105 protein-coding genes, 7 tRNA genes and 2 pseudogenes (2 of these 114 running past the window's edge) are annotated in these 113,671 nt (G+C 73.7%); 88 read left to right on the top strand and 26 right to left on the bottom strand.

Annotation, left to right across the window (positions count from 1 at the left end):
- Positions 1–203, top strand: partial view of an NUDIX domain-containing protein gene (locus NRO40_RS04755; protein WP_058944932.1) — the 3' end only. It extends 328 nt beyond the left edge of the window; only the last 203 of its 531 coding nucleotides appear in the window; its start codon lies beyond the left edge, outside the window; it ends in the stop codon at positions 201–203.
- 131 nt (positions 204–334) lie between these two features.
- Here the strand turns inward: NRO40_RS04755 and NRO40_RS04750 are convergent, their stop codons facing one another.
- On the bottom strand, positions 335–1,195 hold the full coding sequence (locus NRO40_RS04750; protein WP_058944939.1) for a 3-hydroxybutyryl-CoA dehydrogenase: 861 nt from the start codon (positions 1,193–1,195) through the stop codon (positions 335–337).
- A 244-nt stretch (positions 1,196–1,439) separates the two neighbouring features.
- Here NRO40_RS04750 and NRO40_RS04745 point away from each other — a divergent pair, with 244 nt between their 5' ends.
- Positions 1,440–2,762: a glycoside hydrolase family 10 protein gene (locus NRO40_RS04745; protein WP_058944933.1), complete on the top strand. Its 1,323-nt coding sequence runs from the start codon at positions 1,440–1,442 to the stop codon at positions 2,760–2,762.
- A gap of 49 nt (positions 2,763–2,811) precedes the next feature.
- Here NRO40_RS04745 and NRO40_RS04740 read toward each other — a convergent pair whose 3' ends face one another.
- A complete protein-coding gene (locus NRO40_RS04740; RefSeq protein WP_058944934.1) occupies positions 2,812–3,021 on the bottom strand; it encodes a DUF1918 domain-containing protein in 210 nt (69 codons plus the stop codon).
- A gap of 112 nt (positions 3,022–3,133) precedes the next feature.
- Complete coding sequence (locus NRO40_RS04735; protein ID WP_058944935.1) at positions 3,134–3,739, bottom strand: DUF6461 domain-containing protein; 606 nt, start codon at positions 3,737–3,739, stop codon at positions 3,134–3,136.
- 57 nt (positions 3,740–3,796) lie between these two features.
- Here NRO40_RS04735 and NRO40_RS04730 point away from each other — a divergent pair, with 57 nt between their 5' ends.
- Both NRO40_RS04730 and NRO40_RS04725 read left to right on the top strand, forming a co-directional pair.
- On the top strand, positions 3,797–4,249 hold the full coding sequence (locus tag NRO40_RS04730) for a GNAT family N-acetyltransferase (protein WP_058944936.1): 453 nt from the start codon (positions 3,797–3,799) through the stop codon (positions 4,247–4,249).
- A gap of 215 nt (positions 4,250–4,464) precedes the next feature.
- Complete coding sequence (locus NRO40_RS04725; RefSeq protein WP_198549369.1) at positions 4,465–5,628, top strand: methyltransferase; 1,164 nt, start codon at positions 4,465–4,467, stop codon at positions 5,626–5,628.
- Positions 5,629–5,640: 12 nt separating this feature from the next.
- Here NRO40_RS04725 and NRO40_RS04720 read toward each other — a convergent pair whose 3' ends face one another.
- Entirely contained in the window at positions 5,641–6,255 is a 615-nt protein-coding gene (locus tag NRO40_RS04720) for a CGNR zinc finger domain-containing protein (RefSeq protein ID WP_058942909.1), read from the bottom strand.
- Positions 6,256–6,284: 29 nt separating this feature from the next.
- Between NRO40_RS04720 and NRO40_RS04715 the strand changes: the two are divergent.
- Positions 6,285–7,451, top strand: a pseudogene (locus NRO40_RS04715) (MFS transporter); the annotation flags it as partial.
- A 139-nt stretch (positions 7,452–7,590) separates the two neighbouring features.
- Here the strand turns inward: NRO40_RS04715 and NRO40_RS04710 are convergent.
- Complete coding sequence (locus NRO40_RS04710; RefSeq protein ID WP_107115124.1) at positions 7,591–8,052, bottom strand: cupin domain-containing protein; 462 nt, start codon at positions 8,050–8,052, stop codon at positions 7,591–7,593.
- 401 nt (positions 8,053–8,453) lie between these two features.
- On the opposite strand from NRO40_RS04710, the gene NRO40_RS04705 reads away from it, so the two are divergent.
- The 7 genes from NRO40_RS04705 (at position 8,454) to NRO40_RS04675 (ending at position 15,984) form a co-directional block, all read left to right on the top strand.
- Entirely contained in the window at positions 8,454–9,998 is a 1,545-nt protein-coding gene (locus tag NRO40_RS04705) for an FG-GAP-like repeat-containing protein (protein WP_257375334.1), read from the top strand.
- 107 nt (positions 9,999–10,105) lie between these two features.
- Complete coding sequence (locus tag NRO40_RS04700; RefSeq protein ID WP_058942913.1) at positions 10,106–10,846, top strand: VOC family protein; 741 nt, start codon at positions 10,106–10,108, stop codon at positions 10,844–10,846.
- Between the two features lie 161 nt (positions 10,847–11,007).
- On the top strand, positions 11,008–12,036 hold the full coding sequence (gene argC / locus NRO40_RS04695) for an N-acetyl-gamma-glutamyl-phosphate reductase (RefSeq protein WP_058942914.1): 1,029 nt from the start codon (positions 11,008–11,010) through the stop codon (positions 12,034–12,036).
- Positions 12,037–12,199: 163 nt separating this feature from the next.
- On the top strand, positions 12,200–13,351 hold the full coding sequence (gene argJ / locus NRO40_RS04690; RefSeq protein WP_058942915.1) for a bifunctional glutamate N-acetyltransferase/amino-acid acetyltransferase ArgJ: 1,152 nt from the start codon (positions 12,200–12,202) through the stop codon (positions 13,349–13,351).
- Positions 13,348–14,250 (top strand): acetylglutamate kinase, encoded by a 903-nt coding sequence (argB, locus tag NRO40_RS04685; RefSeq protein WP_058942916.1) that lies wholly within the window; start codon positions 13,348–13,350, stop codon positions 14,248–14,250. The genes argJ and argB overlap by 4 nt, the downstream gene beginning before the upstream one ends.
- A complete protein-coding gene (locus tag NRO40_RS04680) occupies positions 14,247–15,440 on the top strand; it encodes an acetylornithine transaminase (protein WP_058942917.1) in 1,194 nt (397 codons plus the stop codon). The genes argB and NRO40_RS04680 overlap by 4 nt, the downstream gene beginning before the upstream one ends.
- 7 nt (positions 15,441–15,447) lie before the next feature.
- The gene (locus tag NRO40_RS04675) at positions 15,448–15,984 is read left to right on the top strand and encodes an arginine repressor (RefSeq protein WP_058942918.1); all 537 of its coding nucleotides are present in this window, start codon (positions 15,448–15,450) and stop codon (positions 15,982–15,984) included.
- A gap of 99 nt (positions 15,985–16,083) precedes the next feature.
- Here the strand turns inward: NRO40_RS04675 and NRO40_RS04670 are convergent, their stop codons facing one another.
- Positions 16,084–16,779, bottom strand: a complete 696-nt coding sequence (locus tag NRO40_RS04670) for a L,D-transpeptidase family protein (RefSeq protein WP_058942919.1) — start codon at positions 16,777–16,779, stop codon at positions 16,084–16,086.
- Between the two features lie 263 nt (positions 16,780–17,042).
- Here NRO40_RS04670 and NRO40_RS04665 point away from each other — a divergent pair, with 263 nt between their 5' ends.
- From NRO40_RS04665 to NRO40_RS04650, 4 genes are all read left to right on the top strand, one after another.
- On the top strand, positions 17,043–18,236 hold the full coding sequence (locus tag NRO40_RS04665) for an argininosuccinate synthase (protein ID WP_058942920.1): 1,194 nt from the start codon (positions 17,043–17,045) through the stop codon (positions 18,234–18,236).
- A gap of 104 nt (positions 18,237–18,340) precedes the next feature.
- Complete coding sequence (argH, locus tag NRO40_RS04660; protein ID WP_058942921.1) at positions 18,341–19,768, top strand: argininosuccinate lyase; 1,428 nt, start codon at positions 18,341–18,343, stop codon at positions 19,766–19,768.
- A 212-nt stretch (positions 19,769–19,980) separates the two neighbouring features.
- A complete protein-coding gene (locus NRO40_RS04655; protein WP_058942922.1) occupies positions 19,981–20,532 on the top strand; it encodes a TetR/AcrR family transcriptional regulator in 552 nt (183 codons plus the stop codon).
- Positions 20,529–22,073 carry an MFS transporter gene (locus NRO40_RS04650; protein ID WP_058942923.1) on the top strand — a complete coding sequence of 515 codons (1,545 nt, stop codon included), beginning with the start codon at positions 20,529–20,531 and terminating at the stop codon, positions 22,071–22,073. The genes NRO40_RS04655 and NRO40_RS04650 overlap by 4 nt, the downstream gene beginning before the upstream one ends.
- Positions 22,074–22,207: 134 nt before the next feature.
- Here the strand turns inward: NRO40_RS04650 and NRO40_RS04645 are convergent, their stop codons facing one another.
- A complete protein-coding gene (locus NRO40_RS04645) occupies positions 22,208–22,879 on the bottom strand; it encodes a lysophospholipid acyltransferase family protein (protein WP_058942924.1) in 672 nt (223 codons plus the stop codon).
- A 244-nt stretch (positions 22,880–23,123) separates the two neighbouring features.
- On the opposite strand from NRO40_RS04645, the gene NRO40_RS04640 reads away from it, so the two are divergent.
- The 3 genes from NRO40_RS04640 to NRO40_RS04630 all read left to right on the top strand — a co-directional run bounded on the left by NRO40_RS04640 (position 23,124) and on the right by NRO40_RS04630 (position 25,553).
- Complete coding sequence (locus tag NRO40_RS04640) at positions 23,124–24,293, top strand: glycerophosphodiester phosphodiesterase (protein WP_058942925.1); 1,170 nt, start codon at positions 23,124–23,126, stop codon at positions 24,291–24,293.
- A gap of 171 nt (positions 24,294–24,464) precedes the next feature.
- Complete coding sequence (locus NRO40_RS04635; RefSeq protein ID WP_058942926.1) at positions 24,465–25,031, top strand: sigma-70 RNA polymerase sigma factor region 4 domain-containing protein; 567 nt, start codon at positions 24,465–24,467, stop codon at positions 25,029–25,031.
- 39 nt (positions 25,032–25,070) lie between these two features.
- Positions 25,071–25,553 carry a GNAT family N-acetyltransferase gene (locus NRO40_RS04630; RefSeq protein ID WP_058942927.1) on the top strand — a complete coding sequence of 161 codons (483 nt, stop codon included), beginning with the start codon at positions 25,071–25,073 and terminating at the stop codon, positions 25,551–25,553.
- A gap of 120 nt (positions 25,554–25,673) precedes the next feature.
- On the opposite strand, the gene NRO40_RS04625 is transcribed toward NRO40_RS04630, so the two are convergent.
- Both NRO40_RS04625 and NRO40_RS04620 read right to left on the bottom strand, forming a co-directional pair.
- Positions 25,674–26,081: a hypothetical protein gene (locus tag NRO40_RS04625; protein WP_058942928.1), complete on the bottom strand. Its 408-nt coding sequence runs from the start codon at positions 26,079–26,081 to the stop codon at positions 25,674–25,676.
- A 1-nt stretch (position 26,082) separates the two neighbouring features.
- Positions 26,083–26,445, bottom strand: coding sequence for a hypothetical protein (locus NRO40_RS04620; RefSeq protein WP_058942929.1), 363 nt, complete (start codon positions 26,443–26,445; stop codon positions 26,083–26,085).
- A gap of 571 nt (positions 26,446–27,016) precedes the next feature.
- Between NRO40_RS04620 and NRO40_RS04615 the strand changes: the two genes are divergently transcribed.
- The 8 genes from NRO40_RS04615 to NRO40_RS04580 all read left to right on the top strand — a co-directional run bounded on the left by NRO40_RS04615 (position 27,017) and on the right by NRO40_RS04580 (position 38,185).
- Positions 27,017–28,087 (top strand): methionine ABC transporter ATP-binding protein, encoded by a 1,071-nt coding sequence (locus NRO40_RS04615; protein ID WP_058942930.1) that lies wholly within the window; start codon positions 27,017–27,019, stop codon positions 28,085–28,087.
- Positions 28,084–28,755, top strand: a complete 672-nt coding sequence (locus tag NRO40_RS04610) for a methionine ABC transporter permease (protein ID WP_058942931.1) — start codon at positions 28,084–28,086, stop codon at positions 28,753–28,755. The genes NRO40_RS04615 and NRO40_RS04610 overlap by 4 nt, the downstream gene beginning before the upstream one ends.
- Before the next feature lie 126 nt (positions 28,756–28,881).
- Positions 28,882–29,733, top strand: coding sequence for a MetQ/NlpA family ABC transporter substrate-binding protein (locus NRO40_RS04605; protein ID WP_058942932.1), 852 nt, complete (start codon positions 28,882–28,884; stop codon positions 29,731–29,733).
- A gap of 142 nt (positions 29,734–29,875) precedes the next feature.
- On the top strand, positions 29,876–30,511 hold the full coding sequence (locus NRO40_RS04600; protein WP_107115123.1) for a GNAT family N-acetyltransferase: 636 nt from the start codon (positions 29,876–29,878) through the stop codon (positions 30,509–30,511).
- Between the two features lie 85 nt (positions 30,512–30,596).
- Entirely contained in the window at positions 30,597–31,799 is a 1,203-nt protein-coding gene (gene cbiE, locus NRO40_RS04595) for a precorrin-6y C5,15-methyltransferase (decarboxylating) subunit CbiE (protein WP_058942934.1), read from the top strand.
- Positions 31,800–32,124: 325 nt separating this feature from the next.
- Positions 32,125–35,769: a nicotinate-nucleotide--dimethylbenzimidazole phosphoribosyltransferase gene (cobT, locus tag NRO40_RS04590; protein ID WP_058942935.1), complete on the top strand. Its 3,645-nt coding sequence runs from the start codon at positions 32,125–32,127 to the stop codon at positions 35,767–35,769.
- 230 nt (positions 35,770–35,999) lie between these two features.
- Entirely contained in the window at positions 36,000–37,232 is a 1,233-nt protein-coding gene (gene cobA, locus NRO40_RS04585) for a uroporphyrinogen-III C-methyltransferase (protein ID WP_058942936.1), read from the top strand.
- A gap of 134 nt (positions 37,233–37,366) precedes the next feature.
- Positions 37,367–38,185, top strand: coding sequence for a TrmH family RNA methyltransferase (locus NRO40_RS04580; protein ID WP_058942937.1), 819 nt, complete (start codon positions 37,367–37,369; stop codon positions 38,183–38,185).
- Between the two features lie 60 nt (positions 38,186–38,245).
- Here the strand turns inward: NRO40_RS04580 and NRO40_RS04575 are convergent, their stop codons facing one another.
- Complete coding sequence (locus NRO40_RS04575; protein ID WP_058942938.1) at positions 38,246–39,496, bottom strand: serine/threonine-protein kinase; 1,251 nt, start codon at positions 39,494–39,496, stop codon at positions 38,246–38,248.
- A gap of 604 nt (positions 39,497–40,100) precedes the next feature.
- Here NRO40_RS04575 and NRO40_RS04570 point away from each other — a divergent pair.
- Positions 40,101–40,309 (top strand): annotated as a pseudogene (locus NRO40_RS04570) (hypothetical protein).
- A 279-nt stretch (positions 40,310–40,588) separates the two neighbouring features.
- Here NRO40_RS04570 and NRO40_RS04565 read toward each other — a convergent pair.
- The 5 genes from NRO40_RS04565 to NRO40_RS04545 all read right to left on the bottom strand — a co-directional run bounded on the left by NRO40_RS04565 (position 40,589) and on the right by NRO40_RS04545 (position 41,064).
- Positions 40,589–40,660 (bottom strand) — tRNA-Val (locus NRO40_RS04565).
- Between the two features lie 48 nt (positions 40,661–40,708).
- Positions 40,709–40,780, bottom strand: a tRNA-Val gene (locus NRO40_RS04560).
- A gap of 27 nt (positions 40,781–40,807) precedes the next feature.
- Positions 40,808–40,879: transfer RNA gene (locus NRO40_RS04555), tRNA-Val, on the bottom strand.
- Position 40,880: 1 nt separating this feature from the next.
- Positions 40,881–40,954, bottom strand: a tRNA-Cys gene (locus tag NRO40_RS04550).
- 37 nt (positions 40,955–40,991) lie between these two features.
- Positions 40,992–41,064 (bottom strand) — tRNA-Gly (locus tag NRO40_RS04545).
- Positions 41,065–41,267: 203 nt separating this feature from the next.
- Between NRO40_RS04545 and NRO40_RS04540 the strand changes: the two genes are divergently transcribed.
- From NRO40_RS04540 to NRO40_RS04530, 3 genes are read left to right on the top strand one after another with little or no spacing between them, the layout of a single operon-like run.
- Positions 41,268–42,326 carry a chorismate-binding protein gene (locus tag NRO40_RS04540; protein WP_058942940.1) on the top strand — a complete coding sequence of 353 codons (1,059 nt, stop codon included), beginning with the start codon at positions 41,268–41,270 and terminating at the stop codon, positions 42,324–42,326.
- Between the two features lies 1 nt (position 42,327).
- Entirely contained in the window at positions 42,328–43,140 is an 813-nt protein-coding gene (locus NRO40_RS04535; protein ID WP_058942941.1) for an aminotransferase class IV, read from the top strand.
- A gap of 43 nt (positions 43,141–43,183) precedes the next feature.
- A complete protein-coding gene (locus tag NRO40_RS04530) occupies positions 43,184–43,960 on the top strand; it encodes a GNAT family N-acetyltransferase (RefSeq protein ID WP_058942942.1) in 777 nt (258 codons plus the stop codon).
- Positions 43,961–43,976: 16 nt separating this feature from the next.
- On the opposite strand, the gene NRO40_RS04525 is transcribed toward NRO40_RS04530, so the two are convergent.
- A complete protein-coding gene (locus NRO40_RS04525; protein ID WP_058942943.1) occupies positions 43,977–44,495 on the bottom strand; it encodes a DsbA family protein in 519 nt (172 codons plus the stop codon).
- A 167-nt stretch (positions 44,496–44,662) separates the two neighbouring features.
- Here NRO40_RS04525 and NRO40_RS04520 point away from each other — a divergent pair, with 167 nt between their 5' ends.
- Both NRO40_RS04520 and NRO40_RS04515 read left to right on the top strand, forming a co-directional pair.
- Positions 44,663–45,094, top strand: a complete 432-nt coding sequence (locus tag NRO40_RS04520) for a hypothetical protein (protein WP_058942944.1) — start codon at positions 44,663–44,665, stop codon at positions 45,092–45,094.
- A gap of 240 nt (positions 45,095–45,334) precedes the next feature.
- Positions 45,335–45,487, top strand: coding sequence for a hypothetical protein (locus tag NRO40_RS04515; RefSeq protein ID WP_198549370.1), 153 nt, complete (start codon positions 45,335–45,337; stop codon positions 45,485–45,487).
- Between the two features lie 35 nt (positions 45,488–45,522).
- Here NRO40_RS04515 and NRO40_RS04510 read toward each other — a convergent pair whose 3' ends face one another.
- Complete coding sequence (locus NRO40_RS04510; protein WP_058942946.1) at positions 45,523–46,080, bottom strand: CGNR zinc finger domain-containing protein; 558 nt, start codon at positions 46,078–46,080, stop codon at positions 45,523–45,525.
- A 363-nt stretch (positions 46,081–46,443) separates the two neighbouring features.
- A complete protein-coding gene (locus NRO40_RS04505; protein ID WP_003959770.1) occupies positions 46,444–46,857 on the bottom strand; it encodes an SsgA family sporulation/cell division regulator in 414 nt (137 codons plus the stop codon).
- Between the two features lie 199 nt (positions 46,858–47,056).
- Between NRO40_RS04505 and NRO40_RS04500 the strand changes: the two genes are divergently transcribed.
- The 4 genes from NRO40_RS04500 to NRO40_RS04485 all read left to right on the top strand — a co-directional run bounded on the left by NRO40_RS04500 (position 47,057) and on the right by NRO40_RS04485 (position 48,335).
- Entirely contained in the window at positions 47,057–47,557 is a 501-nt protein-coding gene (locus NRO40_RS04500; protein WP_058942947.1) for a TIGR02611 family protein, read from the top strand.
- Positions 47,558–47,620: 63 nt separating this feature from the next.
- Positions 47,621–47,695, top strand: a tRNA-Val gene (locus NRO40_RS04495).
- A 79-nt stretch (positions 47,696–47,774) separates the two neighbouring features.
- Complete coding sequence (locus tag NRO40_RS04490) at positions 47,775–48,224, top strand: SRPBCC family protein (protein ID WP_058942948.1); 450 nt, start codon at positions 47,775–47,777, stop codon at positions 48,222–48,224.
- Between the two features lie 39 nt (positions 48,225–48,263).
- Positions 48,264–48,335, top strand: a tRNA-Val gene (locus tag NRO40_RS04485).
- A gap of 70 nt (positions 48,336–48,405) precedes the next feature.
- On the opposite strand, the gene NRO40_RS04480 is transcribed toward NRO40_RS04485, so the two are convergent.
- Positions 48,406–49,134, bottom strand: a complete 729-nt coding sequence (locus NRO40_RS04480; RefSeq protein ID WP_058942949.1) for a 3'-5' exonuclease — start codon at positions 49,132–49,134, stop codon at positions 48,406–48,408.
- Between the two features lie 152 nt (positions 49,135–49,286).
- Between NRO40_RS04480 and NRO40_RS04475 the strand changes: the two genes are divergently transcribed.
- From NRO40_RS04475 to NRO40_RS04460, 4 genes are all read left to right on the top strand, one after another.
- Complete coding sequence (locus tag NRO40_RS04475; RefSeq protein ID WP_058942950.1) at positions 49,287–49,847, top strand: DUF4365 domain-containing protein; 561 nt, start codon at positions 49,287–49,289, stop codon at positions 49,845–49,847.
- Positions 49,844–51,019: a hypothetical protein gene (locus tag NRO40_RS04470; protein WP_408057073.1), complete on the top strand. Its 1,176-nt coding sequence runs from the start codon at positions 49,844–49,846 to the stop codon at positions 51,017–51,019. The genes NRO40_RS04475 and NRO40_RS04470 overlap by 4 nt, the downstream gene beginning before the upstream one ends.
- Before the next feature lie 106 nt (positions 51,020–51,125).
- A complete protein-coding gene (gene thrS, locus NRO40_RS04465) occupies positions 51,126–53,105 on the top strand; it encodes a threonine--tRNA ligase (RefSeq protein WP_058942951.1) in 1,980 nt (659 codons plus the stop codon).
- A 70-nt stretch (positions 53,106–53,175) separates the two neighbouring features.
- Complete coding sequence (locus NRO40_RS04460; protein WP_058942952.1) at positions 53,176–53,736, top strand: HIT family protein; 561 nt, start codon at positions 53,176–53,178, stop codon at positions 53,734–53,736.
- Between the two features lie 68 nt (positions 53,737–53,804).
- On the opposite strand, the gene NRO40_RS04455 is transcribed toward NRO40_RS04460, so the two are convergent.
- Positions 53,805–55,427 carry a hypothetical protein gene (locus NRO40_RS04455; RefSeq protein WP_058942953.1) on the bottom strand — a complete coding sequence of 541 codons (1,623 nt, stop codon included), beginning with the start codon at positions 55,425–55,427 and terminating at the stop codon, positions 53,805–53,807.
- Between the two features lie 210 nt (positions 55,428–55,637).
- A complete protein-coding gene (locus tag NRO40_RS04450; RefSeq protein WP_058942954.1) occupies positions 55,638–57,851 on the bottom strand; it encodes an elongation factor G-like protein EF-G2 in 2,214 nt (737 codons plus the stop codon).
- Positions 57,852–58,137: 286 nt separating this feature from the next.
- On the opposite strand from NRO40_RS04450, the gene pgsA reads away from it, so the two are divergent.
- The 16 genes from pgsA to NRO40_RS04370 all read left to right on the top strand — a co-directional run bounded on the left by pgsA (position 58,138) and on the right by NRO40_RS04370 (position 75,042).
- Positions 58,138–58,806 carry a phosphatidylinositol phosphate synthase gene (gene pgsA, locus NRO40_RS04445; protein WP_058942955.1) on the top strand — a complete coding sequence of 223 codons (669 nt, stop codon included), beginning with the start codon at positions 58,138–58,140 and terminating at the stop codon, positions 58,804–58,806.
- Positions 58,803–59,714, top strand: a complete 912-nt coding sequence (locus NRO40_RS04440) for a phosphatidylinositol mannoside acyltransferase (protein WP_257375333.1) — start codon at positions 58,803–58,805, stop codon at positions 59,712–59,714. The genes pgsA and NRO40_RS04440 overlap by 4 nt, the downstream gene beginning before the upstream one ends.
- The gene (locus NRO40_RS04435) at positions 59,711–60,874 is read left to right on the top strand and encodes a glycosyltransferase family 4 protein (protein WP_058942957.1); all 1,164 of its coding nucleotides are present in this window, start codon (positions 59,711–59,713) and stop codon (positions 60,872–60,874) included. Before NRO40_RS04440 ends, NRO40_RS04435 begins: the two co-directional genes overlap by 4 nt.
- A 13-nt stretch (positions 60,875–60,887) precedes the next feature.
- Positions 60,888–61,643, top strand: coding sequence for an MBL fold metallo-hydrolase (locus NRO40_RS04430; RefSeq protein WP_058942958.1), 756 nt, complete (start codon positions 60,888–60,890; stop codon positions 61,641–61,643).
- A gap of 10 nt (positions 61,644–61,653) precedes the next feature.
- A complete protein-coding gene (locus NRO40_RS04425; RefSeq protein ID WP_058942959.1) occupies positions 61,654–62,196 on the top strand; it encodes a hypothetical protein in 543 nt (180 codons plus the stop codon).
- 319 nt (positions 62,197–62,515) lie between these two features.
- Positions 62,516–63,430, top strand: coding sequence for a pyridoxal 5'-phosphate synthase lyase subunit PdxS (gene pdxS, locus NRO40_RS04420; protein WP_058942960.1), 915 nt, complete (start codon positions 62,516–62,518; stop codon positions 63,428–63,430).
- A 5-nt stretch (positions 63,431–63,435) separates the two neighbouring features.
- Positions 63,436–64,032, top strand: coding sequence for a pyridoxal 5'-phosphate synthase glutaminase subunit PdxT (gene pdxT, locus NRO40_RS04415; protein ID WP_058942961.1), 597 nt, complete (start codon positions 63,436–63,438; stop codon positions 64,030–64,032).
- 60 nt (positions 64,033–64,092) lie between these two features.
- The gene (locus NRO40_RS04410; protein ID WP_257375332.1) at positions 64,093–64,845 is read left to right on the top strand and encodes a YebC/PmpR family DNA-binding transcriptional regulator; all 753 of its coding nucleotides are present in this window, start codon (positions 64,093–64,095) and stop codon (positions 64,843–64,845) included.
- 260 nt (positions 64,846–65,105) lie between these two features.
- Entirely contained in the window at positions 65,106–65,639 is a 534-nt protein-coding gene (gene ruvC / locus NRO40_RS04405) for a crossover junction endodeoxyribonuclease RuvC (RefSeq protein ID WP_058941118.1), read from the top strand.
- A complete protein-coding gene (gene ruvA, locus NRO40_RS04400) occupies positions 65,636–66,250 on the top strand; it encodes a Holliday junction branch migration protein RuvA (protein ID WP_058941117.1) in 615 nt (204 codons plus the stop codon). Before ruvC ends, ruvA begins: the two co-directional genes overlap by 4 nt.
- Positions 66,251–66,287: 37 nt before the next feature.
- Entirely contained in the window at positions 66,288–67,358 is a 1,071-nt protein-coding gene (gene ruvB / locus NRO40_RS04395) for a Holliday junction branch migration DNA helicase RuvB (protein WP_058941116.1), read from the top strand.
- Between the two features lie 164 nt (positions 67,359–67,522).
- A complete protein-coding gene (gene yajC, locus NRO40_RS04390) occupies positions 67,523–68,008 on the top strand; it encodes a preprotein translocase subunit YajC (RefSeq protein ID WP_058941115.1) in 486 nt (161 codons plus the stop codon).
- 153 nt (positions 68,009–68,161) lie between these two features.
- Positions 68,162–69,955: a protein translocase subunit SecD gene (gene secD, locus NRO40_RS04385; protein ID WP_198549281.1), complete on the top strand. Its 1,794-nt coding sequence runs from the start codon at positions 68,162–68,164 to the stop codon at positions 69,953–69,955.
- 1 nt (position 69,956) lies between these two features.
- Positions 69,957–71,039 (top strand): protein translocase subunit SecF, encoded by a 1,083-nt coding sequence (secF, locus tag NRO40_RS04380; protein ID WP_058941114.1) that lies wholly within the window; start codon positions 69,957–69,959, stop codon positions 71,037–71,039.
- The gene (locus NRO40_RS04375; RefSeq protein WP_058941113.1) at positions 71,039–71,584 is read left to right on the top strand and encodes an adenine phosphoribosyltransferase; all 546 of its coding nucleotides are present in this window, start codon (positions 71,039–71,041) and stop codon (positions 71,582–71,584) included. The genes secF and NRO40_RS04375 overlap by 1 nt, the downstream gene beginning before the upstream one ends.
- A gap of 956 nt (positions 71,585–72,540) precedes the next feature.
- Positions 72,541–75,042, top strand: coding sequence for a RelA/SpoT family protein (locus tag NRO40_RS04370; protein ID WP_058941112.1), 2,502 nt, complete (start codon positions 72,541–72,543; stop codon positions 75,040–75,042).
- Between the two features lie 118 nt (positions 75,043–75,160).
- On the opposite strand, the gene NRO40_RS04365 is transcribed toward NRO40_RS04370, so the two are convergent.
- Together NRO40_RS04365 and NRO40_RS04360 are read right to left on the bottom strand one after the other, a co-directional pair.
- A complete protein-coding gene (locus tag NRO40_RS04365; protein WP_058941111.1) occupies positions 75,161–76,390 on the bottom strand; it encodes a DUF349 domain-containing protein in 1,230 nt (409 codons plus the stop codon).
- 177 nt (positions 76,391–76,567) lie between these two features.
- A complete protein-coding gene (locus NRO40_RS04360; protein WP_058941110.1) occupies positions 76,568–77,362 on the bottom strand; it encodes a peptidylprolyl isomerase in 795 nt (264 codons plus the stop codon).
- Positions 77,363–77,503: 141 nt separating this feature from the next.
- Here NRO40_RS04360 and NRO40_RS04355 point away from each other — a divergent pair, with 141 nt between their 5' ends.
- The 4 genes from NRO40_RS04355 to NRO40_RS04340 all read left to right on the top strand — a co-directional run bounded on the left by NRO40_RS04355 (position 77,504) and on the right by NRO40_RS04340 (position 81,742).
- Complete coding sequence (locus tag NRO40_RS04355; RefSeq protein WP_058941109.1) at positions 77,504–78,211, top strand: MBL fold metallo-hydrolase; 708 nt, start codon at positions 77,504–77,506, stop codon at positions 78,209–78,211.
- 11 nt (positions 78,212–78,222) lie between these two features.
- On the top strand, positions 78,223–79,485 hold the full coding sequence (hisS, locus tag NRO40_RS04350; RefSeq protein WP_058941108.1) for a histidine--tRNA ligase: 1,263 nt from the start codon (positions 78,223–78,225) through the stop codon (positions 79,483–79,485).
- Between the two features lie 214 nt (positions 79,486–79,699).
- Positions 79,700–80,320: a vitamin K epoxide reductase family protein gene (locus NRO40_RS04345; RefSeq protein ID WP_058941107.1), complete on the top strand. Its 621-nt coding sequence runs from the start codon at positions 79,700–79,702 to the stop codon at positions 80,318–80,320.
- Positions 80,321–80,371: 51 nt separating this feature from the next.
- The gene (locus NRO40_RS04340) at positions 80,372–81,742 is read left to right on the top strand and encodes a replication-associated recombination protein A (protein ID WP_058941106.1); all 1,371 of its coding nucleotides are present in this window, start codon (positions 80,372–80,374) and stop codon (positions 81,740–81,742) included.
- 164 nt (positions 81,743–81,906) lie between these two features.
- On the opposite strand, the gene NRO40_RS04335 is transcribed toward NRO40_RS04340, so the two are convergent.
- Positions 81,907–82,614 (bottom strand): DUF2470 domain-containing protein, encoded by a 708-nt coding sequence (locus tag NRO40_RS04335; protein WP_058941105.1) that lies wholly within the window; start codon positions 82,612–82,614, stop codon positions 81,907–81,909.
- Between the two features lie 191 nt (positions 82,615–82,805).
- Between NRO40_RS04335 and rpsD the strand changes: the two genes are divergently transcribed.
- The gene (rpsD, locus tag NRO40_RS04330; protein ID WP_058941104.1) at positions 82,806–83,420 is read left to right on the top strand and encodes a 30S ribosomal protein S4; all 615 of its coding nucleotides are present in this window, start codon (positions 82,806–82,808) and stop codon (positions 83,418–83,420) included.
- Positions 83,421–83,452: 32 nt separating this feature from the next.
- Here the strand turns inward: rpsD and NRO40_RS04325 are convergent, their stop codons facing one another.
- Complete coding sequence (locus tag NRO40_RS04325) at positions 83,453–85,600, bottom strand: ATP-binding protein (RefSeq protein WP_058941103.1); 2,148 nt, start codon at positions 85,598–85,600, stop codon at positions 83,453–83,455.
- 173 nt (positions 85,601–85,773) lie between these two features.
- Here NRO40_RS04325 and NRO40_RS04320 point away from each other — a divergent pair, with 173 nt between their 5' ends.
- The 14 genes from NRO40_RS04320 (at position 85,774) to nusB (ending at position 99,291) form a co-directional block, all read left to right on the top strand.
- Positions 85,774–86,220, top strand: a complete 447-nt coding sequence (locus tag NRO40_RS04320) for a DUF948 domain-containing protein (RefSeq protein WP_058941102.1) — start codon at positions 85,774–85,776, stop codon at positions 86,218–86,220.
- A gap of 8 nt (positions 86,221–86,228) precedes the next feature.
- Positions 86,229–86,585: a DUF6167 family protein gene (locus NRO40_RS04315; protein WP_257375331.1), complete on the top strand. Its 357-nt coding sequence runs from the start codon at positions 86,229–86,231 to the stop codon at positions 86,583–86,585.
- Positions 86,572–89,241: an alanine--tRNA ligase gene (gene alaS, locus NRO40_RS04310; protein ID WP_058941100.1), complete on the top strand. Its 2,670-nt coding sequence runs from the start codon at positions 86,572–86,574 to the stop codon at positions 89,239–89,241. The genes NRO40_RS04315 and alaS overlap by 14 nt, the downstream gene beginning before the upstream one ends.
- Before the next feature lie 8 nt (positions 89,242–89,249).
- Entirely contained in the window at positions 89,250–89,714 is a 465-nt protein-coding gene (ruvX, locus tag NRO40_RS04305; protein ID WP_058941129.1) for a Holliday junction resolvase RuvX, read from the top strand.
- 101 nt (positions 89,715–89,815) lie between these two features.
- Complete coding sequence (gene mltG, locus NRO40_RS04300; protein WP_058941099.1) at positions 89,816–91,654, top strand: endolytic transglycosylase MltG; 1,839 nt, start codon at positions 89,816–89,818, stop codon at positions 91,652–91,654.
- Positions 91,635–92,528, top strand: a complete 894-nt coding sequence (locus tag NRO40_RS04295; RefSeq protein WP_079046877.1) for a shikimate dehydrogenase — start codon at positions 91,635–91,637, stop codon at positions 92,526–92,528. The genes mltG and NRO40_RS04295 overlap by 20 nt, the downstream gene beginning before the upstream one ends.
- A gap of 172 nt (positions 92,529–92,700) precedes the next feature.
- The gene (gene aroC, locus NRO40_RS04290) at positions 92,701–93,885 is read left to right on the top strand and encodes a chorismate synthase (protein WP_058941098.1); all 1,185 of its coding nucleotides are present in this window, start codon (positions 92,701–92,703) and stop codon (positions 93,883–93,885) included.
- Positions 93,882–94,400, top strand: coding sequence for a shikimate kinase (locus tag NRO40_RS04285; RefSeq protein ID WP_058941097.1), 519 nt, complete (start codon positions 93,882–93,884; stop codon positions 94,398–94,400). The genes aroC and NRO40_RS04285 overlap by 4 nt, the downstream gene beginning before the upstream one ends.
- Positions 94,397–95,491: a 3-dehydroquinate synthase gene (gene aroB, locus NRO40_RS04280; RefSeq protein ID WP_058941096.1), complete on the top strand. Its 1,095-nt coding sequence runs from the start codon at positions 94,397–94,399 to the stop codon at positions 95,489–95,491. The genes NRO40_RS04285 and aroB overlap by 4 nt, the downstream gene beginning before the upstream one ends.
- Positions 95,488–95,949, top strand: a complete 462-nt coding sequence (gene aroQ, locus NRO40_RS04275) for a type II 3-dehydroquinate dehydratase (RefSeq protein ID WP_058941095.1) — start codon at positions 95,488–95,490, stop codon at positions 95,947–95,949. The genes aroB and aroQ overlap by 4 nt, the downstream gene beginning before the upstream one ends.
- Before the next feature lie 122 nt (positions 95,950–96,071).
- Entirely contained in the window at positions 96,072–97,058 is a 987-nt protein-coding gene (locus tag NRO40_RS04270) for an AAA family ATPase (RefSeq protein ID WP_058941094.1), read from the top strand.
- 70 nt (positions 97,059–97,128) lie between these two features.
- Positions 97,129–98,235 carry a M24 family metallopeptidase gene (locus NRO40_RS04265; protein ID WP_058941093.1) on the top strand — a complete coding sequence of 369 codons (1,107 nt, stop codon included), beginning with the start codon at positions 97,129–97,131 and terminating at the stop codon, positions 98,233–98,235.
- A gap of 58 nt (positions 98,236–98,293) precedes the next feature.
- Positions 98,294–98,860 carry an elongation factor P gene (gene efp, locus NRO40_RS04260; protein ID WP_058941092.1) on the top strand — a complete coding sequence of 189 codons (567 nt, stop codon included), beginning with the start codon at positions 98,294–98,296 and terminating at the stop codon, positions 98,858–98,860.
- A gap of 2 nt (positions 98,861–98,862) precedes the next feature.
- Positions 98,863–99,291 (top strand): transcription antitermination factor NusB, encoded by a 429-nt coding sequence (gene nusB / locus NRO40_RS04255; RefSeq protein ID WP_058941091.1) that lies wholly within the window; start codon positions 98,863–98,865, stop codon positions 99,289–99,291.
- Positions 99,292–100,651: 1,360 nt separating this feature from the next.
- Here nusB and bldD read toward each other — a convergent pair.
- Positions 100,652–101,152: a transcriptional regulator BldD gene (gene bldD, locus NRO40_RS04250; protein ID WP_005319862.1), complete on the bottom strand. Its 501-nt coding sequence runs from the start codon at positions 101,150–101,152 to the stop codon at positions 100,652–100,654.
- Between the two features lie 198 nt (positions 101,153–101,350).
- Here bldD and pyrR point away from each other — a divergent pair, with 198 nt between their 5' ends.
- The 12 genes from pyrR to coaBC form a co-directional block, all read left to right on the top strand.
- A complete protein-coding gene (pyrR, locus tag NRO40_RS04245) occupies positions 101,351–101,938 on the top strand; it encodes a bifunctional pyr operon transcriptional regulator/uracil phosphoribosyltransferase PyrR (RefSeq protein WP_058941090.1) in 588 nt (195 codons plus the stop codon).
- 262 nt (positions 101,939–102,200) lie between these two features.
- Entirely contained in the window at positions 102,201–103,223 is a 1,023-nt protein-coding gene (locus tag NRO40_RS04240; protein ID WP_058941089.1) for an aspartate carbamoyltransferase catalytic subunit, read from the top strand.
- A 6-nt stretch (positions 103,224–103,229) separates the two neighbouring features.
- Positions 103,230–104,516 (top strand): dihydroorotase, encoded by a 1,287-nt coding sequence (locus NRO40_RS04235; RefSeq protein ID WP_058941088.1) that lies wholly within the window; start codon positions 103,230–103,232, stop codon positions 104,514–104,516.
- A complete protein-coding gene (locus tag NRO40_RS04230) occupies positions 104,513–105,085 on the top strand; it encodes a PH-like domain-containing protein (RefSeq protein ID WP_058941087.1) in 573 nt (190 codons plus the stop codon). Before NRO40_RS04235 ends, NRO40_RS04230 begins: the two co-directional genes overlap by 4 nt.
- The gene (gene carA / locus NRO40_RS04225; RefSeq protein ID WP_058941086.1) at positions 105,082–106,221 is read left to right on the top strand and encodes a glutamine-hydrolyzing carbamoyl-phosphate synthase small subunit; all 1,140 of its coding nucleotides are present in this window, start codon (positions 105,082–105,084) and stop codon (positions 106,219–106,221) included. Before NRO40_RS04230 ends, carA begins: the two co-directional genes overlap by 4 nt.
- Complete coding sequence (gene carB, locus NRO40_RS04220) at positions 106,214–109,522, top strand: carbamoyl-phosphate synthase large subunit (RefSeq protein WP_058941085.1); 3,309 nt, start codon at positions 106,214–106,216, stop codon at positions 109,520–109,522. Before carA ends, carB begins: the two co-directional genes overlap by 8 nt.
- A 60-nt stretch (positions 109,523–109,582) precedes the next feature.
- Positions 109,583–110,686, top strand: coding sequence for a quinone-dependent dihydroorotate dehydrogenase (locus tag NRO40_RS04215; protein WP_058941084.1), 1,104 nt, complete (start codon positions 109,583–109,585; stop codon positions 110,684–110,686).
- Positions 110,683–111,528 (top strand): orotidine-5'-phosphate decarboxylase, encoded by an 846-nt coding sequence (pyrF, locus tag NRO40_RS04210; RefSeq protein ID WP_079046876.1) that lies wholly within the window; start codon positions 110,683–110,685, stop codon positions 111,526–111,528. Before NRO40_RS04215 ends, pyrF begins: the two co-directional genes overlap by 4 nt.
- 658 nt (positions 111,529–112,186) lie before the next feature.
- Positions 112,187–112,510 (top strand): integration host factor, encoded by a 324-nt coding sequence (locus tag NRO40_RS04205; protein ID WP_016638838.1) that lies wholly within the window; start codon positions 112,187–112,189, stop codon positions 112,508–112,510.
- 50 nt (positions 112,511–112,560) lie between these two features.
- Positions 112,561–113,154, top strand: coding sequence for a guanylate kinase (gmk, locus tag NRO40_RS04200; protein WP_058941083.1), 594 nt, complete (start codon positions 112,561–112,563; stop codon positions 113,152–113,154).
- Between the two features lie 29 nt (positions 113,155–113,183).
- Positions 113,184–113,456: a DNA-directed RNA polymerase subunit omega gene (gene rpoZ / locus NRO40_RS04195; protein ID WP_003982715.1), complete on the top strand. Its 273-nt coding sequence runs from the start codon at positions 113,184–113,186 to the stop codon at positions 113,454–113,456.
- Between the two features lie 93 nt (positions 113,457–113,549).
- A protein-coding gene (gene coaBC / locus NRO40_RS04190) for a bifunctional phosphopantothenoylcysteine decarboxylase/phosphopantothenate--cysteine ligase CoaBC (protein ID WP_107115028.1) crosses the window boundary here: on the top strand, positions 113,550–113,671 show its 5' portion. It continues 1,087 nt past the right edge of the window; the window shows 122 of its 1,209 coding nt (coding positions 1–122); it begins with the start codon at positions 113,550–113,552; the stop codon falls past the right edge of the window.

Below are 113,671 nucleotides of genomic sequence, written 5' to 3'. Positions count from 1 at the left end.
CCAACGGGCTCACCGACGCGCGCCACCACCTGTACTGGTCGGAGGAGGCCACGTACACCGGTGAGCCGCAGGACGGGTTCGAGTCCACCCGCCGCGAGTGGATACCGCTCAAGCTCGTCCCCGACCTGGTCGCGCGCGGCGAGATCCCGGCCGCGAACATGGCAGCCGGCCTGCTGATGCTGCACCACCTGCGGCTGGGCTGAGCGGTGGTGCGGGCGGGGACCGCGGTGTCCGGTCCGGCCTGGGTGGCCTGGGTGGCCTGGGTGGCCTGGGTGGCCTCGGTGGTGGGGGCGGGGGCCGCGGCGTCGGGTCCGGCCCCCGTTCCCGTGCGGCGTCAGGCGTAGGGGTAGAAGCCCGAGCCCGTCTTGCGGCCCAGGCGGCCGGCGTCCACCATCCGCTGGAGCAGCGGCGGCGCGGCGTACAGCGGCTCCTTGTACTCGGCGTACATCGAGTCGGCGACCGAGGCGACCGTGTCCAGGCCGATCAGGTCGGAGAGCTTCAGCGGGCCCATCGGGTGGGCGCAGCCCATCTCCATGCCGTTGTCGATGTCCTCGCGGCTGGCGATGCCCGACTCGAACATCCGGATGGCCGACAGGAGGTACGGGATCAGCAGCGCGTTCACCACGAAGCCGGACCGGTCCTGGGCACGGATCGCGTGCTTGCCGAGCACCTTCTCGACCAGCGCCTGGGCCCGGCTGATGGTGCCCTCGGAGGTGGTGAGCGCCGGGATCAGCTCGACGAGCTGCTGCACGGGGGCGGGGTTGAAGAAGTGGATGCCGATGACCTGGTCGGGGCGGGAGGTGGCGACGGCCAGCTTCACCAGCGGGATGGAGGAGGTGTTGGAGGCCAGGATGGCGTCCTGACGCGTCACGACCTGGTCGAGGACCTGGAAGATCTCCGTCTTGACCTGCTCGTTCTCCACGACGGCCTCGATGACGAGGTCGCGGTCGGCGAACTCCCCGAGGTCGGTCGTGAAGCTCAGCCGGGCGAGCGTCTCGTCCCGCTCCGCCTCGCTGATCTTGCCGCGCTGGGCCGCCTTGCCGAGCGAGTTGTACAGCCGGGTACGGCCGATCTCCAGGGCCTCGCCGGTGGTCTCGGCCACCTTCACCTCGAGGCCGCTGCGGGCACACACTTCCGCGATGCCCGCGCCCATCTGGCCGCAGCCCACCACTCCCACGCGTGCAATGTCGGCCATGGAGTCCGTCACCTCGTGCCTTTCGATGATCTTCGGGTGGCGGCGGCCGTATGGTTCCGGCACTCCCGCCTCGACCCCACGACGTTACTCCGTACGCGAGGGTCGTCGACCTCCCGGGCCGGGCATCCTCCACGCGGGGGCCGGACCGTCCGGAGCACCCGGTTCGGGCGCATAGAGTACTCAAGGTGCAAAACGGCCGAAACGATCACGGTGACGGCAGACGAGGAACGACTGGGGCGGCAGCATGAGGCACACGGGCGGCGGCGTCGGGCGGCGCGGGGTGGTCGCGGCGGCGACCGGACTGCTGGCATCCCTGCTGGTGTCGGGCGACGCCACCGGCGTCTCCGGCACCTTCGGGCAGCGGCGGCACGACGGGGACGGCGGGCGCGGCGGGCACGGTGAGGACGGCAAGTCCCGGCGGGACCCGCGGGGCCGGCGGACGGAGGAGTTCCGCGGCATGTGGGTGGCGACCATCACCAACCGCGACTGGCCCTCCCGGCCCGGGCTGACCCCGGCCGAGCAGCGCGCGGAACTCCTCGCCCTCCTCGACCGCGCCGTCGAGCGGCGGCTGAACGCCGTGATCCTCCAGGTCCGGCCGAGCGCCGACGCCCTGTGGCCCTCGCCGTACGAGCCGTGGGCCCAGTGCCTGACCGGCACGCAGGGCAAGGACCCCGGCTGGGACCCGCTGGGCACGGCCGTCGAGGAGGCCCACCGGCGCGGGCTGGAACTGCACGCGTGGTTCAACCCGTACCGCGTCGCCACGCACGCCGACCCCACGCGCCTCGCGTCATGGCACCCGGCGCGCCGCAACCCCGACTGGGTGGTCACGTACGGCGGCAAGCTGTACTACAACCCCGGTCTGCCCGAGGTCCGGCGCTTCGTCGAGGACGCCATGCTGGACGCCGTCCGCCGCTACGCCGTCGACGCCGTCCACTTCGACGACTACTTCTACCCGTACCCGCTCGCCGGGCAGGTCTTCGACGACGACGCGGCCTTCGCGGCGTACGGCGGCGGCTTCCCGGACCGGGCGGCGTGGCGGCGGGACGGCATCGACCGCCTCGTCCGCGAGATGTCCGAGCGCATCGCGCAGATCAGACCCGGTGTGCGGTTCGGCATCAGCCCCTTCGGGATCTGGCGCAACGCCACGACCGACCCGCTCGGCTCCGACTCCCGCGGCCTGCAGACCTACGACGACCTGCACGCCGACACCCGCAAGTGGGTCAAGGAGCGGTGGATCGACTACGTCGCCCCGCAGCTGTACTGGCACATCGGCTTCGCCGCCGCCGACTACGCCAAGCTGCTGCCCTGGTGGAACGAGGTCGTCCGCGGTACGGGGGTCCACCTGTACGTGGGGGAGGCCCTGTACCGCGCCGGCGACCCGGCGGCGCCCGCGGCGTGGCAGGACCCGGCCGAGCTCTCCCGGCACCTCACCCTCGCGCACGAGTACGACCACGTGCTGGGCCACGCCTTCTTCGGTGCCCGGGACGTGGTCACGGACCGGATCGGGGCGATGGCCAGGGTCGTGGCCGACCACTACCCCACCCAGGTCCGCCCGCCGGGCCGGTGAGCCGCGGCGGGACCCGCCGCGGCTCGGAGTCGGGGGATCGGATCGGGGGTCAGGGGCCCAGGGGCTTGTCGAACGGGTCCCGGTGGCGCACGACGGAGTCGGGGCCGGGGGACATGACGGCCTCGTGCCCGTCGTCGAAGCGGACCCGGTACGGCGGGTGGCCCCCGTCGCCCAGGACCTCCAGGATCTCGGCCTTGCGGTCGTGCTGGCCGACGACCCGGCCGTGCACCAGCAGCTGGTCGCCCACGGTTGCTTCCATCGGGAGTGCCCTCCTCGCACTGGATGTCCGTATGTGGGAGTCTACGTCCGCAGGTGTGGTCCGCGTCACCCGAAGGAGGCCGGGGGCGGACACGAGGGAGGCCGGGGCCGGATCAGAAGGCCGGCGCCGACCCGCTGAGCCACTCCGCCGCGTCCAGCACCTCCGGTGTCAGCCGCACCCCGGTCAGCCGCTCCGCCAGGGCGAACGCCGCCTCCGTCGCCGTGCCGATGTCCGCGCCGTCCCGCCGCGGGTCGAACCCGACGTCCCGCAGCAGGGCGGCCGCCCCGCCCGAATCGGCGCCCTCCCGGGCGTGCGGGGACAGGGGCTCGACGCGCAGCCGCAGCGCGCCGTCCACGTACCGGCTGAACTGGTCCACCGCGTTCACGTTCCGGAAGTGGGTCACCAGCTCCGTGCCCCGCGACAGCTCGGCCGCCGTCTCGTGCAGGCTGCCCAGGTAGCCGTTGGGCTCGACCACCACGCTCCAGCCGTCGACCGGGGCCACCGCGAGGAAGTGCCGGTCGCCACCCGAGGCCCGCCAGGCCTCGCGCGCCGCGTCGACGAGTGCGCGCACGCCGGTGACCCGGCCCTCCGGACGGGCGCCGAGCCGGCCCAGGACCTCCCGCGGCGCCACGGCGTGCACCAGCGTGACGCAGTAGGCCTCGATCAGCTCCGGGCAGTGGTCGTCGAGCCAGCGGTAGTCGGCGGCGGTCGCGTTCATGTCCCGATCGTGGCACCCGCCACTGACAGCCCGCCCCCTCCCTGCGAACGTTCGACCATGAACGAGACGATCACTTTCGGCAGGTACGAGATCTCGACCGACCCTGCCCGACTCGACCGCGCACTGGTGCACCGCTGGCTCTCCACCGACGCGTACTGGGCGCGCGGCCGTGAGCGCGAGAAGCAGGACCGCGCCATCGACGGATCGCTGAACTTCGGCGCGTACGACGGCGAGACGGGTGCCCAGGCCGCGTACGCCCGCGTCGTCACCGACCTCGCGACCTTCGCCTGGCTCTGCGACGTGTACGTCCACCCCGCCGCCCGCGGCTGCGGCCTCGGCGGCGGCCTCGTGGGGGCGGCCCGCGACCACCTCGCCCCGTACGGCCTCACGCGCGTCCTGCTCGCCACCGAGGACGCGCACGGCCTCTACGCCAAGCTCGGCTTCGAGCCGCTGGCCGACCCCGACCGCTGGATGTCCCTGGCCCCGCGGCAGGACGGCGGGTCCCGGTGACGCCGCGGTCCGGGCCCCGCGCCGCGGCCCCGCCGCCACCCCGGCGGCCGGCCCCGGCGCGGTGACCCGGCCCCGGCGGCGCGGTCGGCCCGCGGCCCGGCCCCGGCCTTTGCGGCAAGATCGGCCCCGCCCGGGCCCGGCCCCGGAGCGTGCGGCGCGGTCCGTCCCGGCGCCGTGCGGGACGCCGCCCGGGGACCGGCTAGCCTGAACCCACGATGAACCGTCTGACCACGTCATGGGGCGAGTACGCGCTCACCCGCTTCCCCGAGCACCCCCGCGACCCGCTGCGCGCCTGGGACGCCGCCGACGAGTACCTGCTGCGGCACCTCGCCGCCCCGGACGCCCCCGCCCTCACCGGCCGCGTGGCCGTCGTCGGCGACCGGTGGGGGGCCCTCGTCACCGCGCTGGCCGGCCGGCCGGGCCCCGACGAGCTGGTCCAGATCACGGACTCGTACCTCGGCCGCGAGGCCACCCGCGCCAACCTTGCCCGGGCCGGCCACGCCGAGGGCGGCGCCGTGCGCCTGCTCACCACGCGGGACGCGCCGCCGGACCGCGTCGACGTGCTCCTGGTACGCGTCCCGAAAAGCCTGGCCCTGCTGGAGGACCAGCTGCACCGGCTCGCGCCGGCGCTGCACGCGGGGACGGTCGTCGTCGGCACCGGCATGGTCAAGGAGATCCACACCTCGACCCTGCGGCTCTTCGAGCAGCTCGTCGGCCCGACGCGCACCTCCCTCGCGGTGCGGAAGGCCCGGCTCGTCCACAGCGCCCCCGACCCGGACCTGGAGCGGCCGGCCAACCCGTGGCCGCTGCGGTACGCGCTGCCGAAGGACGCCGCGACGGTGGCCGGACTGACCGTCGTCAACCACGCCGGCGTCTTCTGCGCGGACCGGCTGGACATCGGCACCCGCCTCTTCCTGCGGCACCTGCCGGACGGCCTCGACGGCCGCCGCGTCCTGGACCTGGGGTGCGGCAACGGCGTGGTGGGCCTCGCCGTCGCCGTCGCGGCCCCGGGCGCCGAGGTGGTCCTCACCGACGAGTCGTACCAGGCGGTCGCCTCCGCCGAGGAGACCTTCCGGGCCTCCGCGCCGGCCGGGGCGAAGGCGCGCTTCGCGGTCGGTGACGCGACGGCCGACGTCCCGGACGGCTCGGTCGACGTGGTCCTGAACAACCCGCCCTTCCACAGCCACCAGGCGGTCAGCGACGCCGCCGCGCGCCGCATGTTCACCGCGGCCCGCCGCGCCCTGCGCCCGGGCGGGGAGCTCCGCGTCGTCGCCAACCGCCACCTCGGCCACCACCTGACGCTGCGCCGCCTCTTCGGCGACTGCGAGGTGGTCGGCAGCGACCCGAAGTTCGTGGTCCTGCGTGCCGTGAAGCGCTGACGGGCGGCTCCGTCAGCAGCGGTCGGCGCCGCCCCGTCCCCCGCCCGGGAGGGCCCTGGCCCGCCGGTGGGCGGCCACCCGCTCGCGCGTCGCGCACCGCCGCGAGCAGTAGCGGCGCGGTACGCCGCTGCCGAGGGTGAGGTAGACGTCGCCGCAGCCCGGCGCGGCGCACAGCCCGCCCGGCGGTCGCTGCCGCTCCCACAGCAGGACCGTCAGGCACAGGCACGACGACGCGAGGAACCACTCCCCCCAGGGGGCGTCGTCCGCCCGGTCCAGGTGGGGGTGCCACGGGCTGTCGCCGCCGTGCGAGGTGAGCCGCAGCGGGCCGGTCCCGCGCGCGAGGAGCCGGTTCAGGGCCGCGGCGGCCGCGTCCGTACCGGTGGCCGCGAAGACCTCCCGCAGGGCCAGCGCGGCCGTCCGCAGCTCCGCCACGTCGCCGGGGCCCACGGTGAGCGGCTCGCTCTCGCCGTGCTCGCGCAGCAGCCGTGCCACCTCCTCCGGCGCCGGGCCGTCCGGGCCGTGCCCGGTGAGCGCGTTGACGAGGGCCTCGGTGCGGCGGGCGACGGCGTGCACGGAATGCCGGGTCGACCGGCCGTCGGGAGCGGACACCCGGCGAATGTAACGCATCTGGTGCTGTTTTCCGTTACCCCCGTACCGTGCCGGGCGTGAAGAACCGTCCCGCCCTCGCCCGGTACACCGTCGGCGCCGCCCTCGCCCGCACGGGCGACGAGGCGGCAGGCCCCGCGCTGCTGCTCGCCGGACTCGCGGCGACCGGCTCGTCCGCCCGCGCCTCCGCCCTGCTCGCCGCGGGCACGGCGGCAGCGGCGCTCGGCGGCCCGGTCGTCGGGGCGCTCCTGGACCGCTCGCCACGGCCGGGCCGGCTGCTGGCGGGGGCGCTCGCCGGGTACGCGGCCGCCCTCGTCGCGGTGCTGCTGTGCCTCGGGCGCACGCCGTACCCCCTGCCGCTGCTGGTCGCGGCCGCCTCGGGACTCCTCGCCCCGGCGCTGTCGGGCGGCTGGACCGCGCAGCTGCCCCACGTCGCGGGCCCCACCGCGCTGCCGCGGGCCACCGCCCTCGACGCGATGACCTTCCACGCGGCGGCCCTCGCCGGCCCGGCCCTGGTGGGCGGCGTCGCCGCCCTGTACGGCGCCCCGGCGGGAGTGGTGGCCGCGGCCGCCCTGATCGGCGCGGTCGTCCCCCTGGCGTGGACGCTCCCACCCGGCGCGGGCGCACCCCTCTCCGGCACGTCACGGGACCGGGACTTGGTGCCGGTTCCGCACGGGGGCGGGGTGCCGGTACCGCACGGGGACGGTGTGCCGGTTCCGCACCGGGACGGCGCGCCGCAGGGGGTACCGGGCCGGCCGGCGCGGGGTGTCGCCGGAGTGGCCGTGGGCGTCGCCGAGGGGGCCCGCGCGCTCGTCCGGAGCCGGGTGCTGGCCCGGGTGACCGCCGCGTCCGTGCTGTCCTGCGCGGGGCAGGGCGTCCTCGTCGCCTGTGCGCCCCTGCTGGGCGCGCGGTACCTCGGGGGGCCCGGTCAGGGTGCGCTGCTGCTCGCCGGGGCCGCCGGCGCGGCCCTCGCCGCCGACGCCGTGCTGGCCCGTACGCGCCGCCCGCCCGGCCCGGAGGCCGTCTTCCGCGGGGCGACCCTCGTCCAAGCGGCCGCCCTGCCCGTCCTGGCGGCCGGGGTCGTCGGCGTGGCCGGCGCGGCCGGGGGACACCCCGCCGTCGTGGTGGGGGCCGTGCTCCTGGTCGGCGCGGGGGAGGGGCCTCAGCTGACGGCCCTGCTGGCGCTGCGTCACCGCGAGTCGCCGGACGGGCTGCGCGGCCAGATCCAGACGACCGGCGCCAGCCTCAAGATCACCGGCTTCGCGTGCGGCGCGGCCGTGGCGGGGCCGCTCGCGTCCGTTTCCCCGCCGGGCGCGCTGCTGGCGGCCGCCGCCGCGCACGCCGTGGCCGTCGCGGTCAGCCCTCGGGGAGCCGGTGCCCGCACCGGCCGCAGAACCGCGCGTCGGCCCCCTCGGGCGCCAGCCGCCCGCACTCCGGGCACACCCGGTCCAGCAGGCAGGCCGGCTCACCGCCCGTCCGCTCCGCGCCCGCCGCGCGACCGATCGTCATGCCGGGGCGACGGCGGTGCACGGTGAGGTAGTCGAGGCCGTGCGGTCCGGCGGACAGGCCGCGGCGGGAGCCACGCGGCAGCCAGACCACGCACCCGGTCTCCAGCGGTTCGGCCCCGTCCCCGGTCGACAGCTCGCCGTGGCCGTTCAGCACGAACACGAGGATGTCGAGGTCCGGTTCCACGTGGACGGCGACGCCCGCGCCCGGGGCGAGTCGCACCACGTTCGCGTCGAGCTGCCGGTCCGCCGCGGCGAGCCGCCACAGGGCGCCGCCCCGCTCGGCCGGCATCGCGCGTACGAGATCGGCCATCCGGGTGAGCACGCCGGCTGTCGGGGACGGAGGTGAGGAGGGGGGCGGGGTCGGGGACACGTTTCCTCCCGAGGGGCGCGAACAGGGGGCGAGAACAGCAGGGTGGAGGCCCGGATGTCAACGATCCGCACCGCCGGAGGCTCCGGGCGGCACGGGCGCCACCCAAGGGGCCGAAAGCTTCCGGCCAACGTAGGCGCAAAAGCGCTGCAACCGAGCCATCTCGCGCGGGCTTCGCGGCGTCCCTGTGCGATATTCCGGTGTCAACGCGAGTTGATCTTCTTTCTGCCCGTCAGCGCTCGTCACCGCCCGGGGCGACGGCCGCTGCCCGGCGCGGCGCCGACCGCCGCCCGCCCCTCGGGGCCGGGAGGGTGGCGGGCCTCTCACGTGAGGACCGCACACACGTGCTCGGTACACCGTTCAGGACCAGACGCCCCCGCGGGGTGGCCGCCGCCCTCGTCTGCGCCGTCGCCGCCGGACTGCTGACCGCGGCGCCCGCCGCCCACGCGGTGAGCGGGACGCCCGCGGCGGACGGGGCCCACGCCTTCACCGCGCAGCTGCGCATGGGCGGCGACGCCGCCACCACCGCCGCGCGCGGCTGCTCCGGCGTCCTGGTCCACCAGCAGTGGCTGCTCACCGCCGCCAGCTGCTTCACCGACACCCCGGGCTCCACCGTCCCCGCGGGCCGGCCCGCCGCGAAGACCACCGCGACGCTCGGCGGTCAGACCGTCGACGTCGTCGAGGTCGTGCCGCGCGCGGACCGGGACGTCGCCCTGGCCCGTCTCGCCCGCCCCGTCACCGGTGTCACCCCGATCGCCCCGGCCGCCTCCGCCGCCGTCGCGGGCGAGACCCTGACCGGCGCCGGCTTCGGCCGGACGAAGACCTCCTGGGTCCCCGACCGCCTCCACACCGGCGACTTCCGGGTCGACGCGGTGGACGCCACCACCGTCTCCCTCACCGGACAGGACGGCGTGTCCGTCTGCATGGGCGACACCGGCGGCCCCGCGCTCCGACAGAAGGACGGCGGGGTCGAACTGGTCGCCCTGCACAGCCGGTCCTGGCAGGGAGGCTGCTACGGCGCCCCGGCCTCGGAGGTCCGTACCGGTGCCGTCGACTCCCGCGTCGACGACCTCGGGGGCTGGATCAAGGAGATCCGCAACCGCGACCGGATCACCCCCGCCGACGTCGACGGCGACGGCAAGGACGACCTCGTCGTCCAGCACACCAACGGCGACGTCGTCGTCCACCGCAACCTCGGCGCCCGCTTCGACGCCGGCCGGGTGTGGAGCACCGGTTGGGGTCGTTTCGTGGACGGCAAGGACCTGGGGCGGCTGTACTTCGCCGACATCACCGGTGACGGCAAGGCGGACCTGGTCGTGCACGGCACGGACGGCAACATCGCCGTTCGCAAGAACATGGGGACGTACTTCGACGGCGGTACGCACTGGAGCGCCGGTTGGGGTCGTTTCGTGGACGGCAGCGACCTGGGGCGGCTGTACTTCGCCGACATCACCGGTGACGGCAAGGCGGACCTGGTCGTGCACGGCACGGACGGGAACATCGCCGTTCGCAAGAACATGGGGACGTACTTCGACGGCGGTACGCACTGGAGCGCCGGTTGGGGTCGTTTCGTGGACGGCAGCGACCTGGGGCGGCTGTACTTCGCCGACATCACCGGTGACGGCAAGGCGGACCTGGTCGTGCACGGCACGGACGGCAAGATCACCGTTCGCAAGAACATGGGGACGTACTTCGACGGCGGTACCCACTGGAGCGCCGGTTGGGGCCGCTTCGTGACCGGCGCGGACGGGGGGCGCCTGCGCTTCGGTGACGCGACGGGCGACGGCAAGGCCGACCTGTTCGTGCACGAGGCCGCGAGCGGCAACGTGTCCGTCCGCAAGAACATGGGCACGTACTTCGACGGCGGCACCCTGATGATCACCATCTGATCCTCGGGCGGGCCCGGCGCGCCACCGCCGGGCCCGTTCGCTCTCCCCCGCCGCAGTCAGACGGCGGTACGGGGTCCGTCGGCGGGCGGGTGCATAGGATCGCCGGCATGGCACTGCGACCCGTGCAGGTGAACGTGAAGGCTCGGGACGCCCGGGCGATCGGCCGGTTCTGGGCGGAGGCGCTCGGGTGGAGTGCCCACGACCTCGGGGTGACCACCCGCGTCGGACCCGTCGGCGGCCTCGCCCGGCCGGACCCGGTCGCCGTCTGCGTCGACGTCGTCCCCGTGCCGGAAGCCAAGACGACGACGAAGAACCGTGCGCACCTCGATCTCGCCACCACCTCCGCGGACCATCAGGCGCGGTTGGTCGCGCGCCTCCGGTCTCTCGGTGCGAGGCCCGCCCACGTGGGCCAGGGCGAGGTGCCGTGGACGGTCCTCGCCGATCCGGAGGGCAACGAGTTCTGCGTCCTGGAGCCCCGGGAGACCTACCGGGACACCGGGCCGATCGCCGCGGTGGTCGTCGACTGCGCGGACCCCCGGGCCATGGCCCGGTTCTGGGGCGGGGCGACGGACTGGACCGTGCGCGAGGTGACCGACGACCACGCGGCCTTGCGCTCCCCCGAGGGCGTCGGCCCGTACCTCGAGTTCCTCCGCACGCCCGACGTGAAGACCGCGCCGGACCGCGTCCACCTCGACCTGCTGCCGTACCCCGGCGACGACACGGCGGCGGAGGTTGCCCGGCTGCGCGCCCTCGGCGCCACGGACCTCGACCTCGGCCAGGGCGACGTCCCGTGGACGTGCCTGATCGACCCGGAGGGCCACGAGTTCCGCGTCCTCGCCCCGTCCTGACGCTCAGCCCCGACGGCCCCCGGCACGCGCGCCCCGCGTGCTCACGCGCCATGACCCCGGGCCGGTCCCGGGACCGCGTCCGCTCGTCCCGGCCCCCTCACATGACCTTTGCATAAAACTGCATAACTGCGTATAGTCATGCCATCGACGAGGAGGGTCCGATGGCGGTACGTGTGGCGGTGGCCGGTGCGAGCGGGTACGCGGGGGGAGAGCTCCTCCGTCTGCTGCTCGCCCACCCCGGGGTGGAGATCGGCGCCCTGACCGGCAACTCCAACGCCGGGGAGAGCCTCGGCGCCCTGCAGCCGCACCTCCTGCCGCTCGCCGACCGCGTCCTGGAGCCGACCACCCCCGAGGTGCTCGCCGGCCACGACGTCGTCTTCCTGGCCCTGCCCCACGGCCGGTCCGCCGAGGTCGCCGAGCGGCTCGGGGACCGGGTGCTCGTCGTCGACATGGGCGCCGACTTCCGACTGGCGGACGCCACCGACTGGGAGCGGTTCTACGGCACCCCGCACGCCGGGACCTGGCCGTACGGCCTCCCCGAGCTGCCGGGCGCCCGCGCCGCGCTCGAGGGGTCCAGGCGCGTCGCGGTGCCCGGCTGCTACCCGACCGCCGTGACGCTCGCCCTCTTCCCGGCCTACGCCGCCGGGATCGCCGAACCCGAGGCGGTGGTCGTCGCCGCGAGCGGCACCTCCGGCGCGGGCAAGGCGCTCAAGCCGCACCTGCTCGGCGCCGAGGTCATCGGCTCGATGTCGCCCTACGGCGTCGGCGGCGGCCACCGGCACACGCCCGAGATGGCGCAGAACCTCGGCGCGGTCGCCGGCGAGCCCGTCACCGTGTCGTTCACGCCCACCCTCGCGCCCATGTCCCGCGGCATCCTCGCCACGTGCAGTGCCAAGGCACGGCCCGGCACCACGGCGGAGGACGTGCGGGCCGCGTACCGGAAGGCGTACGCCGACGAACCGTTCGTGCACCTCCTGCCTGAGGGGCGCTGGCCGGCCACGGCGTCCGTCCAGGGCTCCAACGCCGTCCAGGTACAGGTCGCCCACGACCCGGCGGCGGGGCGCGTCATCGCCGTCAGCGCCATCGACAACCTGACGAAGGGCACCGCGGGCGGTGCGGTGCAGAGCATGAACATCGCCCTCGGACTTCCCGAGGAGACCGGCCTCCCGACGGTCGGGCTCGCCCCGTGAGCCGGGAGCGCCACCCGGCGACGACCCGGGAACCCCGCCCCGCGACGACCGGGGAGCACCGCCCCTCGACGACCGGGGGAGCGCACGCGGCCGCCGCGCCGCGGACGACGACGATGCCCGCGCCCACGTGCCGCGCGGGTGGAGAAGCGAACGGAGACACACAGTGAGCGTCACGGCAGCCAAGGGATTCACGGCGGCGGGCATCGCCGCCGGGATCAAGGAGAACGGCACCCCGGACCTGGCCCTCGTGGTCAACACCGGCCCCCGCCGCGCCGCCGCCGGCGTCTTCACCTCCAACCGCGTCAAGGCCGCCCCGGTCCTCTGGTCCGAGCAGGTCCTCAGGACCGGCGAGCTGACCGCCGTCGTCCTCAACTCCGGCGGCGCCAACGCCTGTACGGGCCCCCAGGGCTTCCAGGACACCCACGCCACCGCCGAGAAGGCCGCCGAGGTCCTCGGGATCGGCGCGGGCGAGGTCGCCGTCGCCTCCACGGGCCTCATCGGGGTGCTGCTCCCCATGGACCGGCTCCTGCCGGGGATCGACAAGGCCGCCGCCGACCTCTCCGAGCACGGCGGCGAGAAGGCCGCCATCGCCATCAAGACCACCGACACGGTCCACAAGACCGCCGTGGTGAGCCGCGACGGCTGGACCGTCGGCGGCATGGCCAAGGGCGCCGGCATGCTCGCCCCGGGCCTCGCCACCATGCTCGTGGTCCTCACCACCGACGCCGACGTCGCAGCCCCCGATCTGGACAAGGCGTTGCGCGAGGCCACCCGCACCACCTTCGACCGGGTGGACTCCGACGGCTGCATGTCCACCAACGACACCGTCCTGCTCCTCGCCTCCGGCGCCACCGGCCTCACCCCCGCCCACGACGACTTCGCCGAGGCCGTGCGCGAGGTGTGCGACGACCTCGGCCGGCAGCTGATCGGCGACGCCGAGGGCGCCTCCAAGGAGATCCGGGTCGAGGTCGTGAACGCCGCGACCGAGGCCGACGCCGTCGAGGTGGGCCGCTCCATCGCCCGCAACAACCTCCTCAAGTGCGCCATCCACGGCGAGGACCCCAACTGGGGCCGGGTCCTGTCCGCCATCGGCACCACCGCGGCCGCCTTCGAACCGGACCGGCTGAACGTCGCCATCAACGGCGTGTGGGTCTGCAGGAACGGGTCCGTCGGCGAGGACCGCGACCTCGTCGACATGCGCTACCGCGAGGTCACCATCACCGCCGATTTGTCCGCCGGCACCGAGTCCGCCGTCATCTGGACCAACGACCTCACCGCCGACTACGTCCACGAGAACAGCGCCTACAGCTCATGAGCACCCGCAAGCACACCGCGCTGCCGAAGGCGCAGATCCTCATCGAGGCCCTGCCCTGGCTCACCCGCCACCACGGCAAGACCGTCGTCATCAAGTTCGGCGGCAACGCCATGGTCGACGACGACCTGAAGGCGGCCTTCGCGCAGGACGTCGTCTTCCTCCGCCACGCCGGCCTCAAGCCCGTCGTCGTGCACGGCGGAGGACCGCAGATCAGCGCCGCCCTCGACCGACACGGCCTGGTCAGCGAGTTCAAGGCGGGCCTGCGCGTCACCACCCCCGAGGCGATGGACGTCGTCCGGATGGTGCTCGCCGGGCAGGTCCAGCGCGAACTCGTCGGCCTGCTCAACCGGCACGGGCCGTTCGCCGTCGGCATGACCGGCGAGGACGCCCACACCATCACCGCCACCCGGCACCGGCCGCTCATCGACGGGCAGGCCGTCGACATCGGCCGCGTCGGCGAGGTCACGGCCATCGACACCGGAGCCGTCGAGGCGCTCCTCGCCGACGGGCGGATCCCCGTGGTGTCGTCGATCGCCCGCTCGGAGGACGACGGACATGTCTACAACGTCAATGCTGATACGGCGGCTGCGGCACTCGCTGCGGCGCTTGGCGCAGAGACCCTGATGGTCCTCACGGACGTCGAGGGACTGTACGAGGACTGGCCGCACAGCGACGAGGTCATCAGCCGCCTCACCGCCACCGAGCTGGAGAAGCTGCTGCCCGAGCTGTCCAGCGGCATGGTCCCCAAGATGGAGGGCTGCCTCCACGCCGTGCGCAACGGCGTCCGCACCGCGCGCGTGATCGACGGGCGCGTGCAGCACTCCATCCTGCTGGAGATCTTCACCGACGAGGGCATCGGCACCATGGTCGTGGCCGACGCAGAGGAGGCACCCGCATGAGCAACGAAGGGCTCACCCGGCGCTGGCGGTCCACCATGACGGACAACTACGGCACGCCCCGCCTCCCGCTCGTCCGCGGCGCCGGCAGCCGCGTCTGGGACGCGGACGGCAACGAGTACCTCGACTTCGTCGGCGGCATCGCGGTCAACGCGCTCGGCCACGCCCATCCGGCGGTCGTCAAGGCGGTCTCCGAGCAGATCGCCGCCCTCTCCCACGTCTCCAACCTCTTCGTCGCCGAGCCGCCGGTCGCCCTCGCCGAACGGCTGCTGGGGCTCTTCGACCGCCCCGGACGGGTTTACTTCGCCAACTCCGGCGCCGAGGCCAACGAAGCCGCCTTCAAGATGGGCCGGCTGACGGGCCGTCCCCACATGGTCGCGACCACCGGCGGCTTCCACGGCCGCACGATGGGCGCCCTCGCGCTCACCGGGCAGCCAGGCAAGCGCGAGCCGTTCCTGCCGCTGCCCGGTGACGTGACGCACGTCCCGTACGGCGACGCGCTCGCCCTGGAGCAGGCCGTCACCACCGACACCGCCCTCGTCGTCTTCGAACCCGTCCAGGGCGAGAACGGCGTCGTCGTGCCGCCCGCCGGCTATCTGGAGGCGGCCCGCGCGATCACCCGCGCCACCGGCACCCTCCTGGTCCTGGACGAGGTGCAGACCGGCATCGGCCGGTGCGGCCACTGGTTCGCGCACCAGGCGCACGGGATCGAGCCGGACGTCGTCACCCTGGCCAAGGGCCTCGGCGGCGGCCTGCCCCTCGGCGCGACCGTCGCCTTCGGGGAGGCTGCCGAGCTTTTGAAGCCCGGCCACCACGGCACGACCTTCGGCGGCAACCCCGTCGCCTGCGCCGCCGGTCTCGCCGTCCTCGACACCCTCGGGGCCGACGGAGCCCTCGATGAGGTCAAGCGCCTAGGGGAGAGGCTGCGGGACGGGATCGAGGCCCTGGACCACCCGCTGGTCTCCCACGTCCGCGGCGCGGGCCTCCTGCTGGGTATCGTGCTCACCGAGCCCCTCGCGCCCCAGGTGCAGCAGGCGGCTCAGGACGCCGGCCTCCTGGTGAACGCGCCCGCCCCCGATGTCGTACGGCTCATGCCGTCGCTGGTCATCGGGGACGAGGAGGCGGACACCTTCCTCCGGGTGCTGCCCGGCGTCCTGGACCAGACCTACGGGGAGACACGAGCCGGAGAATGACACAACGATGACCGAGGCGCAGGACAACGGCCATGGCGGACCTTCCGTCCCGCAGACCCGCACGGCGCGCCACCGCCGGATCGTGGACATCCTCAACCGGCAGCCCGTGCGCTCGCAGAGCCAGCTGGCCAAGCTCCTCGCGGACGACGGGCTGAGCGTCACCCAGGCGACGCTCAGCCGCGACCTCGACGAACTGGGCGCGGTGAAGATCCGCAACACGGGCGGCGAACTGATCTACGCCGTACCGAGCGAGGGCGGCTTCCGCACGCCCCAGGCACCGCTGGGCGAGTCGGCGAAGGAGGAGCGCATGCGGCGCCTCTCCGGTGAACTCCTCATCTCCGCCGAGGCGTCCGCCAACCTGGTGGTCCTGCGGACCCCGCCCGGCGCGGCCCAGTTCCTCGCCTCCGCCATCGACCAGGCCGAGCTGCACGCGATCCTCGGCACCATCGCGGGCGACGACACGCTGCTGCTCATCTCCCGCGACCCGGCCGGCGGGCAGGCGCTCGCCGACCACCTGCTGCGCCTGGCGCAGAACGACCGGTAGGGCCTCAGGGCCGGGGCCGGGGCCGGTGGACCGGGGGGGCTGGTGGAGCCGGTAGCGCCGGACCGGTAGCGCCGGTGGGGCCTCCGTCGTACGGCGGGGTCAGGCGCCGGACCATCCGATCGCGATGCGCGGCCGGGCGTCGGGGCGTACCCACGCGAGGATCCGCGCCATCGCCTCCGCCGGCACCGACACGCACCCGGCGGTCGCGCCGGCGCCGTTCACGTGCAGGAAGATGCCGGCCCCCCGGCCGCGCACCGGCCGGCCGTAGTTGAAGCCGATCACCAGGGCGTGGGCGTACGCCTTCCCGTACGACACCAGGTGCTCGGCCTCGGCGGCGCGGCAGTCCGCGGGCAGGGAATCCACCCACCGGTTGTAGGACGCCGACGCGTTGTCCTGGCACCACCACGACGAGGGCGTGACACGCCGGTAGGGGTACGACGTCCCGGCCGGCGCCGCCTCGATCCCGAAGGCGAACGGCAGGTCGTACACGCCGGCGGGGGTGGTCGACGTGCCCTGTTCGCGCCGGTCGCCGCGGACCAGCCCGCCCACACCGAACCGGGCCGGCGTCGAGCCGGCGCGCACCCACGCCCCCGCGCGCCGCTCCCACCAGGTGACCGTTCCCGAGGTGGCCCGCGCGTGCGGGGCCTCGGCGGTGAGGAACTGCGCGCCCTCCACGGCCCGCGCCGGGGGAGAGACGGACGATCGCGGCGCGGTGGGCGCCGGGGCGTCGGCGCGGGCGGGGGAGTGGGCCGGCAGGAGCAGCAGGGCGGCGGCGAGGACGAGTCCGGGGCGCATGTCCCGACCGTACGGCCGGTCGCCGCGTCAGCGCCCTTCGGCACGTCCGTCCGGGGCGCGGGACGGTGGTGGTGGTGGGCGGTGCAGCGGAGGTGGCCCGGACGCCGCCGCCGACCCGTGCGGGGGCGCCTCCCACGGTCCCTCCTCTCGCCGTGGGTCGTGAGCCGAGTGCTGACGCGGAGCCGTGACCTGCTGTTTTGACAAACCATACGGAGGTCTGCATAGTTATACCCATCGTTGGATGCACCGCTAAGGAGAAACCCGTGACCGAGCGCGTCGTACTCGCCTACTCGGGCGGCCTGGACACCTCCGTCGCCATCGGCTGGATCGCCGAGGAGACGGGCGCCGAGGTCATCGCCGTCGCCGTGGACGTCGGCCAGGGCGGCGAGGACCTGGACGTCATCCGCAAGCGCGCGCTCGCCTGCGGTGCCGTGGACGCCGAGGTCGCGGACGCCAAGGACGAGTTCGCCGAGGAGTACTGCCTCCCGGCGATCAAGGCGAACGCCCTGTACATGGACCGGTACCCGCTGGTCTCGGCGCTCTCCCGGCCGACGATCGTCAAGCACCTCGTCGCCGCCGCCAAGAAGCACGGCGCCTCGGTGGTCGCCCACGGCTGCACGGGCAAGGGCAACGACCAGGTCCGCTTCGAGGCCGGCATCGCCGCCCTCGGTCCGGAGCTGAAGTGCATCGCCCCGGTCCGCGACTACGCGATGACCCGGGACAGGGCCATCGCCTTCGCCGAGAAGGCCGAGCTGCCCATCGCCACCAGCAAGAAGTCCCCGTACTCCATCGACCAGAACGTCTTCGGCCGGGCCGTCGAGACGGGCTTCCTGGAGGACATCTGGAACGGTCCGATCGAGGACATCTACGACTACACCTCCAACCCGGCCGTGCAGCGCGAGGCCGACGAGGTCGTCATCTCCTTCAAGGAGGGCGTCCCGGTCGCGATCGACGGCAAGCCCGTCTCCGTCCTCCAGGCGATCCAGCAGCTCAACGAGCGCGCGGGCGCCCAGGGCGTCGGCCGGATCGACATGGTGGAGGACCGGCTCGTCGGCATCAAGTCCCGCGAGGTCTACGAGGCCCCGGGCGCCATCGCGCTGATCACCGCCCACCAGGAGCTGGAGAACGTCACGGTCGAGCGGGAGCTCGCCCGGTACAAGCGGCAGGTCGAGCAGCGCTGGAGCGAGCTCGTCTACGACGGCCTGTGGTTCTCGCCGCTGAAGCGGGCCCTGGACGGCTTCATCGACGAGGCCAACCAGCACGTCACCGGTGACATCCGGATGACCCTGCACGGCGGCCGCGCGGTCGTCACGGGCCGGCGGTCCGAGCAGTCGCTGTACGACTTCAACCTCGCCACGTACGACACGGGCGACACGTTCGACCAGTCGAAGGCCCAGGGCTTCATCGACATCTTCAGCCTGTCGGCGAAGATCGCCGCCAAGCGTGACCTGGCCTGATCACGGCTCGTTCGACAGCGCGTCCGCCTCCCCGCCCACGCCGCGGCAGGGAGGCGGACGCGCATCCGCACCACCCATCCCTCCCGACCCGAGGAGCTTCCGCAGTGAGCAGCAACAACGGTGACGTCCGGCTCTGGGGCGGCCGGTTCGCCGACGGCCCGGCCGAGGCGCTGGCGAAACTCTCCGCGTCCGTCCACTTCGACTGGCGCCTCGCGCCGTACGACATCGCCGGGTCCCGCGCGCACGCGCGCGTGCTGCACCGGGCCGGGCTGCTGACCGCCGACGAGCTCACGCGCATGCTGGCGGGCCTCGACCGGCTGGAGGCGGACGTCGCGGAGGGCTCCTTCGTCGGCACCGTCGCCGACGAGGACGTCCACACCGCGCTGGAGCGGGGTCTGCTGGAGCGGCTCGGCCCCGACCTCGGCGGCAAGCTGCGGGCCGGCCGGTCCCGCAACGACCAGGTCGCCACGCTCTTCCGGATGTACCTGCGCGACCACGCCCGGATCATCGGCGGCCTCCTCGCCGACCTGCAGGGCGCCCTCGTCGGCCTCGCCGAGGCGCACCCGGACGTCGCGATGCCGGGGCGCACGCACCTCCAGCACGCGCAGCCGGTGCTCTTCGCCCACCACGTCCTCGCCCACGTCCAGTCCCTCTCCCGGGACGCCGAGCGGCTGCGGCAGTGGGACAAGCGCACGGCGGTCTCCCCGTACGGCTCGGGCGCGCTCGCCGGCTCGTCGCTCGGGCTCGACCCGGAGGCCGTCGCCCGGGACCTCGGCTTCGAGAACGGCAGCGTCGGCAACTCGATCGACGGCACCGCGTCCCGGGACTTCGTCGCCGAGTTCGCCTTCATCACGGCGATGATCGGGGTGAACCTCTCGCGCATCGCGGAGGAGGTCATCATCTGGAACACGAAGGAGTTCTCCTTCGTCACCCTCCACGACGCCTTCTCCACCGGCTCCTCGATCATGCCGCAGAAGAAGAACCCGGACATCGCCGAGCTGGCGCGCGGCAAGTCGGGCCGCCTCATCGGCAACCTCACCGGACTCCTGGCGACGCTCAAGGCACTGCCCCTCGCGTACAACCGCGACCTCCAGGAGGACAAGGAGCCGGTCTTCGACTCCTGCGACCAGCTGGAGGTCCTGCTGCCGGCCTTCACCGGCATGATGGCGACGCTCACCGTCAACCGGGAGCGCATGGAGGAGCTCGCCCCGGCCGGCTTCTCCCTCGCCACCGACATCGCCGAGTGGCTGGTCAGGCAGGGCGTGCCGTTCCGGGTCGCGCACGAGGTCGCCGGTGAGTGCGTCAAGGAGTGCGAGGCGCAGGGCATCGAGCTGGACCAGCTCACGGACGAGCAGTTCGCGAAGATCTCCGAGCACCTGACCCCCGAGGTGCGGACGGTCCTCGACGTCCCCGGAGCCCTCGCCTCCCGCAGTGGCCGGGGCGGCACGGCCCCCTCCGCCGTCGCCACGCAGCTCGCCGAGGTCAAGGCGGACCTCGTCATCCAGCAGGCCTGGGCCACCGCCAGGAAGTAGCACCCCCACCGGGTCACAGCGCCGCCGCCGCCCGCAGCAGGGCGGCGGCGCTGCGCTTCCCGCTCCACCGCCCCCTGCGCCGCGCCCCGGGGGGTCTTCCGGAAGGTCCCGCGAGGGACCTTCCCGTGCATGCGGGCCCTCTGCTGACTGGGAAGTGAGTCGTCCGAATGTCGAATGAGACGTTCGTGTCTCAGTTGGGCTAGGCTTGTCTCATGACAGTCGACCGTGAGCAGGTGCTGCGCACCGCCGCCGCCCTCCTCTCCCGCAAGGCGACCGCCACCATGGACGAGGTCGCCCGCGCCGCCGGCATCGGCCGCGCGACCCTGCACCGCCACTTCGCCGGGCGGGACGCGCTGGTCAGGGCGTTGGAAGCGCTCGGGATCCAGGAGTTCGAGGCGGCCCTGGACGCCGCCCGGCTCGACGAGGACCGCGCGGAGGACGCCCTGCGGCGCCTGGTCGCCGGCGTGGAGCCGGTCGCCGGACTGCTGTCGTTCCTCGTCACCGAGAACCAGCTCTTCGAGGGCGACCAGGTCAACCAGGGCTGGGCCCGCCTCGACGCCCGCGTCTCGGCGCTGTTCCGTCGCGGCCAGGAGGGCGGCGAGTTCCGCATCGACCTGACGCCCGCCTGGCTGACCGAGGCGCTCTACGGCCTCGTCGGCGCCTGCGCCTGGGCCGTCCAGGACGGCCGCGTCGCGGGCAAGGACTTCCAGTACATGATCGTCGAGTTGCTGCTCGGCGGAGCACGCAGGAGCGTGGAGAAGTGACCGGAACCGAACAGCGGACCCAGGAAGCGGACATCGCACGGCGCCCGGGCCGCTGGCTCGCGCTGGCCGTACTCGTCCTGGCCGTGCTGCTGGTGGCGGTGGACGCCACCGTGCTCGGCCTGGCCACCCCGTACCTGAGCGAGGACCTCAAGCCGTCCGGCACCCAGCTCCTGTGGATCGGCGACGTCTACTCCTTCGTCATCGCCGGCCTCCTCGTCTCCATGGGCAGCCTCGGCGACCGCATCGGCCGCAAGAAGCTGCTCCTCACCGGCGCGACCGCCTTCGGCGCGGTCTCCGTCCTCAACGCCTACGCCACCACCCCCGAGATGATGATCGCCGCGCGGGCGCTGCTCGGCGTCGCGGGCGCGACGCTCATGCCGTCCACGCTGGCGCTCATCCGCAACCTCTTCCACGACCCGCGCGAGCGGAGCTTCGCGATCGGCATCTGGGGCGCGATGGCCTCCGCCGGTGCCGCCGTCGGGCCGGTCGTGGGCGGCTTCCTGCTGGAGCACTTCTGGTGGGGCTCGGTCTTCCTCATCAACCTGCCCGTCATGGCGGTGCTCGTGGTGGTCGGCCTGAAGTACATCCCCGAGTCGAAGAACCCCGCGCCCGGACCGTGGGACCTGCCCAGCGTCGCCACGTCCCTGGTCGGCATGATCGCCGTCGTCTACGCGATCAAGGAGGCGGCCGCGCACGGCGCCCGCGCGGACGTGTTCGCCGCCGCCGCGGTCGGTGCGGGCGCGCTCGTCTGGTTCGTCCGCCGCCAGCTCCGGCTGCCGGCGCCCCTCCTCGACATGCGGCTCTTCCAGCACCGGGGCTTCTCCGGCGCGGTCCTCGCCGACCTGCTGACCATCCTGGGCCTCTCCGGGCTGATCTTCTTCCTCTCCCAGTTCCTCCAACTGGTGCAGGGGCGCAGTCCGCTGGAGGCCGGTCTCGCCGAGCTGCCCGCCGCACTCGGCGCGGTCGGCGCCGGACTGCTCGCCGGCATCGCCGCGCGCCGTTTCTCCGTGCGGTCCGTCGTGGCCGGCGGACTCGCCGCGGTCGGCCTCGCCCTGGCCGCGCTGACGGTGCTCGACCGCACCACCGGCTACCCGATGCTGGGCGTCTCCCTGCTGGTCGTGGGCGTGGGCGCCGGGCTCGCCTTCACCGTCACGGCCGACGTCATCCTCTCCAGCGTCCCCAAGGAGCAGGCCGGCGCCGCGTCCGCGGTGTCGGAGACGGCGTACGAGCTGGGAGCCGCGCTCGGCATCGCCCTGCTGGGCTCCGTCGTGACCGGGGTCTACCGGGACTTCCCCACGCCCCCCGGCGTACCCGCCGGGACGGCGGCCGCCGCGCACGAGTCGCTGGGCGGTGCCGTCGAGGCGGCCAAGGTGCTGCCGGAACGTTCCGCCGAGGCGTTGCTGACCGCAGCCCAGCACGCCTTCGTCGAGGGCCTGCGCATCGCGGCCGGCTTCGGCGCGGCCGTCCTGCTCGCCACGGCGGTGGCCGCCTGGTTCCTGCTGCGCGGCCAGCGCCTGGAGGAGGGCGTCGAGCATCCGTGACCGGCGCACGGGGCGGACACGACGGCGCCGGACACGGCCGAGGGCCGCACCCCCAGGGGGTGCGGCCCTCGGCGTACCGGACGGCCCTCGGGGGCGCGACCCCCGCGTACGACGGCCCGTCAGCGGACGCCCGGTCAGGCGGCCTTCGCCTTGGTGGCGTACATGTCCACGTACTCCTGCCCCGACAGGCGCATGACCTCCGCCATCACCGAGTCCGTCACCGCCCGCAGCACGTACCGGTCACGGTCCATGCCCTCGTAGCGGGAGAACTCCATCGGCTCGCCGAAGCGCACCGTCACCCGGCCCGGCCGCGGCAGCCCCGCGCCGCCCGGCTGGAGCTTGTCCGTGCCGATCAGCGCGAACGGCACCACCGGCGCGCCGGTCATCAGCGTCAGCCGCGCGATACCGGTACGCCCCCGGTACAGCCGGCCGTCGGGGGAGCGGGTGCCCTCCGGGTAGATGCCGAAGATCCGGCCCTCCTCCAGCACCCGGCGCCCGGTGTGCAGCGCGGCCACGGCGGCGCCCGCGCCCTCGCGGTCCACGGGGATCATCCCGACGCCGGTGAAGAACCACGCCATCAGCCGGCCCTTGAAGCCCTTGCCGGTGACGTACTCGTCCTTGCCGATGAAGCACACCTGACGGTCCACCACCAGCGGCAGGATCATCGAGTCGATGAAGGTCAGGTGGTTGCCCGCCAGGATGACCGGCCCCGACCCGGGGATCTGGTCGACGCCTTCCACCCGCGGCCGGAACATCAGCCGCAGGACCGGGCCGAGCACTGCCTTGATGAGCGCGAAGCGGGACAACGAGTCCTCCGGTGTCGTGAGCGGTCGTGGTCGCGGTCCGGCACGGCCGACGAAATCTGTGCAGGTGAGGACGATACTCGTGGGTCACGTCCCTCCGCACGCCGGGTTGACCGGACCGGTACCCGGTGTTGACGGACGTTTTCCCCGTGTTCGCCCGGGGTCTCCCGCTCGGACCGGGCAGCCCCCTACGATCGGCCGCGCCCGACGGGGTGAAACCGAAGAAACGTTCAGTGGAGGAGCCTTCATGACTCAGGCGCGCAGGAGTCCCGCCCGCCGGACCGTACTGGGAGCGGCCGCGGCGCTGACAGGCGCGGCCGCCGCGACGGCCGCCGGCACGGGTACGGCCTCGGCGGCGCCCACCGCCCGCGACGGGGCGCCGGGACACCGCCCGTCCCCCCGCGGGCTGCCCGTCCCCGCGGTCATCGCCCACCGCGGCGCCAGCGGCTACCGGCCCGAGCACACCCTCGGCTCCTACCAGCTGGCCCTCGACATGGGCGCCGACGTGATCGAGCAGGACCTCGTGCCCACCCGCGACGGCCACCTGGTGTGCCGTCACGAGAACGACATCACCGGCACCACCGACGTCGCCGACCACCCCGAGTTCGCCTCCCGGCGCACCACGAAGACCGTCGACGGCCAGTCCCTCACCGGCTGGTTCACCGAGGACTTCACCCTCGCGGAGCTGAAGACGCTGCGCGCCAAGGAGCGCATCCCGGGCACGCGCCCCGACAACACCCTCTACGACGGCCGCTGGACCGTACCCACCTTCGAGGAGGTGCTCCGCTGGGCGGAGGCGGAGGGCCGCAAGCGCGGGCGGCCCGTCTGGCTCCACGTCGAGACCAAGCACCCCACGTACTTCCGCGGCCTCGGGCTCGGGCTGGAGGAGCGCCTCGCGCGGCTGCTGCGCCGCTACGGACGGCACCGCGCGGACTCGCCGACCTTCCTCCAGTCGTTCGAGCCGACCAGCATGCGGCGCATGGCCGGGCTCGTCGGCACGCCGCGCGTCGTCCTGCTGTGGACGCCCGAGGACCGGCCCTGGGACTTCGTGCAGACGGGGGACCCGCGGACCGTCGCCGACCTCGTCACCCCGCGCGGCCTGGCGTGGATCGCCTCGTTCGCGCAGGGCATCGGCCCGCTCCTGGACCTCGTCATCCCCAAGGGTGCCGACGGCCGGCTCGGCGAGCCCACCACGCTCGTGCGCGACGCCCACGCCCGGGGCCTGGTCCTGCACCCCTACACGGTGCGCAACGAGAACACCTTCCTGCCGGCCGACTTCCGGCGCGGCACCGACCCGGCGGCGTACGGGGACGTCTTCGGCGCGTACCGGGCGTACTTCGCCACCGGCATCGACGGCATCTTCACCGACCAGCCCGACACCGGCCTGCTCGCCGCCGCCGACCACCGAGCCCGCTGACGCCCGCCGCCGACCGCCCCGCGGGTCACGCGCCCGGCGGGGGCGGTCGGCGCCGGTCGCCCCCGCGCGGGACGGCCCGCCGCGTCACCCCCACGCCCCGACTGCCGCACCATCGGGCGAACCGCCGCCCTCCCGGCAACCACCACCGCGCCGCCGCGTGTCGTGCCCGGCATGACGCCCCGTGAACCAGCAGCCCACCCGCCGGCCGTCCCCGACCTCGTCGGCTCCCTCACCCGGCTCCTCGCCGCCGAGTCCGACGCGGAGGCCGCCGCGGCGGGCGTCGAGTCCCGCGACCTCCAGCAGGCCGTCTGGCTACGGCTGCTGGAGCGCCTCCACGGGGCCGGCGCCCCCGACGACCCCGCCCGCTGGCTGCGCCGCGCCGTCCGCGCCGAGGCGCGCCGCGCCCGCCGCGCCGCCGTACGGGAGCTGCCGTACGGGCGGGAGCCCGACGCCCGCTCCGGCGCCGGGCCGGGAGCGGGGTCCGTACCCGAGCGCGCCGCGCTGGACGCCGAGCGCCGCCGCGCGCTGCGCTCCGCCGTACGCCGCGCACCCGCCCGCTGCCAGCGGCTGCTGTCTGCGATGTTGTCGCCGAGTGACCCCACCTACCGTGAAATCGCAGGGAAGTTGGGTATCTCACAGGGCAGCTTGGGGCCCATGCGTTCCCGTTGCCTGGGATGCCTGCGCAGAATGCTGGCGGCAGAGGTTGCCGTTCCCGACCATCGGGGAAGGGTGCGGTAGACCGACAGGGCGTATCAGGTGAGCCGGAGGCATGCACACATGGGCATGAGCGTGACCATCTCAGCGGCAAGCGCGCAGGACGCCGAACACATCCTCAAGCTGCAGTACCTGTGCTACCAGGGCGAGGCCGAGCTGTGCGGCGACTACACCATCGAGCCGCTCACCCAGCCGCTGGCCGACCTGACGGCCGAGCTGGAGCGCGGCCACGCACTGGTCGCCCGCCTCGGCGACGAGATCGTCGCCTCGGTGCGCGGCGAGGCCGACGAGACCGGCACCGTCCGCATCACCCGGCTCATCGTCCACCCCCGGCTGCGCCGCCACGGCCTGGGCGGCCGGCTCCTCGACGCGATCGAGGAGCACTTCGCGACGGGTGGCGCCGGCGTCGCCAAGCGGTTCCGGCTGCTCACCGGCCACCGCGGCGACGGCAACCTGCGGCTGTACCGCGGCAGGGGGTACGAGACGGTCGGCGTCGAGCGGGTCGCCCCCGGTCGCACGCTGCTGACCCTGGAGAAGGCCGCCTAGCGGACCCGGCCCACCCCGGGGCCCCGGCTCGGAGCCCCGCCGACCGGGCAGCGTGCCCGGTCGGCGCGGCGGGACCCCGGCGGGCGGCGCCCGGCCGGCAGTACCCCGGCCGGCGAGACCTCAGCCGACCGGGGCGACCCGGCGGGCGCGGCGCAGCCACAGGATCCCGGTCACCGGGAGCAGGACCGGGATGAAGACGTAACCGTAGCCGAACTCCGACCAGACCGTGCTGTCGGGGAAGGCCGCCGGGTCCAGCAGCGTCCAGGTGCCGACGGTGAGCACGCCCACCAGCTCGGCGGCGCAGCACACCAGGGCCGCCCGGCGGGCGGTCTCACCGCCGCGCACCAGCGTGTACGTGATGAAGACGTAGACGACGGCCGCCACCGCCGACAGCGAGTACGCCAGCGGCGCCCGGTCGAACTCGGTGGCGATCTGGTACACGGAGCGCGACACAGCCCCGACCGACATCACCCCGTACAACCACACCAGCAGCATGCCGGGTCCCTTGACCAGCCGCTCGGCCGTCATCTCAGCCCTCCCACCAGATGTCGTGGAGGCGTACCTCCAGCACGGCCAGGACCACGGCACCGGCGGCGACGGTCGCCGACCCCCACCGGCTCCGCTCGACCAGCGACATGAAGCCCGCCGCCGGCACCGCGAAGAACGCCCCCAGCAGATACGCCACGAAGATCGCCGTGCCCTCCTCGGCCCGGCCGCCCTGGGCCAGCCGCACCACGCCGACGACCAGCTGCGCGAGCGCCAGCACGGTGACCACGGCCATGCCGATGAAGTGCCAGTCCTTCGTCGGCTGGTCCCGGTACGCGGCCGCGCCGCACCACGCGGCGAGGGCCAGCGCGGCCAGGGACACGGTGAGCGTCAGGGCGTTGAGCATGGGGCGAGACTATTACGGACGAAAACCCCGGCTGCGGCCGCCCCCGCCCACCACGTGGTCTTGACCACAGCGCACCCCGGCCCGGGCCCGCCCCGCGGCCGGAGCGCCGCGCGGGGGCGGGTGCGGCAGCGGGCGCGTCGACGCAGGCAGACGGGGCGAGCAGGCGGGAGCGGCGGGCGGAGCGGCGGCTTGCGGTGCCTCCTGGCCGTCCACATGCCGTACGCGCCGTGTCCGCTATACGGACAGCCCGGATCGGCGCGGGAGGGGGTCTGGTTTACTGGCGCCATGACCACGACGAGCATCCGCACCCCTGCGACCGAGGCGATCACCGCGCCCGGTGCTCGTCGTACGTGTCGAATGTGCGCCTTCTAGAGGGCCCCCGACCGAGCCTCGCGCCCCGAAGCGAGAGACCCGACGGCGAAGCAGTCGGCCGCGTCCGCGTGCAGTCGTACCACCGGACCGCGCCCGCCCCGCGCACCCGCCCACCGGCACCGCGCCGCCCGTCGGACCGACGAATGCCCCGTGCCCGGCCGAACCCGCGCCGTGCACTCGACAGTGACGGAAAACCCCTGTGATCACCACCAAGGGCCTGACCAAGGTCTACGAGTCGCGAGGCCGCCAGGTCACCGCTCTGGACGGCGTCGACCTGCACGTCCGCGAGGGCGAGGTGTTCGGCGTGATCGGTCAGAGCGGCGCCGGCAAGTCCTCGCTGATCCGCTGCGTCAACCTCCTCGAACGCCCCACCTCCGGCACCGTGACGGTGGACGGCACCGACCTCACCGCCCTCGCCGGCCGCGGCCCGCGCGCCGGCAAGGACCTGCGCCGGGCGCGCAGCCGCATCGGCATGGTCTTCCAGCACTTCAACCTGCTGTCCTCGCGCACCGTCCAGGACAACGTCGAACTGCCGCTGGAGATCCTCGGCGCCTCCGGCGCCGAGCGCTCCCGCCGCGCCCTCGAACTCCTCGACCTCGTCGGCCTCGCCGACAAGGCCAAGGCGTACCCCGGCCAGCTCTCCGGCGGCCAGAAGCAGCGCGTCGGCATCGCCCGCGCCCTCGCCGGCAACCCGAAGGTGCTGCTCTCCGACGAGGCCACCAGCGCCCTCGACCCCGAGACCACCCGCTCCATCCTCCAGCTGCTGCGCGACCTCAACCGGCAGCTGGGCCTGACCGTCCTGCTGATCACGCACGAGATGGACGTCGTGAAGACCGTCTGCGACTCGGCCGCGCTGATGAAGAGGGGCCGGGTCGTCGAGTCCGGCACCGTCGCCGAACTCCTCGCCACCCCCGGCTCCGAACTCGCCGCGGAACTCTTCCCCGTGAGCGGCCACGCGACCGGCCCCGACCGCACGGTCGTCGACGTCACCTTCCACGGCGAGGCCGCGACCCAGCCGGTCGTCTCCCAGCTGGCCCGCACCTACAACATCGACATATCGATCCTCGGCGCCGCCATGGACACCGTCGGCGGCCGACAGATCGGCCGCATGCGCATCGAGCTCCCCGGGCGCTACGACGAGAACGTCGTCCCCGTCGGCTTCCTGCGCGAACAGGGCCTCCAGGTCGACGTGGTCGACGACGCGGCCCCCGCCGGGGAAACCGCCGACGCCCCCGCCGCCCGCCCGGCCGCCGAGGAGGTCGCGAAGTGACCTGGTCCGAGATGCAGCCCCTGCTCACCCAGGGCACCATCGACACCCTCTACATGGTCCTGTGGGCCACGGTCGTCTCCGTACTCGGCGGTCTGCCCCTGGGCCTCCTCCTCGTCCTCACCGACAAGGGCGGGCTGCTGCGCAACACCGTCGTCAACAAGGTCGTCGGCGCCGTCGTGAACATCGGCCGCTCGCTGCCGTTCATCATCCTGCTGATCGCGCTGATCCCGTTCACGAAGCTCGTCGTCGGCACCTTCATCGGCCCCACCGCGATGATCGTGCCCCTGGCCATCGGCGCCATCCCGTTCTTCGCGCGGCTCGTCGAGACCGCCGTCCGCGAGGTCGACCACGGCCTGGTCGAGGCCGTCCAGTCCATGGGCGGCTCCGTCCCGACCATCGTCCGCAAGGTGCTGCTGCCGCAGGCCCTGCCGTCCCTGGTCTCGGCGGTCACCACCACCGTCATCGTCCTCATCGGCTACTCCGCCATGGCCGGCGCCGTCGGCGGCGAGGGCCTCGGCTCGAAGGCCATCACCTACGGGTACCAGCGCTTCGACACCGCGTTCATGCTGGTCACCGTGGTGATCCTCATCGTGGTCGTCACCGTCGTCCAGCTGGTCGGGGACGGCGTCGTCCGCCTCCTCGCCCGCCGCGGCCGCACCGCGTCCTGAAACCGGCGCACCCCGACTTCCCGCGACCGGCGCCCGCCCCGTCCGGCAGGCGCCGCCCGTCGCGGGAGAAAAGGGCCCGCACTCCTTGTCCGGGCCTCGTCCGCACCCCAGAAAGAGGCACTCTTCGTGCGTAACACCGTCAAGACCATCGCCGCGTTCGGTGGCATCACCGCCCTCACCCTCGGCCTCACCGCCTGCGGAACCGCCTCGGACCCGGCGGCCGCCGGCGCCGCGGGTGACGCCTCCGCGCCGCTCGTCGTCGCCGCGTCCCCCACGCCGCACGCCGACATCCTCACGTACGTGAAGGACAACCTCGCGCAGAAGGCCGGCCTCAAGCTGGAGGTCAAGGAGTTCACGGACTACGTCCTGCCGAACACCGCCACCCAGGACGGCCAGGTCGACGCCAACTACTTCCAGCACAAGCCGTACCTGGACGACTTCAACAAGAAGAACGGGACCACCATTGTCCCCGTGGTCGACGTCCACCTGGAGCCGCTCGGCCTGTACTCGCAGAAGGCGAAGTCCCTCAAGGACCTCAAGCCCGGCCAGACCGTCGCCGTCCCCAACGACACCACCAACGAGGGCCGTGCCCTCAAGCTCCTCGCCGACAACGGCGTGATCGTCCTCAAGGCCGGTGTCGGAGCCGACGCCAAGCTCTCCGACATCACCGACAGGAAGGGCCTGGAGATCAAGGAGCTGGAGGCCGCCACGGTCCCCCGCGCCCTGAGCGACGTCGACGCCGCCGTCATCAACGGCAACTACGCCATCGAGGCCAAGCTCACCCCGGCGAAGGACGCCCTCGCCCTGGAGAAGCCCGAGGGCAACCCGTACGCCAACTTCCTCGCGGTCAAGAAGGGCAACGAGGACGACCCGCGCGTGAAGAAGCTCGCTGGGCTCCTCAACTCGCCCGAGGTCAAGAAGTACATCGAGGCCACCTACAAGGGCTCGGTGACCCCCGCGTTCGGCGCCGCCGGGTAACGGCGGCACCGGGAAGGGCCCCGCGCACCACCCGGTGCGCGGGGCCCTTCCCGTCCCGCCCTGCACACGGACCGGTTCATGCTGCATGCTGTCCGTTCACGGCCCTCACCCCCAGTCCCCGGCCATCGGCATGGAGTTGCGCATGACCCTCACCTTTCCGGACGTCTCCATCAGCACGGAACGGTTGGTGCTGCGCCCCTACGACGAGACGGACGTCCCCGCGCACGTCGAGATGATGAACGACGAACTCGTCGTCGCCTGGACCGACGCCCCGCACCCGTACACCACCGCCCACGCCGAGCAGTGGGTGCGCGGGGCCGCCCCCGCCCAGCGCACGGGCGGCCGCGGACTCGTCCTCGCCGTCACCGAGTTCCTCACCCAGCGCCTCGTCGGCACCGTCCGGCTCAGCCGGACCGACTGGACCGTCCGCTCCGCCGAGATCGCCTACGTCACCGCCCCCTGGGCCCGCGGCGAGGGGTACGCCACCGAGTCCGTCCTCGCCGTCGCCCGCTGGCTCTTCAGCGAACAGCGCTTCGAGCGCCTGGAGATGCGCACCGCCGCCGGCAACACCGCCGCCCAGCAGGTCGCCCAGAAGATCGGCTGCATCAGCGAGGGCGTCCTGCGCAACGCCTGGATAGCCCGCGCCCAGACGGAGGACGGCGGATGGACCGACATCAGGACCGACCTCATCGTCTGGAGCCTCCTCCCCGAGGACCTCGACGGCGGCACCGGCCGGTACAGCGACGCGCGGCACCCCACGTACACCGACTGGAACTGACCGCGCCCACCCCCTGCCGCACCCCGCGAACCGGTACGCTCGCCCCTGCCCCGACCTGCATCGACACCCCAGGAGACTGACGAAGATGGCCGACCGGGTCACGGTGATCGGATGGGACGGCTCGCCCCTCACCGCGGCCGCGCGGGGCGCCCTGTCGGCCGCCACCCTCGTCGCCGGGGCCGCCCACCACCTCGGGCTCCCGGAGGTCCCCGAGCGGGCCGAGCGCGTCCGCCTCGGCAGCGTCGACCTCGCCGCCCGCCGCATCGCCGGCCACCGCGGCACCGCCGTCGTCCTCGCCGACGGTGACCCGGGCTTCTTCGGCGTCGTGCGCACCCTGCGCGCCCCCGAACACGGCCTGGAGGTCGAGGTCGTGCCCGCCGTCTCCTCGGTGGCCGCCGCGTTCGCCCGCGCCGGCATGCCCTGGGACGACGCCCGCGTCGTCGTCGCCCACACCCGGACGCTGCGCCGCGCCGTCAACGTCTGCCGCGCCCACCCCAAGGTCGCCGTCCTCACCTCCCCGGGCGCCGGCCCCGCCGAACTCGCCCTGCTGCTCGAAGGGGTGCACCGCACCTTCGTCATCTGCGAGGCCCTCGGCACCGAACGCGAACAGGTCACCGTCCTCACCTCCGACAAGGCGGCCGACCACACCTGGCGCGACCCCAACGTCGTCATCTCCATCGGCGGCTCCGGCCCCACCGGCGGCGGCTGGCTCATGGGCCCGGACCCCGGCCCGGTCCGCGGCTGGGGCCTGCCGCCCGAGGCGTACGAGGACGACACCGCGCCCACCCCGGGCCGCACCCCCGAACTGCGCGCCGCCCAGCTCGCCCGGCTCGGCCCGCGCGTCGGCGACCTCGTGTGGGACATCGGCACCGGATCCGGCGCCTTCGCCGCCGAGGCCGCCCGGTTCGGCGCCGCCGTCATCGCCGTCGACGCCGACCCGGCCGCCTGCGCCCGCGCGGAGGCCGCCGCCCGCCGCTCCGGCGTCCAGCTCCAGGTCGTCGGCGGCCGCGCCCCCTACGTACTGGAGCGCCTGCCCGAGCCGGACGTGGTCCGCGTCGGCGGCGGGGGAGCGGACGTCGTCGCCGCCTGCGCCGACCGCCGCCCGGAGCGCATCGTCACGCACGCCGGCACCCGCGACGAGGCGGAGGCCGCCGCGGCGGCCCTGGCCGCCGGCGGCTACGCCGTCGAGTGCGTCCTGCTCCAGTCCGTCGACCTCGACCCGGACACCTGGTCGGAACGCGCCAGGTCCGTGGCCTTCCTCGTCGCCGGCCGCAGACCCGCCCCGTGATCTCCCCACTACGGAAGGCCAGGTAGGCTGGCCGACCGTTCCACCGCGCCGGATGTCCGGCGGTCCTCCGGCCACCGCCGGGCGGCACCCGGACCACACCCGGGGACGGAGCCCCCGGAGAGGGGCGCCGGGCGGCGGGACGTGGGAGGGGGACGCGCGACGTGGCGCAGTCCACAGCCGACGGTGGCGGAAGCCGCTGCCACGGGGCCCGAAGGCGGCGAGAATGCTGTGTGTCCGCACGCCGTTCGTGCCGCGCGGCGCGCACGCTCGTTCTTCACGGCGGGCGGAAGTCTGAAGGAGCACAACCGATGGGCGAGGGGTACGCATGACTGACACCGGCCAGGTCCCGGGCGAGGGGCAGCCGGAGAACGCAGGCATGGTGGAGCAGCCGGGCATGCCCGCTCCGGGTGCGTACACCTTCCTCGACCCCTCCGACAACACCCCCGAAGACGACGACCTGCTGCTGATGCCGGGTGCCCAGGGCGCCTGGACGGAGCCGCAGCCCGGTGTCGTCCCCGCGCCCCCCGTGGCCGTACCGCCGGCCGAGCACCTCGGGTACCAGCCGCTCGTGCAGGAGGCCCCGGCCCCCGCGTACGAGCCGCACGAGACCGGCGCACACGAGGCGGGCGGCCGGGACTCCGGCTCCGTCGACCTCGGCGCCGTACGGATCCCCGCGCCGGCCGCCGAGAGCCCGCAGCCCCAGACCCAGCAGCCCCGGCGTCCGCTCCACATGGGCCCGCCGACCCCCGACGGCACGGCCGGCGTCGTCCGCTCGCTCGCCGACCGCGGCCCCGCCCCCGTGCCGGCCGCGCCCGCGCCGGTCCAGTCCCCGCCCACCAGCGGCCTGGAGTACCTGGACGCGCCCCACACGGCCCCGGCCGCCCCGGTGGCGCAGCCGGTCGAGGTCCCGCAGCACGTCGACGCCCCGCCGCAGGGCGCAGAGGCGTGGCCGCAGGAGCCGCAGCAGCCGCAGGAAGCCCTGCAGCCGCTGGAGCCGCACGCGTCACAGCAGGCTCACCACCCGCTTCCCGCCCCAGCAGAAACGGTCGTTCCCGACCAGGTGGCACCCCCGCAGTTCGCCCCGGCTCCGGCCCCGGCGGCGCCGGAGGAGCCGGTCGACGAGCAGCCGGTGACGGTCCCGCAGGCCACGGAGCTGCACGCCCCGCAGCCGGTGGCGACGGTTCCCGCGCCGCGCGACGCCACGGCGCCGGAGCACCAGGCCATCTCCGGGGCGCAGCTGCTCGGGGCACCGGCGCAGCAGGAGGTGCCGGCGCACCCGGAGCAGCCGGTCATGGCCCCCGTGCCGGCGCCCGAGGCCCCCGAGGCGGCCCAGGCACCGGCCCCGCAGCAGGCGGCTCCCGTGGAGGTCGCCCCGGAGCAGCCGGAGCAGCCGGAGCAGGCCGCCGAGCCCGCGCAGGCCGCCGAGCCCGCGGAGGCCCCGGAGCCCGCGCAGGCCCCGGACGCCGTGACCCCGGCAGCCGTGGCCCCGGACGCCGACGCGCCGCAGGTCCTGGCGCCGGCACCGGTGGAGCCGCAGGCCGTCGTCGTGGAGCCGGTACCGGTTCCGCAGCCCGAGCAGCCGCCCGCGGTCGAGCCGGTGGCACAGGCGCCTCAGGCCGCGGCGCCCGAGCCGGCCGAGCCGCAGGCCGCGGCGCCCGAGCCGCGGGCCGCCGCACCGGTGGCCCCCGCCGCGGAAGAGGCCGCCGCGCCCGCCCCGGCCGCGTCGGTCCCGGAGGTCGCCGCCCCCGCCCCCGCCCCCGCCGCAGCCGAGGCCCCGGCCTCCGAACCCTCCGAGGCGACCGCTCCCGTCGCCGAGGCCGTCGTGCCCGTCGAGCCCGTGGCCGAGGCGCCCGCCCCGACGGAGCCCGAGACGGACGTCCAGCCCGCCGAGCAGGCCCCGGCCACCGCCGGACCGGCCGCCGCCGAGCCCGCCGGGCCCACCGAGACCGCCGAGCAGCCCGCGAAGGAGCCCGCCGAACAGGCCCCGGCCGCCGCGGTGCCGGCCCCCGAGGCCGCCCCGGCCACCGAACCCGCACCCGCGGACCCGCCCGCCGAGGACCCGGCCGCCGTACGGCAGGCCCCCGCCGAAGAGCCGGCCGCCGCACAGCCGCAGCCCCTTGACGAGCCGGCCGCCGCACAGCCCCGGCCCGCCGAGGACGCGGTCCCCGTCCCGGGCGCGGCACCCGCCGAGGACCCGGCCGCGGCGCCGGAGGTCCCCGAGGCGGCGGTCCCCGCCGGCCCGCCGGCCCCCGGCTACGCCGACGAGGATCGCGAGGCGATCCTCCGCGTCATGCGCGAACGCCGCGACATCCGCAACGGCTTCCGCAGCGACCCGATCCCGCACGAGGTGCTGCTCCGCGTCCTGGAGGCGGCCCACACCGCCCCGTCCGTGGGCCACTCGCAGCCCTGGGACTTCGTCGTCATCCGCTCGGCCGAGACGCGCCGCACGATGCACGAGCTCGCCCAGCGCCAGCGCGAGGCGTACGCCACATCGCTGCCCAAGGGCCGGGCCAAGCAGTTCAAGGAACTGAAGATCGAGGCGATCCTCGACACCCCGGTCAACATCGTCGTCACCGCCGACCCCACCCGCGGCGGCCGCCACACCCTCGGCCGGCACACGCAGCCCCAGATGGCCCCGTACTCCTCCGCGCTGGCGGTGGAGAACCTCTGGCTCGCCGCCCGCGCCGAGGGCCTCGGCGTCGGCTGGGTGAGCTTCTTCGACGAGCGCGAGATGGTCCGCGCCCTCGGCCTGCCCGAGCACCTGGAGGTCGTCGCCTACCTGTGCGTGGGGTACGTCGACGAGTTCCCCGAGGAGCCCGAGCTGATGCAGGCGGGCTGGGCCAAGCGCCGCCCGCTGTCGTGGGTCGTCCACGAGGAGACGTACGGCCGCCGGGCCCTGCCCGGCGAGCAGCCGCACGACCTGCTCCAGGAGACCGTCGCCACCGTGCGGCCGCTGGACGCCAAGGCGCTCGGCGAGGCGTGGGAGCGGCAGAAGCGCATGACCAAGCCGGCCGGCGCCCTCGGCATGCTGGAGATCATCTCCGCGCAGCTGTGCGGCCTGTCCCGGAGCTGCCCCCCGCCGATCCCGGAGCCCGCCGCCGTGGCGATCTTCGCGGGTGACCACGGGGTGCACGCCCAGGGCGTCACCGCCTGGCCGCAGGAGGTGACGGCCCAGATGGTGGCCAACTTCCTCGGCGGCGGGGCCGTCTGCAACGCCTTCGCCACCCAGGTCGGCGCGGAGGTGTGCGTCGTCGACGTCGGCGTCGCCGCGGACCTGCCCGCCACCCCCGGCCTGCTGCCCCGCAAGGTGCGCGCCGGAACGGCCGACTTCACCGCCGGCCCCGCCCTCACCCGCGAGGAGGTGCTCGCCGCCCTGGAGGTCGGCATCGAGACCGCCCGCGACCTGGTCGCCGCCGGCAACAAGGCGATCCTCACCGGTGAGATGGGCATCGCGAACACCACCGCGTCCGCCGCCCTCATCTCCGTCTACACGGGCGCGGACCCGGCCGAGGTCACCGGCCGCGGCACCGGCATCAACGACGAGATGCACGCCCGCAAGGTCGACGTCGTACGCCGCGCCCTCGACCTGCACCGGCCCGACCCGGCGGACCCGATCGGCGTCCTCGGGGCGGTCGGCGGCCTGGAGCACGCCGCGATGGTCGGCTTCATCCTCGGCGGCGCCTCGCTGCGGACGCCCGTCATCCTCGACGGCGTCAGCGCGGGCGCGGCGGCCCTGGTCGCCCGCGCCATCGCACCCGAGTCGCTGGCCGCCTGCATCGCCGGCCACCGCAGTGCCGAGCCCGGCCACATGGCGGCGCTCAACAAGCTGGGCCTGCGCCCCCTGGTCGACCTGGACCTCCGCCTCGGCGAGGGCACCGGCGCCCTGCTCGCCCTGCCCCTGGTCCAGAGCGCGGCCCGTGCCATGCACGAGGTCGCGACCTTCGACTCGGCGGGCGTCAGCGAGAAGTAGCGCGACCACCACCGCGGGCCCCCGCCCGCGCGCACGTCCCCGCGCCCACCGCGGCCGGCCCGTCCCCCGACGGACCGGCCGCGGCGTGACGATCGCAACGCGTCCGGGCCCGCGGCACCCCCGGCCGCGCCCCGTATCGTGGTCGCCAGCGCATGCCCCCCGCCCCACCAGCCACTTCACCGTCGCAGTGGCCCCGCAGCCGCACCATCCGCCGAGGAGACCACACCGCCATGGTCGAGCACGCCGAGCAGCCCGCCTACCCCGTCGGACTCCGCCTCTCCGGGCGCCGGGTCGTCGTCATCGGCGGTGGCCAGGTCGCCCAGCGCCGCCTTCCGGCCCTCGTCGCCGCGGGCGCCGACGTCACGCTCGTCTCGCCCTCCGCCACCGCCTCCGTCGAGGCCATGGCCGAGACGGGGGAGATCCGCTGGGAGCGCCGCCGGTACGAGGACGGCGACATCGCCGACGCATGGTACGCGCTCGTCGCGACGAGCGACGCCGAGGCGAACGCCCGTGCCTCCGCCGAGGCGGAGCGGACGAAGACCTGGTGCGTACGGGCCGACGACGCCGAGGCGGCGACCGCCTGGACCCCCGCGACGGGCCGGGTCGAGGGCGTCACCGTGGCGGTCCTCACCGGCAACGACCCGCGGCGCTCCGCCGCCGTGCGCGACGCGGTCGTGGAGGGGCTGCGGGACGGCAGCCTCGCCGCCCCGCAGCACCGCTCCCGGACGCCGTTCGTGGCGCTCGTCGGCGGGGGACCGGGCGACCCCGACCTGATCACGCTGCGCGGCCGCCGGCTCCTCGCGGAGGCCGACGTCGTGATCGCCGACCGGCTGGGCCCGCGCGACCTGCTCGACGAACTTCCCCCGCACGTCGAGGTGATCGACGCGGCGAAGATCCCGTACGGCCGGTTCATGGCCCAGGAGGCGATCAACAACGCCCTGATCGAGCACGCGAGGCGGGGCAGGTCGGTGGTCCGCCTCAAGGGAGGTGACCCGTTCGTCTTCGGCCGGGGCATGGAGGAGGCGCAGGCGCTCGCCGAGGTGGGCATCCCCTGCACGGTCGTCCCCGGCATCTCCAGCTCGATCTCCGTCCCCGGCGCCGCCGGGATCCCCGTCACGCACCGGGGCGTCGCCCACGAGTTCACCGTGGTCAGCGGGCACGTCGCACCCGACGACCCCCGCTCGCTCGTCGACTGGGCCGCCCTGGCGAAGCTCAGGGGCACGCTCGTCATCCTCATGGGCGTGGACAAGATCGGCCGCATCGCCGAGGCGCTCGTCGCCCACGGCAAGGACCCGGCCACCCCGCTCGCCCTGGTCCAGGAGGGCACGACCGCCGCGCAGCGCCGCGTGGACGCCACGCTCGCGACCGTCGCCGAGACGGTACGGGCCGAGGACGTCCGTCCGCCCGCCGTGATCGTCATCGGCGACGTGGTCCACGAGGGGCCGCAGAAGCAGGGGCGGTAACCCTCCCCGAGCCCTGGGCGCCGCCCCACCGGGCCGGCGCCCCAGTCCCCGGCCCCAGAACCAGTCCCAGCCCCAGACCACCTCCGGGTGGCGCCGTACGGCGCCACCCGGGCACCCCCCACCGAGGCAGCACCGTGGCAGAGATCATCACCCTCGACGACCCCGACGACCCGCGCCTGCACGACTACACGGGCCTCACCGACGTCGAGCTGCGCCGCCGCCGCGAACCGGCGGAGGGGCTGTTCATCGCCGAGGGCGAGAAGGTCATCCGCCGGGCCCGGCAGGCCGGCTACGCGATGCGGTCGATGCTCCTGTCGGCGAAGTGGGTCGACGCCATGCGCGACGTCATCGACGAGGACCCCGCCCCGGTCTACGTCGTCCACCCCGACCTCGCCGAGCGGGTGACCGGCTACCACGTCCACCGGGGCGCGCTGGCGTCCATGCGGCGCGAACCGCTGCCGGAGGCGTCGCGGGTGCTGGCGACCGCCCGTCGCGTGGTGGTCATGGAGTCGGTCAACGACCACACCAACATCGGCGCCATCTTCCGCAGCGCCGCCGCCCTCGGCATGGACGCCGTCCTGCTCTCCCCGGACTGCGCCGACCCGCTGTACCGGCGCTCGGTGAAGGTCTCGATGGGGGCGGTCTTCTCCGTCCCGTACGCCCGGCTCGACGCCTGGCCGCGGGGCCTGGACGCGGTGCGCGACGCCGGGTTCCGGCTGCTGGCGCTGACGCCCGGCGAGGACGCCACCCCGATCGACGAGGCGGCCCCGCACCGGCTGGACCGGGTGGCGCTCATGCTGGGCGCCGAGGGCGACGGCCTGACGGAGCGGGCGATGCGGGCCGCCCACGAGCGGGTCCGCATCCCGATGGCGCACGGCGTCGACTCGCTCAACGTCGGCGCGGCCGCGGCGGTGGCGTTCTACGCCGTGACGGCGGGCCGCCCCCAGCCCTGACCCGGCCACCCCCGGCCCTGACCCACCGGGCCGTCCGCGGCCCCGACCCACCGGCCGCGCTCAGCCCTGGAGGGCCTGCGCCCCGGCGATCCCCAGCAGCACGACCAGGGTCACGACGACGAAGACGAACAGGCGCTGCCGCAGCAGCCGCGGATTCGCGGGCCTGCGCAGCCCCGAGGACGCCCCCGCCCCCGTACCGGTCCCCGGGCCGGTCCTGCGGGGGCCCGTGCGCGGGCCGGTGCGCGGCCCCGGGTGCGACGCGTTCCGCCGGGGCCGCGAGGAACCGCCGGTCCGCGATCCCTGCCCGCCCTGGTGTCGCGGCGCGGGGGTGCGCTGCGCCGACCGCTCCGGGTACCGCTCCGTGGGCCTCGGCTGCGCGCGACCGCCCCGCGGCCCCGTGGAACGCTCGGCCCGGGCCAGGCGCTCCGCCCGCTCGGGCCGGGGCGCCGGGGGCCGCCCGTCCGGCGGCTGGGGCGCCATGCCGAGCCCCTGTGCCTCCCGCGCGGCGATCTCCTTCAGCCGCAGGGAGAGCTGGAGCGTGGTGGGCCGCTCCTCGGGCTCCTTGGCGAGGCACGCCCGCACCAGCGGCGCCAGGGCGTCCGGAACGCCCTGCAGGTGGGGCTCCTCGTGCACCACGCGGTACAGCAGCACCTCGGAGCTGCCGTGCCCGAAGGGCGAGTCGCCCATCGCCGCGTACGCCAGGGTGGCGCCGAGGGCGAAGACGTCGGTCGCGGGGGTGACGGTGGCGCCCCGCACCTGCTCCGGCGCGAGGAACCCGGGCGAGCCCACCGCCGTGCCGACGTGGGTGAGGGTGGAGGCGCCGGTCGCCCAGGCGATGCCGAAGTCGATGATCCGCGGGCCCTTGGGGGAGAGCAGGATGTTCGACGGCTTCAGGTCCCGGTGCACCACACCGGCCTCGTGGACCGCGACGAGCCCCTCGGAGAGGGCGGCCCCGATCGCGGCGACGTCGGCCGCCGACAGCGGCCCCTCCTCGGCGATCTTGTCGTGCAGGGAGGGGCCCGGTACGTACTGCGTGGCGAACCACGGGCGGTCCGCCTCCAGGTCGGCCGCGACCAGCCGGGCCGTGCACCCGCCGCGGATCCGCCGCGCGGCGGACACCTCGCGCGCGAAGCGCGAGCGGAACTCCTGGTCCTCGGCGAGGTCCGGCCGGATCACCTTCAGCGCCACCCGCTGTCCGCGCCGGTCGGAGCCGAGGTACACGACCCCCATGCCGCCCGCGCCGAGCCGCCGGTGCAACCGGAACGAGCCGACGACACGCGGGTCCTCGCGCCGGAGCCGCATCATCGCCATGTCCGTCCCCTACCTGCCGTGGGGAGCTCCCCACCCCGCCGTCGCGGTCTTCTGACGCCGCCCAGCTTACGTACCCGGACCCGGGTGCGCTCATAGGCCGCGCCCTCACGCCCCGATCGATTCCCCGTCCCGAGCGCGCCGCCTGAGGCCGGCTCAGGGACCCTCGGCGGGCGGTCCCCTGGGTCCTACGGACGATCAATACGCTTGATCGGCAAGGGGGTTGGCCCGCGGTCCGGGTGCTCCGCCCGCCGCCCGGTCGGGGGGCCTCCGCACGGGCCGGTGGGGGAGGCGTGAGGACCCCCACGCGCACCCCGGAGGGACGTGAGCGATGTCACCCGCGCGCCGGGCGGCGCCCCCCTGCGCCCCGCGCGCCGTCCGCTCCTCGACGGTCTTCCCTCCGGGAGGACCCCGGGGCGCGGGGCCGCCGTCTCCACCCAGGGGAGTACGCGCCCCGGGGGGCCTCCTCCTGGAGGAGGCCCGGCAAGGGGTACGACGGCATGACGCCCGGGCTGTCCCGTTTCCCTAGGGTTGTTGTCGAGCGGTGGGTGCAGCACTCGTCCCCCGAGGTCCGACACCCGCCGCCGCAGACAGACGGGAGAGGGCCATGGCGGACACGGCACCGCGGACGCCGGTCCGCACGCTGGGGCGGAAGGCGTCGTACGTCTCGTCCGACGGCCGGCCGTCGGGCCGCCGCCACCCCTGGTGGCGACGGCGATGGTCCTCCCCCTCGCCACCCTGCTGGTCGTCGTCTTCGGCGGCTGGGAAGCGGTGGTGACACAGGCGTCGTCCGTGGGCGTGATGCTGGGGCGCTGAGCGGCGCTCCGGGCCCGGGAGAGCGGCCCGGGCCGGGGACATCCGGCCATACAGCCCCGTGGGGACGGGGGTGCGGCGGACGGCAGTGGCGGTGGGTCGGCTGGGGAGCCGCCCACCGCCACTTCTTCACGCCCGAACGTCCGGCCGCCCTGCCCCGCCCGGCTCGCCCTGCCCGCCGCGAGCCGGGCGCACCCGCCGCGCCGGTCCGGGGGCCGCCGCTCGAGGTCGCCGTACGACGGAACCCCCGTCCGCGCGAGGCGGACGGGGGTTCCGGAGGTGTGGACGATACTGGGATTGAACCAGTGACCTCTTCCGTGTCAGGGAAGCGCTCTCCCGCTGAGCTAATCGTCCTCGGGGCCGGGGCACCGTGACAGATCGTACGGAACCGCGGGCACTGCGTGCGCGATACTGGGATTGAACCAGTGACCTCTTCCGTGTCAGGGAAGCGCTCTCCCGCTGAGCTAATCGCGCGGGAACCGCTGCTACCAGCGGTTTCAGTGGACGATACTGGGATTGAACCAGTGACCTCTTCCGTGTCAGGGAAGCGCTCTCCCGCTGAGCTAATCGTCCTTGGAGGTGGAGACGGGATTTGAACCCGTGTAGACGGCTTTGCAGGCCGTTGCCTCGCCTCTCGGCCACTCCACCCGGAGTGTGCGGGGTCTCGGGAAGATCCCCCACGTCGAGCGGACGACGAGATTCGAACTCGCGACCCTCACCTTGGCAAGGTGATGCTCTACCAACTGAGCCACGTCCGCCTGTCTTTTTCCGGCCCGCTTCCGCGTCCCGGCGACGTGTTGAACTCTAGCGGATTCCCGGGCCAGTACAAAAACGCGTTTCCGCAGCGTGCTGCCCCGCCATCCGGCGCGTCCCGGTTCCGCGCCACCACCGGCCCCCGCGCCGACCTGCGCCCACGGCTCCCGAACGGCCCCGGCGCGCCCCCCGCCCTACACTCGCATCCGTGCACGACCTCGCTCCCCTCGCCCGCTTCGGCGGCCTCGTCGCGACCGACCTGCGGGACGTCACCAGCGACCCGGAGGCCCTCGACTCCTCCGGCTTCTGGGCCGTCGCCGCCGATTTCGAAGGCCGCCTCACCTGCGCGCGCTTCGGTGACGTCCGGCCCGAGCCGGTGCCCGCCCCCGTGCCGGGCCGATGGCGCGGCCCCGCGGCGGGCGACTGGACCTCGTCGCTCGACCGGGCGGCGTACACCGCGGGCGTGCGCCGCATCCGCGAGCACATCGCTGCCGGCGAGGTCTACCAGGCGAACCTCTGCCGGGTGCTCTCCGCGCCCCTCCCGCCCGGCACGGCGGACGCCGCCGACGTGGACGCCCTCACCGCACTGCTCGCCCGCGGCAACCCCGCCCCCTATGCGGGAACGATTCGCCTGCCCGCGCACGGGGTGGAGATAGCCACCGCGTCGCCCGAGCTGTACCTGCGGCGCGACGGCCGCGCGGTCGAGTCCGGCCCGATCAAGGGCACCGGCAGGACCGCGGACGACCTGCTGGAGAAGGACCACGCCGAGAACGTGATGATCGTGGACCTGGTCCGCAACGACCTCGGCCGGGTCTGCGCCACCGGGACCGTCACCGTCCCCCGGCTCTGCGCCGTCGAGCCCCACCCCGGCCTCGTCCACCTGGTCTCCACCGTCCGCGGCGAGCTGGCCGCCGGTGAGGGCTGGGCCGGGCTCCTGGGCGCGACCTTCCCGCCGGGCTCGGTCACCGGCGCCCCGAAGTCCAGCGCCCTGCGGATCATCCGGGCGCTGGAGACCGAGCCCCGGGGGCCGTACTGCGGCGGCGTCGGCTGGGTCGACGCCGACCGTCGCACCGGGGAGCTGGCCGTCGGCATCCGCACGTTCTGGCTCGACCGGCGCGAGCGCGGCGGCGTCCTGCGCTTCGGGACCGGGGCGGGCATCACCTGGGGGTCCGACCCCGAGCGGGAGTGGCAGGAGACCGAGCTCAAGGCGGCGAGGCTGCTCGCGGTAGCGTCGGGCGTCCACGAGGCGAGCGGAAGGACCATCTGACATGAAGGTGTGGGTCAACGGCGGGCTGCGGGACGCGGACACCGCGACGATCTCCGTCCTCGACCACGGCCTGACCGTGGGGGACGGGGTCTTCGAGACGCTCAAGGCGGTCCGCGGCCGGGCCTTCGCCCTCGAACCCCACCTCGACCGGCTCGTGCGCTCCGCGCGCGGCCTCGGTCTGCCCGACCCCGACCTGGACGAGGTCCGCCGCGCCTGCGCCGCCGTCCTGGAGGCGAACCCGATGCCGCTCGGCCGGCTGCGCGTCACCTACACCGGTGGCCTCTCCCCGCTCGGCTCCGACCGGGGCGACGACGGTCCCAGCCTGGTCGTCGCCGTCGGCGGGGCCACCCCGCGCCCGGACAGCACGGCCGTCGTCACCGTCCCGTGGACCCGCAACGAGCGCGGCGCGCTCACCGGCCTGAAGACCACGTCGTACGCGGAGAACGTCGTCGCCCTCGCCCGCGCCCACCGGGCCGGCGCGTCGGAGGCGCTCTTCGCCAACACCGTCGGGCGGCTCTGCGAGGGCACCGGCTCCAACGTCTTCGTCGTCATCGACGGCCGGATCCACACCCCGCCCCTCGCCTCGGGCTGCCTCGCCGGGATCACCCGCCGGCTGGTCGCCGAGTGGACCGGCGCCGTCGAGACGGACCTGCCGATGGACGTGCTGCGGAGCGCGGAGGAGATCTTCCTGACGTCCACGCTGCGGGACGTCCAGGCCGTCCACCGTGTCGACGACCGCGAGCTGGCGCCCGCGCCCGGCCCGGTCACCGCCAAGGCCATGCGCGTCTTCACCGAGCGGTCGGCGCTCCTGTGACGGGGTGATGGCCCGGCGCCCCGGGGTGGGTAGGAGAAGGGTGATGACCACCACCCTGCGGCCGGTCGGGCCGCTCCAGCAGGCCGGCGACGGCACCCGCTCGCGCGCCTACGAGGTGTGCGTGAACAGCCGCCCCGTGGGCGGGGTGCGGATCGCGACGGTACGCACCGCCGACGGGGCCGTCGGCACCATCAGCGACCTGCGCGTCGCCGAGGCGGACCGCGGCCGCGGCCGCGGGACGGTGGCCGCCCTCGCGGCCGAGGAGGTGCTGCGGGGCTGGGACTGCGAGCGGATCCGCGTCTCGGTGCCGGCCGGCGCCGCGCCCGCCCGGCGCCTGGCCGCCGCCCTCGGGTACACCGAGAGCGGCCACCTCCTGCTCAAGGAGCTCGACCGGGCCGACCCCGGTCCGCCGGCCCCCGCGGGGCTGGAGGTCCGGCCGATGACGGCCGCCGAGTTCGCCCCCTGGCGGAGCGCCGCCCCCGGCCGCCGGGAACTGCTCCCCGACGACCCGGCCGCCGGGGGCGCCCGGGTCGACATCGCCCTGCGGGACGGCGTCCCGGTGGGCCACCTGTGGACCGGGTGGCGCGACCTGCCGGCGGGGGAGCGGGTGCCGTACGTCTGGGAGGTGGAGGTCACCGCCACCGAGCGCGGCAAGGGGTACGGCCGCGCCCTCATGCGCCGCGCCGAGGCCGCCGTGCGCGAGGCGGGGGGCCACCGCCTCGCCCTGCGCGTGGACCCCGCGAACGCCCCGGCTCGCGCCCTGTACGCCTCCCTCGGCTACCGCCCGCTCTCCGTCGACTACGAGAAGCGCCTGTACTGAGCCCGGTCCGGCGCGCTCAGCCCGCGAGGAGGCGGTCGGCGATCTCCTCCACGCGCGCCCGCAGCCCCTCCTGGCTCTTCCCGCCGTCCAGCCGCTCCCCACCGATCAGGTACGTGGGCGTCCCGGTGACGCCCAGCGCCTTGCCCTCGGCCTGGTCGGCGTCGACGGCCAGCAGGTGCCGGCCGTCGATCAGTGCGGTGTCGAACTCCTCGTCATCCAGACCCAGTTCACGCGCGACCTCCAGCAGGAACGCCTCGCCCTCGGCGTCCAGCCGCTCCACGCCGGCGAGAACCGCCTCCGCGTACGGCCACCCCCGTCCCTGCGCCAGGGCCTCCTCGGCGGCCTGCGCCGCGGCGTACGCGTGCCGGTGCTTCTCCAGCGGGAAGTGGCGCAGCCGCACATCCAGCCGGTCGCCGTAGCGGGCCCGCAGCGCGCGCAGGTCGTCCAGGGCGGTCCGGCAGTCCGTGCACTGCAGCTCGCACCAGACGTCCAGGACGACGGGCCGCGCGGTGGGATCGGTGGTCGAGTCGCTCATGGGGCCAGTCTCCCAGCCGCGCGGTCCGCGCCCCAACCGGGACCCGGGGCGGAGGGCGACCCGGAGATTCCCCGGAGATGCCGCGCCACGCCCGCCTGGACCGTGGCCGCCGCGCACCCGGCCGATGCAGGATGGAAGGGACGTGACCCCCAGCTCTGGAGGACCGGATGCTCGCCGAGACCATATGCACCGCGGTGGCCGCGGCCGGACTGGGCATCGCGGCCGTCACGGCGTACCGCAGGCGCTTCCGCGCCGCCGTGCGCGTCGCCGCCTACGCGCTCGTACCGCTGGGCCTGGTACTGACCGGCACCGTCCGGTGGCTGGCCGGTACGGCGTTCAGCCCGGCGGCCTGGGTCGGCTTCGGCCTGCTCGGCGCGTCGTGGCTGCTGTTCGCCGGGACCCGGGTCGCCGAGCGCCGCGCGGGTGGCGGCCGTGGGCGGCGCGGTACGGCGGCCGCGGACGGGCCCGAGGCGGGGGCCGTCGCGCCGGGTGCGGCCCGCCCGCCGCTGGACGCCGGGGCCCGGCCGGGGAAGGCGACCGCCGCCCCCGGCGACGACTTCGACGAGATCGAGGCCATCCTCCGCAAGCACGGCATCTGACGCAGCCCGCCCCGCGCGGGAGGGGTCCGCGGGTGCGGCCCGGGGGCGACGCCGGGGCGGTCCGGAGGCGCGGCCCGGGGCGGTCCGGAGGCGCGGCCCGGGGCGGTCCGGGGTGGCGCGGAGGGTGGCGGTGGGAGGCGCCGACATGGCGCTCCACGGAAGAATGAGGCGAACTGCCCTGATTTGGGCGGCCTGTTGGGTCCGGAGCGGCCCGTCGGCTGCGCCATGATCTGCCCCGAGATGCTCGATACCTCGCGGGAGCAGACCCCCGCCACCTCCGAAGAACCGCGCGGCTGCCTGTTCGCGCTCTCCCAGCCACCGCTCATGATCTTCCTGGCGGTGATCGGCGTCCTGCTGCTGATGGCGTCCGTGCACGACCTGTTCCTGCTGTGAGCCCGGCCCGGGTGCGGGGCCGGCCCGCCGACCGGTCAGCCGGCCGCCTCCCTGCGCCGGGCGCGGTAGGCCGCCACGTGCAGACGGTTGCCGCAGGTGCGGCTGTCGCAGTAGCGGCGGGACCGGTTGCGGGAGAGGTCGACGAAGGCGCGGCCGCAGTCCGGCGCCTCGCACCGCCGCAGCCGCTCCCGCTCGCCCGCCACCAGGATGAAGGCGAGGGCCATGCCGCAGTCGGCGGCGAGGTGGTCGGCGACCGAGGCGCCGGGGGCGAAGTAGTGCACGTGCCAGTCGTAACCGTCGTGGTCGGTCAGCTGCGGCGTGGTGCCGGCGGCCGCCACCAGCTGGTTGATCAGCCCGGCCGCGGTCCGCGCCTCGGGCGCCGCGAACACCTCGGCGAACCGGCCCCGCACGGCGCGCACCGCCCGCAGGTCGTGTGCGTCCAGCTCGCCGACGCCGCTGATCTTGTGGCCCTCCACGAACGCGTACAACGACGGCACGTCCCCGAGCGCCTCGCCGCGGCCACCCTCCGGCGCCGTGTTCACGAGGTCGACGACGGTGTCGAGGGCGATCCGGGTGTCGTGGGGGATCAGCACGCTTCCGCTCCCTGGCCTGCCGCGGGCGGGCGCCCGACGGGTTCCGCTGACTCTAGCGGCTCGTCCGCGGCGTCCCCGGCGCGCGCCCGCGTCCCCCGGACGGCGGAGAAATCGCGCCGGGGCGGCGGGGCCGGGGAGCGTCCGCGCCCGGGTGCGCCGGGGGAGCGTGGGTCGCGGGAGGCGTGCGTGCGCGTGCGGACGGGCAGGGACGGCCGGCACCGCGACGGTGCGCGGTGACGGCCACCCTGCCCGTCCGCAGGCTCACCCGTTCCACGGCCGGCTGCCGTGCGGTGGCCGTGGAGGGGTGCCGGCGCCGTCGCCCCGAGTCGGACGGCGCCGGATGGCTCTGGGTCGCTCAGTCGTTCAGCTCTCCGCCAGGATGTGGGAGAGCTCCGTGTCGAGGTCGAAGTGACGGTGTTCGGTACCGGGCGGAACCGCGGCGTCGGTCCGCTTCAGGAACGACTCCAGGGCCCGGGCCGGGGCCTCGAGAAGCGCTTCGCCCTCCGGGGAGCTCAGCGCGATGCAGACGACGCCCTGACCGTGGCTGCGGGAGGGCCAGACTCTGACGTCGCCGGTGCCGGTGGGCCGGTGCAACCCTTCGGCGAGGAGATCACGGGCGAAGACCCACTCGACCGTCTCCTCGGCGCCGGTGTGGAAGGTGGCGTGCACGGCATACGGATCGGCCGTGTCATACCGCAGGCCCGCGGGGACGGGCAGTGAGGACTCACTCGACACAACGAGGCGCAGGTGCAGCTCGCAGCTGACCGTGGTGTTCATAAGCGCCATGGCCTTTCGCTCAGTGTGCGCTCGGGGATTCGCACGTCGGCGAAATCGACATCCCACCTACCGTGCCGTTGTAAACCCCTCTGCCCGTTTTGAGTGGCCTTGGGTACCTCGTTCGGCGGTGTGTAACCGGCGGTTATAGGTCCATTTCGGTAAGCCGCGCGAACCCGGATCGTCAGGTAGGTTGGGCCTTATGCGCGCGGAGAGTGACGAGCGGGAGAGGGTCGCCGGGCCTGCGGCGGCCGGCGGGCCCGCGACGGGGGACGCCCACGGCGGGGAGCACACCAGCGGGACGAGCGGCGTCGGGACGACCGCCGCGGAGCGGCCGCTCGGCTCGCGCGCGCCCGCCTTCGTCAAGGCCAGGCGCACCCTGCACCTCAGCTGGCAGGTCGGGGTCTTCCTCATCGGCCTCGCCGTGGTCCTGGCGGGCGTGCTCATGCTCGTCCTGCCCGGTCCCGGCTGGTTCGTGATCTTCGCGGGCATGGCGATCTGGGCGACGGAGTTCGTCTGGGCGCAGCTCGTGCTCCGCTGGACCAAGCGCAAGGTCACCGAGGCCGCGCAGCGCGCGCTCGACCCCAAGGTCCGGCGCCGCAACATGGCGCTCACCGCCGCCGGGCTCGTCATCGCCGGCGCCCTCGTCGGGATCTACCTGTGGAAGTTCGGCATCGTCATGCCGTGGAAGATCGCCCAGTGACCCGTCGGGCCCCGAACCTGGTCGGCGCACCCGCTGACATGCGGTAATGTTTGCCGTGCGCCCGGGCGATTAGCTCAGCGGGAGAGCGCTTCGTTCACACCGAAGAGGTCACTGGTTCGATCCCAGTATCGCCCACCACCCGGACCGAAGGCCCCGAGGATCCACCGATCCCGGGGCCTTCGGCATATCCGCGCGCGGACGCGGAACACGGTCCGCCATGGACTGGCACCACTACCGCTTCCGCAGCCTCTGGACCCTCCCCGCCCCCGTCACCACGGTCTACGCCGCCCTGGAGCGCCCCGAGGAGTACCCCCGCTGGTGGCCCCAGGTCCGTGCCGCGCACCGCATCGACGGTCGCTCCGGCACCGCCCGCATCCGCTCCGTGCTCCCCTACGCGCTCGCCGTCACCCTCACCGAGCGCCGCCGCGACCCCGCCGCCGGCATCCTGGAGGTGACCCTCACCGGCGACGTCGAGGGCTGGGCCCGCTGGACCGTCACCCCACACCCGACGGTCGGCAGCCGAGCCCTGTACGAGCAGGAGGTCCGCGTCCGCAAGCCCCTGCTGCGCCGCCTCGCCGTACCCGCCCGCCCCCTCTTCCGCGCCAACCACGCCCTGATGATGCGGGCCGGCCGTCGCGGCCTCGCCGCCCGCCTGCGAACGGTTTGAACGAAAGCCCGCGGGACCTGTATGGTTCAGTGCGTTCCCGGGCGATTAGCTCAGCGGGAGAGCGCTTCGTTCACACCGAAGAGGTCACTGGTTCGATCCCAGTATCGCCCACCGAGGAAGGCCGGTCCGCCCAGCGGACCGGCCTTCTCGCGTTCCCGGCCGCCCCGTTCCCGGCCACCGCTCACGCGGCCGCCACCGACTGTCCGGGGCGTACCGGCCACGCCGGGTCCACCTCCTCCTCCGAGCCGTTGCGAGCGAACCACGCCTGCAACCCCCGGGCCTGCGCCGCGTGCCACACCGCCTGCCGGGAGTGCAGCTCCGCCACCGTCAGCTCCTCCAGCCGCGTGGCGAACCGGCGCCCCACCGCGCGCACCACCCCCAGCGCCGCCGTCGCGTCCGCCCCGGCGTCGTGCGCACCGTCCAACGCCACCTCGTAGTGCGCGCACAGGTCGGTCAACGTCCGCCGTCCCTTGCGGTACCGGTCCAGGTGCTTGTCCAGCACCCGCGGGTCCAGCACGCGCAGCGGCGCGTCGTTCAGGTACCGCCCCAGCGACGACGCCCGGTGCCGGCGCAACTCCCGGTCCAGCAACGTCAGGTCGAACGGCGCGTTCATCACCACCAGCGGCCGGCCCGCGGCCGCCTGCTCGGACAGCGCCCGGGCTATCTCCTCCATCACCGGCGCGGGCCACCGCCCGAGCCGCTGGAGGTGATCGTCCGTCAGGCCGTGCACCTCCGTCGCCTCCCGGGGCACCGGCACACCCGGGTTCACCAACCACCGCGTCGTCCGCACCCGGCCACCCTCGGTGTCCTGCACCACGACCGCCGCCGAGACGATCCGGTCCCGCTCCACGTCGACGCCCGTGGTCTCCGTGTCGAAAGCGGCCAGGGGTCCTTCAAACCAGCGCGCCATACCCCGAACTCCTCGTACATCAGCGGCAGATGGTCAGATCCCCTGCCCGAATCGGTGATACCCGGACCGTTTGCCCCGTACGCCGCCCGGTGACAACACACATGAGCAGCAGCTCTCCTGAAGCACAGCCAGCCCGGAAGGCACGAGGAGCCATGGCGCTCGCCGCGCAGCCCGACCCCGGCACCCACCCCGTACCGCCTCTCCGCGGCGACCTCGCGACCACCGCCTGCATGGAGACCCTCCAAGTCGGCTACCTGCACGCGGTCGTGGCCGCCGCCGGCTGCACCCTGTCCCAGCCGTTCCCCGACAACGGCATCGACTGGCACGTCAGCCACAGCGCCCCCGGCCACGCCGTCGACGACGAGGTGACCATCAAGGTGCAGCTGAAGGCCACCTACCAGATCCCCCCGCGGCCACCGGGCCCCGCCTTCTCCTTCACCCTCGACAACGACCACCTGCTGAAGCTCGCCCGCACCCCCGTGGCCGTCCACAAGATCCTCGTCGTGATGCTCGTCCCCCGGGCCCGCGACGACTGGATCGGCGCCGGGCACGACCGGCTCGACCTGCGCCACTGCTGCTACTGGACCAACCTCGCCGGCCACCCCGTCACCGGCAGGCGCCGCACCACCGTCCGCGTACCGACCGCGCGGATCTTCGACGACCGGGCCCTCTGCGGGATCATGACCCGGGTAGGGGCGGGAGGCAGACCCTGATGCACCGACCGACCGACGGACCGGCCCACCCCGAACCGCGCCGCGTCGACCCCCACGTCCTCGGCGCCCTCCTCGACCGCCACGGCTGGCACCGCCGGGGCGGCGCCGCCGGCCACTACACCCGCTGGACCCCACCCGGCCCCGGCACCACCCCCACCAGCCTCCTCATCCCCGACGGCCGCGCCTTCCCCGACTGCGACGACCTCCTCGCCGAAGCGCTCGACGCGCTCGCCCGCAGCACCGCGCCCTCCGCCCGCGACGTCCTCACCGCCCTCGCCGTCCCCAGCGACGAGGTGCGCTGGTGGTGCGGGACCGGCCACGACACCGGCCCGCCCGACCCGCTCGGCGCCCCCGCCGAGGCGGCCCCCTGGACCGCCCAGGACCGGTTGCGCGCCGCCGCCCGCCAGGTCCTCGTCGCCGCCGCCCTCGCCGTGCACGGCCACGCGCGCCACCACGGCGCGCGCCACCGCGACCGCGCCCGCGCGCTCGTCGACGGCGTCCTCGTCGGTACGCCGCCCCCCGCCGGGTGCGGGCTCACCGCCTTCGTCCCCGTCACCCCGGCCCGCCCCGTCACCGAGCGCCTCCACCACGCGCTGCACGCGGCCCGCGAGGCCGTCGACTACCAGCGGGCCACCGGCCGCCCGGACGCCTTCGACACCGCCGTCGCCGCCGGCGTCAGCCGCGAACTCACCGAAGCGCTCGTCGCGCTCGTCCACGGCACCGAGGGCGCCGCCGTCACCCTCGCCTGGGCACCCGCCGCGGGCGCCCCCGCCGGCTGCGCCACCCGCCCCGAACCCGTCGAGTTCACCCCCGGTGACCTGCCCGCCCTCCGCCAGGCCGGCGACCGCTACCTGCGCGACGAACCCTCCGTACCCGCCCGCGTCACCGGCGCGGTCGTCCGCCTGTGCCGCTCCGGCCCCCGCGGCGCGGGCACGGTCCGGCTGCGCGTCCTGTCCGGCGCCGACGTCCCGCGCCTGCGGGTCACCCTCGACGAGGACGCCTACCGGACGGCCGTCCACGCCCACCTGGCCGGCCTCCCGCTGCGCCTCTCCGGCGACCTGGACAGCCGTGCCGGCTTCCGCCGGTTGACCGGCGCGCACGACGTGGAGCCCGTCCCCGTGGACGACGCCGAGCGCGACCGGCTGCTGAAGGCGCTCGACGGGGAGTGCTGACCCGGGCAAACCGTTTCGCGACGGGGGACGCTCGCTCGGTACCATGCGGTACTGCATGCGCGCGCCCCCCTCCCCGGGGCGCTCCCCCTTCAGTCAGGAGAGACCGGTGTCAGACGTCCGTGTGATCATCCAACGCGATTCCGAGCGGGAAGAGCGCGTGGTGACGACGGGCACTACGGCCGCCGACCTCTTCGCCGGCGAGCGCACCGTCATCGCGGCCCGCGTGGACGGCGAGCTGAAGGACCTCGCGTACGCGCCGCGCGACGGCGAGACCGTCGAGGGCGTCGAGATCTCCTCCGAGGACGGCCTGAACATCCTGCGCCACTCCACCGCGCACGTCATGGCGCAGGCCGTGCAGGAGCTGTTCCCCGAGGCCAAGCTGGGCATCGGCCCGCCCATCCGGGACGGCTTCTACTACGACTTCGACGTCAAGGAGCCCTTCACCCCCGAGGACCTCAAGCGCATCGAGAAGAAGATGCAGGAGATCCAGAAGCGGGGCCAGCGCTTCTCGCGCCGCGTCACCACCGACGAGGACGCCCGCGTCGAGCTGGCCGACGAGCCGTACAAGCTGGAGCTCATCGGCCTCAAGGGCAACGCCGCGCAGGCCGCCGACGGCGCCGACGCCGAGGTGGGCGCGGGCGAGCTGACCATCTACGACAACCTCGACGCCAAGACCGGCGAGCTGTGCTGGAAGGACCTCTGCCGCGGCCCGCACCTGCCGACCACGCGGAACGTCCCGGCGTTCAAGCTGATGCGCTCCGCCGCCGCCTACTGGCGTGGCAGCGAGAAGAACCCGCAGCTCCAGCGCATCTACGGCACCGCGTGGCCGTCCAAGGACGAGCTCAAGGCGCACCTCGAGTTCCTCGCCGAGGCCGAGAAGCGCGACCACCGCAAGCTCGGTGCGGAGCTGGACCTGTTCTCCTTCCCCGAGGAGCTGGGCCCGGGCCTCGCGGTCTTCCACCCCAAGGGCGGCGTGATCCGCAAGGTGATGGAGGACTACTCCCGCAAGCGGCACGAGGACTCCGGCTACGAGTTCGTCAACACGCCGCACATCTCGAAGGAGAAGCTCTTCGAGACGTCGGGTCACCTCCCGCACTACGCGGAGGGCATGTTCCCCGCGATCGAGTTCGACGAGCAGAACTACCGCCTCAAGGCGATGAACTGCCCGATGCACAACCTGATCTTCAAGTCGCGCGGGCGCTCGTACCGCGAACTTCCCCTGCGGCTGTTCGAGTTCGGCACGGTCTACCGCTACGAGAAGTCGGGCGTCGTCCACGGTCTGACCCGCTCACGCGGCTTCACCCAGGACGACTCGCACATCTACTGCACCAAGGAGCAGATGGCCGAGGAGCTCGACAAGCTCCTCACCTTCGTCCTGGACCTGCTGCGCGACTACGGCCTGAACGAGTTCGAGCTGGAGCTGTCCACCCGCGACGACTCCGACAAGTTCATCGGCTCGGACGAGGACTGGGCCGAGGCCACCGAGGCGCTGCGCCAGGCCGCCGAGAAGCAGGGCCTGCCGCTGGTGCCCGACCCGGGCGGCGCCGCCTACTACGGGCCGAAGATCTCGGTCCAGGCGCGGGACGCGATCGGCCGGTCCTGGCAGATGTCGACCCTCCAGGTGGACTTCAACCAGCCGAAGCGCTTCGGCCTGGAGTACACCGCGGCGGACGGCTCCAAGCAGCAGCCGGTCATGCTGCACCGGGCGCTGTTCGGCAGCATCGAGCGGTTCTTCGGCGTGCTCCTGGAGCACTACGCCGGCGCGTTCCCCGCGTGGCTCGCCCCGGTGCAGGCGGTCGGGATCCCGGTCGGCGACGCGCACGTGCCGTACCTCCGCGACTTCGCTGAGGAGGCGAGGAAGCGCGGGCTGCGGGTCGAGGTGGACGCCTCGTCGGACCGCATGCAGAAGAAGATCAGGAACGCGCAGAAGTCCAAGGTCCCGTTCATGGTCATCGTCGGTGACGACGACATGAACGCCGGCACGGTCTCCTTCCGCTACCGCGACGGCTCGCAGGAGAACGGCATCGCCCGCGACGAGGCCATCGCCAAGCTCGTCGACGTGGTGGAGCGCCGCGTCCAGGTGTGACCCCGCACCGAGGGGCGGTCCCGGCCACCGGGGCCGCCCCTCGGCGCTTCCGCCGTCACGCCCAGCGAATATGCTGGCCCGCATGACGACTGAGCCGGAGCAGCAGATCGGAGTCGGGACGCCTGACGCGTTCCAGCGCCTGTGGACGCCCCACCGGATGGCGTACATCCAGGGGGAGAACAAGCCGACCGGCCCCGGCGCCGACGACGGCTGTCCGTTCTGCACGATCCCGGCCAAGTCCGACGAGGACGGCCTGATCGTCGCCCGGGGCGAGTCGGTGTACGCCGTCCTCAACCTGTACCCGTACAACGGCGGGCACCTCATGGTCGTGCCGTTCCGGCACGTCGCCGACTACACGGAGCTGGACGACGCCGAGACCGCCGAGCTGGCGCTGCTGACCAAGCAGGCGATGACGGCGCTGCGCACGGCCTCCGGCGCGCACGGGTTCAACATCGGCATGAACCAGGGCAGCGCGGCGGGTGCCGGGATCGCCGCCCACCTGCACCAGCACATCGTGCCCCGCTGGGGCGGCGACACCAACTTCATGCCCGCCATCGCCGGCACCAAGGTGCTGCCGCAGCTGCTCGGCGACACCCGCCGGATGCTCGCCGAGGCGTGGCCGGAGGCCTGAGCCGGGCCCGGCCGGTGTGAGACCGCCGGCCCCGGCGGCGCCCCCGCGCCCCGGGGCCGCTCCGCGGGTCAGGCGTCGTACACGTCGGCCTTACGGGGTGCCGGGTCGGCGGTGAAGTTGCTGCCGGCGAGCGAGCTGGTGTCCACGCCGTGCTCGTCGAGCATCCTGACCGTCGCGGCGTGCACGGCGCGCATGACGGGCGTGGAGGCGCGGATGACGTCGTCCGCCATGAAGCGGTGCTTCCACGGCGGCTCCGCCCAGGCGTGCCGCAGACCGAAGGGCTCGGGCAGGACCAGTTTGCCGCCGAGGAACTCGAGGACCGGCGGGAACCACGTGAGCGGGGCGCGGACGGCCAGCCGCACCACCTCGTTGGTCTCCACGAGGGGGAGCTTGATCTCGCGGGTCTCCCAGAAGCGGACGGTCTTGGAGACCTGCCGGGTCTTCGCGGCGGGCTTGCTCGTGAAGAGGGAGTGGACGGGGCCGAGCGCGTGCCCCGAGACCTCGATGCGCAGCGTGTGGAGCAGGGCGGTGACCGTGACGAGCATCGTCAGGACCAGCTGGCCGTCCCACAGGACGAACTGCACGCCCAGGTAGTGGCGGTTGCCCTTGCCGAACTGGTTCTCGTTGCAGATCCGCTGGATCTCGTGCGGCTTGACCTGGTACATGACCACGTCCTCGCCGTCGGGGCGGGCGACCTCCTTGGCGCCGTCGCCGACGGGCACCACGACCCAGTGGTGGACGGACGGGCTGGGGAAGCCCGTCTTCAGCGAGCCGCGTTCGAGCAGCTTCAGCTGGTCGTGGATGGGCCGTATGACGTCCCAGGTGCGGAAGGCGTGGATCTCCTTGCCGTCGCGGGGCTTCAGCTCCTCCGCGAGGTGCCAGCCGCCCCAGCGCGTGCCCATGCCGAGTATGCCGCGCGGGCCGGCGTAGAAGACGATGTTGGAGCGCTGCTCGGCGGTGAGCTTCTCCAGGGACTGGCGCAGCTCCTCGGCGGCGGTCTCGCCGGGGCTCTGCGGGACGGCCTCGGGGATCTTCGCGGCGACGCCGCCCCCGCTCAGCAGCGCCTCCCAGCGGGTCCGCAGGTCGCGGGCGGTCGTCTCGCAGACGTGCTTGGCGAGGAACCAGCCGGCCACCGGCGCGATGATCGCGGCCCGTACGTACAGCGGCCAGAAACCGTCCAGCGGCAGCTTCCACAGGGCCAGCACGGCGAGCATGCCGACGCCGACGAGGAGGGTGCTGCCGGCGGCGCCGGCCCGCTTGTTGGCGGCGCCGGCCAGCGAACGGCGGATCTGGAAGACGACCAGCCACAGGAGCAGGCCGGGGAGGAACACCACGCCGCAGAGCAGCGTGATGAGCGTCAGGCGCAGGTCCCGCTCCTTGCGGATGCGGTTGGCGGCGAGGCAGTGCTCGACGACCGGCCTCGGGTCGGTGCCGAAGGACTGGATGACCGGCTTGCGGGCGCCGCCGAGCATGCGGGCCACGACGGCCCGGGAGAAGGCCTCGCCGAGGTTGGGTTCGAAGAGGGAGAACTTCCCCTTCTTGACGGTCGACTCGTACCAGGCGTTGTTCGCCTTGAGGATGTCGTCGACCGGGCTGTCGCGGTACGCGGCGGAGGCCAGGGCGTTCGTGGCCACCGCCTGTCCGGCCGAGCCCTGGAGCGGGACCTGTGCCCCGGGACCGAAACTGTCCATTGTCGCCTTCGCCCCCATCGACGCACGTGCCGTGCCGCATCCCTGACCCCGCACTGCGGCCCTGCCCAACTCCGCCGTGTCGCACACCTGCTGAGTGGGGCGCTCCAGCCTATCGGGGAGTCGGCCCGCGCGTCAGTGGGAACCGGGACAGCCGAGGGCCGCCCGCCGGGAGGGGGCCGGCGGACGGCCCGGCCGGTGGCGCCGGTGCGATCAGCGGGGGGCGCCCTCGGGTTCCTCCTTGCGCAGCCGGTCGGCGACGTGCGGCGGCATGGCCTCGTGGCGTGCGTAGGAGCGGCCGAAACGGCCCGTGCCGTGGGCGAGGGAGCGGAGGTCGACGGCGTACCGGCCGATCTCCAGCTCGGGCACCTCGGCGCGGACGAGGGTCCGCCCGGGCCCGGCCTGCTCGGTGCCGACGACGCGGCCGCGGCGGCCGGAGAGGTCACTCATGACGGGACCGACGTACTCGTCCGGGACGAGGACGCGGACCTCGGCGACGGGCTCCAGCAGGCTGACGGGGACGCCCGCGGCGGCCTCGCGCAGGGCCAGGGCGCCGGCGGTCTGGAATGCCGCGTCGGAGGAGTCCACCGAGTGCGCCTTGCCGTCGACCAGGGTGACGCGGACGTCGACGAGGGGGTACCCGGCGGCGACGCCGCGGGCGGCCTGGGCGCGGACGCCCTTCTCCACCGACGGGATGAACTGCCGCGGCACGGCGCCGCCGACGACCTTGTCGACGAACTCGATGCCGGAGCCGGGCGGCAGGGGCTCCACCTCGATGTCGCAGATCGCGAACTGGCCGTGCCCGCCGGACTGCTTGACGTGGCGTCCGCGCGCGGTGGCGGGGGCGCCGAAGGTCTCGCGGAGCGCGACCCGGTGGGGCACGGCGTCGACCTGGACGCCGTAGCGGCCGCGCAGCCGTTCGAGGGCGACGTCCACGTGCGCCTCGCCGAGGCACCACAGGACGACCTGGTGGGTGTCCGGGTTCTGCTCCAGGCGCATGGTGGGGTCCTCGGCGGCGAGCCGCGCCAGCCCCTGGGAGAGCTTGTCCTCGTCGGCCTTGCTGCGGGCCTGGATGGCCAGGGGCAGCAGCGGGTCGGGCATGCTCCAGGGCTCCATGAGGAGCGGGTCGTCCTTGGCCGACAGGGTGTCGCCGGTCTCGGCGCGGGAGAGCTTGGCGACGCAGGCGAGGTCGCCCGCGACGCAGTGGTCCATCGGGCGCTGCTGCTTGCCGAACGGGGAGAACAGGGAGCCGACGCGCTCGTCGACGTCGTGGTCCTCGTGACCGCGGTCGGCGAGGCCGTGGCCGGAGACGTGGACCGTCTCGTCGGGGCGGAGCGTGCCGGAGAAGACGCGGACCAGGGAGATGCGGCCGACGTACGGGTCGGACGTGGTCTTGACGACCTCAGCGACCAGCGGGCCGTCCGGGTCGCAGGACAGGGCGGGGCGGGGCTCGCCGCGCGGGGTGGTGACCTCGGGGGCGGGGCGCTCCAGCGGTGTGGGGAAGCCGCGGGTGATCAGGTCGAGGAGTTCCACGGTGCCCAGGCCCTGCCGGCCGCCCGGGGCGGCGGGCGCGGCGGCGAGCACGGGGTGGAAGCTGCCCCGGGCGACGGCCTTCTCCAGGTCCTCGACGAGCGTCTTGAGGTCGATGTCCTCCCCGGCGAGGTAGCGGTCCATGAGGGTCTCGTCCTCGCTCTCCGCGATGATGCCCTCGATGAGCCGGTTGCGGGCCTCCTCGATCAGGGGGAGCTGGGCGTCGTCCGCGGGGTCCTCGCGCCGCTCGCCGGTGGAGTAGTCGAAGATCCGGCGGGTGAGGAGGCCGACGAGGCCGGTGGCGGGGGCGTGCCCGTCGGCGGCCTCCGGGCCGAGGACGGGGAGGTAGAGCGGAAGCACGGCGTCGGGGTCGTCGCCGCCGAAGAGCTCGCCGCAGACGCGGGCGAGCCGCTCGTAGTCGGTGCGCGCGGTGTCGAGGTGGGTGACGACGATGGCCCGGGGCATGCCGACGGCCGCGCACTCCTCCCAGATCAGCCGGGTCGAACCGGCGACGGCGCCCTCCTCCTGGGCGGCCGAGACGACGAAGAGCGCGGCGTCGGCGGCCCGCAGTCCGGCGCGGAGCTCGCCGACGAAGTCCGCGTAGCCGGGGGCGTCGAGCAGGTTGATCTTGCAGCCGTCCCACTCGACGGGGACGAGGGAGAGCTGTACCGACCGCTGCCTGCGGTGTTCGATCTCGTCGTGGTCGGAGAGGGTGGAGCCGTCCTCCACGCGCCCCGCCCGGTTGACGGCGCCCGCGGTGAGCGCGAGGGCCTCGACGAGGGTGGTCTTGCCGGATCCGCTGTGGCCGACCAGCACCACGTTCCTGATGGAGGGGGGCTGGTCGGCCGTAGCCGCCCTGCCGGCGGCCCCGAGGTGGGTGTGCGCCTTGTCGCCCATGGTTCTTCCTCCCGATCGCTGGTGGACGGTGAGGTGGGGGGCGCGGGCTCGTCATGGGGAGCGGGGCGGGGGCGCGGGGGCCCCGGCCCGGGCGGGTCGGCTCCGGCGGTGCCCGCGGTCGTCCTTCGAGCTTTCCACCCCTCCGGGGCTGCGTCCATACGTCGGACATCGACCGACGTCGGAGGGGTGCCGCGGGTGCCCGGGGGTTTCCCGGCACGGTCCGTCGCTACGATGGGCCAGCCGGTGGCCGAAGGGGCCGCCCGGCCACCTACCCCTCGGGAAGGCCATGCTGAACAAGTACGCGCGTGCGTTCTTCACGCGTGTTCTCACACCGTTCGCCGCGTTTCTCCTCCGCCGCGGGGTGACCCCCGACGCGGTGACGCTCGTGGGTACCGCGGGCGTCGTGGCGGGAGCGCTGGTCTTCTTCCCGCGCGGGGAGTTCTTCTGGGGCACGATCGTGATCACGCTGTTCGTGTTCTCCGACCTCGTCGACGGCAACATGGCACGTCAGGCAGGTGTGTCCAGCCGGTGGGGCGCGTTCCTCGACTCCACCCTGGACCGCGTCGCGGACGGGGCCGTCTTCGGCGGCTTCGCGCTCTGGTACGCGGGCGCCGGTGATGACGACGTGCTGTGCGCGGTGTCCATCTTCTGCCTGGCCAGTGGGCAGGTCGTGTCGTACACGAAGGCGCGGGGAGAGTCGATCGGGCTGCCCGTCGCGGTGAACGGCCTGGTGGAACGGGCCGAGCGGCTCGTCGTGTCGCTGGTCGCCGCCGGACTCGCCGGCCTGCACGCCTTCGGCGTGCCGGGCGTCGGGATCCTGCTGCCCATCGCCCTGTGGGTGGTGGCCGTCGGCAGCGCGGTGACCCTGGGGCAGCGGGTCGTCACGGTCCGTCGCGAGGCCGCGGAGGCCGACGCCGGCGGAGGTACTCCGAGGGGGAGCGAGGCCACGTCATGAGCGCGATGAGGGACCGGCTGACCGACGCCCTGTACGGGGCGGGCTGGAGCACGGTGAAGAGGCTCCCCGAGCCCGTCGCGACCGCGCTCGGGCGGCGCATCGCCGACACGGCGTGGAGGCGGCGCGGCAAGGGCGTGCTGCGGCTGGAGGCGAACCTGGCCCGGGTGGTGCCCGACGCGACCCCGCAGCGCCTCGCGGAGCTCTCCCGCGCCGGGATGCGCTCGTACATGCGGTACTGGATGGAGTCCTTCCGGCTGCCGACGTGGAGCGAGGAGCAGGTGCGCCGGGCCGTCGACATCAAGGACATCGACCGCCTGACCGACACCCTCGCGGCCGGCCGGGGCGTCGTCCTGGCGCTCCCGCACCTCGCCAACTGGGACCTCGCCGGCGTGTGGGCGACCCGGGCGCTCGGCGTGCCGTTCACGACGGTCGCCGAGCGGCTGGAGCCCGAGTCGCTGTACGACCGGTTCGTGGCGTACCGCGAGTCGCTGGGCATGGAGGTGATCCCGCACACCGGTGGCAGCGCCTTCGGGGCGCTCGCCCGGCGGCTGCGCTCCGGCGGACTGGTGTGCCTCGTCGCGGACCGCGACCTGTCGGCGTCCGGCGTCGAGGTCGACTTCTTCGGCGAGCGGGCACGGATGCCCGCCGGTCCCGCGCTGCTCGCCCAGCAGACCGGCGCGCTGCTGCTGCCCGCCACGCTCTGGTACGACGACGCGTCGACGATGCGGGGACAGGTGCACCCCCCGGTGGACGTGCCCGCCTCGGGCACGCGCGCCGAGAAGACGGCCGTGATGACCCAGGCGCTGGCCGACGCCTTCGCCGGCGGGATCGCCGAGCACCCGGAGGACTGGCACATGCTGCAGCGGCTGTGGCTCGCCGACCTGGAGACCCCCGGGGGCCCCGCGTGAGGATCGGCATCGTCTGCCCCTACTCGTGGGACGTCCCGGGCGGCGTCCAGTTCCACATCCGCGACCTGGCCGAGCACCTGATCCGCCTCGGCCACCACGTCTCGGTGCTCGCCCCGGCCGACGACGGGACGCCGCTGCCGCCGTACGTGGTCTCGGCCGGCCGGGCCGTCCCCGTCCCGTACAACGGCTCCGTGGCCCGGCTGAACTTCGGTTTCCTGTCGGCGGCGCGGGTGCGGCGGTGGCTCCACGAGGGCACCTTCGACGTCATCCACATCCACGAGCCGGCGTCGCCGTCCCTGGGCCTGCTCGCCTGCTGGGCGGCGCAGGGACCGATCGTCGCCACCTTCCACACGTCGAACCCCCGCTCGCGCGCGATGATCGCCGCGTACCCGATCCTCCAGCCCGCGCTGGAGAAGATCCGCGCGCGGATCGCGGTGAGCGAGTACGCCCGGCGCACGCTGGTGGAGCACCTCGGCGGTGACGCCGTCGTCATCCCCAACGGCGTGGACGTCGACTTCTTCGCCCGCGCCGAGCCGAAGGCCGCCTGGCAGGGGGGCACGCTCGGCTTCATCGGCCGCATCGACGAGCCGCGCAAGGGGCTCCCCGTCCTGATGAAGGCCCTCCCACGCATCCTCGACGCCCGTCCCGACACGCGGCTGCTGGTCGCCGGCCGGGGCGACGAGGAGGAGGCCGTGGCGTCCCTGCCCGCCGAGATGCGCCGGCGCGTGGAGTTCCTCGGCATGGTCAGCGACGAGGACAAGGCACGGCTGCTGCGCAGTGTGGACGTGTACGTGGCGCCCAACACCGGAGGCGAGAGCTTCGGCATCATCCTCGTCGAGGCCCTGTCGGCGGGCGCGCCCGTGCTCGCCAGCGACCTCGACGCGTTCGCCCAGGTCCTGGACCGGGGCGCGGCCGGTGAGCTCTTCGCCAACGAGGACGCCGACGCCCTCGCCGACGCGGCGGTCCGCCTCCTCGACGACGCGCCGCGCCGCGCGGAGCTCAGCGCGCGGGGCAGCGCGCACGTACGGCGCTTCGACTGGTCGACGGTCGGGGCGGACATCCTGGCGGTGTACGAGACCGTCACCGACGGCGCCGCCTCCGTCGCGACCGACGAGCGGACCACCGGTCTGCTGGCGCGCTGGGGCCTGGCACGCGATTGACGGGGGTGCCGTGATGGGGGCGGACACGATCGTCCACCGGCTTGACCTGGGGTACTTCGTACGGCCCGCGGTGGAGACCGGCACCGGCCTGCCGCGGGTGGAGCCGGTCCTGGCCTACCTCGTGCGCCACGAGGCGGGCCTGCTGCTGTTCGACACCGGCATCGGGGCGGGCGACCCGGAGGCCGAGGCGCACTACCGGCCCCGGCGGCGGGACCTGCGGGCCGCGCTCGCCGGCGCGGGAGCCACGCCCGGGGACGTCCGGCTCGTGGTCAACTGCCACCTCCACTTCGACCACTGCGGCGGCAACCCCGCACTGGCCGGGCGCCCCGTGCTCGTCCAGCGCACGGAACTCGCGACCGCCCGGGCGGGCGGCCACACCATCGACGCCCTGGTGGACCACCCCGGCGCCCGGTACGAGGAGCTCGACGGCGAGGCGGAGGTGTGGCCCGGCGTGACGGTCGTCCCGACACCCGGGCACACCGAGGGCCACCAGTCGCTGGTGGTGTCCGGCTCCGGGGGGACGACCGTCCTCGCCGGGCAGGCCCGGGACTTCGCGTCGGAGTTCGCCTCCGACGAGATGGCCCGCCGGGCCGGGCTCGACGCCCCCGGCACCGACCGGCCGCCCCACCCGCACTGGCTCGACCGGCTGGCCGACTTCGCGCCGGGGCGGGTGCTGTTCGCCCACGACCGGTCCGTGTGGGAGGGCGCCATGCCGCCGGGAGGGGGCGCCCCGCGGACGGGGGAGGGGCCGGCGCGGCCGCCCCGGTAGCCTTCGGCCCGTGACCGTAACGCTGATCTGGATCGCCGTCGCCCTCGTCGCGATCGGCCTGTACCTGAGCTGGACCGCGGGGCGGCTCGACCGGCTGCACGCCCGCATCGACGCCGCACGCGCCGCGCTCGACGCGCAGTTGCTGCGCCGCGCCTCGGTCGCCCAGGAGTTGGCCACCGCCGGGATCCTCGACCCGGCGGCGTCGATCGTCCTCTACCAGGCCGCCCACGCGGCCCGGCAGGCCGAGGAGGAGCAGCGGGAGGTCGCCGAGAGCGAGTTGAGCCAGGCGCTGCGCGCGGTGTTCGGCGAGCCGGAGCAGATGGAGGCCGTACGGGAGGTGCCCGGCGGCGACGAGGCGGCCGGCGAACTGGCCGCGGCGGTGCGCCGGGTGCCGATGGCCCGCCGGTTCCACAACGACGCGGTGCGCGCGGCCCGGGCGCTGCGCAGGCACCGTACGGTGCGGTGGTTCCGGCTCGCGGGGCACGCGCCGTTCCCGATGGCGTTCGAGATGGACGACGAGCCGCCGGTGGCCCTCGCGGACCGGGCGGCCTGAGGGGCGTACGAGCGGAACCCGGGCCGGGCGCCGGACGGGCCCGGGTCGCGGTGGGCCGCAAGGGCCCCGGACGGCGCAGGTCCGATGCAGGGCTCCGGGCGGCGCGCGTCGCCGGTCCGGCGCCGGGTACCCGGGCGGCCGGTGGACCGCGCCCGGCCCCGGCCGTACCCGCCGCGCCGCGCCCCGGACGCCGGGCGTTCACGCAAAACGAGCCACCACCTCATCATTGGCCCTTGCTGTGGACTGGGTGGGGCGTGTTTCCTCGCCTGTGTTGTCCCCGGGTCGTCGTACCCGCCCCGTATGCCCGAGTGAGGTCTTCGTGTCCACCACGCCCACCACCACCCCGCAGTCCCCCGAGACCGGCACCGCCCGCGTGAAGCGCGGCATGGCGGAGCAGCTCAAGGGCGGCGTGATCATGGACGTCGTCACGCCGGAGCAGGCGAAGATCGCCGAGGACGCCGGTGCCGTCGCCGTCATGGCCCTGGAGCGGGTGCCCGCCGACATCCGCAAGGACGGCGGCGTCGCCCGCATGTCCGACCCGGACATGATCGAGGGCATCATCGAGGCCGTCTCGATCCCCGTCATGGCCAAGTCCCGCATCGGCCACTTCGTCGAGGCGCAGGTCCTGCAGTCCCTCGGCGTCGACTACATCGACGAGTCCGAGGTCCTCACCCCGGCCGACGAGGTCAACCACTCCGACAAGTGGGCCTTCACCACCCCGTTCGTCTGCGGCGCCACCAACCTCGGCGAGGCCCTGCGCCGCATCGCCGAGGGCGCGGCCATGATCCGCTCCAAGGGCGAGGCCGGCACGGGCAACGTGGTGGAGGCCGTCCGCCACCTGCGCCAGATCAAGAACGAGATCGCCCGGCTGCGCGGCTACGACAACAACGAGCTGTTCGCCGCCGCCAAGGAGCTGCGCGCCCCGTACGAGCTGGTCAAGGAGGTCGCCGAGCTCGGCAAGCTGCCGGTCGTGCTGTTCTCCGCCGGTGGCGTCGCCACCCCGGCCGACGCCGCGCTCATGCGCCAGCTCGGCGCCGAGGGCGTCTTCGTCGGCTCCGGCATCTTCAAGTCCGGCGACCCGGCCAAGCGCGCCGCCGCCATCGTGAAGGCCACCACCTTCTACGACGACCCGAAGATCATCGCCGACGCGTCCCGCAACCTGGGCGAGGCCATGGTGGGCATCAACTGCGACACCCTGCCCGAGGCCGAGCGCTACGCGAACCGGGGCTGGTAACACCCATGGGCAACACCCCCGTCGTCGGCGTCCTGGCCCTCCAGGGCGACGTCCGGGAGCACCTGATCGCCCTGGCCGCGGCGGACGTCGTGGCCAGGCCGGTCCGGCGCCCCGACGAGCTCGCCGAGGTCGACGGACTGGTCATCCCGGGCGGCGAGTCCACGACCATCTCCAAGCTGGCGCACCTCTTCGGCATGATGGAGCCGCTGCGCGGGCGCGTCGCGGCCGGCATGCCCGTCTACGGCACCTGCGCCGGGCTCATCATGCTCGCCGACAAGATCCTCGACCCGCGCTCGGGCCAGGAGACGCTCGGCGGCATCGACATGATCGTCCGCCGCAACGCCTTCGGGCGGCAGAACGAGTCCTTCGAGGCGCGCGTCGACGTCACCGGTGTCGAGGGCGGCCCCGTGGAGGGCGTCTTCATCCGCGCCCCGTGGGTCGAGTCCGTCGGTGCCTCCACCGAGGTCCTCGCCCGGTACGACGGCCACATCGTCGCGGTGCGCCAGGGCAACGCGCTCGCCACCTCGTTCCACCCCGAGCTCACCGGGGACCACCGGCTGCACGCCCTGTTCGTCGACATGGTGCGCGCCGCGCTCGGATGAGATCCCGGTAGGATCGCCGGTGGTTCGTTCTGAATTGGGTTACGCGAAGGAGACAGGCAGATGTCCGGCCACTCTAAATGGGCTACGACGAAGCACAAGAAGGCCGTGATCGACGCCAAGCGCGGCAAGCTCTTCGCGAAGCTGATCAAGAACATCGAGGTCGCGGCCCGTACCGGTGGTGCCGACCCGGACGGCAACCCGACCCTCTTCGACGCCATTCAGAAGGCCAAGAAGAGCTCGGTGCCGAACAAGAACATCGACTCCGCGGTCAAGCGCGGCGCCGGCCTGGAGGCCGGTGGCGCCGACTACGAGACGATCATGTACGAGGGCTACGGCCCGAACGGCGTCGCGGTGCTCATCGAGTGCCTCACGGACAACCGCAACCGCGCCGCTTCCGACGTGCGCGTCGCCATGACCCGCAACGGCGGCTCGATGGCCGACCCGGGCTCGGTGTCGTACCTCTTCCACCGCAAGGGCGTGGTGATCGTCCCCAAGGGCGAGCTGACCGAGGACGACGTGCTCGGCGCGGTCCTCGACGCCGGCGCGGAGGAGGTCAACGACCTCGGTGACACCTTCGAGGTGATCAGCGAGGCCACCGACCTGGTCGCGGTCCGCACCGCCCTGCAGGAGGCCGGCATCGACTACGACTCGGCCGACGCCAACTTCGTCCCGACCATGCAGGTCGAGCTGGACGAGGAGGGCGCGCGCAAGATCTTCAAGCTGATCGACGCGCTGGAGGACAGCGACGACGTGCAGAACGTCTTCGCCAACTTCGACGTCTCGGACGACGTGATGGCGAAGGTCGACGCCTGACCCACGGCGCGACGGCGCCCGACGCGACGGGCCGACGGGACACACCCCCGTCGGCCCGTCGCGTTGTCGGAGGCAGCGGTTACCCTGGCCAACCGCGGCCATCGCCTCGCAGGCGAGGCCGCCGGCCGGCCGTTTCGCACGGCCGCGCCGGGGCCGACGGGCCCGCCGGGACGATGGGCCCGCCGGGGTCGACGGACCGACGGCGACGGACCGACGGACCGACGGACCCAAGGAACGACAGACAAAAGGGGAGGGGTCACATGCGTGTTCTGGGGGTGGACCCGGGCCTGACCCGCTGCGGCGTCGGCGTCGTCGAAGGGGTCGCCGGCCGGCCCCTCACCATGCTCGGCGTCGGCGTCGTCCGCACGCCCGCCGACGCCGACATCGGCCACCGGCTCGTCGCCATCGAGCGCGGCATCGAGGAGTGGCTCGACGCGCACCGGCCCGAACTGGTCGCCGTCGAGCGGGTCTTCAGCCAGCACAACGTCCGTACCGTCATGGGCACCGCCCAGGCCAGCGCCGTCGCCATGCTCTGCGCCTCCCGGCGCGGCATCCCCGTCGCCCTGCACACCCCCAGCGAGGTCAAGGCCGCCGTCACCGGCAGCGGCCGCGCCGACAAGGCGCAGGTCGGCGCCATGGTCACCCGGCTCCTGCGGCTCGCCGCCCCGCCGAAGCCCGCCGACGCCGCCGACGCCCTCGCCCTCGCCATCTGCCACATCTGGCGCGCCCCCGCCCAGAACCGCCTCCAGCAGGCGGTCGCCGCACAGCTCGCGTCGAAAGGCCGTACCGCATGATCGCCTTCGTGACCGGCCCGGTCGCCGCCCTCGCCCCGACCACCGCCGTGGTCGAGGTCGGCGGCGTCGGCATGGCCGTCCAGTGCACGCCGAACACCCTCTCCAAGCTGAGGATCGGTCAGGAGGCCCGGCTGCACACCTCGTTGGTCGTCCGGGAGGACTCCCTCACCCTCTACGGCTTCGCCGACGACGACGAGCGGCAGGTCTTCGAGCTCCTCCAGACCGCCAGCGGCGTCGGTCCCCGGCTCGCGCAGGCCATGCTCGCCGTGCACACCCCGGACGCCCTGCGCGCGGCCGTCGCCTCCGGCGACGAGAAGGCGCTGACGGCCGTGCCCGGCATCGGCAAGAAGGGCGCCCAGAAGCTCCTGCTGGAGCTGAAGGACCGGCTCGGCGAACCCCTCGGCACCGTCCGCCCCGGCGGCGCCGTCCCGACCGGCGCGTCCGGCTGGCGCGACCAGCTCCACGCGGCGCTCGTCGGCCTCGGGTACGCCGCCCGCGAGGCCGACGAGGCGGTCACCGCCGTCACCCCGCAGGCCGAGGCCGCCGACGGCGACCCGCAGGTCGGCCGGCTGCTCAAGGCCGCCCTGCAGACCCTGAACCGGGCCCGCTGACCCCGCAGCCCCACCACCACACCGCGAGGCACACCACATGAACTGGGACGAGACGACCGACGCCACCGCCCCCGAGCGGCTCGTCGGCGCGTCCGCCGACGGCGACGACCAGGCCGTCGAGGCGGCTCTGCGGCCCAAGGACCTGGACGAGTTCATCGGCCAGGAGAAGGTCCGCGAGCAGCTCGACCTCGTCCTGAAGGCCGCCCGTGCCCGCGGCGCCACCGCCGACCACGTCCTGCTCTCCGGCGCCCCCGGCCTCGGCAAGACGACCCTCTCCATGATCATCGCGGCGGAGATGGGCGCCCCGATCCGCATCACCTCCGGTCCGGCCATCCAGCACGCCGGCGACCTCGCGGCGATCCTCTCCTCCCTCCAGGAGGGGGAGGTCCTCTTCCTCGACGAGATCCACCGCATGTCCCGGCCCGCCGAGGAGATGCTGTACATGGCCATGGAGGACTTCCGCGTCGACGTGATCGTCGGAAAGGGCCCGGGCGCCACGGCCATCCCGCTCGAACTGCCGCCCTTCACCCTCGTCGGCGCCACGACCCGGGCCGGACTCCTCCCGCCGCCCCTGCGCGACCGCTTCGGCTTCACCGGGCACATGGAGTTCTACACCCCCGCCGAGCTGGAACGCGTCGTCCACCGCTCGGCCCTCCTCCTCGACGTCGAGATCGACGCCGAGGGCGCCGCCGAGATCGCCGGCCGCTCCCGCGGCACCCCCCGCATCGCCAACCGCCTGCTGCGCCGCGTCCGCGACTACGCGCAGGTCAGGGCCGACGGCGTGATCACCCGGGAGATCGCGGCGACCGCGCTCGGCGTGTACGAGGTGGACGACCGCGGCCTGGACCGGCTGGACCGCGCCGTGCTGGAGGCCCTGCTGAAGCTCTTCGGCGGCGGGCCCGTCGGCCTGTCGACCCTCGCCGTGGCCGTGGGGGAGGAGCGCGAGACCGTCGAGGAGGTCGCCGAGCCCTTCCTCGTACGGGAGGGACTGCTCGCCCGCACCCCCCGGGGCCGGGTCGCGACCCCCGCCGCGTGGGCCCACCTCGGGCTCGTACCACCGCAGGCGGCGGGCCCGGCGACAGGGCAGCCGGGGCTGTTCGAGACGTGACGGCGCGGAGACTCGCACCGCCAGGAACCCCGGTGCGATGCTGGGCGTTGTTCCATCGATGCGGACTCGCCTAGACTCCGCCGATGCCGCCCTTTCAGGTCGGCGTACCCACCCCCGTAGACCAGGCCGCTCACCAGCGCGGTCGTGCGAAGGAATTCCGTCCCGTGGACATTCTGACCCTCCTCCCCTTCATTGTGCTCATCGGGGCCATGTTCCTGATGACCCGCTCTGCGAAGAAGAAGCAGCAGCAGGCCGCGGAAATGCGGAACCAGATGCAGCCCGGCACCGGCGTGCGCACGATCGGGGGGATGTACGCCACCGTCAAGGAGGTCGGTGACGACACCGTCCTCCTCGAGGTCGCACCGGGCGTGCACGCCGTCTACGCCAAGAACGCCATCGGCGCCGTCCTCGACGACGACGAGTACAACCGCATCGTCCACGGCGACACGGGCGCGGACGCCGGCGACGGCGACCTGCCGGTCGTGCCGGACGACGCCTCCTCGCTCGTCCGGCCCGCCGGTGACGCCACCGCCTCCGGTGACACCGAGGACACCGCCAAGCCGGACCTCACGAAGAAGGCCGACGCGGACGACACCGCGCGGGGGGACGTCAGGGACGGCAAGGCCGACGGCGAGGCCGACGCGAAGTAGTCACGCACGGGGACCGAAGGGCGCCGAAGCGCCCGACCGGTCCCCGGACCGCGTGACCACATCGTGCATCTGCGGGGGCAGGTCCCCACACACACTTCGTGGCCGTCCCGCGCACACCCGGCGCGGGACGGTTGGACAGGGAGAAACGACAAGGTGGCAGCACCGAAGAAGGGCAGAAGGCCGTCGGGGGGCCAGGGGAGGCCGGGGCGTGCCCTGGCACTCATCCTGATCGCGATGGTCGCGCTCACGGGCGGGATGTTCTGGTCCGGTCACACCACGCCGCGCCTCGGCATCGACCTGGCGGGTGGCACGACCATCACGCTGAAGGCCGAGGCCGAGCCCGGCAAGGAAGACGCCGTCAACGAGACCAACATGAACACGGCGATCGGCATCATCGAGCGCCGCGTCAACGGTCTGGGCGTCCAGGAGGCCGAGGTCCAGAAGCAGGGCACGGACAACATCATCGTCAACATCCCCAAGGGGACCGACGAGGAGCAGGCCCGCCAGCAGGTGGGCACCACCGCCCAGCTGTACTTCCGCCCGGTCGTGGCCGTCGCGGCCAGCGAACCGGCCGCGCCGGAGCCCTCCCCCTCCACCGGCCCGTCCGGCAGCCCCAGCCCCTCGGCGTCCCCGTCCGGCAAGGGCGGCACGGACGAGGGCGACAAGGCCACCGCACCCGGGTCGTCCCCGTCGCCGAGCGCCACCACGCAGGGCCGCGCGCTGACCGACGCGCTGAAGAAGGCCCCCAGCCCCTCGGGCAGCCCCTCCGGCGCGCCGAGCCCGAGCGGCTCGACGCTGCCCGCCCCGGCCGTCTCGCCGTCGGCCGACCCGGCCACCGACGCCGGCCTCCAGGCGAAGTTCGCCGCGCTCAACTGCGCCGACCCGAAGCAGCGCTCCTCCGTGGGCAAGGCCGCCAAGCCGACCGAGCCCACCGTCGCCTGTGGGCGCAACGGCCTCGGCCAGTGGGAGAAGTTCCTCCTCGGCCCGTCCGAGGTGGACGGCAAGGAGGTCGACGACGCGAAGGGCGTGCTCGACTCCCAGCGCGGCATCTGGATCGTGCAGCTGGAGTTCAACGGCAAGGGCGCGAAGGAGTTCGCCGAGATCACCGGCCGCCTCGCCAGCCAGCCCGAGCCGCAGAACCGCTTCGCCATCGCCCTCGACGGCGAGGTCGTCTCCGCGCCGTCCGTCGACGCCGCCATCCCGGGCGGCCGGGCGGAGATCTCCGGCAGCTTCAACCAGGAGTCCGCCCAGGACCTGGGCAACATCCTGTCGTACGGCGCGCTGCCGCTCTCCTTCGAGGAGCAGTCCGTCACCACCGTCACCGCCGCCCTCGGCGGCGAGCAGCTGCGGGCCGGCCTGATCGCCGGCGCGATCGGCCTCGCGCTCGTCATCATCTACCTGGTGGCGTACTACCGCGGCCTGTCGCTGATCGCGATCCTCTCGCTGGGCGCCTCCGCCGTCCTCACCTACACGATCATGTCGCTGCTCGGCCCGGCCATCGGCTTCGCGCTGAACCTGCCCGCCGTCTGCGGCGCGATCGTGGCGATCGGCATCACCGCCGACTCGTTCATCGTGTACTTCGAGCGCATCCGCGACGAGATCCGCGAGGGCCGCACGCTGCGCCCGGCCGTCGAGCGCGCGTGGCCGCGCGCCCGCCGCACCATCCTCGTCTCGGACTTCGTGTCCTTCCTCGCCGCCGCCGTGCTCTTCATCGTCACCGTCGGCAAGGTCCAGGGCTTCGCGTTCACGCTCGGCCTGACCACGCTCCTCGACGTGGTGGTGGTGTTCCTCTTCACCAAGCCGCTGATGACGATCCTGGCCCGCGGCAAGTTCTTCGGCGGCCAGCACCCCTGGTCCGGCCTGGACCCGAAGCGGCTGGGCGCGCAGCCGCCGCTGCGCCGCACCACCCGCCGCGCACCCGCCCCGATCGAACCGAAGGAGGCGTGAGATGTCGCGACTCGGAAATCTCGGCGCCCGTCTCTACCGCGGTGAGGTCGGGTACGACTTCGTCGCCAAGCGCAAGTTCTGGTACGCCGTCTCGATCCTGATCACGATCACCGCCATCGCCGGCCTGGCGGTGCGCGGCCTGAACATGGGCATCGAGTTCAAGGGCGGCGCCGTCTACACGACGCCGCAGACCACCGTCTCCGCCTCCACGGCGGAGGAGATCGCCGAGGAGACCGCCGGGCACGACGCGATCGTCCAGGAGCTCGGCACCGGCGGCCTGCGCATCCAGGTCTCCGGCCTGGACACCAAGCAGGCCAACGCCCTCAAGGACGAGATCGCCGCCGGCATCGACGTCCCCGCGAAGGAGATCACCGCCGAGCTGGTGGGCCCGAGCTGGGGCGAGCAGATCGCCAACAAGGCGTGGACCGGCCTCGGCGTCTTCATGATCCTGGTCGTCGTCTACCTGGCCTTCGCCTTCGAGTGGCGCATGGCGCTCGCCGCGCTCATCGCCCTCATCCACGACCTCACGATCACCGTCGGTGTGTACGCGCTCGTCGGCTTCGAGGTCACACCCGGCACGGTGATCGGTCTGCTGACCATCCTCGGCTACTCCCTCTACGACACCGTCGTCGTCTTCGACGGTCTGAAGGAGGGCTCGAAGGACATCACCAAGCAGACGCGCTACACCTACAGCGAGATGGCCAACCGCAGCCTCAACGGCACGCTGGTCCGCTCGATCAACACCACCGTCGTGGCGCTGCTGCCGGTGGCCGGCCTGCTCTTCATCGGCGGCGGCTTCCTCGGCGCGGGCATGCTCAACGACATCTCGCTGTCGCTGTTCGTCGGTCTCGCGGCCGGTGCCTACTCGTCCATCTTCATCGCCACCCCGCTCGTCGCGGACCTCAAGGAGCGCGACCCGCAGATGATCGCTCTGCGCAAGCGCGTCCTCGCGAAGCGGGCCGCCGCGGCCGCCAAGGGCGAGACGCCGGACGGCGAGGCCCTCGCCGAGGTCCCGGAGGGCGCGGCCGCCGCGGGCGTCGTCGGTCCTCGTGGCCGCCGCGGACGTCCCACGGAGAAGCGCTGATGACGACGACCGCCGTCCGGGAGCTGCTGCTCAGCCGCATCCGGGACGTCGCCGACCACCCCAAGCCCGGCGTCGTGTTCAAGGACATCACGCCGCTGCTCGCGGACCCCGAGGCGTTCGCCGCCCTCACCGGCGTCTTCGCCGAGCAGTGCGTGCGCCACGGGGCCACGAAGATCGTCGGACTGGAGGCGCGCGGGTTCATCCTCGCCGCCCCCGTCGCGGTCTCCGCGGGGATCGGTTTCGTCCCGGTCCGCAAGGCGGGCAAGCTCCCCGGGGCCACGCTCCGGCAGGCGTACGAGCTGGAGTACGGCACGGCCGAGATCGAGGTCCACGCCGAGGACCTCGCCGCGGGCGACCGCGTCCTGGTCATCGACGACGTGCTCGCCACCGGCGGCACGGCCGAGGCGTCGCTGGACCTCATCCGGCGCGCCGGAGCCGAGGTCGCGGGCGTGTCGGTGCTGATGGAGCTTGGCTTCCTCGGTGGCCGCGCCCGCCTGGAGCCGGCGCTGCGCGGGGCCCCGCTGGAGGCGGTCATCCAGCTCTGACGTGAGGGATCAGCGCCGTGTGGGGGCGTCCGGGCCGATGGCCGGGGCGCCCCCCTCGCGTGCCCCGGGTCCGCTCGATCGGGTGGTGTGGGACAGGATTCCCGCGCAGCGGCCCCCGGGGGGGGCGGACCACTGGTCGGATCTCGGCGAGGACGCGGACCGGCGTCGCCGGGAGAGGGAGCCGCATGACGCCGTCACGCGGGATCGCCCCCGGTCTCGTCCCGCTCGCCGCGCTCACGGCCGTCACCGCGGGGACCGCGCCGACGGGCGCTTCGGGCGGGGCCGGCACGAGCGGTACGGCCGTGGCGGCGGAGCGGGTCGCGGCGGCCCCGGCGCAGTGTCCGCCGCAGCCGGGCCCCGCACCGGCTGGAAGAAGGCCGGCAGCCTCCCGCTGAAGTGGAGCACCGTCGACGACAGCCGCGGTCACTTCGGGAGGCCCGGGATGCAGATGGGGTACGGCTGTCGGGTCCACATGGGGTCGGGCGTCCGCGCGTCCGGGGCAAGGGCTTCGACACCCGGGGGCGGACCGTCCGCACGAGGCCGGTGCGGCAGGACCGGCTCGGTGCGGTCCCGTGGGGCAACGCGGCCGCGGCCAAGGAGACGAAGGTCAAGGGCGGGGCGCTCTTCGCGTGGTCCTGACCCGCACGTCGGGCGGCCGGGACCCGGAGGCGCCCGCCCGCGGGGGACCCTCACGGGCGGGGCGCTCTTCGCGTGGCCCTGACCCGCACGTCGGGCGGCCGGGACCCGGAGGCGCCCGCCCGCGGGGGACCCTCACGCGCCCCTGACCGCCGTGCTCCGGCCGGACGGCCGAAAACGCACCTGACGGGCATCCGGGAACTCCGGGCGCCCGTCCCGCGGGGCCCGCGCTCCCGCCCGGGGCGAGCGGGACGCCCGGGGTGGATACCATGGGATTTCCGGGGCTCACCGGGGCACCCGGACCCGCACGAGGAGCGCCCTTGCCAGACGAGGCCCAGCCACTCTCCGCCGCGACCCCCGACCAGCGGGCCGACCAGGCCGCGGCGTCCTCCGCCGCGCCGCCGACCAGGCAGGACGCCTCGGGCAAGGGCACCGAAGCCGAGCCCGCCCCCGCGGACCCGCCCCGCGCCGCCCGGCCGGCCCCGGCCTCGGCGCCCAAGCCGGCGCCCGCCGCCCCCGCCCGCGCCGCAGGCTCCTCCAACCGGGTGCGCGCCCGGCTCGCCCGGCTCGGCGTCCAGCGCTCGTCGCCGTACAACCCGGTCCTGGAGCCGCTCCTGCGCATAGTGCGGAGCAATGATCCGAAGATCGAAACGGCCACTCTGCGCCAGATCGAGTTCGCCTACCAGGTGGCCGAGCGCTGGCACCGCGGCCAGAAGCGCAAGAGCGGCGACCCGTACATCACGCACCCCCTCGCCGTCACCACCATCCTCGCCGAGCTGGGCATGGACCCCGCGACGCTGATGGCCGGCCTCCTCCACGACACCGTCGAGGACACCGAGTACGGCCTGGAGGACCTGCGCCGCGACTTCGGCGACCAGGTCGCCCTCCTCGTCGACGGCGTCACCAAGCTCGACAAGGTCAAGTTCGGCGAGGCCGCCCAGGCGGAGACGGTCCGCAAGATGGTCGTCGCCATGGCGAAGGACCCCCGTGTCCTCGTCATCAAGCTCGCCGACCGCCTGCACAACATGCGCACCATGCGCTACCTGAAGCGGGAGAAGCAGGAGAAGAAGGCGCGCGAGACGCTGGAGATCTACGCGCCGCTCGCCCACCGCCTCGGCATGAACACCATCAAGTGGGAGCTGGAGGACCTCGCCTTCGCGATCCTCTACCCCAAGATGTACGACGAGATCGTCCGTCTCGTCGCCGAGCGCGCCCCCAAGCGGGACGAGTACCTCGCCATAGTGACCGACGAGGTCCAGGCCGACCTGCGCTCCGCCCGCATCAAGGCGACCGTCACCGGCCGCCCCAAGCACTACTACAGCGTCTACCAGAAGATGATCGTCCGCGGCCGTGACTTCGCGGAGATCTACGACCTGGTGGGCATCCGCGTCCTCGTCGACACGGTCCGCGACTGCTACGCGGCCCTCGGCACCGTCCACGCGCGGTGGAACCCGGTCCCCGGCCGGTTCAAGGACTACATCGCGATGCCGAAGTTCAACATGTACCAGTCGCTCCACACGACGGTCATCGGACCCAACGGCAAGCCCGTCGAGCTGCAGATCCGCACCTTCGACATGCACCGCCGGGCCGAGTACGGCATCGCCGCGCACTGGAAGTACAAGCAGGAGGCCGTCGCCGGCGCCTCCAAGGTCCGCACCGACGTGCCGAAGAGGGCCGGCAAGGACGACCACGTCAATGACATGGCGTGGCTGCGCCAGTTGCTCGACTGGCAGAAGGAGACCGAGGACCCCAGCGAGTTCCTGGAGTCCCTGCGCTTCGACCTGTCGCGCAACGAGGTCTTCGTCTTCACTCCCAAGGGCGACGTCATAGCGCTCCCGGCGGGCGCCACGCCCGTGGACTTCGCCTACGCCGTGCACACCGAGGTCGGCCACCGCACCATAGGGGCCCGTGTCAACGGGCGGCTCGTCCCGCTGGAGTCGACGCTCGACAACGGCGACCTGGTGGAGGTCTTCACCTCGAAGGCGGCCGGCGCGGGACCCTCCCGCGACTGGCTCGGCTTCGTCAAGTCGCCCCGTGCCCGCAACAAGATCCGCGCCTGGTTCTCCAAGGAGCGCCGCGACGAGGCGATCGAGCAGGGCAAGGACGCCATCGCGCGCGCCATGCGCAAGCAGAACCTGCCGATCCAGCGGATCCTCACCGGGGACTCGCTGGTCACGCTCGCCCACGAGATGCGCTACAGCGACATCTCCTCGCTGTACGCGGCGATCGGCGAGGGCCACGTCACGGCCCAGTCCATCGTCCAGAAGCTCGTCCAGGCCCTCGGCGGCGAGGAGGCGGCCACCGAGGACATCGCCGAGTCGGCGCCCCCGGCGCGCGGCCGCGGCAAGCGCCGCGCCAAGGCCGACCCGGGCGTCGTCGTCAAGGGCGTCGAGGACGTGTGGGTGAAGCTGGCCCGGTGCTGCACCCCCGTGCCCGGCGACCCGATCATCGGCTTCGTCACCCGGGGCAGTGGCGTATCGGTTCACCGCGCCGACTGCGTGAACGTCGACTCCCTGTCGCAGCAGCCCGAGCGGATGCTCGACGTCGAGTGGGCGCCCACCCAGTCGTCGGTGTTCCTCGTCGCCATCCAGGTCGAGGCGCTGGACCGCTCCCGGCTCCTGTCGGACGTCACCCGCGTCCTGTCCGACCAGCACGTCAACATCCTGTCCGCGGCCGTCCAGACCTCCCGCGACCGGGTGGCCACCTCCCGCTTCACCTTCGAGATGGGCGACCCCAAGCACCTGGGGCACGTCCTGAAGGCGGTCCGGGGCGTGGAGGGCGTCTACGACGTGTACCGCGTGACGTCGGCCCGCCGCCCGTAACACGGCGCAGGCGTACGGCACACGACGAGGAGGGCCTCCCCGGCAGCGGGGAGGCCCTCCTCATGTGCGGTGCGTCCGCGGGCCGGCGGGCCCACGGACCCACCGGCCGGGCGGATGTTCAGCCGCCGAACTCCTGCAGACCCTTGAGCGCCTGGTCGAGCAGCGCCTGGCGGCCCTCCAGCTCACGCGCGAGCTTCTCGGCCTTGGCGTCGTTGCCCGCGGCACGCGCCGTGTCGATCTGCTTGCGCAGCTTGTCGACCGCGTCCTGGAGCTGACCCGTCAGACCCGCGGCACGCGCGCGCGCCTCCGGGTTGGTCCGGCGCCACTCGGCCTCCTCGGCCTCCTGGATCGCCCGCTCCACCGCGTGCATCCGGGCCTCGACCTTCGGCCGGGCGTCCCGCGGCACGTGACCGATGGCCTCCCAGCGCTCGTTGACGGAGCGGAACGCCGCCCGCGCGGCCTTCAGGTCCGTCACCGGGAGCAGCTTCTCGGCCTCGGCGGCGAGCTCCTCCTTCAGCTTCAGGTTCTCGCCCTGCTCGGCGTCACGCTCGGCGAAGACCGCGCCGCGCGCCGCGAAGAACACGTCCTGGGCGCCGCGGAAACGGTTCCACAGGTCGTCCTCGTGCTCGCGCTGCGCCCGGCCCGCGGCCTTCCACTCCGTCATCAGCTCGCGGTACCGGGCGGCCGTCGTGCCCCAGTCCGTGGAGCCCGACAACGACTCGGCCTCGGCGACCAGCCGCTCCTTCGTCCGACGAGCCTCCTCGCGCTGCGCGTCGAGCGCCGCGAAGTGCGCCTTGCGCCGCTTCGAGAACGCCGACCGGGCGTGCGAGAAGCGGTGCCACAGCTCGTCGTCGGACTTCCGGTCCAGCCGCGGCAGACCCTTCCACGTGTCCACGAGGGCCCGCAGCCGCTCGCCCGCGGACCGCCACTGCTCGCTCTGCGCGAGCTGCTCGGCCTCCGCGACCAGCTCCTCCTTGGCGCGCCGCGCCTCGTCGGTCTGCTTCGCCTTCTGGACCTTGCGCTCCTCGCGGCGCGACTCGACCGTCTCGACCAGCTTGTCGAGCCGCTTGGCGAGCGCGGCGAGGTCACCGACCGCGTGGTGCTCGTCGACCTGCGTGCGCAGGTGGTCGATCGCGGTCATCGCGTCCTTCGCGGACAGGTCGGTGGTCCTCACCCGCCGCTCGAGGAGGCCGATCTCGACAACCAGGCCCTCGTACTTGCGCTCGAAGTAGGCCAGTGCCTCCTCGGGGGAACCGGCCTGCCACGATCCGACGACCTTCTCGCCGTCGGCAGTACGCACGTACACGGTGCCCGTCTCGTCGACGCGGCCCCACGGGTCGCTGCTCACAGCGCCTCCTCCACATGATGCCGATGAAGGGGGGTCTTCCCCCCGGGCATCGTCCACAGTTTCCCGGACGGGCCTCGCCCGCCCCTCACAGCGCGCATCCAGTCCGCGCTGCACAACGCCAATCTAGGCGACCGGCCGCCCGGCTGTCCGCTCCCAGCGCGACCGAAATCCAGCGGTTCACCTCTTGCTGACCGTGGCCTTTTCGATCGTGACCGGCTTCTTCGGCGCACCGTCCCCGGTGCCGCCCTCGGCACCGCCCTCGGCGATCTCCCGGACCGCCGTCAGCCCGGCCGCGTCCATCGTGCCGAACGGGGTGTACGCCGGAGGAAGTTCGCTGTCCTGGTACACGAGGAAGAACTGGCTGCCGCCGCTGTTCGGCGTACCGGTGTTGGCCATGGCGACCGTGCCGGCCTTGAAGGTCACCTTGCCGTTCGCCCCGGGCTTGCCGAGGGAGGCGAGGTTCTCGTCGGGCACGTGGTAGCCCGGGCCGCCCGTGCCGTCGCCCGTGGGGTCGCCGCACTGGAGCACGAAGATGCCCTGCGTGGTCAGCCGGTGGCATTTCGTGCCGTCGAAGTACCCGCGCTCCGCGAGGTGGCGGAAGGAGTTCACGGTGCGCGGCGTCTTCGCGGCGTCCATCGTGACCGTGACGTCGCCGTGGTTCGTCCTGAGCGCCATGGTGTAGGCCGCCTTCGTGTCCACCGACATCGGCGGCTCCGGCGACGTCGACGGCGAGGGCGCGCTCGGCGTGGGGCTCGCCTCGGCGCCGGGAGCGGCGTCCACGTCGTCGCGGCCGTCACCGGTCAGCTGGACCGAGGCGTACACCGCCCCGCCCGCCGCGAGCACCACGGCGAGCACCGCGGCGACGACGGTGTTGCGCCGCTTCGCCTTCCTGCGCGACTCCTCGCGGCGGCGCTGCTGCCGCTCGAACTTCTCCCGCGCGAGCTGCCGCCGCCGCTGATCGTTGCTGACCACCGGGTCCTCTCCTCCTCCGTCGTCGCCGTCCCGTCCGGGGCTGGTGTGCCCGTACGGTATACGGGTTGGCTGTGGAAAGAGCAGCGCCGGTAGGCTCTGATCTGCTGCATTCTTCCGCCGGACGACTATCTGAGGACGATCGTGCTTATTGCCGGGTTCCCGGCCGGGGCCTGGGGGACCAACTGCTACCTGGTCGCCCCCGCCGCGGGCGAGGAGTGCGTGATCATCGACCCCGGCCACCGGGCGGCCGCCGGCGTCGAGGAGACGCTGAAGAAGCATCGGCTCAAGCCCGTGGCGGTCGTGCTCACCCACGGACACATCGACCACGTCGCGTCCGTCGTCCCCGTCTGCGGTGCCCACGACGTGCCCGCGTGGATCCACCCGGCCGACCGGTACATGATGAGCGACCCCGAGAAGGCCCTCGGCCGCTCGATCGGCATGCCGCTCATGGGCGAGCTGACCGTGGGGGAGCCGGACGACGTCCACGAGCTCACCGACGGCGCCCGCCTGGAGCTGGCCGGACTGGAGCTCACGGTCGCGCACGCGCCCGGCCATACCAAGGGGTCGGTGACCTTCGGGATGCCCGAGGCCGCGGACGTCCCGCCGGTCTTCTTCTCGGGCGACCTGCTCTTCGCCGGCTCCATCGGACGCACCGACCTGCCCGGCGGTGACATGGACGAGATGCTCGCGTCGCTGGCCCGTGTGTGCCTGCCGCTCGACGACTCGACCGTGGTGCTGTCCGGCCACGGCCCCCAGACGACCATCGGCCGCGAGCGCGCCGCCAACCCGTACCTGCGGCAGGTGGCGGACGGCCAAGGGAGCCCCCCGGCTCCCCGACGAGGAATGTGACGAGAGACCCCGTGAGTACTTTCCAGGCCCCCAAGGGCACCTACGACCTGCTGCCGCCCGTCTCGGCGACGTACCTGGCCGTCCGTGAGGCGATCGCCGCTCCGCTGCGCTCCTCCGGCTACGGCTACGTCGAGACGCCCGGCTTCGAGAACGTCGAGTTGTTCGCGCGCGGTGTCGGCGAGTCCACCGACATCGTGAGCAAGGAGATGTACGCCTTCGAGACCAAGGGCGGCGACCGCCTCGCCCTGCGCCCCGAAGGCACCGCCTCCGTCCTGCGCGCCGCACTGGAGGCCAGCCTCCACAAGGCCGGCAACCTCCCCGTCAAGCTCTGGTACTCCGGTTCGTACTACCGCTACGAGCGCCCGCAGAAGGGCCGCTACCGCCACTTCTCGCAGGTCGGCGCCGAGGCGATCGGCGCCGAGGACCCGGCGCTGGACGCCGAGCTGATCATCCTCGCCGACCAGGCGTACCGCTCGCTCGGCCTGCGGAACTTCCGCATCCTGTTGAACTCGCTGGGCGACCGGGAGTGCCGTCCCGTCTACCGCGAGGCGCTCCAGGGCTTCCTGCGCGGCCTGGACCTCGACGAGGACACCCGCCGCCGCATCGAGATCAACCCGCTGCGGGTCCTCGACGACAAGCGCAAGGACGTCCAGGCGCAGCTGGTCGGCGCGCCGCTGCTGCGCGACCACCTCTGCGAGGCGTGCAAGGCGTACCACCAGGAGGTGCGCGAGCTGCTGACCGCGGCGGGCGTCGCCTTCGAGGACGACGAGCGGCTGGTGCGCGGGCTCGACTACTACACCCGCACCACCTTCGAGTTCGTCCACGACGGGCTCGGCGCGCAGTCCGCGGTGGGGGGCGGCGGCCGGTACGACGGTCTGTCCGAGATGATCGGCGGCCCGGCGCTGCCGTCCGTCGGCTGGGCCCTCGGCGTCGACCGCACGGTCCTCGCCCTGGAGGCGGAGGGCGTCACGCTCGACGTCCCGGCGGCGACGGACGTCTTCGCCGTGGCGGTGGGCGAGGACGCCAAGCGGCGCCTGTTCGGACTGGTCACGCAGCTGCGCAAGGCCGGTGTCGCCACGGACATGGCCTACGGCGGCAAGAGCATGAAGGCGGGCATGAAGGCGGCGAACCGCTCGGGCGCGCGGTACGCGCTCGTCGCGGGTGAGCGCGACCTCGCCGACGGCGTCGTCCAGCTCAAGGACATGGAGACCGGCGAGCAGGAGCCGGTGGCGCTGGACGCGGTCGTGACCACGCTGCGGGACAGGACGGCCTGACACCGCGGACGTGTGGCCCGGCCGGGCGGGCACGGCCCCACAGGCCGACGTGGCCCCGACCGGGCCGCGGGACACGAGGAGGGCGGGGCACCGCACGCGGGTGCCCCGCCCTCCTTATGTCCATCGAACGGCGGAAGGGTGCCCCCGTCCGGCACAATGACCACTGCCTGAGCAGGGCGCACCACCCCACCCCCCTACTGACGGAACGGCTGGTATGACGACGAAAGCGGCGGTTGACGAGAGGTCCCCGGACTCCCGCTCCCTCGGTGCGGGTCGGGCGTTCGCCTGGATGCTGGTCGTCACCGGCGCGGCCGGGCTGCTCGCCGCGTGGGTGATCACCCTCGACAAGTTCAAGATCCTCGAGGACCCCACCTTCGTCCCCGGGTGCAGCTTCAACCCGGTGCTGGCCTGCGGCAGCATCATGAAGAGCGAGCAGGCCTCGGTCTTCGGCTTCCCCAACCCGATGCTCGGCCTCGTCACGTACGGCATGGTGGTCGCGATCGGCGTCGGCCTCCTCGCGGGCGCCCGCTACCGCCGCTGGTACTGGCTCGGCCTGAACGCCGGCACCCTCTTCGGCGTCGTCTTCTGCGCCTGGCTGACGGCGCAGTCCCTGTACGCCATCAACGCCCTGTGCCTGTGGTGCTGCCTCGCCTGGGTCGCGACCATCGTCATGTTCTGGTACGTGACCTCGCACAACGTCCGCAACGGCGTCCTGCCCGCGCCCGTCTGGCTGCGCCGGTTCCTCGACGAGTTCACCTGGGTGCTGCCGGTCGTGCACATCGGGATCATCGGCATGCTCATCCTGACGCGCTTCTGGGACTTCTGGACCCGCTGACGGGCACGGGCCCCCGGGGGCCTGTCAGTGGGCTGGCATAGGCTTCACGTCGTGGAGCCCGACCTCTTTACCGCCGCAGCCGAGGACCGCCAGGAGAAGGACCCGTCCAGCACCCCGCTGGCGGTCCGGATGCGCCCGCGCACCCTGGACGAGGTCGTCGGCCAGCGGCACCTGCTGAAGCCGGGATCGCCGCTGCGCCGGCTCGTCGGGGACGGCGCGGGCGGCCCGGCCGGCGCCTCCTCCGTGATCCTGTGGGGACCGCCCGGCATCGGCAAGACCACCCTCGCCTACGTGGTGTCCAAGGCCACCAACAAGCGGTTCGTGGAGCTCTCCGCGATCACCGCCGGGGTCAAGGAGGTCCGCGCGGTCATCGAGGGGGCCCGCCGCGCGGCGGGCGGCTTCGGCAAGGAGACCGTGCTGTTCCTCGACGAGATCCACCGGTTCAGCAAGGCGCAGCAGGACTCGCTGCTGCCGGCCGTGGAGAACCGCTGGGTCACGCTCATCGCGGCGACGACGGAGAACCCGTACTTCTCGGTGATCTCCCCGCTGCTCTCCCGCTCCCTGCTGCTCACCCTGGAGCCGCTCACCGACGACGACCTGCGCGGGCTGCTGGCGCGCGCGCTCACCGAGGAGCGGGGCCTGGGCCGGGCCGTCACGCTCCCCGAGGACGCCGAGGCGCACCTGCTGCGCATCGCGGGCGGCGACGCCCGACGCGCGCTGACGGCGCTGGAGGCCGCGGCCGGCGCGGCCCTCGCGAAGGGCGAGCCGCAGATCACCCTGGCGACGCTGGAGGAGACCGTCGACCGCGCCGCCGTGGCGTACGACCGGGACGGCGACCAGCACTACGACGTGGCGAGCGCCCTGATCAAGTCGATCCGCGGCTCGGACGTGGACGCGGCGCTGCACTACCTGGCCCGGATGATCGAGGCGGGGGAGGACCCGCGGTTCATCGCCCGCCGGCTGATGATCTCCGCGAGCGAGGACATCGGCCTCGCCGACCCGACCGCCCTGCCCACGGCGGTGGCGGCGGCCCAGGCGGTGGCGATGATCGGATTCCCGGAGGCCGCGCTGACGCTCAGCCACGCCACCATCGCGCTCGCCCTCGCCCCCAAGTCGAACGCGGCGACGCTCGCCATCCAGGCGGCCCAGGCGGACGTCCGGGCCGGGCTGGCCGGTCCGGTGCCGTCCCACCTGCGCGACGGCCACTACAAGGGCGCGGCCAAGCTGGGGCACGCCCAGGGGTACGTCTACCCGCACGACGTCCCCGGCGGCATCGCCGCCCAGCAGTACGCCCCGGACACCGTCCAGGGCCGGCAGTACTACCGCCCCACGCGGTACGGCGCCGAGGCGCGGTACGCGGACGTGGTGGAGAAGGTGCGCGGGCGCCTGCGCGGCGACGCGTCGGGGCCGGCACCGTCCTAGTCCTGGTCCTGGTCCTGGTCCGGCGCCGTCCTTCCGGGCCGGCCGCCGTCTGCCGAAGGCGGCTCGGCCCTGGCCCGGCCCTCCTGAAGCACCCGGCCCTCCTGCGTTGCCCGGCCCTCCTGAAGCACCCGGCGGGCCCAGCCCTCCGGGGACGCCCGCCCCGCTCAGTCCTCCTGGGCCGCCGCCTCGAAGAGGGCGTGCATGGCGCGCCGCAGTCCGTGCACGTCCCGGGCGGGTTCGGGGAAGTCGAAGCGCGCGTCGAAGGTGCGGCGGTCGGCGTCGCGGCAGCGGATCCGCAGGCCGAACCGGTCCAGGGCGAGCGGCACCACCCCGCGCACGGCCGAGGGCCCGGTGCCGGCGCGCTCACCGAGCAGCGCGGTGAGCGTGAGCATCTGCCCGTCGTGGGCGGCGGCCAGGTGCTGGAGCAGTTCGGTCTCGTGGTGGCGGAGCGGGTCCGGGACCGCCCGGGCGAACTCCCGCGGGTCGACGGGGTCGGCGCCCCACAGGTCGTCGACGTACAGGTCGCCGACCTCCAGGCGGAGCATCGTGTGGCCGGGCTCGGCGGCGACACCGGGCAGGACCGTGAGCCGGCCCGAGGCCCAGGCACGGCCGCGGACCCGGTTGGGCACGGCGACGGGGGCCACGTCGGTGAGCTCCAGCACGGCGGGCAGCTCGTCGTCCTGCGCGTGCGTGGCGGCCCGCACGGCGGGGGAGTCGGCCGGGTACAGCAGCAGGATCTCCCCGTCGGGGCCGACGGCTCGTGCGTCGGGGGCGAGCTGGTCGAGGAGGGGTGCGGTCGCCCCGGGGATCAGCATGACCGCGGAGCATGTACCCTGTACGAGAGTTCGTGTGCGCTCGGCTGCTGACGGCATCCGGGCGATCTCAAGCCCGCTGGGACGCGGCTGACCATGAGCTGATCGGACCTCCGTCACATCGATGCCCTTCTGAGAGGCATCGTTCTTTGTGCTGCTGTCTGTGATGCGCGTGGTGTTCCCAGGGCGAGACATGCGATCTCCTTGAGTAAGGTGAGCCTAACCTAACCTATTTCGGAGGTCTGGAGAACGTGCCTAACCAGTCGCGTCCCAAGGTCAAGAAGTCCCGTGCGCTCGGCATCGCCCTGACGCCGAAGGCCGTCAAGTACTTCGAGGCCCGCCCGTACCCGCCGGGTGAGCACGGCCGGGGCCGCAAGCAGAACTCGGACTACAAGGTCCGTCTGCTGGAGAAGCAGCGTCTGCGCGCCCAGTACGACATCAGCGAGCGCCAGATGGCCCGCGCCTACGACCGCGCCAAGAAGGCCGAGGGCAAGACGGGCGAGGCGCTGGTCGTCGAGCTCGAGCGCCGTCTCGACGCCCTGGTCCTGCGTTCGGGCATCGCCCGCACCATCTACCAGGCCCGCCAGATGGTCGTCCACGGCCACATCGAGGTCAACGGCGGCAAGGTCGACAAGCCGTCCTTCCGCGTCCGCCCTGACGACGTCGTGATGGTCCGCGAGCGCTCGCGCAGCAAGACGCTGTTCCAGGTCTCCCGTGAGGGTGGCTTCGCCCCCGACGGTGAGATCCCGCGCTACCTGCAGGTCAACCTGAAGGCCCTCGCCTTCCGCCTCGACCGCGAGCCGAACCGCAAGGAGATCCCGGTCATCTGCGACGAGCAGCTGGTCGTCGAGTACTACGCCCGCTGACCCGGGCGCGGTACCACTCCACCGCAGCGGTATCAGCCCGCCGTCTCCCCGCCCTTCCGGGTGGGGGAGCCGGCGGGCTTCCGCATGCCCGGAACCCACCGGCCGCCGCGCCGGGCCCGCCCTCCCACCGGCTCCCCGGCCCCGCGCCGTCCCCGCCCGGCCAGCGCCCGCGCCACCGCCTCGTCGAGCGACAGCCGCCCGCCCTCCGCCAGATGCCCCGCGAAGCGCTCCGCGCCCAGCGCCTCGACGGCCCGCTGCTCGCACAGGGTCCGCGGGGCGCTGAAGTACGCCGAACCGAACAGCGGCGGCCCCACCTTCTCCCACATCGCGCCGGCCGCCCCCTGGAGCATTGCGGCCTCCGCCGGATCGCCCTCGCTCGCCGTCACCAGCGCCAGCAGCTCCACCGCCAGGACCAGCCCCACCAGGTCGTGGAAGGCGTGGTCGATCGCCACGCACTCGTCGAGCAGCCCCCGCGCCGCCACGTGGTCGCCGCGCGTCCACGCCGCGTACGCCAGCACGTACAGCGCGTACGCCCGCGTCCACCGCTCGCCGCGCTCCTCGCACACCTCCCGCACGTCCTCGCACAGGGCGACGGCCGACTCCAGGTCCCCCTGGAACACCCGGGTGATCGCCAGCTCCACCTGCCCCATCAGCACTTGGCTGTTCAGCTCCCCGAGCTCGCGGTACGCCCCCAGCGCCCGGCCCAGCAGCTCCTCGGCGCGCGGCATGTCGTCCGACAGCAGCGCCAGGCATCCCGTGCGGTGCGTCGTGTACGCCGCGGCCAGCGCGTTGCCGCTGAGCGCGGCCCGCTCGCCGCACTCGTGCAGCGCCCGCAGCGCCGCCGTCTGGTCCCCCTGCAGGATCGCCACGTACCCCAGCACCCGCAGCGCCTTCAGCCGCGCCTCCTCGTGGTCCGAGGCCGGCGACAGCGACCGGTCCAGCCAGTGCCGCCCCTCCGCGAGCCGCCCGCATCCCACCCAGTAGAACCAGAGCGTGCCCGCCAGGTGCTGCGCCAGGTGCGCCTCGCCCGGTGTCTCCAGGCACACCTCCAACGCCACCCGCAGGTTCGGCAGCGCGCTCTCCGCGCACGCCGCGACCTCCGCCTGCCGGGGGCCGAACCAGTCCAGCTCGCACCACGTGGCCAGCCCCATGTACCAGTCCCGGTGTCGCCGCCGCACCCGGTGCGCGTCCCCCAGCGCCTCCAGCCACTCCGCCCCGTACGCCGCGACCGTGTCCAGCACGCGGAAGCGCGGCCCCGCCGGGTCCGCCTCCCGCGCCACCACCGACTGGGCCACCAGCTCGCCCAGTACGTCCAGCACCCGGTCCGCGGGCAGGTCGGGCCCGCCGCACACGTACTCCGCCGCCTCCAGGTCGAAGGGCCCGGCGAACACCGACAGCCGCGCCCACAGCAGCCGCTCCTGCGGCGTGCACAGCTCGTGGCTCCACCCGATCGCCGTCCGCAGCGTCTGGTGCCGCGCCGGCGCCCCCCGCGTCCCGCCGGTCAGCAGCCGGAACCGGTCGTCCAACCGGTGCAGCACCTGCTCCACCGTCAGCGACGGCAACCGCCCCGCGGCCAGCTCCAGCGCCAGCGGGATCCCGTCCAGCCGCCGGCACAGCTCCCGCACCGGAGCGCCGGCCTCGGAGCCGAACGCGGGCCACGCCGCCACCGCCCGCTCCGTGAACAGCCGCACGGCGTCCTCGTCCGACATCGGCGCCAGCGGCAGCACCGCCTCGCCGTGCAGCCGCAGCGGCCGCCGGCCGGCCGCCAGCACGACCAGCCCCGGCGCGCTCCGCAGCAGCCGCCGCACCAGCTCCGCGCACACGTCCACCAGGTGCTCGAAGCCGTCCAGGACCAGCAGCAGCCGCCGATCGGCCAGGTGGTCGGCGAGCACCTCCCGCGGTGGCCTGCTCGTCCCGTCCGCCAGGCCCAGCGCCTCCACCACCGCGTGCTCCACCAGACCCGGGTCACGCAGATGGGCCAGCTCCACCAGCCACGCCCCGTCGCAGTAGCGATTCTGCGCAGCGCGCGCGGCCCTCAGCGCCAGCCTCGACTTGCCGACACCTCCCACGCCCACCACCGTGACGAGCCGGAACCGTGCCAGCAGCCCGTCGAGTTCCGCCCGTTCGGCCGCGCGGCCCACGAACCCGTCGAGCTCCGCCGGGAGATTGCTCCGTCGCATGGGACACGGAGCGTACCGACGGCGGTGCTCTCCGTACAATCGGCCTGTCACGAGCGGTCCGGTGGCGGCGAATCCGGTTCGGGGAGCCACCACGGGCGCGATAGGCTCGGAGGACGACTTTTTCAGCTGCCGAACAATCAGCGGGCTTCGACGAGCAGAGAGCGGTGCGCACAGTGACCGGTGGAGAGGTTGCCGGGATCCTGGTGGCCGTCTTCTGGGCGATCCTGGTGTCCTTCCTGGCCGTGGTGCTGGTGAGGCTGGCCCAGACGCTCAGGGCGACCACCCGGCTCGTGGCGGACGTGACCGAGCAGGCCGTACCCCTGCTGGCCGACGCCTCGGCGACCGTGCGCTCCGCGCAGACCCAGCTCGACCGGGTCGACGCGATCGCCTCGGACGTCCAGGAGGTCACCTCCAACGCCTCCGCGCTCTCCTCCACCGTGGCCTCGACCTTCGGCGGCCCCCTCGTCAAGGTCGCCGCGTTCGGCTACGGCGTACGCCGGGCGCTCGGCCGCGACAAGACCGACCGCCCCGCCGAGCGCGGGCGCGGGCGGTCGAAGCGCACCGTCATCATCGGCCGTACGGTGCCCCAGGCGCGCGGCGGCCGGAACCGGAAGGGCTGACCCGACACATGTTCCGCCGGGCATTCTGGTTCACCGCCGGCGCGGCAGCCGGCGCGTGGGCCACCACCAAGGTCAACCGCAAGCTCAGGCAGCTCACCCCCGAGAGCCTCGCGGCGCAGGCCGCCGACAAGGCGGTCGAGGCCGGTCACCGGCTCAAGGAGTTCGCCCTCGACGTCCGCGCGGGAATGCTCCAGCGCGAGACGGAGCTGGAGGAGGCACTGGGTCTGGACGCACCGGTCGACCCGGCCCTCCCCGGCCCCCGCCGCACGGCCCTCGGCCCGGGCGGCGACGCCCCGGCCGCCGCGAGCGCCCGCACCCCACCCACCCGTACAACCGGAATGAGGACCACTGATGGAGTCGGCTGAAATCCGCCGCCGCTGGCTGAGCTTCTTCGAGGAGCGCGGGCACACCGTCGTCCCTTCGGCGTCGCTCATCGCGGACGACCCGACTCTGCTCCTCGTCCCCGCCGGCATGGTCCCCTTCAAGCCGTACTTCCTCGGCGAGGTCAAGCCGCCGTACGCGCGCGCCACCAGCGTCCAGAAGTGCGTGCGCACGCCGGACATCGAAGAGGTCGGCAAGACCACCCGCCACGGCACGTTCTTCCAGATGTGCGGCAACTTCTCCTTCGGCGACTACTTCAAGGAAGGCGCCATCAAGCTCGCCTGGGAGCTGCTCACCTCCCCGGTCGCGCGCGGCGGCTACGGCCTGGAGCCCGAGAAGCTCTGGATCACCGTCTACCAGGACGACGACGAGGCCGAGCAGATCTGGCGCGACGTCGTGGGCGTCCCCGCCGAACGCATCCAGCGCCTGGGCAAGAAGGACAACTTCTGGTCCATGGGCGTCCCCGGCCCCTGCGGCCCCTGCTCCGAGATCAACTACGACCGCGGCCCCGAGTTCGGCGTCGAGGGCGGCCCGGCCGTCAACGACGAGCGGTACGTGGAGATCTGGAACCTCGTCTTCATGCAGTACGAGCGCGGCGAGGGCACCTCGAAGGACGACTTCGAGATCCTCGGCGACCTGCCGAGCAAGAACATCGACACGGGTCTCGGCCTGGAGCGCCTGGCGATGATCCTCCAGGGCGTCCGCAACATGTACGAGACGGACACCCTCAAGGTCGTCATCGACAAGGCCACCGAGCTGACCGGCGTCCGCTACGGCGAGGCCCAGGACAGCGACGTGTCCCTGCGCGTGGTCGCCGACCACATGCGCACCTCCGTCATGCTCGTCGGCGACGGCGTCACCCCGGGCAACGAGGGCCGCGGCTACGTCCTGCGCCGCATCATGCGCCGCGCCATCCGCAACATGCGACTGCTGGGCGCCACCGGCCCGGTCGTCGGCCGGCTCGTCGACACGGTCATCCGGACGATGAGCGAGCAGTACCCGGAGCTGGAGACCGACCGCAAGCGGATCGAGACCGTCGCCCTCGCCGAGGAGGCCGCCTTCCTCAAGACGCTGAAGGCCGGCACCAACATCCTCGACACGGCCGTCAGCGAGACCAAGGCAGTCGGCGGCCGGGTCCTCCCCGGCGACAAGGCGTTCCTCCTCCACGACACCTGGGGCTTCCCCATCGACCTCACCCTGGAGATGGCCGCCGAGCAGGGCCTCTCCGTGGACGAGGACGGCTTCCGCCGTCTGATGCGGGAGCAGCGCGAGCGTGCCAAGGCCGACGCCAAGGCCAAGAAGACCGGCCACGCCGACGTCACCGCCTACCGCGAGATCGCCGACGCGTCCGGCGCCACGGAGTTCACCGGCTACACCAACACCGAGGGCGAGACCACGGTCGTCGGCCTCCTCGTCAACGGCGTCCCGTCGCCGGCCGCCTCGGAGGGCGACGACGTCGAGGTCGTCCTCGACCGCACGCCGTTCTACGCCGAGGGCGGCGGTCAGATCGCCGACACCGGCCGCATCCGGCTGCACGGCGGTGCCGTCATCGAGATCCGCGACGTCCAGCAGCCCGTCCCGGGCGTGTCCGTGCACAAGGGCTCGGTCCAGGTCGGCGAGGTCACCGTGGGCGCGACCGCCTACGCCGCCATCGACGTCCGGCGCCGCCGCGCCATCGCCCGCGCTCACAGCGCCACGCACCTCACCCACCAGGCGCTGCGCGACGCGCTCGGCCCGACGGCCGCCCAGGCCGGTTCGGAGAACCAGCCCGGTCGCTTCCGCTTCGACTTCGGCTCGCCGTCCGCCGTGCCCCAGGCGGTCATGACGGACGTCGAGCAGAAGATCAACGAGGTGCTCTCCCGCGAGCTCGACGTGCACGCCGAGGTCCTGCCGATCGACGAGGCGAAGCGCCAGGGCGCCATCGCCGAGTTCGGCGAGAAGTACGGCGAGAAGGTCCGCGTGGTCACCATCGGCGACTTCTCCAAGGAGCTGTGCGGCGGCACGCACGTGCACAACACCGCCCAGCTCGGCCTGGTGAAGCTGCTCGGCGAGTCCTCCATCGGCTCCGGCGTGCGCCGCATCGAGGCCCTCGTCGGTGTCGACGCCTACAACTTCCTCGCCCGCGAGCACACGGTCGTCGCCCAGCTCCAGGAGCTGGTCAAGGGCCGCCCGGAGGAGCTCCCCGAGAAGATCTCCGCCATGCTCGGCAAGCTCAAGGACGCCGAGAAGGAGATCGAGAAGTTCCGCGCCGAGAAGGTGCTCCAGGCCGCCGCCGGCCTCGCCGAGTCCGCCAAGGACGTCCGCGGCGTGGCCCTGGTCACCGGGCAGGTCCCGGACGGCACCGGCGCCGACGACCTGCGCAGGCTGGTCCTCGACGTCCGCGGCCGCATCCCGGGCGACCGCCCGGCCGTCGTCGCCCTGTTCGCCACCGCGGGCGGCCGCCCGCTGACCGTGATCGCCACGAACGAGGCCGCCCGCGAGCGCGGCCTCAAGGCCGGCGACCTGGTCCGCACCGCGGCCAAGACCCTCGGCGGCGGCGGTGGCGGCAAGCCGGACGTCGCCCAGGGCGGGGGCCAGGACCCGCAGGCCGTCGGCGCCGCCGTGGAGGCCGTCGAGCGCCTGGTCGCCGAGACGGCCTGATGAACGCGATGCGACGCGGACGCCGCCTGGCGGTCGACGTCGGGGACGCCCGGATCGGGGTCGCCTCGTGCGACCCCGACGGGGTCCTCGCCACGCCGGTGGAGACCGTGCCGGGGCGCGACGTCCCGGCCGCCCACCGGCGGCTCCGGCAGCTGGTCGAGGAGTACGAGCCGATCGAGGTCGTCGTCGGGCTGCCCCGTTCCCTCAACGGGGGCGAGGGCCCGGCGGCCGCCAAGGTCCGGGCCTTCGCCCAGGAGCTGGCCAGGGGCGTCGCCCCCGTGTCCGTCCGGCTGGTCGACGAGCGCATGACCACGGTCTCCGCGACCCAGGGGCTGCGCGCCTCGGGCGTGCGGTCGAAGAAGGGCCGCTCGGTCATCGACCAGGCCGCCGCTGTGATCATCCTGCAGAACGCTCTTGAGTCCGAACGGGTATCGGGTAATCCGCCCGGCGAGAGCGTCGAAGTGGTCATCTGATCGCGATACGGTAACGTTCCGCGCGATGCGGTGGCGTTCGAACAGTCGCCGCACGACGTAGAGGCGGACGTCCCGGAAGCCTCACGGCTGTTTGGGGATCGATGACTGAGTATGGCCGGAATCCCGGCTCACAGCCCTGGCACCCCGAGGACCCCCTGTACGGGGACCAGGGCTGGGGCGGTCAGCAGGCCGGAGGCGCCCACTACCAGCAGCAGCCGCAGTACGGCGGCCACCAGGACCCGTACCAGCAGGGATACGGCGGGCAGGGCCACGACGAGGCGGGCCGCCCGTACGACACGGGCGCCGCAGCCGGCGACCAGTACGGCGCCGGCACCCACGACCAGCAGTACGGATCCGGCCACGCCCAGCCGTACGACACCGGCGCCCACGCGCAGCAGCAGTACGACCCCGGGACACCCGGCGGACAGCAGTACGACCCCGGCACCCACAGCGGACAGCAGTACGGCGGCGGCTGGGACACCGGCACCGGACAGCAGGCCGCCATGCCCTACGGCCCCCCGCCCCCCGCCGATCCCTACGGCGGGCAGGGCGCCGACCCGTACAGCACCCCCGAGGCGTACCCGCCGCCGCAGCCCCCGGGCCAGCGCCGCGCCGAGCCGCAGACCCATGACGCGCACCCCGACCAGGGGGCGGACGACGGGACCGGCGAGCGGCGGGACGGCGCTCCGCGCCGCGGCTTCTTCGACGGCCCCGACGACGACGACCGCCGGGACGAGGGTCACGGCGGTGGCGACGGGCCCGACGGCCGGGACGACGGCTATGACGACGACGGCTACGACGAGGAGCCGGCGGAGAGCCGCCGCGCCGCGCGCGAGAGCCGCGGCCGGACCAAGAAGCGCAAGAGCCGCAACGGCGTGGCCTGCCTGTTCGTCGCGCTCGTCCTCGCGGGCGGCCTCGGCGGCGTGGGCTACTTCGGCTACCAGTTCTGGCAGGACCGCTTCGGCCCCTCGCCCGACTACACCGGCACCGGCACCGGCGAGGCGGTCACCATCGAGGTGCCCAAGGACGCCGTGGGCGCGGAGATCGGCGGCATCCTGCTGAAGGCGGGCGTCGTCAAGAGCGTCGACGCGTTCGTCACCGCGCAGGAGAAGAACCCCAAGGGCCTCTCGATCCAGCCGGGCTTCTACACCCTGCAGAAGGGCATGTCCGCCGCGTCCGCCGTGGAGGCCATGCTCAGCCCCAAGAGCCGCAACGTCCTGATCATCCCCGAGGGCCGGCGCAACGTCTGGGTGTACGAGCAGATCGACAAGCGCCTGGAGCTCGCGCCCGGCACGACGAAGAAGGTCGCCCTGGAGAAGGCCGGCACCCTCGGCCTGCCCGCGTGGGCGACCGGCCACCCGAACGTCAAGGACCCCCTGGAGGGCTTCCTCTTCCCCGCGGACTACCCGGTCGCCAAGGGCAACAAGCCCGAGGACGTCCTCAAGCGGATGGTCACCCGCGCCAACAGCGAGTACAACAAGGTCGACCTGGCCGCCAAGGCGAAGGGCCTCGGGCTCAAGAGCCCGTGGGAGCTCGTCACGGTGGCGAGCCTCGTCCAGGCGGAGGGCAAGACCGAGGACGACTTCCGCAAGATGAGCGAGGTCGTCTACAACCGGCTCAAGCCCGACAACACCGAGACCAACCAGAAGCTCCAGTTCGACTCGGCCTTCAACTACCTGAGGGGCCAGAGCAAGATCGAGATCAGCGAGTCCGAGATCAACAGCAACCCGGACCCGTACAACACGTACTACCACCGGGGCCTCACGCCCGGTCCGATCGGCAACCCCGGCGCAGAGGCGCTGGCGGCGGCGCTCGAACCGACCTCGGACGGCTGGATGTACTTCGTCGCGACCGACGGCATGAACAAGACGGAGTTCGCGAGGACGCACGACGACTTCCTCAAGCTGAAGGACAAGTTCAATGACAACCAGGGGGGCTGACGGGGACCGGGCCGACGGGGACCGGGCCGCGCGGGAGCCGGTCGGCGGGGGGCGTAGGGCGGCGGTCCTGGGCTCGCCCATCGCCCACTCGCTCTCCCCGGTCCTGCACCGGGCGGCCTACGCCGAGCTCGGCCTGACGGGCTGGACGTACGGCCGGTTCGAGGTCGACGAGGCGGCACTGCCCGGCTTCTTCCAGGGGCTCGACGCCTCCTGGGCCGGCCTGTCCCTCACCATGCCGCTCAAGCGCGCGGTCATCCCGCTGCTCGACGCGGTCAGCGACACCGCCCGCTCGGTGGAGGCCGTCAACACCGTCGTCGTCACCGGCGAAGGGCGCCGCGTCGGCGACAACACCGACATCCCCGGCATGATCGCCGCCCTGAAGGAGCGGGGCGTGGAGAAGGTCGAGGAGGCCGCCGTGCTCGGCGCGGGGGCCACCGCCTCCTCCGCCCTCGCCGCCCTGGCGCGCGTCTGCTCCGGACCCGTCACCGCCTACGTGCGCAGCGCGGCCCGCGCCGAGGAGATGCGCGGCTGGGGCGAGCGGCTCGGCGTGGACGTGCGCACGGCCGACTGGGCGGAGGCGGCCCGCGCCCTCACCGCCCCCCTCGTCGTCGCGACCACCCCGGCCGGCACCACCGACGCCCTCGCCCCGCACGTGCCGGAGCGGCCGGGCACCCTCTTCGACGTGCTGTACGACCCGTGGCCCACGCCGCTCGCGGCCGCCTGGTCCGCGCGGGGCGGCCGGGTGGTGGGGGGACTCGACCTCCTCGTCCACCAGGCGGTCCTCCAGGTCGAGCAGATGACCGGACGCGCCCCGGCCCCGCTGCGCGCCATGCGGGAGGCGGGGGAGCGGGCCCTGCGCGCCGCCGCGGAGTGACGCCCTCCGCGCCGCCGGGCGGCCGCGCCCCCGCGGCGCCGCGTCGGTCGCGCTGTCCGGAACCTGGGACGGCGGCCTGACGGGCGGGCGGACATGGGAGGATCGGGGGTGGAGGCGCGGGCCGCGTACCGGCCGAGCCGTCCGCAGATCCGGCCCGAGAGAAGGAGCACCGTTGAGCAGGTTGCGCTGGCTTACGGCGGGGGAGTCGCACGGCCCCGCGCTGGTGGCGACGCTGGAGGGTCTTCCCGCCGGTGTCCCGATCACCACGGAGATGGTGGCGGACCACCTGGCCCGGCGCCGCCTGGGCTATGGACGCGGCGCGCGGATGAAGTTCGAGCGCGACGAGGTCACGTTCCTCGGCGGCGTCCGCCACGGCCTGACCATGGGCTCGCCGGTCGCGGTCATGGTGGGCAACACCGAGTGGCCGAAGTGGGAGAAGGTGATGTCCGCCGACCCCGTCGACCCGCAGGAGCTCGCCGAGATGGCGCGCAACGCGCCACTGACCCGCCCGCGCCCCGGTCACGCCGACCTCGCCGGCATGCAGAAGTACGGCTTCGACGAGGCACGGCCGGTGCTGGAGCGCGCCAGCGCCCGCGAGACGGCCGCGCGCGTCGCGCTCGGCGCGGTGGCCCGGTCGTACCTGAAGGAGACCGCCGGCATCGAGATCGTCTCGCACGTCGTCGAGCTGGCGGCCGCCAAGGCACCCTACGGCGTCTACCCGACCCCCGCGGACGTGGCGAAGCTGGACGCCGATCCGGTGCGCTGCCTCGACGCCGACGCGTCGAAGGCGATGGTCGCCGAGATCGACCAGGCCCACAAGGACGGCGACACCCTCGGCGGCGTCGTCGAGGTGCTCGCGTACGACGTGCCCGTCGGCCTCGGCTCGCACGTCCACTGGGACCGGCGGCTCGACGCCCGCCTCGCGGCCGCCCTCATGGGCATCCAGGCGATCAAGGGCGTCGAGGTCGGCGACGGCTTCGGCCTGGCGCGCGTGCCGGGGTCCCAGGCCCACGACGAGATCGTCACCACCGACGAGGGCCTCCGCCGCACCTCGGGCCGCGCCGGCGGCACCGAGGGCGGGCTGACCACCGGCGAGCTGCTGCGCGTACGGGCCGCCATGAAGCCGATCGCGACCGTGCCGCGCGCGCTGCGCACCGTCGACGTCGTCACCGGCGAGCCGGCCCAGGCGCACCACCAGCGCTCCGATGTCTGCGCGGTCCCGGCGGCCGGCATCGTCGCCGAGGCGATGGTCGCCCTCGTCCTCGCCGACGCGGTCGCGGAGAAGTTCGGCGGCGACAGCGTCACCGAGACCCGCCGCAACGTCCGCTCCTACCTCGACAACCTCCACATCCGGTGAGCACCGGCCCGCTGATCGTCCTGGTGGGCCCGATGGGCTCCGGCAAGTCCACCGTGGGCGCCCTCCTCGCGGAGCGCCTGGGCGTGGCCTACCGGGACACCGACGCCGACATCGTCGCCGCCGAGGGCCGGGAGGTGTCCGACATCTTCGTCGAGGACGGCGAGCCGCGCTTCCGCGAGCTGGAGCGCGCGGCCGTCCGTGCCGCCGTCGCCGAGCACACGGGCGTCCTCGCCCTCGGCGGCGGCGCCGTCCTCGACGACGGGACTCGCGCCCTGCTCACCGGGCTGCCCGTGGTCTACCTGTCGATGGACGTCGAGGAGGCCGTCCGGCGGGTCGGCCTCGGCGCCGCCCGGCCGCTCCTCGCGATCAACCCGCGCCGTCAGTGGCGCGAGCTGATGGAGGCGCGCCGCCACCTGTACACCGAAGTCGCGCGCGTCGTCGTCGCCACCGACGAGCGCACCCCCGAAGAGGTCGCCGAGGCGGTCCTCGACGCACTGGAGCTGAAGGACGAATGACGGACCAGGCAGTCACCCGCATCCACGTCGGCGGAAGCGCCGGCTCGGAGCCGTACGACGTGCTGGTCGGACGGCAGCTCCTCGGCGAGCTGGCCGGACTGATCGGCCCCCGGGCCAGGCGCGTCGCCGTGATCCACCCGGAGGCGCTCGCCGGGACCGGCGAGGCGCTGCGCGCCGACCTCGCCGACCAAGGGTACGAGGCCGTCGCCATCCAGGTGCCGAACGCGGAGGAGGCGAAGACCGTCGAGGTCGCCGCCTACTGCTGGAAGGCGCTGGGCCAGACCGGCTTCACCCGTACCGACGTGATCGTCGGCGTGGGTGGCGGCGCCACCACCGACCTGGCCGGGTTCGTCGCGGCGACGTGGCTGCGCGGGGTGCGCTGGATCGCGGTGCCGACGACCGTCCTGGCCATGGTCGACGCGGCCGTCGGCGGCAAGACCGGCATCAACACCGCCGAGGGGAAGAACCTCGTCGGCGCCTTCCACCCGCCGGCCGGCGTCCTGTGCGACCTCGCCGCGCTCGACTCACTGCCGGTCCACGACTACGTCAGCGGCCTCGCCGAGGTCATCAAGGCCGGCTTCATCGCCGACCCGGTGATCCTCGACCTGGTCGAGGAGGATCCGGCCGCCGCCCGCACGCCCGCCGGGCCGCACACGGCCGAGCTGATCGTGCGCTCCATCAGGGTCAAGGCGGACGTCGTCTCCTCCGACCTCAAGGAGTCGGGCCTGCGCGAGATCCTCAACTACGGCCACACCCTCGCCCACGCGATCGAGAAGAACGAGCGCTACAAGTGGCGGCACGGCGCGGCCGTCTCCGTCGGCATGGTGTTCGCCGCCGAGCTGGGCAGGCTCGCCGGCCGGCTCGACGACGCGACCGCGGACCGGCACCGCTCGGTGCTGGAGTCGGTCGGCCTGCCCCTGACCTACCGCGGCGACCAGTGGCCCAAGCTGCTGGAGACCATGAAGGTCGACAAGAAGTCCCGCGGCGACCTGCTGCGCTTCATCGTCCTCGACGGCCTCGCCAAGCCGACCGTCCTGGAGGGCCCGGACCCGGCGGTGCTGCTCGCCGCGTACGGGGAGGTGTCGGCGTGAGGGACCGCACGGCGGCGGACGCCCGCACGGTGTACGTCCTCAACGGCCCCAACCTCGGCCGGCTCGGCTCCCGTGAACCCGACGTGTACGGCGCCACCTCCTACGCCGGTCTCGTGGCGAGCTGCCAGGAGCTCGGCAAGGAGCTCGGCTTCGACGTGGAGGTGCGCGAGACGAACGACGAGGGCGAGCTCGTGCGCTGGCTGCACGAGGCGGCCGACCGCTCGGTTCCGGTCGTTCTGAACCCCGGCGCCTTCACGCACTACTCGTACGCGATGCGGGACGCGGCGGCGCAGCGGACGGCCCCGCTGATCGAGGTGCACATCTCCAACCCGTACGCCCGCGAGGAGTTCCGCCACACGTCCGTCGTCGCGGCGGTCGCCACGGGGACGGTCGCCGGCTTCGGCATCGGCTCGTACCGGCTCGCGCTGCACGCACTGGCCGACGAGTTGACGGACTGACGATCAGCCGGAACCCTCCCGGGCCGTTCACCGTCTGACGGCGCGGGAGGGTACGGTTCGATGGCGGGCGCCCCGAACGGCCGCCCGATCAGCGTCAGTCGTACGAGACGGAGTGGCACCGGATGCAGCACGCAGTGGGGGCTCCGCTGCCGCCGCCCCACCAGCCGGGGCACGCGGCGGCCGGGTGGGCCCAGCAGGGACACCACCCGGGCCCGCCGCCCCCGCCCCCGGCCCGACCCCCCGCGCCGCACGCGCACACCCCGCAGGACCCGCACGCCCAGGGCCGGCAGGGCCCGCCCGCGCACGGCCAGCACGCCCCGCACGGTCCGCAGGCCCCGCACGCCCCGCACGGCCACGTGCCGCAGGCGCCGCCCCCGCCCCAGCAGCAGCCCGGACAGGCGCCCGGCGGCTGGACGTCCCCGCACCCCGCGCCCCACGCGGCACCCGCGCCGCCCCCGCCCGACACGACGGGCCACCTCCGGCTCCCGGCGGGCGCGCCGGTCACGGCCCCGGTCCCCGAGCCGGGCACCGGCCCCACCGCCGGCACGGGCACCGCCACCCTCGCGGTCCTCCTCATCGGCCCGGCGGGCGCCGGCAAGACCACCGTCGCGCGGTACTGGGCGCAGCACCGCCGCGTCCCCACGGCCCACATCAGCCTCGACGACGTGCGCGAGTGGGTGTGTGCCGGGTTCGCCGACCCCCAGTCGGGGTGGAACGACCAGTCGGAGGCCCAGTACCGCCTGGCCCGCCGCACCTGCGGCTTCGCCGCGCGGAACTTCCTCGCCAACGGCATCTCCTGCATCCTCGACGACGCCGTCTTCCCCGACCGCCCGGTCGTCGGACTCGGCGGCTGGAAGCGCCACGTCGGCCCCGGCCTGCTGCCCGTGGTGCTCCTCCCCGGTCTGGAGATCGTCCTGGAGCGCAACGCCGAGCGCTCCGGCAACCGCCGGCTCTCCGACGAGGAGGTCGCCGGCATCCACGGCCGCATGGCCGGCTGGCACGCCTCCGGCCTGCCCATCATCGACAACTCCCACTACGACGTCGAGACCACGGCCCGGGCCCTCGACGACGTCCTCGCCCGTTCCCTGGCCAGCCCGCCGAGCTGGTGAGCGAGGGGGGCCGGTCCCGATCGGCCCCCTCCGTACTGCCGGGTCTCGCCCGCGCTCGTAGGCTCGGGTCATGTCCCAGGTGTTTGCGGACCGCCGCGGGCGGCTGCGCGGCCGGTGCGCGGCGGCCGGATCCGCGGCGGCGCTGGTCTCCCGCCCCGCCAACGTCCGCTACCTCGCGGGCGGCTCGCCGCCCGGCTCCGTCCTGCTGATCGGCGCGGAGGACGACGTACTGCTGTCTCCCCGCGCGCCGGGCGACGATCCCACCGAGGGGCGCGTCGACGAGGGGCTGCGGCAGGTCGTGCTGCCGTCCGCCGGTGGTGACCCGGCCGTCGCCGCGGCCGACCTGGCCCAGCGGAGCGGTGCCGACGGGCTCGCCGTGGAGGAGCACCACCTGAGCGTCGCCCGCTACCGGGCGCTCGGCTCCGCCGCCCCGCAGCTGCGCCTCGGGGACCTCGGCAACGCCGTCGAACAGGAACGCGTCGTCAAGGACGACGACGAGATCACCTGTCTGCGCATCGCCGCCGAGATCACCGACCAGGCCCTCGGCGAGCTCCTGGAGTCGATCCTGGTCGGCCGCACCGAACGCCACCTGGCCCTGGAGCTGGAGCGGCGTCTCGTCGACCACGGCGCCGACGGCCCCGCCTTCCCCACCTCCGTCGCCACCGGCCCCCACTCGGGACGCGGTGGCCACCGCCCCACGGACCGCCGTGTCGAGGAGGGCGACTTCCTCTCCGTCTGCCTCGGCGCGGACTACCGCGGGTACCGCTGCGAAATCGGCCGGACGTTCGTCATCGGCACGGCCCCCGCCGACTGGCAGGTCGAGCTGTACGACCTCGTCTTCGCCGCCCAGCGCGCCGCGCGGGAGGCGCTCGCCCCGGGCACCGCCTACCGCGACGTGGACCGGGCGGCCCGCCAACTCCTCGACGCGGCGGGCCACGGAGCCTCCCTCGCACCGAGCCTCGGCCACGGTGTCGGCCTCGAAATCCAGGAGGACCCGCAGTTGTCCCCCTCGGCCATGGGTAAACTGGACGCTTGCGTGCCGGTCACCGTCGAACCAGGGGTTCACCTCCCGGGACGGGGCGGGGTCCGGATCGATGACACGCTCGTCGTGCGCCAGGAGGCGGACGGCGGACCCGAGCTACTCACCATCACGACCAAGGAGCTGCTCGCGCTGTAGCGCGTGACGCACCACGCCTCGGTCGTCCACCAGCGTCAGTCCAGGAGATTCCGCAACCGTGGCTTCCACGAACGACCTCAAGAACGGCATGGTGCTCAAGCTCGACAACGACCAGCTCTGGTCCGTGGTCGAGTTCCAGCACGTCAAGCCCGGCAAGGGCCCGGCCTTCGTGCGCACCAAGCTCAAGAACGTGCTGTCCGGCAAGATCGTCGACAAGACGTTCAACGCCGGTGTGAAGGTCGAGACGGCCACCGTCGACCGCCGCGACATGCAGTTCTCGTACATGGACGGCGAGTACTTCGTCTTCATGGACATGCAGACGTACGACCAGCTGCACGTCTCCCGGGCCGCCGTCGGCGACGCCGCGAACTTCCTGGTCGAGGGCTTCACCGCCACCGTCGCCACGCACGAGGGCGAGGTGCTGTACGTCGAGCTCCCCGCCGCCGTCGAGCTGACCATCCAGGAGACCGAGCCGGGCGTCCAGGGCGACCGCTCCACCGGTGGCACCAAGCCCGCCACCCTGGAGACCGGCCACCAGATCCAGGTCCCGCTCTTCATCACCACCGGTGAGAAGATCAAGGTCGACACCCGTACGAGCGACTACCTCGGCCGGGTGAACAGCTAACCGTGGCCGCCCGCAACAAGGCCCGCAAGCGCGCCTTCCAGATCCTCTTCGAGGCCGACCAGCGCGGGGTGCCCGTGCAGGAGGTCCTCGCGGACTGGATCCGGCACGCCCGGTCCGACGAACGGCAGCCGCCGGTCAACGAGTACACGATGGAGCTCGTCGAGGGGTACTCCCAGTACGCCCGCCGTATCGACGACCTCATCTCCACCTACTCGGTGGGCTGGACTCTCGACCGGATGCCGGTCGTCGATCGGAACATCCTGCGCCTCGGCGCGTACGAGCTGGTCTGGGTCGACGCCACGCCGGACGCGGTGGCCATCGACGAGGCCGTCCAGCTCGCCAAGGAGTTCTCCACGGACGACTCCCCGTCCTTCGTCAACGGCCTGCTGGGCCGCTTCAAGGACCTGAAGCCGGGGCTCCGCCGAGCCTGACCACGCCTCGAAGGGCCCGCAGCACTCCCGCTGCGGGCCCTTCGGCATCCCGCCATGCCTCCGCTGAGGCCCACTGGAACAGCCACAGCCACAGCCACAGCCACAGCCACAGCCACAGCCCCGGCAGCCGGTGCTGGGGCTCTGGGGGCTGCCCGCCGCGTCCGGGAGCGCGGTCGCCGCGGGGCGCCGCGAGCGCCCCGCACGGCGAAACGCCGGGCGGGGCCGCGCGTCCCGCCGGCGCCGCGCGCCGCGCCGGCACCGCGCGCCCCGCGGTGCCTGCCTGATCGGGTGCTCCGCGCGGGGGAGGGGCCGGCCAGCGCTGCGCAGCCGGTGCTCCGGCAGTGGCGCCGGGAACGCGGCCCCTGGCGGACGCAGCGCGCGGTCGGGCCGTCCGCGCGAGCGAAGGCCGGACGAGTCGTGCGGCCCGTGCTGCCGGTTCGGGCGCTGGGCAGCGCGGTCGCGGTGGTGGCGGGGAGTTGGTGGGCGTGTGTTCCGCGCGGTGGGGCGTGCGGCTCGTACTCCGGCCCGGCGCGGGTGGTGCGGGCAGGGGGGTGCCGGGGAACTCGAAGGTGTGCATCCGCGGGGGGCGGGGCGTGCGGCTCGTGCTGCCGGTTCGGCGCCGGGGGTGCGGGCAGAGGGGTGCCGGGAGTTCGCGGGTGTGCATCCGCGGGGGGCGGGGCGTGCGGCTCGTGCTGCCGGTTCGGCGCTGGGCAGTGTGGTCGCGGGGTGGTGGGGGGTTCGTGGATGTGTGCGTCCGTGCGGAGGCGGGGCCGCGCAGCCCGTGCTGCCGCGCGGGTGGCGGGGGGCTAGTGCGTGTGCGTCCGCGTGGTGGCGGGCCGCGCAGCCTGTGCTCTGCCTGCTGCGGCGCGGGGACCCAGGGGCGCCGGGGGCGCGGTCGCCCGGGCGGTCGGGGGTGGCGCCGAGTTCGTGGGCAGGCGTTCCGCAGGGCGGAACGGGTGGGCACGAACGGTCCGCGGCCTTGCCCGGCCGCCGTAGCGGGCTGTCCGCCGCTCGTGGCGGGAAGGGCCTGGGCCGGGGCCGTCGGTGCGGCGTCCCGTACGGGCGCAGGTCGGGCACGGGGCCGGGCCGGGGCCCGGGCCGGGCCGTCGGTCCCCCCCCGGCCCCGCCCCCGCCGAACGCCCGCCAGGCAGGGCGCGCATCTCCGCAGGGCCCGCGCCGGTACCCACCGCGCGACCGCGACGCACCGCCCGGCGCCGCGGCAGCGGGACGGCACCGCCTCACCGCTCGACCCCCGGCCGCCCCGCAGCCGGCCGTATGACGCGTGGAGGGTGGTCCCGCAAAGGGACCACCCTCCGGCGGCAACGTTTCTGCTCGGGCGGCGAGTGCCGACGCCCGCGCCTCAGCTCTCCTCGTGCGCGACCGCACGGCGCGCGTCCGCGTCCAGCACGCCCCAGCTGATCAGCTGCTCGGTGAGGACCGACGGGGACTGGTCGTAGATGACCGCGAGCGTCCGCAGGTCGTCCTGGCGGATCGACAGCACCTTGCCGTTGTAGTCGCCGCGCTGCGACTGGATCGTCGCGGCGTAGCGCTGCAGCGGGCCCGCCTTCTCCTGCGGGACGTGCGCCAGGCGCTCCAGGTCCAGGACGAGCTTCGGCGGCGGCTCGGCGGCACCGCCGGGCGTGGTGCCCGGCAGCAGCTCCTGCACCGGGACCCCGTAGAAGTCAGCCAGCTCGGCGAGGCGCTGCACGGTCACGGCGCGGTCGCCGCGCTCGTACGAACCGACCACGACGGCCTTCCAGCGCCCCTGCGACTTCTCCTCCACGCCGTGGAGGGAGAGGCCCTGCTGGGTGCGGATGGCACGGAGCTTGGCCCCGAGCTGTTTTGCGTATTCGCTGGACATATAGCTCCCTGGACACTGTTACAACGTGCGGCGCCGCCGCGTGGCTGGTAACTCACTGTGAGGTTACGCAGCGTTACTGGGGTGCGTCAAGCCGGGTGGTCCGTCCCGACGCCCTCCTCACTCCTGGTACCGTGGCTGACGCAATTCCGACGTCCTTTAAGGTCCGTCCCGTGAGGCGGAGAAGGAGGTCCGTTCCGTATGGACGCCATCCAGCAGTCCGATGCCCGACCCGTACTCGAGGGTCCGGACATCGCGCGGGTCCTGACCCGCATCGCCCACGAGATCGTCGAGCGCGCCAAGGGCGCCGACGACGTCGTCCTCCTCGGCATCCCGACGCGGGGGGTCTTCCTCGCCCGGCGCCTCGCCGAGAAGCTCCGGCAGATCACCGGCCGCACGGCCCCCGTCGGCTCCCTCGACATCACCATGCACCGGGACGACCTGCGCCTGCGCCCCGCCCGGACGCTGGCCCCCACCGAGATCCCCGACGAGGGCGTCGACGGCCGGCTGGTCGTCCTCGTCGACGACGTGCTCTTCTCCGGCCGCACCATCCGCGCCGCCCTCGACGCCCTCGGTGACATCGGCCGCCCCCGCGCCGTGCAGCTGGCCGTCCTGGTCGACCGCGGCCACCGGGAGCTGCCCATCCGCGCCGACTACGTCGGGAAGAACCTCCCGACGTCGCTGCGCGAGACGGTCAAGGTCCAGCTCACCGAGGAGGACGGCCGCGACGCCGTGCTGCTCGGCGTGCGCGAGCCCGGCCCCGAGCCCGCCCCGACCGGCGAGAACTAGCCAAACGCGCGCCCAGCGCGTCCGCGCCACCCCGTACGCCCCTCCACGCGCCCCGTGCGCGCGGCACGGCGGACCGGGCACGCGGAGCCGCGCCGCCCGCCACCGGCAAGCCCGCAGCAGGCCTGCGGAGCCGCGGCAAGCGGCGGCCCGCGAGCCGCGAGCCCGCAGGCACGCACCCCCCGCCGGCGGCCGCGCCCGAGCCCACCCCTGCCCGGTCACGCCCACGGACCCGACCTCCCCACCCCCGGAGCCCCACCCCCCGATGAAGCGCCACCTCATCTCGGCCGCCGACCTCACCCGCGACGACGCCGTCCTCATCCTCGACACCGCCGAGGAGATGGCCCGGCTCGCCGACCGTCCGATCAAGAAGCTGCCCACCCTGCGCGGCCGGACGATATGCAACCTCTTCTTCGAGGACTCGACCCGCACCCGCATCTCCTTCGAGGCCGCCGAGAAGCGCCTCTCCGCCGACGTCATCAACTTCACGGCCAAGGGCTCCAGCGTCTCCAAGGGCGAGTCCCTCAAGGACACCGCCCAGACCCTCGCCGCCATCGGCGTCGACGCGGTCGTCATACGCCACCACGCCTCCGGCGCCCCCTACCGGCTCGCCACCAGCGGCTGGATCGACGCCCCGGTGATCAACGCCGGTGACGGCACCCACCAGCACCCCACCCAGGCGCTGCTGGACGCCTTCACCCTGCGCCGCCGCCTGGTCGGCCGCGGCTCCGCGACCGGCCGCCCGACCGGTGACGACACCGCCCGCGGGTGCGCCGGCCGGGACCTGTCCGGCCGGCGCGTCACCATCGTCGGCGACGTCCTGCACAGCCGGGTCGCCCGCTCCAACGTGGACCTGCTGCACACCCTCGGCGCCGAGGTCACCCTCGTCGCCCCACCCACGCTCGTCCCCGTCGGCGTCGAGGACTGGCCCTGCGAGGTCACCTACGACCTCGACGGCGCCCTCTCCGCGTGCGACGCCGTGATGATGCTGCGCGTCCAGCGCGAGCGCATGAACGCCGCGTTCTTCCCCACCGAGCGGGAGTACGCGCGCCGCTACGGCCTCGACGCCCCGCGCATGGCCAAGCTCCCCGACCACGCCGTCGTCATGCACCCCGGCCCCATGGTCCGCGGCATGGAGATCACCGCCGAGGTCGCCGACTCGCCCCGCTGCACCGTCGTCGAACAGGTCGCCAACGGCGTCTTCGTCCGCATGGCCGTTCTCTACCTGCTGCTGGGCGGCAGCGAACCCGCCCTCACCCAGCCGTCGTCCCGTACCGAGGAGAAGTAACCCAGCATGAGCAAGACCCTGATCCGTGGTGCGAAGGTCCTCGGCGGCCGGGCCCAGGACGTCCTCGTCGACGGCGAGACCATCGCCGCCGTCGGCACCGGCCTGGACGCCGAGGGCGCCACCGTCGTCGAGGCTGAGGGGCGCGTCCTGCTGCCCGGCCTGGTCGACCTCCACACCCACCTGCGCGAGCCGGGCCGCGAGGACTCCGAGACGGTCCTCACCGGCACCCGCGCCGCCGCCTCCGGCGGCTACACGTCCGTATTCGCCATGGCCAACACGTCACCCGTCGCCGACACCGCCGGCGTGGTCGAGCAGGTCCACCGGCTCGGCCGGGAACACGGCTACTGCGACGTGCAGCCCATCGGCGCCGTCACCGTCGGCCTGGAGGGCAAGCGGCTCGCCGAGCTCGGCGCCATGCACGAGTCCGCCGCCGGCGTCACCGTCTTCTCCGACGACGGCAAGTGCGTCGACGACGCCGTGATCATGCGCCGCGCCCTGGAGTACGTGAAGGCCTTCGGCGGCGTCATCGCCCAGCACGCCCAGGAGCCCCGCCTCACCGAGGGCGCCCAGATGAACGAGGGCGCCGTCTCCGCCGAGCTGGGCCTCGGCGGCTGGCCGGCCGTCGCCGAGGAGTCGATCATCGCCCGCGACGTCCTCCTCGCCGAGCACGTCGGCTCCCGCGTCCACATCTGCCACCTGTCGACCGCCGGGTCCGTCGAGATCGTCCGCTGGGCCAAGTCCCGCGGCATCGACGTCACCGCCGAGGTCACCCCGCACCACCTGCTCCTCACCGACGAGCTGGTCCGCACGTACGACCCGGTGTACAAGGTCAACCCGCCGCTGCGCACCGAGCGCGACGTCATGGCCCTGCGCGAGGCGCTCGCCGACGGCACGATCGACATCGTCGCCACCGACCACGCCCCCCACCCGCACGAGGACAAGGACTGCGAGTGGGCCGCCGCCGCCATGGGCATGGTCGGCCTGGAGACCGCGCTCTCCGTCGTGCAGCACACGATGGTCGACACCGGCCTCCTCGACTGGGCGGGCGTCGCCGACCGCATGTCGCACGCGCCCGCGCGGATCGGCCGCGCCACCGGCCACGGACGCCCCGTCTCGGTTGGTGAGCCCGCCAACCTGACGCTCGTCGATCCGGCATACCGTGGAGCCGTGGACCCCGCGGGCTTCGCCTCCCGCAGCCGCAACACCCCCTACGAGGGCCGCGAGCTGCCGGGTCGCGTCACCCACACCTTCCTGCGGGGCCGGGCAACGCTCATGGACGGGAAGCTCGCGTGACACCTCTGATCCCCCTCGCCGCCGAGCCTCAGTCGGCGGAAGTGACCGACTGGGCCGCCCGCCTCGGCTGGGTCGGCGTACTGCTGCTCTTCATCGCCCTCGTCTACTGGCTCATGCGCCAGGGCTGGACCTGGCGCGCCCGCCTCCAGGCGGACGTGCCGGAGCTCCCCATCGCGCCGGACGAGCCCGGCGCGGTGAGACTGGAGATGAACGGGCGCTACCACGGGTCCACGACGGCCGGGCAGTGGCTCGACCGGATCGTGGCCCACGGCCTCGGCACCCGCAGCCGCGCCGAGCTGACGCTCACCGACGCCGGCCTGGTGGTGTCCCGCCCCGGCGCGCGTGACTTCTTCGTCCCCGCCGACAAGCTCCGCGGAGCACGGCTCGACAAGGGCATCGCCGGCAAGGTCCTCGCCGAGGGCGGCCTGCTGGTCGTCACCTGGCAGCACGGCGACATCCTGATCGACTCCGGCTTCCGGTCCGACCGGGCCGCCGAGCACACCGCCTGGGTCGAGGCCATCGACTCCATCACCACCGAGAACACCACGACGGAAGGCGCCGCACGATGACGACCTCCACCCGGGGAACCAGGGTTCCCGCCGTACTCGTCCTGGAGGACGGCCGCGTCTTCCGCGGCCGCGCCTACGGGGCCGTGGGGGAGACCTTCGGCGAGGCCGTCTTCTCCACCGGCATGACCGGCTACCAGGAGACCCTGACCGACCCCTCGTACCACCGCCAGGTCGTCGTCATGACCGCCCCGCACGTCGGGAACACGGGCGTCAACGACGAGGACGCCGAGTCCGCCCGCATCTGGGTCGCCGGTTACGTCGTCCGCGACCCCGCCCGCACCCCCTCCAACTGGCGCTCCACCCGCACCCTCGACGAGGAGCTGGAGCGCCAGGGGGTCGTCGGCATCAGCGGAGTCGACACCCGCGCCCTCACCCGCCACCTGCGCGAGCGCGGCGCGATGCGCGTCGGCATCTTCTCCGGCGGAGCCGTCGCCGACGACGCGGCCCTCCTCGCGAAGGTCCAGGCCGCCCCGCAGATGAAGGGCGCCGACCTCTCCGCCGAGGTCGCCACCAAGGAGCCCTACGTCGTCCCCGCGATCGGCGAGAAGCGCTTCACCGTCGCCGCCGTCGACCTCGGCATCAAGGGCATGACCCCGCAGCGGATGGCCGAGCGCGGCATCGAGGTGCACGTGCTGCCCGCCACCGCCACCGTCGACGACGTCTACGCCGTCAACCCGGACGGCGTCTTCTTCTCCAACGGCCCCGGCGACCCCGCCACCGCCGACGGACCCGTCTCCGTGATGCGGGCCGTGCTGGAGCGCCGGACGCCCCTGTTCGGCATCTGCTTCGGCAACCAGATCCTCGGGCGCGCCCTCGGCTTCGGCACCTACAAGCTGAAGTACGGCCACCGCGGCATCAACCAGCCCGTGCAGGACCGCACGACCGGCAAGGTCGAAGTCACCGCGCACAACCACGGCTTCGCCGTCGACGCACCGCTCGACACGGTGTCCGACACCCCCTACGGCCGCGCCGAGGTCTCCCACGTCTGCCTCAACGACAACGTGGTGGAGGGCCTCCAGCTGCTCGACCAGCCGGCCTTCAGCGTCCAGTACCACCCCGAAGCGGCGGCCGGCCCGCACGACGCCGCCTACCTCTTCGACCGCTTCGTTTCCCTGATGGAGGGCGAGCGTGCCTAAGCGCACCGATATCCAGTCCGTCCTGGTCATCGGCTCCGGCCCGATCGTCATCGGTCAGGCCGCCGAGTTCGACTACTCCGGCACCCAGGCGTGCCGCATCCTCAAGGCCGAGGGCCTGCGGGTCATCCTCGTCAACTCCAACCCGGCGACGATCATGACCGACCCGGAGATCGCCGACGCCACGTACGTCGAGCCGATCACCCCCGAGTTCGTCGAGAAGATCATCGCCAAGGAGCGCCCCGACGCCCTCCTGCCCACCCTCGGCGGCCAGACCGCGCTGAACACCGCCATCTCCATGCACGAGCAGGGTGTGCTGGAGAAGTACGGCGTCGAGCTGATCGGCGCCAACGTCGAGGCCATCAACAAGGGCGAGGACCGCGACCTCTTCAAGGGCGTCGTGGAGGAGGTCCGCAAGAAGATCGGCCACGGCGAGTCCGCCCGGTCCGTCATCTGCCACTCCATGGACGACGTCCTCAAGGGCGTGGAGACCCTCGGCGGCTACCCGGTCGTCGTCCGCCCGTCCTTCACCATGGGCGGCGCCGGCTCCGGCTTCGCCCACGACGAGGAGGAACTGCGCCGCATCGCCGGCCAGGGCCTGACGCTCTCCCCGACCACCGAGGTGCTCCTGGAGGAGTCCATCCTCGGCTGGAAGGAGTACGAGCTGGAGCTGATGCGCGACAAGGCCGACAACGTCGTGGTCGTCTGCTCCATCGAGAACTTCGACCCCATGGGCGTGCACACCGGTGACTCGATCACCGTCGCCCCGGCGATGACGCTCACCGACCGCGAGTACCAGCGGCTGCGCGACATCGGCATCGCGATCATCCGTGAGGTCGGCGTCGACACCGGCGGCTGCAACATCCAGTTCGCGGTCAACCCCGCCGACGGCCGGATCATCGTCATCGAGATGAACCCGCGCGTCTCGCGCTCCTCCGCGCTCGCCTCGAAGGCCACCGGCTTCCCGATCGCCAAGATCGCCGCCAAGCTGGCCGTCGGCTACACGCTGGACGAGATCCCCAACGACATCACCGAGAAGACCCCGGCCTCCTTCGAGCCGACGCTCGACTACGTGGTGGTCAAGGCCCCGCGCTTCGCCTTCGAGAAGTTCCCGTCCGCCGACTCCACCCTCACCACGACCATGAAGTCGGTCGGCGAGGCCATGGCCATCGGGCGGAACTTCACCGAGGCCCTCCAGAAGGCCCTGCGCTCCCTGGAGAAGAAGGGCAGCCAGTTCACCTTCGTCGGCGAGCCCGGCGACAAGGCGGACCTGCTGAACGAGGCGGTCCGCCCCACCGACGGCCGCATCAACGCCGTCATGCAGGCCATCCGCGCCGGCGCCGACCGCGACGAGGTCTTCGACGCCACGAAGATCGACCCGTGGTTCGTCGACCAGCTCTTCCTCATCAAGAAGATCGCCGACGAGCTGGCCGCCGCCGACCGGCTGCAGCCCGAGCTGCTCGCCGAGGCCAAGCGCCACGGCTTCTCCGACCAGCAGATCGCCGAGATCCGCGGCCTGCGGGAGGACGTCGTCCGCGAGGTGCGCCACGCCCTCGGCGTCCGCCCGGTCTACAAGACGGTCGACACCTGCGCCGCCGAGTTCGCCGCGAAGACGCCGTACTTCTACTCCTCCTACGACGAGGAGAGCGAGGTCGCCCCGCGCGAGAAGCCCGCGGTGATCATCCTGGGCTCCGGCCCGAACCGCATCGGCCAGGGCATCGAGTTCGACTACTCCTGCGTCCACGCCTCCTTCGCGCTGAGCGAGGCGGGCTACGAGACCGTGATGGTCAACTGCAACCCGGAGACGGTCTCGACCGACTACGACACCTCCGACCGCCTGTACTTCGAGCCGCTCACGCTCGAGGACGTGCTGGAGATCGTCCACGCCGAGTCCCTCGCCGGCCCGATCGCCGGCGTCGTCGTCCAGCTCGGCGGTCAGACCCCGCTGGGCCTCGCCCAGGCGCTCAAGGACAACGGCGTGCCCGTCGTCGGCACCTCCCCGGAGGCGATCCACGCCGCCGAGGACCGCGGCGCCTTCGGCCGCGTCCTCGCCGAGGCCGGGCTGCCCGCCCCCAAGCACGGCACCGCGACCACCTTCGCCGGCGCGAAGGCCATCGCCGACGAGATCGGCTACCCCGTCCTCGTCCGCCCCTCGTACGTCCTGGGCGGCCGCGGCATGGAGATCGTCTACGACGAGGCGCGCCTGGAGGCGTACATCGCCGAGTCCACCGAGATCTCCCCGACCCGCCCGGTCCTCGTCGACCGGTTCCTCGACGACGCCATCGAGATCGACGTCGACGCCCTCTACGACGGCCACGAGCTCTACCTCGGCGGCGTCATGGAGCACATCGAGGAGGCCGGCATCCACTCCGGCGACTCGGCCTGCGCCCTGCCCCCGATCACGCTCGGCGGCTTCGACATCAAGCGCCTGCGCGCCTCCACCGAGGCCATCGCGAAGGGCGTCGGCGTCCGCGGCCTGATCAACATCCAGTTCGCGATGGCCGGCGACATCCTCTACGTCCTGGAGGCCAACCCGCGCGCCTCCCGGACGGTCCCCTTCACCTCCAAGGCGACCGCCGTGCCGCTGGCGAAGGCCGCCGCCCGCATCTCGCTGGGCGCCACCGTCGCCGAGCTGCGCGCAGAGGGCCTGCTGCCGAGGAACGGCGACGGCGGCACGCTCCCGCTGGACGCGCCGATCTCCGTCAAGGAGGCCGTCATGCCGTGGTCGCGGTTCCGCGACATCCACGGCCGCGGCGTCGACACCGTCCTCGGCCCGGAGATGCGCTCCACCGGCGAGGTCATGGGCATCGACTCCGTCTTCGGGACCGCGTACGCCAAGTCGCAGGCCGGCGCGTACGGCCCGCTGCCCACCAAGGGCCGCGCGTTCATCTCGGTCGCCAACCGCGACAAGCGCTCGATGATCTTCCCGGCGCGCGAGCTCGTCGCGCACGGCTTCGAGCTGCTCGCCACGTCCGGCACGGCCGAGGTCCTCAAGCGCAACGGCATCAACGCCACCGCCGTGCGCAAGCTCAGCGAGGGCGAGGGCCCGAACGGCGAGAAGACCATCGTCCAGCTGATCCACGACGGCCAGGTCGACCTCATCGTCAACACCCCGTACGGCACCGGCGGCCGCCTCGACGGCTACGAGATCCGTACCGCGGCCGTCTCCCGCGGCGTCCCCTGCCTGACCACGGTCCAGGCGCTCGCCGCGGCCGTCCAGGGCATCGACGCCCTCAACCACGGCGGCGTCGGCGTCCGCTCGCTCCAGGAACACGCGCAGCACCTGATCGCGGCCCGCGACTGACAGCCCGAACGAGGGGGACACCGGAAACGGTGTCCCCCTCCTCATGAGGACACCACCACCATGTACAAGCTCTTCTTCCGGCTGTTCTTCACGCGGATGGACCCCGAGCGGGCCCACCACCTCGCCTTCCGCTGGATCCGCCTCGCCGCCCGCGTCCCCGTCCTGCGCACCTTCCTCGCCGCCGTGCTCGCGCCGCGGTACGAGGAGCTGCGCACGGAGGCGTTCGGCCTGCGGATGCACGGCCCGTTCGGCCTCGCCGCCGGCTTCGACAAGAACGCCGTCGCCATCGACGGCATGGCGATGCTCGGCTTCGACCACGTCGAGATCGGCACGGTCACCGGCGAGCCTCAGCCCGGCAACCCCGGGAAGCGCCTCTTCCGCCTCGTACCGGACCGCGCCCTGATCAACCGCATGGGCTTCAACAACGACGGCTCGGCCGCCGTCGCCGAGCGCCTGGACGCCCGCGAGCCGGTCTTCCGGACCGTCGTCGGCGTCAACATCGGCAAGACGAAGGTCGTCCCCGAGGCGGAGGCCGCCGCCGACTACGTGAAGTCGGCCGAGCGCCTCGCCCGCCACGCCGACTACCTGGTCGTCAACGTCTCCTCACCGAACACCCCGGGCCTGCGCAACCTCCAGGCCACGGAGTCCCTGCGCCCCCTGCTGACGGCCGTCCGCGAGGCCGCGGACCGCACCGTCACCGACCGGCGCGTCCCCCTCCTCGTCAAGATCGCCCCCGACCTGGCCGACGAGGACGTCGACGCCGTCGCCGACCTCGCCGTCGAACTGGGCCTGGACGGCATCATCGCCACCAACACCACCATCTCCCGCGAGCGCCTGAGCTCCCCGGCGCACCTCACCGGCGAGACCGGCGGCCTGTCCGGCGCCCCGCTCAAGCAACGCTCCCTGGAGGTCCTGCGCCGCCTCTACGCGCGTGTCGGCGACCGCATCACGCTCGTCGGCGTCGGCGGCATCGAGAACGCCGAGGACGCCTGGCAGCGCATCCTCGCCGGCGCCACGCTCGTCCAGGGCTACAGCGCCTTCGTCTACGAGGGCCCCTTCTACGCCCGCGCCCTCCACAAGGGCCTGGCGGCCCGGCTCCAGGCCTCCCCGTACGCGACCCTCGCCGACGCGGTCGGCGCGGACACCCGAAAGGCGGTCCAGTGACAGCGACCCCCGTCCCCTTCGGCGCCCGGCTGCGGGAGGCCATGGACACTCGCGGTCCGCTCTGCGTCGGCATCGACCCGCACGCGTCCCTGCTCTCCGCCTGGGGTCTGAAGGACGACGTGGACGGGCTGGAGACCTTCACCCGCACCGTCGTCGACGCCCTCGCCGGCACCGTCGCCGTCTTCAAGCCCCAGAGCGCCTTCTTCGAGCGGTTCGGCTCGCGCGGCGTCGCGGTGCTGGAGCGCGCGGTCGCCGACCTGCGCGGCGCCGGGGCGCTCGTGGTCATGGACGCCAAGCGCGGGGACATCGGCTCCACCATGGCCGCCTACGCCGAGACGTACCTGCGCCCGGACGCGCCGCTCTTCTCGGACGCGCTCACGGTCTCCCCGTTCCTCGGGTACGGCTCGCTGGAGCCGGCCGTGCGGCTGGCGCGCGAGAACGGCGCCGGGCTGTTCGTCCTCGCCCTGACCTCCAACCCCGAGGGCGCCGAGGTGCAGCGGGCGGTCCGCGGCGACGGGCGGACCGTCGCCGCGACCATGCTGGCGCACCTGGCCGAGGAGAACGCCGGACAGACGCCCCTGGGGTCCTTCGGCGCGGTCGTCGGTGCCACCCTCGGCGACCTGTCCTCCTTCGACCTGGACGTCAACGGCCCGCTCCTGGCCCCGGGTATCGGTGCCCAGGGCGCCACCCCCGCGGACCTGCCGGCCGTCTTCGGCGCCGCGGTGCGCAACGTCGTCCCGAACGTCAGCCGCGGCGTCCTGCGCCACGGCCCGGACGCCGCCGCCCTGCGCGACGCGGCGCGGCGGTACGCCGACGAGGTCCGGGCGGCCGTCGCCTCCTGACCCGCCCGCCCCTACCGGGCCCCCGCACCACGGGCCCGGGGCGACCGGCCCGCGGGCCGACGCGCCCCGGCCGGCGCGTCGGCCGCCGGTGCCGGCCGATCCGTCGACCACCCCGGCCGGCTCCGTCGAACACCACCGGCCGGGTCCGTCGGCCCCACCGGCCGGGTCCGTCGGTCACCAGCCGCCCGGTATGTCGGCCACCACCGGCCGGTCCGGCCACCACCGCCGGCCCGGTCCGTCGGTGCTCACCACGCGGCGGCGTCACCGGCCAGTACCGGCCGATCCCTCGGCTGCCACCGGCCGGTTCCCGTCGGTCCCCGGCGGTCCCGGACCGCACTGTGACGCACCTCACTGCGGCCCGTCGTACCGCCGCGCACCTGGGGCGCTGCCCCCGTGTGACGCCCCCGGGACGGGCGGTGACGAGTGTTGACGGATTCATACCCCAAACCTGTGCGTTATGTCCCGTTTGTCGGGCAAGCTCGATGCTGACCAGGACTTTTCCGCTGTTCTCGCTGACTCAGACCCTCATGGCCGCTAGTCTCCGACGAGAGTCAGCGTTCGCAGCGGTCACTGCGTTGCTCGTTGCTCCCTTGGTGTGGGCCGACTAGGTTCCTCACCGGTCCGTATCCGACAGTTCGACATCCGAGGTGACGTAGGCGTGGCTCTTCCGCCCCTTACCCCTGAACAGCGCGCAGCCGCGCTCGAAAAGGCCGCCGCGGCTCGCCGGGAGCGGGCCGAGGTCAAGAATCGACTCAAGCACTCCGGTGCCTCGCTCCACGAGGTCATCAAGCAGGGCCAGGAGAACGATGTCATCGGCAAGATGAAGGTCTCCGCCCTGCTGGAGTCCCTGCCGGGCGTGGGCAAGGTCCGCGCCAAGCAGATCATGGAGCGGCTCGGCATCTCCGAGAGCCGCCGCGTGCGCGGGCTCGGTTCCAACCAGATCGCCTCCCTGGAGCGCGAGTTCGGCGGCTCCGGCGCCTGACGGCCGGTACCGGCGTCCTGGGCGCTCCCGGAAGCTGGAATAATCGCCCCATGGCTGCAACATCCCGGGGGACGACCCCCGAGCCCCCGGACGTACGTCCGCGGCTGACCGTGCTCTCCGGCCCCTCCGGGGTCGGCAAGAGCACGGTCGTCGCCCATATGCGCAAGGTCCACCCGCAGGTCTGGCTCTCGGTGTCGGCCACGACCCGCCAGCCGCGCCCCGGTGAGCAGGACGGCGTCCAGTACCACTTCGTCTCGGACGACGAGTTCGACAAGCTGGTCGCCAACGGCGAGCTGCTGGAGTGGGCCGAGTTCGCGGGCAACCGCTACGGCACGCCGCGCCGCGCGGTCCAGGAGCGTCTGGAGTCCGGCGAGCCGGTCCTGCTGGAGATCGACCTCCAGGGCGCGCGGCTGGTCCGCGAGTCCATGCCCGAGGCCCAGCTGGTCTTCCTCGCCCCGCCGAGCTGGGACGAGCTGGTCAGGCGACTGACCGGCCGGGGCACGGAGTCGCCGGAGGTCATCGAGCGGCGCCTCGGAGCGGCCAAGATCGAACTGGCCGCGGAGTCCGAGTTCGACGTCACCCTCGTCAACACCTCCGTCGAGGACGTGGCGCGTGAGCTGCTAGCCTTGATGGACGTTGTCTGATTCTTGTCCACTTTTTCGGAAGGTAGAGCGTGTCCTCTTCCATCACCGCGCCCGAGGGCATCATCAACCCGCCGATCGACGAGCTGCTCGAGGCCACTGACTCGAAGTACAGCCTCGTGATCTACGCGGCCAAGCGCGCGCGGCAGATCAACGCGTACTACTCGCAGCTCGGTGAGGGCCTGCTGGAGTACGTCGGGCCCCTGGTGGACACGCACGTCCACGAGAAGCCCCTCTCGATCGCCCTGCGGGAGATCAACGCGGGCCTGCTGACCTCCGAGGCCGTAGAGGGCCCGGCGCAGTAAGCGCTCCTACATGACATCACCAGGCCCGGCGGCACGACCGCCGGGCCTGAGGTGTGTCCCGGCAGTCGTCAGAACCTCAGAGCGGGAGGCGCAGTGTCCGAGTCCAAGCCCCAGGTCGTCCTCGGCGTCAGCGGCGGCATCGCCGCCTACAAGGCGTGCGAGCTGCTGCGCCGGCTGACCGAGTCGGGCCACGACGTCCGGGTCGTCCCGACGGC

Origin of the sequence: Streptomyces changanensis, assembly GCF_024600715.1 — a bacterium.
Classification (GTDB): domain Bacteria; phylum Actinomycetota; class Actinomycetes; order Streptomycetales; family Streptomycetaceae; genus Streptomyces; species Streptomyces changanensis.
Note: the sequence above shows the minus strand (reverse complement) of the source record. Positions and strands in the feature narration are given on the sequence as shown.

Bases quoted from the DNA above. Each gene is read 5' to 3' on its own strand.
- NRO40_RS04750 (WP_058944939.1), bottom strand. From the start codon at position 1,195: ATGGCCGACATTGCACGCGTGGGAGTGGTGGGCTGCGGCCAGATGGGC.
- NRO40_RS04745 (WP_058944933.1), top strand. From the start codon at position 1,440: ATGAGGCACACGGGCGGCGGCGTCGGGCGGCGCGGGGTGGTCGCGGCG.
- NRO40_RS04740 (WP_058944934.1), bottom strand. From the start codon at position 3,021: ATGGAAGCAACCGTGGGCGACCAGCTGCTGGTGCACGGCCGGGTCGTC.
- NRO40_RS04735 (WP_058944935.1), bottom strand. From the start codon at position 3,739: ATGAACGCGACCGCCGCCGACTACCGCTGGCTCGACGACCACTGCCCG.
- NRO40_RS04730 (WP_058944936.1), top strand. From the start codon at position 3,797: ATGAACGAGACGATCACTTTCGGCAGGTACGAGATCTCGACCGACCCT.
- NRO40_RS04725 (WP_198549369.1), top strand. From the start codon at position 4,465: ATGAACCGTCTGACCACGTCATGGGGCGAGTACGCGCTCACCCGCTTC.
- NRO40_RS04720 (WP_058942909.1), bottom strand. From the start codon at position 6,255: ATGCGTTACATTCGCCGGGTGTCCGCTCCCGACGGCCGGTCGACCCGG.
- NRO40_RS04710 (WP_107115124.1), bottom strand. From the start codon at position 8,052: ATGGCCGATCTCGTACGCGCGATGCCGGCCGAGCGGGGCGGCGCCCTG.
- NRO40_RS04700 (WP_058942913.1), top strand. From the start codon at position 10,106: ATGGCACTGCGACCCGTGCAGGTGAACGTGAAGGCTCGGGACGCCCGG.
- argC (WP_058942914.1), top strand. From the start codon at position 11,008: ATGGCGGTACGTGTGGCGGTGGCCGGTGCGAGCGGGTACGCGGGGGGA.
- argB (WP_058942916.1), top strand. From the start codon at position 13,348: ATGAGCACCCGCAAGCACACCGCGCTGCCGAAGGCGCAGATCCTCATC.
- NRO40_RS04680 (WP_058942917.1), top strand. From the start codon at position 14,247: ATGAGCAACGAAGGGCTCACCCGGCGCTGGCGGTCCACCATGACGGAC.
- NRO40_RS04675 (WP_058942918.1), top strand. From the start codon at position 15,448: ATGACCGAGGCGCAGGACAACGGCCATGGCGGACCTTCCGTCCCGCAG.
- NRO40_RS04670 (WP_058942919.1), bottom strand. From the start codon at position 16,779: ATGCGCCCCGGACTCGTCCTCGCCGCCGCCCTGCTGCTCCTGCCGGCC.
- NRO40_RS04655 (WP_058942922.1), top strand. From the start codon at position 19,981: ATGACAGTCGACCGTGAGCAGGTGCTGCGCACCGCCGCCGCCCTCCTC.
- NRO40_RS04640 (WP_058942925.1), top strand. From the start codon at position 23,124: ATGACTCAGGCGCGCAGGAGTCCCGCCCGCCGGACCGTACTGGGAGCG.
- NRO40_RS04635 (WP_058942926.1), top strand. From the start codon at position 24,465: ATGACGCCCCGTGAACCAGCAGCCCACCCGCCGGCCGTCCCCGACCTC.
- NRO40_RS04630 (WP_058942927.1), top strand. From the start codon at position 25,071: ATGGGCATGAGCGTGACCATCTCAGCGGCAAGCGCGCAGGACGCCGAA.
- NRO40_RS04625 (WP_058942928.1), bottom strand. From the start codon at position 26,081: ATGACGGCCGAGCGGCTGGTCAAGGGACCCGGCATGCTGCTGGTGTGG.
- NRO40_RS04620 (WP_058942929.1), bottom strand. From the start codon at position 26,445: ATGCTCAACGCCCTGACGCTCACCGTGTCCCTGGCCGCGCTGGCCCTC.
- NRO40_RS04600 (WP_107115123.1), top strand. From the start codon at position 29,876: ATGACCCTCACCTTTCCGGACGTCTCCATCAGCACGGAACGGTTGGTG.
- cbiE (WP_058942934.1), top strand. From the start codon at position 30,597: ATGGCCGACCGGGTCACGGTGATCGGATGGGACGGCTCGCCCCTCACC.
- cobT (WP_058942935.1), top strand. From the start codon at position 32,125: ATGACTGACACCGGCCAGGTCCCGGGCGAGGGGCAGCCGGAGAACGCA.
- cobA (WP_058942936.1), top strand. From the start codon at position 36,000: ATGGTCGAGCACGCCGAGCAGCCCGCCTACCCCGTCGGACTCCGCCTC.
- NRO40_RS04575 (WP_058942938.1), bottom strand. From the start codon at position 39,496: ATGGCGATGATGCGGCTCCGGCGCGAGGACCCGCGTGTCGTCGGCTCG.
- NRO40_RS04535 (WP_058942941.1), top strand. From the start codon at position 42,328: ATGAAGGTGTGGGTCAACGGCGGGCTGCGGGACGCGGACACCGCGACG.
- NRO40_RS04530 (WP_058942942.1), top strand. From the start codon at position 43,184: ATGACCACCACCCTGCGGCCGGTCGGGCCGCTCCAGCAGGCCGGCGAC.
- NRO40_RS04525 (WP_058942943.1), bottom strand. From the start codon at position 44,495: ATGAGCGACTCGACCACCGATCCCACCGCGCGGCCCGTCGTCCTGGAC.
- NRO40_RS04520 (WP_058942944.1), top strand. From the start codon at position 44,663: ATGCTCGCCGAGACCATATGCACCGCGGTGGCCGCGGCCGGACTGGGC.
- NRO40_RS04515 (WP_198549370.1), top strand. From the start codon at position 45,335: ATGCTCGATACCTCGCGGGAGCAGACCCCCGCCACCTCCGAAGAACCG.
- NRO40_RS04505 (WP_003959770.1), bottom strand. From the start codon at position 46,857: ATGAACACCACGGTCAGCTGCGAGCTGCACCTGCGCCTCGTTGTGTCG.
- NRO40_RS04500 (WP_058942947.1), top strand. From the start codon at position 47,057: ATGCGCGCGGAGAGTGACGAGCGGGAGAGGGTCGCCGGGCCTGCGGCG.
- NRO40_RS04490 (WP_058942948.1), top strand. From the start codon at position 47,775: ATGGACTGGCACCACTACCGCTTCCGCAGCCTCTGGACCCTCCCCGCC.
- NRO40_RS04480 (WP_058942949.1), bottom strand. From the start codon at position 49,134: ATGGCGCGCTGGTTTGAAGGACCCCTGGCCGCTTTCGACACGGAGACC.
- NRO40_RS04475 (WP_058942950.1), top strand. From the start codon at position 49,287: ATGGCGCTCGCCGCGCAGCCCGACCCCGGCACCCACCCCGTACCGCCT.
- NRO40_RS04460 (WP_058942952.1), top strand. From the start codon at position 53,176: ATGCTGGCCCGCATGACGACTGAGCCGGAGCAGCAGATCGGAGTCGGG.
- NRO40_RS04455 (WP_058942953.1), bottom strand. From the start codon at position 55,427: ATGGACAGTTTCGGTCCCGGGGCACAGGTCCCGCTCCAGGGCTCGGCC.
- NRO40_RS04450 (WP_058942954.1), bottom strand. From the start codon at position 57,851: ATGGGCGACAAGGCGCACACCCACCTCGGGGCCGCCGGCAGGGCGGCT.
- pgsA (WP_058942955.1), top strand. From the start codon at position 58,138: ATGCTGAACAAGTACGCGCGTGCGTTCTTCACGCGTGTTCTCACACCG.
- NRO40_RS04440 (WP_257375333.1), top strand. From the start codon at position 58,803: ATGAGCGCGATGAGGGACCGGCTGACCGACGCCCTGTACGGGGCGGGC.
- NRO40_RS04430 (WP_058942958.1), top strand. From the start codon at position 60,888: ATGGGGGCGGACACGATCGTCCACCGGCTTGACCTGGGGTACTTCGTA.
- pdxT (WP_058942961.1), top strand. From the start codon at position 63,436: ATGGGCAACACCCCCGTCGTCGGCGTCCTGGCCCTCCAGGGCGACGTC.
- NRO40_RS04410 (WP_257375332.1), top strand. From the start codon at position 64,093: ATGTCCGGCCACTCTAAATGGGCTACGACGAAGCACAAGAAGGCCGTG.
- ruvC (WP_058941118.1), top strand. From the start codon at position 65,106: ATGCGTGTTCTGGGGGTGGACCCGGGCCTGACCCGCTGCGGCGTCGGC.
- ruvA (WP_058941117.1), top strand. From the start codon at position 65,636: ATGATCGCCTTCGTGACCGGCCCGGTCGCCGCCCTCGCCCCGACCACC.
- ruvB (WP_058941116.1), top strand. From the start codon at position 66,288: ATGAACTGGGACGAGACGACCGACGCCACCGCCCCCGAGCGGCTCGTC.
- secF (WP_058941114.1), top strand. From the start codon at position 69,957: ATGTCGCGACTCGGAAATCTCGGCGCCCGTCTCTACCGCGGTGAGGTC.
- NRO40_RS04375 (WP_058941113.1), top strand. From the start codon at position 71,039: ATGACGACGACCGCCGTCCGGGAGCTGCTGCTCAGCCGCATCCGGGAC.
- NRO40_RS04345 (WP_058941107.1), top strand. From the start codon at position 79,700: ATGACGACGAAAGCGGCGGTTGACGAGAGGTCCCCGGACTCCCGCTCC.
- NRO40_RS04335 (WP_058941105.1), bottom strand. From the start codon at position 82,614: ATGCCGTCAGCAGCCGAGCGCACACGAACTCTCGTACAGGGTACATGC.
- NRO40_RS04325 (WP_058941103.1), bottom strand. From the start codon at position 85,600: ATGCGACGGAGCAATCTCCCGGCGGAGCTCGACGGGTTCGTGGGCCGC.
- NRO40_RS04315 (WP_257375331.1), top strand. From the start codon at position 86,229: ATGTTCCGCCGGGCATTCTGGTTCACCGCCGGCGCGGCAGCCGGCGCG.
- alaS (WP_058941100.1), top strand. From the start codon at position 86,572: ATGGAGTCGGCTGAAATCCGCCGCCGCTGGCTGAGCTTCTTCGAGGAG.
- ruvX (WP_058941129.1), top strand. From the start codon at position 89,250: ATGCGACGCGGACGCCGCCTGGCGGTCGACGTCGGGGACGCCCGGATC.
- mltG (WP_058941099.1), top strand. From the start codon at position 89,816: ATGACTGAGTATGGCCGGAATCCCGGCTCACAGCCCTGGCACCCCGAG.
- NRO40_RS04295 (WP_079046877.1), top strand. From the start codon at position 91,635: ATGACAACCAGGGGGGCTGACGGGGACCGGGCCGACGGGGACCGGGCC.
- aroB (WP_058941096.1), top strand. From the start codon at position 94,397: ATGACGGACCAGGCAGTCACCCGCATCCACGTCGGCGGAAGCGCCGGC.
- NRO40_RS04270 (WP_058941094.1), top strand. From the start codon at position 96,072: ATGCAGCACGCAGTGGGGGCTCCGCTGCCGCCGCCCCACCAGCCGGGG.
- NRO40_RS04265 (WP_058941093.1), top strand. From the start codon at position 97,129: ATGTCCCAGGTGTTTGCGGACCGCCGCGGGCGGCTGCGCGGCCGGTGC.
- bldD (WP_005319862.1), bottom strand. From the start codon at position 101,152: ATGTCCAGCGAATACGCAAAACAGCTCGGGGCCAAGCTCCGTGCCATC.
- pyrR (WP_058941090.1), top strand. From the start codon at position 101,351: ATGGACGCCATCCAGCAGTCCGATGCCCGACCCGTACTCGAGGGTCCG.
- NRO40_RS04240 (WP_058941089.1), top strand. From the start codon at position 102,201: ATGAAGCGCCACCTCATCTCGGCCGCCGACCTCACCCGCGACGACGCC.
- NRO40_RS04235 (WP_058941088.1), top strand. From the start codon at position 103,230: ATGAGCAAGACCCTGATCCGTGGTGCGAAGGTCCTCGGCGGCCGGGCC.
- carA (WP_058941086.1), top strand. From the start codon at position 105,082: ATGACGACCTCCACCCGGGGAACCAGGGTTCCCGCCGTACTCGTCCTG.
- NRO40_RS04215 (WP_058941084.1), top strand. From the start codon at position 109,583: ATGTACAAGCTCTTCTTCCGGCTGTTCTTCACGCGGATGGACCCCGAG.
- gmk (WP_058941083.1), top strand. From the start codon at position 112,561: ATGGCTGCAACATCCCGGGGGACGACCCCCGAGCCCCCGGACGTACGT.